Genomic DNA, 114,167 nt, shown 5'->3' on the forward strand with positions numbered 1-114,167 from the left:
CGGGAGAACTTCACGCTGCTCACCGGGCTGCAGGCGCGGAAGCTGAACTTCGATGCGGGCAAGCGCTGCACCGGGGTGGACGTGGTCGACGGGGCGTTCGGGCGCACTACCACGCTGCACGCGGCCCGCGAGGTGATCCTCTCGGCCGGGGCGATCGATTCGCCGAAGCTGCTGATGCTTTCGGGGATCGGTCCGGCCGAGCATCTGGAGTCGGTGGGCGTCGAGGTGCTCCTCGACGCGCCGGGGGTGGGCGAGCATCTGCAGGACCACCCCGAAGGGGTGATCCAGTGGGAGGCGAAGCAGCCCATGGTGGAAACTTCCACCCAGTGGTGGGAGATCGGGATCTTCACCCCCACGGTGCAGGGGCTGGATCGTCCGGATCTGATGTTCCACTACGGGTCGGTGCCTTTTGATATGCATACCCTGCGCCAGGGGTATCCGACCGGGGAGAACACCTTCTGTCTGACTCCGAATGTTACGCATGCCAAATCCCGGGGTACGGTGCGGTTGCGCAGCTGCGATTTCCGTGACAAGCCGAAGGTCGATCCGCGTTATTTCACCGACGTCCAGGGCCATGATGCGCGGGTGATGATCGCCGGGATCCGCAAGGCCCGGGAGATCATCGGGCAGCCGGCGATGGCCGGTTGGGCTGGGGTGGAGCAGTTCCCGGGCCAGGGTGTGCAGTCCGATGCGGAGATCTTCGATTACCTCAAGCGCACGCATAACACCGTGTATCATCCGGCCGGGTCGGTGCGGATGGGGGCTGTGGAGGATGTGATGTCGCCGTTGGATCCTCAGCTGCGGGTTAAGGGGGTGTCCGGGTTGCGGGTGGCCGATGCGTCGGTGATGCCGGAGTTGGTGACGGTGAATCCGAATCTCACGGTGATGATGATCGGTGAGCGCTGCGCCGAACTGATCCGCGGCAGCTGATCCGCGGCAATCGGGGGTGCCGCCGGATGCCCGGCGGCACCCCCGCTTCAAGTTGTGCCACCATTGCCAACGGCCAATTGATCGTTGGCCTTGCGGCCGCTAAACCGCTTGGATCTCCGGCGCACGCTTGGTCGCCGTGATCACCCCACGCGGGACCTCCCCACGCAACACCGCATCGAGGTTCTCCCACACGGTCTCGATGCGCCGCGCCACGTTTTCCCAGCCCACACCGGCCATATGCGGGGTGCAGAGCACGCTCTGAAGCTCCAGCAGTTCGCTGTTCAGGCTCAGTGGCTCGCTTGCGAACACGTCCAGTCCGGCTCCGGCGATTCGCCCTTCGCGCAGCGCCTGGATCAGCGCTTCCTCATCGATCACCTCGCCGCGCCCGACGTTGACCAGCACGCTGCGCGCGTTCATCTTGGCCAGTTCTTCGCGGCCGATCAGCTTCTCCGAGTCGGCGTTCAGCGGAAGATTCACGCAGACGACGTCCGAGACGCGCAGCAGTTCATCGAGCGAGACCTGCTTGGCGGAGATCAGCTCGGAGACGGTCAGCGGGATTTCGGCGTTGTCGTAGAAGACCACGTTCGCCCCGAAACCGTGATGCACCACCTTGCCCACCCAGCGCCCGATATTTCCCAGCCCCACGATGCCCACGGTCTTGCCGTAGAGCTCCGAGTAGGAGGCTTCGTCCAGGTCTTGACGCCATTTGCCTTCGCGCAGCGCCGCGGTGGAGGCCGGGATGCGGCGCAGCAGGGTGAGGATCAGGGTGAGCGCGTGCTCGGCGACGGAGATCGAGTGGGTTTTCATCTGCGCGACGGGAATGCCCAGGTCGTTGAGCACCTCCAAGGGCAATTGCCCGTAGCCGGAGCTCATGTACTGGATGAACTTCGCCTTTCCCGCGGCCCGGAAGACTTCTTCGGGGATTTCGATGCCCGCGATAATGAAGTCGGCTTCCGCCGCTTCGCGGCACATGCGCTGGACCGAGGTGCCGGCGGGCAGCACGGTCAGCTGGAACCCCGCCGGAGTGGAGCGTTCCAGCCCGTCGATGTAGTCCTTCAGCGGGTTCAGAAAAAGTACCTTCTGATTCATCTTCCGTACCTTTCTAGAAGCTCTGGGTGGATAGCTTGGCGGTGGACTTCAATGCCTGGAGCACCGCGTCGGTGACTTGTCCGGTGCTGGCGGTGCCGCCGATGTCCTTGGTGCGCGGCCCGCTGGCCAGCACCTGTTCCACCGCTTCGTTGATGTGGCGTGCGGCTTGCAGGCAGGCGGCATCTGCGCGGCGTTCGCCAAGCCAGTTCAGCATCATCGCGGCGGAGAGTATCATCGCGATCGGGTTGGCGATGCCGGTCCCGGCGATATCCGGGGCACTGCCGTGCGAGGGCTGGAAGACCCCGTGGCTCAGGCTCACATCGGCCGAGGGGGCCACGCCCAGCCCGCCGACCAGCCCGGCGGCGATCTCCGAGGTGATGTCGCCGAAGATGTTCTCGCTGACGATCACGTCGAAGCGTTCCGGATCGGTGACCAGGTACATCGAGCCGGCATCGATGTAGAACTTGTTGCTCTCGATGTCGGTGTTCTTCGCGGCCACCTCGTCGAAGACCTTCTCCATCAGCACATTGCTGCGCAGCGCATTGGACTTGTGCAGCAGGGTGACCCGTCCCGGGGTGCCGCGCGTGCGCCGGGCGCGGGCCTCGGCGAAGGCCACGTCGAAGAGTTTCTCGCAGGTGGCGCGGGTTATGGTCATCCGGTCGGAGGCCTGCTCATCGCTGGGCTCGTGGGCATCGTGGAGCCCGGCGAACATCCCCTCGGAGGTCTCGCGGATGACCAGCATGTCCACGCTTTCGGCCTTCACCGCGGTAGGCACCCCGGCGAAGAGCTTCACCGGGCGCAGGCTGGCGAAGAGTTTGTAGTGCGCGCGCATTTCCACCTGGGCGCCGAGCTCCAGGCCGTGCTCGTCGCGCACGCTAGGAAGTCCCATGGCACCGAAGAGCACCGCATCGGTTTCGCCTATCACGTCCATGTCCGCCGCGGTGATCTTGCGTCCGGTGCGTCGGTAGAGGTCGGCGCTGAAGTCATAGGTGGTGTAATTCAGCTTCAGGTCGAACTGCTTTTCGCATTCGCCGAGCACCGTCAGTGCGGAGTCTAGGACCTCGGGGCCGATCCCGTCGCCGGGGATCACCGAAATTTCGTACTGCGCCATAACTTTCCTGCCTTCGACGATCATTCCCACCTTATGGGAAATTGTTGCTATTTAGTGGGAACACGATAGCAGGGGGTGAGGGGAATCACCAGCCCGTAGCGCGGCATTTCCGCTCTTGATTGCACCCCTCGATTTCCCATACAGTAGGAACTAGTTACCTCCAAGTGGCAATAACCGCCGACCGGGACGGTATTTCCCTCCAGTGAAAAGGCCAAGCACTTGTCCGAGACCACCGCAAACCGCCAGCTCGACCGCATCTGCCTGATTCTTGACGCGCTGGAATTCGGCGACGCCACGGCCAGCGAATTAGCCCGACGCACCGGGCTGTCAACCTCCACCGCACACCGGTTGGCGCTGAATCTGGCCGAATACGACTTCCTGCGCCGCGAACCCTCGGGCAGCTTCAGCCTCGGCCGGCGCTTTGTGCGCAGCCGCCTGGAAATCGTGGGGCTCAGCTACCTGACCGAGCTGCGCGACACCACCGGGGAGACCGCGCAGCTGTGGATCCGCCGCGGAGACTCGCGCGTCTGCGTCGCCTCGGTCGACTCGCGGCACGAGCTGAAAGCCACCCTGCCCGTCGGCGCCAGCCTGGCCCTGCCCCACGGCTCCAGCGGCCGGCTGCTGGCCTTCGATGCCGCGGCCATTTCCGCGGTGGAAGCCAACGGCTGGGTGGAATCGGTGGGACTGCGCACCCCGGGCCTCGGCTCGGTCAGCGCGCCGATCACCCAGAAAGACCACGTGGTGGCCTCCATCTGCCTGGCCATGCCGCTCTCGCGCTGCGCGGTCTCCCCCGGCGCGGACCACGGAGCGCTGGTGGCCCACACCGCCGCGCAGATTTCCCAGGCCTTCGCCAACCAACGCTAGGGGCGTGCGCGAGCGCGCGGCGAGAAGAACCTAAACTTGAAGCCATGACTGCAACACTGGTGGCCAAGGACCTTGCCGGGGGCCACGCCGATCGAACCCTCTTCTCCAATCTCAGCTTCACGCTCTCCCCCGGAGAGGTCTATGGCATCGTGGGCGCCAATGGCGCCGGCAAGACGACCTTGCTGCGGCTGCTGGCGGGGGTCGACGAGCCGATGGTCGGGAGCGTATCCACCGCCCCGGACGGCGCGTTCATCGGCTGGATGCCGCAGGAGCACGAGCGGATCGCCGGCGAATCCATCGCCGCGTACCTGGCCCGCCGCACCGGCTGCGCGCAGGCCACCGCCGCCATGGAAGCCACCGCCGAGGCGCTGGGCTCCGGGGATCCCGGGGCCGATGACGCCTATGCGGTGGCCTTCGAGCACTGGATGGCCTCCGGGGCCATGGACCTGGAGGACCGCGCCCCGGGCGTGCTGGCGGAGCTCGGCTTCGAGCTGCCCATCGACTCGCTGATGACCGCGCTGTCCGGCGGGCAGGTGGCGCGCATCGCGTTGGCCGCCCTGCTGCTCTCGCGCTTCGATCTGGTGCTGCTCGACGAACCCACCAACGATCTGGACCTGGCCGGACTGCAGCGTCTGGAAAGCTTTATCACCTCGCTGCGCGCGGGCGTCGTGCTGGTCTCCCACGACCGCGAATTCCTGGCCCGCTGCACCACCGGCATCGTGGAGCTGGATCTGGCGCAGAACCAGGTCGCGGTCTACGAGGGCGGCTACGACTCCTATCTGGAGGAACGCGAGATCAACCGCCGCCATGCCCGCGAGGCCTACGAGGAGTTCGCCGGCAAGAAGGCCGATCTGGTCTCCCGGGCCCGCACCCAGCGCGAATGGTCCTCCCAGGGAGTGCGCAACGCGATGAAGAAGAACCCGGACAACGACAAGCTGCGCCGCAAGGCCTCCAACGAGTCCTCCGAGAAGCAGGCGCAGAAGGTGCGCCAGATGGAATCGCGGATCAAGCGCCTGGAAGAGGTGGCCGAACCGCGCAAGGAATGGGTGCTGCAGTTCGAGATCGCCGCGGCCGAGCGCTCCTCCTCCGTGGTCTCCACGCTCAACGAGGTCGCTTTGGAGCGCGGGCATTTCAGCTTCGGCCCGCTGTCCATCCAGCTGAACGCCGGGGAGAAGATCGGCATCACCGGACCCAACGGCGCCGGAAAATCCACGCTGCTGAACCTGCTGCTGGGCAAGCTGACCCCGGATTCGGGCACCGCGACGCTGGGCACCTCGGTAGCCATCGGCGAGATCGACCAGGCGCGCAGCTACCTGCCTGAAGAGCTGCCCCTGGGCACCGCCTTCGAAAATGCCGTGCCCGAGATGACCTCGGCCGATGCACGCACCCTGCTGGCGAAATTCGGGTTGAAGGCCAACCATTCGGCCGCCCTGGTCGGCGCGCTCTCCCCCGGGGAACGCACCAGGGCCGGCTTGGCGCTGCTGCAGGCGCGCGGGGTGAACCTGCTGGTGCTCGACGAGCCCACCAACCATCTCGATCTGCCCGCCATCGAACAGCTCGAAGCGGCGCTGGAAAGCTACGAAGGCGCGCTGCTGCTGGTCACCCACGATCGACGGATGCTGGAAAATGTTCGTTTGGACGCGCGCTGGGAAATCTCCGACGGCCAGCTCACCGTGCGCCACTGACCGGGCGCGGTCCTCTTGCCACTGGCTTAGGCAGCAAATACGATCGAAACAATTCGGAATTCTGCCCGCCGGACAGTCAGTTCACAGATATTCAACGTAAGCTTTTAAATATGGGAGCCGAGTTTTTCAGTTCTTTCGACTGTAAGGTCGACGCCTATACCCCAAGGATATTTACATGAGTAGCAGTTCAGTCATGGAGTCCACGTCACCTTCGGTCAAACCCGGTGATCCGAAAAGCTTCTTCCACGTGAAGAAGCTCGTCGCCGATGCCGGTTTGGTCCAGCGCCGCCGCGGCCACTACCTCGGCGTGGCGATCGTCTTAACCGTCCTGCTGGGCGGCACGATTGCCGGATTCGTCCTGCTGGGAGACAGTTGGTTCCAGCTGCTTATGGCCGGCGCCTTGGGCCTCTTGCTGACCCAATTCGCCTTCCTCGCCCACGAAGCGGCGCACCGCCAGATCCTGACTTCGTCAAAGGGCAATGACAAGCTGGGCCAGTTCCTGGCCAACATTGTGGTCGGCATCAGCTACCAGTGGTGGATGAACAAGCACAATAAGCACCACGCCACACCGAACACCATCGGCAAGGACCCGGATATCGAGTGGGACACCATCTCGTTCCAGACCGAAGATGCCAAGCGCCAGCGTGGTGTGCTCAAGTGGATCACCGAGCGTCAGGGATACCTGTTTTTCCCGCTGCTGACCATGGAAGGCCTCAACCTTCACATGCTCTCGATCAAGTACCTGTTCCGCGCGAACCGGGTGAAAAACCGCAAACGTGAAATGTTCTCCATCGCGCTGCGCATCGTGATCTACCTGGCCGCGATCTTCTACTTCCTGCCAATCGGCATGGCCTTCGCCTTCATCGGCGTACAGCTGGCAGTCTTCGGCGTCTACATGGGTGCGTCTTTCGCACCGAATCACAAGGGCATGCCCATGATTCCGCAGACCGCACGCATCGACTTCTTCTCCCGGCAGGTTCTGACCGGGCGTAACATCATGGCGAAGTCCACCTGGGGCAACCGCATCCTGTCGCATGTCTATGGCGGGCTGAACTACCAGGTGGAGCACCACCTGTTCCCGTCGATGCCACGCGCCAACCTGGCTGCCGTGTCCAAGATCGTACGCCAGTACTGCGAGGACCACCAGGTTCCGTACACCATCGCCACCGTGCGTGAGTCCTACTCCCAGGTCATCACCTACCTGAACAAGGTTGGCCTCTCGGCCCGCGACCCATTCGATTGCCCGATGGTCACCGGTTTCCGAACCATCTAGTTTTCCCGCACCACGCAAAGCCTCAGGGGAGGATCCATTTCGGATCCTCCCCTGAGGCTTTTTGCCGCCGCTTGGGCCCTTGGCTACTCACCGCGTTTCAGCGTGCCGACCTCCGCATTATCCGCGTCCAGGACGAGCATATTATCGCCCGAGACCTGGGCGGCCACCGCGGAAGCCAACCACGGGTCGATTCCCGGGCAATACATCTTGGTGCTGCTCAGCTGCTCGAAGCGGATCTCGCCGTCGGCCTCGCTCCATTGCCCGGCGATCCGATTGCAGCCATCGTTGCCCGACACCATTCCATCCTCGGCCAGCTCAAGCCACGGACTGCCCTGCGCCTGCTCGCCCCAGAGCCCGGCAGGGTCCGCGCCCGCCCCGGAGCTACCGGCGCAGGAGGCAAGGCTCACCGCAAGGAGCGGCATCACTAGAACTGCTAGAAATCGCTTCATAGTCCCAGCGTAGAACGAGGCGGGCGGCGATCCAACGAAGTAGCAATAATTCGTGGCCCGCACCCGGCACACCCCGATGGATTGCCCAGCTTGGCCGGCTGCGCCCGGGGCGCAAGGACTTCTTCGCCCGTTCTTTCGGCCCCCTTTCGCCCTTGGCCAGAAGCGCGCAGACTAAGAGGATGGGTACCGAAGCAGCACCGATGTTCGCCGATCGCCACGATGCCGGCAGGCAGCTGGGAGTTCGGCTCGCCAGCAACCTGCCGCCGGCAAACTACCTGGTCGCCGGCTTGCTGCGCGGAGGAGTGCCGATCGCCGCCGAGGTCGCCGAGGCGTTAGGTGCCCCGGTGGCCGCGATGACGGTGCGCAAATTGGGGGTTCCGGGCTTTGCCGAGACGGCCTTCGGCGCGCTGGCCAGCTATCGCGGCAGCCTCGCAACCTACCTCAACCCCGCGATCCATGCCCAGGTGCTCGCCGACTTCGGACGGTCCACGGTGGAGAAGGTGGAAGGCCGCGCCCGCACCGAGGCCGACCGGCTAGCACGGGTCTTCGCCGACTACGCTCCCCCGCTAGCAGGAGCCACCCTCGTCCTATGCGACGACGGGCTGGCCACCGGGGCCACGATGAAGGCGGCCCTGCTGCTCGCCCACCGGCTCGGCGCCCACCGGCTGATCGCCGCCGTGCCGGTGGCCCCGGCAACGTCGCCCGAGGAATTGGCCGAATTCTGTGATGAGTACTTCGCGTTGCACCTCCCGCAGTATTTTGGCGCCGTGGGCCGGTTCTACGACCGATTCGATGCCACCAGCGAGCAACAAGCGCTCGCCCTCCTGCGCGCAACAAGTTGAGCACGCACGACAGCTGCCATCACCCGACCCGGGGTGATCGAGGCCTCCACAAAGTTGAACTTCAGCAGCAAGCCGATGAAGCCGGCAGCAGCGCTTTCGAGCGGTCGCTTAGGCGATCGAGATCAGGTCCCGGTGCCCTTTGCGCTGATCGATAATGGCGACAAACATGGTGATCAGCACCAGCAGCGCGATGGCTACGAAGGAGAAGCTCATCGCGTTGGTCCAGCCGGACAGATGGTTCACACCGTAGAAGATCGCGGTGATCATTGCCAGGCCCACTGCGGTGCCGACACGCTGCGAGGTCTGCATGAGCCCTCCGGCGCTGCCGGAGTTTTCCACGGGAACTTCCATCAGCGTCAAGGTCTGGTTCGGGGAAATAATGAATCCCTGCGCGATGCCGATGAAGGCCAGCGAGAGCATCATCCACCAGATGTTGAGCAGACCCCGTGCTTCGAGCTCCACCACCATAATCGTGGCCAGCAGGCCGAACAACGCGCTGCCGGCGCCGAAGACGATCAGCTTGCGTCCGACACTCATCACGTAGTTTCCCGCCAGCTGGGAACTGACTGCCGAGAGCAAGGCCGCCGGCAGGCAGATCAGCCCCGCCTGCAGGGCGCTGAAGTCCAGCGCGCTTTGCACATAGATGGCCACCAGAACCCAGACGCTGCTGACTCCCATGAAGTACAGCCCGGCGATCAGGCTTCCGTTGGTGAAGCTGGAAATCTTGAACAAGGACAACTCGACCATCGGGGCGCGTCCGCGCGCCTTGTACTTCTTCTCCCAGTGCACCCAGAAGACCAAGATCCCCAGGCCCACGACGAGCAGCGCCCACAGGGCGGGGTTTTCGCGCCCCTGCACAAAAGGCAGCAGGAAGGCGAGAAGGCCGGCCGCCAGCAATATGCCGCCCACCGGGTCCAGATCCAGCTTTCCGGTGCCGCGCACGAGCAGCGGTCGGGGAAGCCACAGCAGGGCCAAGAGCACGGCGATGATGCCCACCGGTACGTTGATCAAGAAGGTCCAGCGCCACCCGGCATCGGGGCCGAGCCAGCCGATGAGGAAGCCGCCGAGCACCGGGCCGATCGCCACGGAGACGCCGATGACGGTACCGAGCAGCCCGTAGGCGCGTCCGCGTTCGGGGCCCTTGAAATGCTGCTGGATCATGCCCATCACCTGCGGGTTGAGCAGCCCGGATCCCAAGCCCATAATGAATCTGGCAATGTTCAGGCTCGTTGGGTCCGGCGCCAGGCCAGCGAGGATGGATGAGAGCGTGAAGATGACCACGCCGGCAACGAACACCACGCCGCGGCCCAGCACGTCTCCGGCACGGCCGGCGGCCACCAGCACCACACCGAAGGTCAGCGCGTAGCCGGCCAGCACCCACTGCATATCGGCTTCGGAGGCACCGAGGGTGGTCTCGATCGATGGCAGCACCACGTTCACGATGCTGACGCTGACCAGGGACATGAACATGGTCGCCAGCAGCACCCAGAGCAGTCGCCAGCGCGCGCCGGACGACAGCGGTTCCGGTACCGTCAAAGATCGCTCGGGCATAGTCCAACTTTCCACGATTTAGCTGCGCCAGCGGCGGTGGCCGGATGGCGTGCACAAGTAGTTCAGCGCACGGAGTCGAGAACTTATTCCCTAGTGGGAGGCCACGTTCTTGGCCAGGATTGCTTCGATCGCGATGATGCGCAGTTCGATCAGGTCCTCGAACATTTCGTCGCTGGTTTGGCCGGGCAGCTGCAGCGCCGCGCGGCATTGCGGCGCGGCCACCTGCGCGGCGGCATCCAGCCGCGATTCTGGCATCACGCGGGTGACAAGTTCTTTATGCTCTTCGGGCAGCCGGTCATAGGTGTAGTCGAAGCGCAGCCCGAAGCCGAGCACATCCTGTTCCAGTGCGCGAACCATGGTGACCGCGGTGTTCAGCGGCAAGTTGATATCTACGTAGAACTGGAGCAATCTCTCAACCAGCAGCGCATGCCGTGGACCGATGGTCACATTGACGTTTTCCTCCATGCCCACCAGTGAGGCCCGCGGGAACGCCCGATGGAGCCGGCGCGATTCGGCATAGGCCATGCGTACGCTCGCCTGCCAGTGCGCCGGATCAAAATCGATCAGCGGCGCCTTGTCCAAGAAGAGCTCCACCGCGAGGTTGATGATTTCCTGGCGGTCCTTGACGTAGTTGTAGAGCGCGCGCGGGGTCACGTTGAACTCGGCGGCCAGGCGGTGCATGGTCACCGCCGCGAAGCCTTCGTCCCCGGCGATGGACAGCGCCCGTTCGACCAGATCCTCGCGGGCGAATGTGGTCCAGTTGGAATCCTTGCGTGGGCGGCCGCGCCCGCGCTTTGCAGAAATCTCCGGTGGCTGGTTTGTGGCTTCGCTCATAGCAACAGTCTAGGCCTAGACAGCGCCCGCTTTCGGTATCTCGCCGGCCTACCGGTTTTTATCGCAACAATGGGTCTAATACAGCGCCAGCAGCTTGCGTGCCCGCTCGTGCCAGAGATTTCCGGCGAGCGCCAGATGCCCTACGGCGAACGCGACGCCTCCGGAAGCCCATGGGCCGATGAGCGCCAGCGAGCCGATGGAGTTGAACGCGGCGACCAGGCCGGCGGCGATCACCAGAATGCCGACGCTGACCAAGAGGATGTGCGCCCACCATTGGCGGGTGGGCAGCAGCACCGCGAGCAGGCCGAGCAGGCTCGCCGGACCGATGATCAGCCAGCCGTTCAGCTCACTGGTGCGCAGCCCCGCGGAAACCACCCAGACCCCGGTGGCCAGCACGAGCAATGCCCCGGCGATCAGCCACAGCGGGCCGGGCCGGGCCATGGAGCCGCGCATCATGATCAGTGGAGTGAGCACCTGCGCCCAGAGCAGCACGGTGATGGGCAGGAAGAAGAGTCCGATGCCCGAGGACCCCACGACCACCACGAGCGTCATGAAGCTCGCGCCAAGCAACCCGATGACCGTGGAGAAAATGTTCTGCAGGTAAAGGCCCACCACGCTGAGCAGCACCGGCAGGATCGCCACCCAGATCACCTGCGCTCCGACCAGCGCTTCGAGCCGCGCTAGTCCCCCGTTCGCGCCGTCGGCGAAGGGCGTCCAGTCGCCGGCGTTTCCCGGTGCCGCAATGGGGCCGAAGTACACCACTACGGTGGTGAGCAGCGCGAAGGCGAGGATCGGCCAGCCGAGGATGCGGTTCAGGAATTCCTTGCCGCTGCGCACCTGGAGCGCCTCGGGTGCGGTGCGCTGGAATTTCGCCGCGCGCATGCCCGCGGTTCCCAGCTGTTCGATCAGCTCAACCTGGGTGCGGCCACGCCCCGGGAGCTTGTGGATTTTTGCTCGGGTCTGCTCGATGATCTTATTTCGTTCCGCAGGAGTCAGGTGGCTCAACTCGTGGCGCAGCTGCTCCACATATTTGCGCGAGGCTCGGGGAAGGCGTGACTTCATGGGGCTTACTTTACGCGGTGGACCGGCCAGTTTCGCGAAGGCGGATGGGACACCGCGTTTGCAGTGTCCCATCACGTGGCAGTCCCTTTTCAGGGCGATCGGCAGGCGCCTATTTTCCGGCCCCTGCGGTCAGCCCGCCAACGATGTACTTCTGCAGGAAAAGGAACAGCGCCATCACCGGGATCGCGGCGAGCACCGCACCGGCGGCGAACACCGACCAGTTTGAGGTGAACTCCTCGGAAACGTAGGAGTACAGGCCCACCGCCAGGGTCTGGTTTTCAGGGGAGACCAGGATGACCGAGGCGATCACGAAGTCCGAGGTGCTGGAGATGAAAGACAACAACCCGACAACAGCCAGGATCGGAGCGACCAGGCGCAGGATCATGGTGAAGAAGATGCGGGCATGGCCTGCACCATCGATCTTTGCCGCCTCATCGATTTCCACCGGGACGGTGTTGAAGAATCCGTACATCAGGTAAGTGTTCACACCCAGTGCGCCACCGAGATACACCATGATCAGTGCGATCTGGTTATCAATGCCCAAGACAGGGAAGACATCGCCCAGGGAGGACAGCAGGATGAAGATTGCCACCACGGCCAGCAGCTGCGGGAAGATCTGCACGACCAGCAAGCTGACCAGGCCAAAGCGGCGTCCGGTGAAGCGCATGCGCGAGAAACTGTAGGCGGCCAGGGCTCCGAGGAACACCGAGGCAGCCGCCGTGGTCAAGCCGATCACCAAGGTGTTCACGAACCAGGCGCCGAAGGGACGCTGCTCATTTTGGAACAGCTCCACATAGCTGTTGAAGCCGATGGTGCTGAAGAAGCCATTGGAGGAGAGCAAGGTGCCGTTGGGGTTCAGCGACGCGGAGAGTACATAGAGCAGCGGGAAGGCCGCGTAGATGCACAGCGCCACACCGATCAGGTGCCGCCAGCCGGTGGAAGTGAACCATTTGCCAAAGCTCTGGCGTGGTGCACGCGGTGCCGGTGCACTGCCTGCTTCCTTCCCGATGATTTCGGTGCTCATTAGTTCAGCTCCTCTAGTGCCTTGGTCTGTTTGAAACTGATGATCGAGATGATGGCGACGATCACGAAGATGATGATGGAGAACGCGCTGGCCAGCCCGTAGTCACGCTGGGAGCCAACGAACGCCACCTTGTAGACCATGGAAATCAGGATGTCGGTGGAACCCACGTTCAATCCCGCATCCTGCAAGCGCGGGCCGCCCTCGGTGAGCATGTAGATCACGTTGAAGTTATTGAAGTTGAACGCGAAGGAGCTGATCAGCAGCGGCGCGACCGAGACCAGCAGCAACGGCAGCTTGATCAGGCGGAAGATCTGGAAAGGCTTGGCACCGTCAATGGTGGCCGCCTCGGAGAGTTCATTGGGGATGGACTGCAAGGCTCCGGTGCACACCAGGAACATGTATGGGAAGCCCAGCCACAGGTTCACCCAGAGCACCGAGAACTTCGCCAGCCAGGGATCGGTCAGCCAGGGGATTTCGGCCCCGCCGAAGAGCACCTGGTTCACGAATCCGAAGTCGCGGTTGAGCATGCCAGCCCAGACCAGGCCGCCGAGGAACGCAGGGAATGCGTAGGGCAGGATCGAGATGACGCGGTAGATCTTCCGTCCCTTCATGCGCATGTCATTGAAGACAATCGCCAGGAACAGTCCCAGGAAGAAGGTGGTGGCGACCGAGAGGAACGCGAAGGCAAAAGTCCACACGGTGACCGAGAACAGCGCGTTGCGAATCGAGGAATCGGTGATCGCCCGAGTGAAGTTATCGAATCCGACGTTGATGGACCAGCCGGGCATCAGCTGCGAGCCGTCTTCGGCGGTGTAGGCGCCGACTCCGGTGTCCTTGTACACCACACCGGTGGCCTTGTCGGTCATGGTGTCGGCGGCCTCGTCGTATTTGATGGACGAGGTGTATTGGTAGGCGGTGCGGCCATCGCTGGTGCGCAAGGTGCCATCTGCCGGGTTCTCGGTGAAGGGAACGGTCAGCGACGTCACTTCCTGCTGGCGCCCCAGCAAATCGGCGAAAGCCAATTCGCTGTAGTCCCCCAGTCCCGCCGGGTCTACCGGGGCAAATGGTTCATCGGCATCGCCAAGCAGCTGCTGGCCATCGCGCTCGATGAGCATGGCCAGCCCGTCCTGCCCCTCAAGGATGGACACCGGGTAGCCGGCCGATCCTTCGACGCGGTTTTGGTTGGACTGCAGCAAGGCGCTGATTGCATCGTCCTTGTCCGAGTTATGCCCTGAACCGTAGTTGGTGAAGGCAATGTACCCGGTGTAGCCGATGACGAACACCTGGAAGATCAGCAGGAAAATGGTGCCCGGCAGCAGGTACTTTGCCGGCAACCAGCCGCGCTTGAAGTAGACCACGTTGATAGCCACGGTAGTCACCGCGATAACCGAGGCGATCACCCAGGCTTCGCGTCCCAAGGCGGTGAAGATCGCGAACACTGCGGTCGCATCAACGATCGCCACCAGGATGATCTTGGCGAGCATGGCGCCAACCGAAGTATTGGTGGAGTTGGCGAAACGCCGGGCTGTTGGCGAGAGCGGCGGCTTCTGGGTCTCGGTGCCGGATTGCGCGCCCTGGCGGGCAGTCTTTGTCATCGTGAAGATGTCCCTGTCGATCAAGTGCAGATGGTGCTGGTGAATTCATGGTGCTGGAGCCAAAAGGCTTTCCTTCGGGCTCCAGCACTGAATATTGGGCCTGGTGGCAGGCGGTACTACTTGGAGATGGCCTTTTCGATATCTTCGGTCATCTGCTTCCAGCGCTTAGCTGGATCAGCCTTGCCGGTGATGATCTCAGCCTCGGCTACGCCCCAGAACTCCCACACGGCAGCCATTTCCGGGATGTTCGGCATGGGCACGCCGTTGGCGCCAACTTCACCGAAAGCGGCGATGGTTTCATCGGACTTCGCGGCTTCGAAAGCTGCCTTGTTTGCTGGCGGACGGTTGCCCACTTCGTACAGTTCGGTCTGGACTTCTTCGTTACCGATGTAGTTGGTCAGGAACTCGGTAGCTGCCAGCAGGTTCTCGGTCTTCGCCGAAACGAAGAAGCCCTGGACTGCTACGAATGGCTGGGCTTCTTCGCCACCGGCCGACGGGATCGGATCGATTTCCAGGTTGATATCAGCATCTTCAACTGCTTCAACGTTCCATGGTCCGGTCAGGAAGAACGGCGAGTCTCCGGAGACGAACTTCTCCTTGGCGATATCGCCATCTATGGAGGTCTTCAGGTTGCCTTCTTCGCCTTCTTCAGCCAGCCACTTGGCGAATTCAATGCCGTCTTCATTGCCGATCTGCAGGTCTGCCGGGTCGTAGGCCCCGGACTCATCGGTGCCGAAGACCGGTGCGCCGAAGGAGGTCTGGAATGGGTAGGCATGGAATGGATCGCCTACGTCAGTGACCTGGACCAGGAATGGGAATTCGGTGTCGGCCTTTTCGCCGGCGGCAATCATGTCATCGAAGGTCTTGGGAGCTTCCTTGACCAGATCCGCATTGCGCAGCAGGGCCAGGTTCTCGGTGGCGTAGGGAACGCCGTAGGTGTTGCCTTCGTAGCTCATCGCGTTCACGGCGACGTCCTGGAATTCGCCGGCCTTGTCGCCCAGCTCAACTGGCTGGACTACGCCGTTGTTGACCAGGTTGCCCAGCCAGTCGTGGGCACCGATGGTGATATCCGGTCCCTTGCCGGTTGGAACCTGGCGCAGGAAGTCTTCCTGGATCTTGGAGAAGTCCTTGATCACGAGGTCAACCTTGACCCCGGACTGCTTCGCGAAGTCAGCTGCCGCTTCCTTGAGCACTGGCTCGCGGTTGGCATCGACCCAGACGGTCAGCTTGCCGCCGGAGGCCGCAGCTGGCGAGGATTCAGCCGCTGCGGGGCTGGAGGAAGCTGCTGGCGCGTTGGAGCCAGACCCGCCGCAAGCGGTGAGCGAGAGTGCGGCAATGGCCGTGAGCGCTCCGCCGAGAAGCCAAGGGTTCTTATTCACCTTCATGGGATGTCCTTTCGTGACAACTGCGTCCTGAGGGACCTGTCTGGCAGCGTGTTCCGCTTTTTCGCCGGTCGGGTCTAAGTGTGATGCGAGCTACACATTTGTTGTAAGCGTTTACAGCGTGTCACAGATCATGGAAATTGACAAGAACGCCGATGAAATCAGTTTTAAACACCCAGTGAATATAGATCAAGACCTCACATCGAGGTCAATCTGCAAGAAAAATTGCAAACGTTTACATTCTCCGTGGAATCATTTATCGTTACCGTCATGACTTCAATTCCTTCCACAGCAGATTCCCCTGTGCAGCCCGAAGATTCCCAGTGGTGGCGCTCCTCGGTGATCTACCAGATCTACCCGCGTTCCTTCGCCGATTCCAATGGCGATGGCATGGGCGACCTGCGTGGCATCACCCAGCGCCTGGAAAGCATCGCTCAGCTTTCGGTCGACGCCATTTGGCTCTCGCCATTCTTCACGTCCCCGCAGAAGGACGGCGGCTACGATGTCTCGAACTACTGCGACATTGATCCGCTGTTCGGAACCTTGGAAGACTTCGACACGATGGTGGCCCGAGCCCACGAACTGGGGTTGCGCGTCATCATCGACTTGGTCCCTAACCATTGCTCGGACCAGCACCCATGGTTCCAGGCCGCACTCAAGGCAGCTCCGGGCTCTCCTGAACGCGATCGCTTCGTCTTCAAGGACACCCCGGAAACCGGCCACCCGAATAACTGGGAATCCGTCTTCGGCGGCCCGATGTGGACCGAAACCAAAAATGCTGATGGCAGCACCGGCCAGTCCTACCTGCACATCTTCGATTCCTCGCAGCCGGACTTCAACTGGCACAACGAGGAAGTACGCGCAATGTTCCGCGATGTCCTGCGCTTCTGGCTGGACCGCGGCACCGATGGCTTCCGCGTCGACGTGGCCCACGGATTGATCAAGGCCGATGGGCTTCCGGACTTCACCCCGGACCCCACCGCCGCATCCATGGGCGGCACCGAGGAACTGGCTCCATGGTGGGGCCAGGAAGGCGTGCACGAGATCTACCGCGACTGGCGCAAAGTCATGGACGAATACGAGGGCAATCGCGTGCTCTGCGCCGAGGCCTGGGTCAACCCCCTGTCCTTGATGGCCAAGTGGGTTCGCAATGACGAAATGCACCAGGCATTCAATTTCCCGTACCTCTCCTGCGACTTCGATGCCCAGCAGATCCGCCACACCATCGATGAGTCCCTGGAAGAATTCGGCAAGGTCGGAGCCCCGAGCACCTGGGTGCTCTCCAACCATGACGTGGTGCGCCACGCCACCCGTTTGGCCTTGAGCGCCGATAACCCGCAGGGTGATGGCATCGGCCCGCGCACTCCAAACCTGCCAGCACCTGAAGTCGGCTTGCGCCGTGCGCGTGCTTCGAGCTCGCTGATGCTTGCCCTTCCGGGTGGCGCCTACATCTACCAGGGCGAGGAACTGGGTCTGCCAGAAGCCATCGACCTGCCAGATGAAGCACGCCAGGACCCAACCTGGTTCCGTACCAACGGCGAACGCTATGGCCGTGACGGTTGCCGTGTGCCGCTTCCATGGGAAAGCCGCAAGCCTGCCTATGGCTTCAGTGACAGCGGCGAAAGCTGGTTGCCGCAGCCAGCGAACTGGGATTCCTACGCCCGCGACGCGCAGGTTGATGACAAGTCCTCCACGCTGAACCTGTACCGCCGCCTGCTGCAGCTGCGCCAGGATCACGCACTGGGCACCGGTTCGCTGAACTGGGTCGAAGGCACCGAGGACGATGTCCTGGCCTTCGCCAACGGCAACGTGCTGGTGGTAGCCAATTACGCACAGACCCCGCTGCCATTGCCAGCTGAGGCGCAGGCAGCCACCGAGCTGGTGCGCAGCCAGGAGCTGGATTCGGCCGAAGCTGGAATGATTCCGGGCGAAACCACCATCTGGTTCCAGCTGGACTAGTCGGTAACTGAAAGTACCGGCAGCAGCCGCACCGGGTATTGTTGGGCAGTAGCCGTGGCTATGGGAAGCGTTTCCCCCAGCCACGGCTTCGCCCGTGAAGGAAGGAAGAGAAGTGGCCGGGATCAAAGACGTCGCACAAGCCGCTGGAGTATCCATTGCCACCGTCTCACGAGCATTATCTGGACGTGGTTCGGTCTCAGCTGCCGCGCAGGAGGCAGTGCAGCGCGCCGCCGCCGAATTGGGCTACGTGGTCTCTTCCTCTGCATCCGGTCTGGCTTCGGGGCGCACCCGCAATATCGGTGTGCTCGTTCCGGTGATCAACCACTGGTTCTATGCCTGCGTGCTGGAAGGCATTTCCAGCCGGCTGATGGATGAGGGCTACGACACCACCCTTTACCAGCTGACCCAGGACCGTGCCCAGCGCGAGAAGATCTTCTCCGATTTCCTGCTGCGCCAGCGCGTTGACGCGGTAATCGCGGTCAACGTCGAATTAGCCGATGAGGAGGTCCAAGCCTTGCTGGCTGTGGACAAGCCATTGGTTGGCGTCGGCGGCCCGCTTCCAGGGGTGCCAACGCTGCACGTGAATGATGAAGCGATTTCGGCTCTGGCCACCGGGCACCTGATTTCTTTGGGCCATGAACGCATTGGCTTTATTGGCGGCAACGCGGAAACCGATGTGGACTTCATGATTCCCACCCACCGCCGCGCCGGGTACGAGCAGGCGCTGGAGCAGGCAGGGTTGCCTATCGATGAGTCGCTGATCGTGAGCGCCGATTTCTCCATGACCCAGGGCTATGCGGTGGCCAAGCAGCTGCTGGGCAATCCTGCTTCCCGGCCTACCGCGGTCTTTGCCGCCAGCGATGAGATGGCAGTCGGCGCGATTCTGGCCGCCCGCGATCTGGGCTTGCAATTGCCTCGCGACCTGTCGGTAATCGGCGTGGATAACCACGATCTTGCCGAGCTCTTTGGCTTGACCACGGTGGAGCAGCGGCCGCATGAACAAGGGCAGCTGGCGGTTGCCATGCTGCTGCGTGCGATTCGCGGTGAAGAGCCGGCACAGGCCCATGAATTGGATCATCGGCTGATTGTGCGTTCCTCCACCACCCGCCCCGCCCAGTAACCGGCCCAGGAATTCCCGGGTCCCGCATGCCGGTTGCCAAATCGACGCTGACCTCTCGTTGTCCTACATCGCTCTTAGCCGCTGGGCAAACTGCTAAAAATGATCAAAGGGGCATGCCAACGATGGAATATCGTTGCCATGCCCCACAGCTCGGTTATAGCCTTGTGGCTAATCCAAGTCTCGAAGCTTAGTTCATTTTTGGGCTGATGACGCTTTCTTCTTCCTGCGTTCGCGGCCGTTCTCGATGAACAATTCGACAATCAGGAATAGCACGCCAGCACCAACCATAATGAAGAATACGCGAATGCCCTCAGCAGGACTTTCGAATACTCCGCTGAGGAGCCCAGACAACAATGCCGTTGGCACTGCAATCAGGACGAGTATCACAACAGCAATGAGAATCGCAGTTGCTCTTTTCGACAACGACCGGAAAAAATCTTTCATTCGTCTATCCCTTCAGGAGTTAGAAAAGTTCCTTAATAGCACATTTTCCTACCGGTATTGCGATGACCGTCACGATGCCACCGGGAAGCACTGAATTTGCCGCCTTCTTGATGATCAGTTTGGCAACCTTAGGAGAAATTTTTTTAAGTCTTTCGTAAGCAATTGATGAAGCTTTCCGCCACTGCTTACTCTTGAGTGCCTTGCGCACTTTTGGTTCTGCGAATACTTTGGCAAGCTCAACTGCGGCTTTGATTCCCATTTCTTTCGCAACACACGAGCCGAAGGAATTCCAATCCCAGGATACGGCAGCACGACCTATTTGACCTCCGGCAGCGATCTGGCTTGAACTGACGCTCAAACCATCTTCAGCCATAGCGAGTTTCTGAACAAGTTGATCTACGTCCATCCTGTAGAAAGAACCGTCAGGAAGCGTGACACCTCCCGTAGCATCCAATTCCGCAAATTCTTTTGCCGACTGCTCAATGAAAGCTCGTTCTTCTTCGGGTGTGACGGTCACGTTGTCATAATCCGAGAGGTCCGCCGTAAGAGGCGCGGTCGTACCTATCTGAGCCTCCCAGGATTTCCCAGATTTTTCACCTGCGATAGCGGGTGACGTGCCTATCATTGCTATTCCAAGCGCAACGATCAGGCTTATTGCCACGCTTTTTTTCGGCGTTGATTATTCATACCAAGACTCTCTGTCATGGGCCCAAGACTCATCATTGGGCCTAGCAAACGTGCTTACCGTTTGCGAGTGTGCCAATATAGGTCGATGCCCCATAGCCTGGTTGCAGGCCCTCCACTATCGAAATATATCAACTTTCAGAATCATATACAGATCTCTACCTTAAAACAAGCATGTCAGACTGTCAGCGACTAAAAAGCAACACAATCAACGAATTTGATGTATTTAACTATGAAGCCTTAAGAGTGCAACCGTGATTTCTCAGAACGGTGACATGCTCTTTACGAAGCCCTCGGCACTTGTCCGACCAGCTCGTAAGTGGAGCCTTCTCTGCTACGGCGTCTATCACTGATCCGGAAAGAAGCCTTGGTGTGCTCAGCAGTCGAACAACCACCATCCATTTGCTGCGACAAGCAGATTGCAAAATCTGGTCATTCGCAACTCCAGATAGCGGTTAAAGTCAGCTAGCGGGATGCAACCCAGTATGCGACGGATGTCCTCGAATGATTCAACTAGCTAATCCCGTGGTTTCTGGGTTGTAATACCGCGTACACGCATGAAAATCCACTGCGATCGTGGGGGCAATTTCACAGTCCAAGTTCCGGGAGCATTCCTTGTGGACCAGCGATCTTGTAACGGTCTCCCACCGCCGCATCCGCCCACTGATCGGCAAACCACCGGTCGCCAGACGCGCAAATGCCCGCGCGGGCCAGGATCGCTTGATCGCTTGCCTGCGCGGGCATTGTACTGCCGCGAAACTAGTGCGCCACGCGCGAGTCGGCCTGTTCGCCCTCGATTTCTTCCACGTGCAGGTTGCGTCCACGAGTCTCGCCCACCCAGAGCACCGCTGCCACGGAGATCACGGTCAGCACCATGATGTAGATGGCAATCGAGATCGAAGCGCCGGTGGTCTCCAGCAGGATCTGCGCTACGGTAGCCGCGAAGGCACCGCCGAGGATGGCACCGATGGCATAGCCAATGGAGATGCCCGAGTAGCGGATATGTGCTGGGAACATTTCGGCGTACATTGCCGACTGCGGACCGTAGGACAGGCCCAGGCCAACGGTCAGCACGAAGATCGCAACACCGTAGAGCACAATATTTCCGGTGTCGACCAGCAGGAACATCGGGATCATCCAGACGAACACCAGCGCATAGCCGATCACGAAGGTATTGCGGCGTCCGATCCTGTCCGAAAGCCAGCCGCCGACCAGGGTGAAGATCAGCCAGCCGACCGAGCCGATGGTGGTCGCCAGCAGGATCGGCGCGAGCTCCATCCCCAGCACCTTGGTGGTGTAGGAGATGAAGAACGCGATCACCAGGTATCCGGCGGCGTTGTTGGAGACGAAGATCAGCGCCGCCTGCAGTACCTGCTTGAGGTTCGTGTTCATCAACTCGCGCAGCGGCGTGTGCTCCGAAGCCTTGCGCTGTGCCATGGCTTTGAAGACCGGGGATTCCTCCACGGCGCGGCGGATCATGTAGCCGACAATAATCAGCACCACCGACAGCAGGAATGGAATGCGCCAGCCCCATGACTGGAACTGCTCGGGAGTCATCGACACACGCAGGATGAACAGCAGCCCGGTGGCCAGAATCATGCCGATGGGCACACCGATCTGCGGGAAGGCACCGAAGTAGCCGCGCCGGGCATTCGGTGCATGCTCCACGGCCATCAGCGCCGCTCCGCCCCATTCGCCACCGGCCGAGAATCCCTGGACCACACGCAAGAGCACCAGCAGGATCGGTGCGCCGATGCCGATCGCAGCATAGGTCGGCAAGAGGCCGATCAGCGAGGTGGCCACGCCCATGAGGATCAGGGTCAGCACCAGGATCTTCTTGCGGCCGTAGCGGTCGCCCAGGTGGCCCGCCACGACGGCGCCCAGCGGACGGAAGAAGAAGGAAATGCCGATCATGGCGAAGGAAAGGATCTGCGCCAGCGCCGGGTTCGATTCACCCAGCGGCTCCAGGAACAGCGGAGTCAGCAGCGTTGCGGTGAGCTGAGCGAAAATGAAGAAGTCATACCACTCGATGGTGGTACCGACCAGGGTGCCGGCGAGAACGCGCCGTTCTTCCTGGGTGCGGGATACGGTTGTAGACATGTGCGAGTGTCCTCAGCTGGAGATGCGAGTAAATACCGACCGTTCGGACGGGTAACAAACCAATAGTAGATTACGAGTGATCATCCTCACAAGCCAACGAGGTGCGGGCCACGTTTCGGGCTGTTGCGCCACGGAGGATTCAGCAGACCGCTAGGCCAGGGAATTCAGAAAAAGAATTCGCCGTTCGGATAGAGAACCCTTAGACTCGCTGTGAGAACTACTAGCGTCGAGCCCAAGGCGATTTGTCCCTCGGTATTTCCGGCGGCAGCGCCGGAATGAAGAAGATGTCATCCTCGCAAACTTTGTCTCGTGGTATCCGGGTCTTGGAAATCGTTGCGGACTCCACGGTCAATCTGACCATTGCGGAAATCGCCGCCGAGCTCGACGTGCACCGTTCCATCGCCTACCGGATATTGCGCACCCTGGAAGAGCACCGCCTGCTCAGCCGCGACGACGCCGGCCGGATTCGAACCGCCTCGGGATTAGCCGTGCTCGCCCGGTCGGTGCAGCGCGACCTGCAAACCGCCGCGATGCCGGAGCTGACCAAGATCGCCAACGAGCTATCGATGACCGCCTTCATCGCCGTCTGGGAGCATGACATGTGCACCACCTTGCAGTCGGTCGAACCGCTGCACTCGCACCGCGCCATCGTGCACCGCCCCGGTTCGGTCCACGGCATGGATATCGGAGCCCCGGGGATCGCGATCCAGTCCAAATACACGCGCGGCCAATGGGACGCGATGCAAACCGGTATCGAGTATCGGGAGCCAGCACGCACCGCACGCATCGAGGGGTACGCCACCAGTGAGGATGAAGTGATCCAGGGGGTCACGGCCATTGCGGTGCCCATCACCCACCACGGGCCAACCCCTGCGGCGATCGCGGTAGTCTTCGCCACCAGCACCGTCAATGACCGCGAACGCATTGTCCGCGCGCTCAAGGAAGCTGCGCTGAACATCGGTGACGAGCTGGACTAAAGGAAGCACAAAGCACCGCAGATGAGCGAAGGCTCCTTCCCGTGCGGGAAGGAGCCTTCGCTGATCTCAACGTTGCGCTAGCGCACGCGTGACAAGGACGGCGCACGGGAAACGATCAGCTTCATCGCCAGGGCCGCGAGCAGAATCAGGAATGCGGCCGCGCTGGAGACCCAGAAGGCCCCGAGATAGCCTGCCGAGTCGGCGAGCAGCCCGGCCAATCCGTTGCCGATCGAGGTACCCACCACGATGCCCGCCGACAGCAGCGTCATCACGGTGGACAGCAACTTCGGCGGAGCGACCTCACCGCCGAGGGTCATCACCGTCACGATTACCGGCCCCACCGCGAAGCCTGCGACGAACAAGGCCAGCAGCATCCATGGGACGGTTGCCGCAAAATGCAATCCGAAGCTGGCGATAGTCAGCGCCAAGCCGCAGGTGATCCAGCGGTTGATCTGGCTGAACCCTTGCGGCCAGGCGGCCACGGACACGGCAGCCAAGGCGCTGGAAATTCCCATCGCTCCGTAGAGCAGTCCGCCCTGGTTCGAGTCCCCCTGGGCGCCGGCAAAGGCGAGGGTGCCCGCGGCCGATGAGCCAAAGACGGTGCCCAATCCGATCATGCCCAAAACCAGTGCGCCGATCGCGGCGAGCCGGGCACGACCGATACGGACCTTTCCGGTCGGCGCGGTGGCGGCGTGCAGCTTCACTGCGTCACCGGTGCGGTGCTTGGCAAAGACCGGGACGAGCACCACGGTGAGTACCGCGGCAATCAACAATGGCAAGGTGGGGTGCAGCAGCGAGGCCAGCAAGCCAACGGCCACCGGACCAAAGACGAAGCCGAGCTCGTCGAGCATGGATTCCAGGCTGAGCGCGGCGGTGAGCACCTTCGGGTTTTTCTTCTGCTGGCGAGTCATCGAAATCCAGCGCACCCGCGACATCGGGCCGACCTGCGGTCCGGTGGCCCCGGCAAGCAGGGAAATCAGCACGAGCACGCCGACCACCATGCCCGCACCGCTGTTTCCATACCAGGTGAGTATGAGCAGCAAAATGGTGTGCAGGATCGCAGCCGGAATGAGGACCGGGCGCTGGCCGAAGCGGTCAGCCAGATAGCCGAGGGTCGGTCCGCCGATCGCCGAGCCCAAGCCGACCATAGCGGCGCTCAGGCCGCCGAGTGCATAGGAACCCGAGGAGGCAGTCACCAGGGTCATGGACCCGATGGTGAGCATTGCCAGCGGAAGCCGGGCAAAAAAAGATAATGGAAGGTACGCGGTACCAACCATCGGAACCAATGATGCAAAACCTGGTTTAGGTTCGATGATTTCGTTTGGTTCGTTGGACAACATATGTTGAGTCAACAATTCTCCACAACAAAGCGTGTGTCGTCCCACGCCCCCCGACACACAAAATTTCCCAGACATGCCTGCTGGCACTACTTTCAACATACCAGCGTCTTCGGCAATGTCTAGCTCATATAGCGAGCATCACTTCCGGAGTCATATCGATGGTGGACCCATGCTGCGTCTTGGTGACCGTGACACGGTTGGAAATGCGTTGTTTCATCTCGGAAACGTGTGAAACCAAGCCGATCATGCGCCCTCCTGCGCGCAGCGACTCCAGCGCTTCCATAACCTGCTCCAGGGTCTCCGCATCGAGGGAGCCAAAGCCTTCGTCGACGAAGAGAGTCTGCATGTCCACGGCACCGCTATGATGGGAAATGACGTCGGCCAGACCCAGCGCGAGCGCCAGCGAGGCCATGAAGGTTTCACCGCCGGACAGCGTCTGGGTATCGCGTTCCTTGCCGGTCCATGAGTCACGCACACGCAAGCCCAGACCGGACTTCGAGTTGCCGCGGGTCGAATCATCATGGTGCAAGGAGTAGCGATTCGAGGACATGATCATCAACCGCTCGGTCGCGGCCGCCGCGACTTCTTCCAAGCGCGCCGCCAGCACATAGGTGCTCAGCGTCATTTTGTACCTGTTCTCTCCCCCGCCACGAATGACCTCGGCAAGGTCGCGAAGCCGCCGATATGCGTCGATCACCGGCCCCGAATCCGAACGATACTCGGCCAGTGCCGTGACGGATTTGCGCAGCCGTTCGAGTTGGGTCTGCGCGAGCACCTCGTCCTGGCGTGCGGTCTCGAACAGCTCCTCGGCCAACTTGGCGTTCTCCCCTGCCTCGTGCAGTTCTTCCTCGCTCGGTGCCTCGATACCCGCGGCGCTGAATTCCCGGGCACGCCGGTAGTCTTCGGAGCCCTTCAGCGTTGCAATGGCGCTGGAACGTACGGTGTCCTGGTGTTGGACGCGCTCGAATTCCTCGCGCGCCTCCGTGGACAGCAGCGCTGCCGCATATTTCGCGTCCTCCGCGAATCCGGCCTCTTCGCGTTCACGAGTCCAGGTCTCTTGGGCCTTCTGCGCGGCATCCACCGCCGCAAGGTAGTCATTGAGCGTGTTCAAGGCGCGATTGAAGATCGTGAATTCTGCGCGTACCTCCAGCACTAAGTCATCGATGCCCAAATCACTGCCTTCACGCAGCGCCCTGAGTTCCTCCTCGAGCTCGGAAATCTGCGTGTTCAGGGACTCCACTTGCTTGGTACTCGCGGCATGGTCCATCGCTGCCTCGGCGACCTTCGCGGTCTCTTCTTCGATGCGGGTGCGCAGCGATTCAAGTTTTCGTACCAGCTCGGCGGTCTCGGTTTGTTTCGCGACGGCCGCATCAAGTGCTTCCTGCGCTTCGCCGGCCTTGGCCTGGCCCTCCTCGATGGTGAGTTCCTTGGCGTCCTCGGCCGCTGCCTCGAATTTGGTGGTCGCAATGTCGCGGGCCTTGGCCTTGCGTTGCTGAAGGTCGCGTTCATTCTGGACTTCTTTCTCCAGCGCCTCGAGCCGTTCGTCGTCGATCAGTTCGGCACCGGCGGCGGCCCGGGCTGGCCGCGGATGTTCCAGCGAACCGCACACCAGGCAGGGCGCCCCGTCTTCGAGCGCGGCCGCCAGACGCAGGGCGCTCTGTTCCAGCTGGGTGCGTTGCGCGGCGATGTGCGCATTTTCCGCGGCATTGAGCTTCAGGCTCTGTTCGGCATACTCAATGTCCGCTTTGGTCAGCGCAATTCGGAGCTTATCGCGGAGTTTGACCTGCCCTACCAATTCCTGCGCGGCCTTCAGTTCTTCGGATGCCCGTTGTTTTGCCGTGGCGGCTGCTACCGCGTCGAGCTTTTCCGGATCCGCAGCAAGCTCATCGCGTCCAAGGCGCAGCTGTTCTAGAATCTTCTCCGCGTCGCTGCGGAACTCCAGCTGCTTCGCGGCCAGTTCGATCGATTCTTTGAGTTCTTGGCGAAGGCGCTTCTGCTTGGCCTCATCGCTCACCGCCGCCTTGAGGACCGCGAGCCGATTGTTCAATTTCAGCGTGCGCACTCGAAGAGTCTCAAGGTCTTCGGCGTTGGGCTGGACCTGCAGTCCGTGTTCCTTCAGCAGTTGGGCTTTGCTGTCTTCCCACGGTGCTGTTCGCTCTTTCAGCGCACGTTGCGTGTCTTTGAGTTGAGCCTCATAGCCGCGGATTCCGGCGGCCCGCCCATGGTGCTCAAGGCCCTGTCCGGCAAGAACGGCTGCGGGATGCATGCGTTCATGCTCTGCCTCCAGGGTCAGCAGTTCGGCGTAGCGGGCAAATACGCGGCGGCGTTCGTCCAAGAATTGCTGGTTTTTGCGCGCCTTGTCGCGTTGCACCCGTTGCTTGGCGGAGTTTTCCTGATGCGCCGTGGCTAGAGCAAAAATTCGGGCGTCGTAACCGGCAAATTCTGCAGCTAAATCCAGTGGTTCCTCCACCTCTTCCACGGGCTCTTCCGGGTCCGCCGTTTCGTGGACCGCCAAGTACTCGGTGGCTTCCTCGCGGATGCCATTTTCGCGCGCGCTGAGCGTCGCTTCAACATCGGCAGCCTTCTTGCGTTCCTCGCCAAGCCGTATGTTGAATTCCTCCTCGATCTTCGCGTAATCGCTGGTGTCGAAGAGGTTGCTCAACAGCTCTTCACGGGCGGAAGCCTTGGCGCGCAGGAAGTCGGCGAAACCACCTTGCGGCAGCATCACCACCTTGGTGAATTGATCGCGGTCCAGTCCCAAGAGGCCCCCGAGGACCTGGCCTACCTCGTCGTTGCGTGTGGAGAGAGCTTCCCATTGCCCCTTGACCAATTCGCGCAACGCGCTGGATGCCTTTTGCTCGGTGGTGCCATTCTTGCCGCGTTTGCTCGGGCGCATCCAGGCCGGCGAACGGGTGACCTCGAATCGCCGGTCTCCGATGGTCAATTCGCAGATGATCTGTGGTTCGACTCCCAGTGCCGCATGGTCCGAACGGATCTGCCGGCTGCCGGCTCGATTCCCTGGCAAGGATCCATAGATGCCGTAGCAAATCGCGTCGAGGATGCTGGATTTCCCGGCACCGGTCGGGCCATCGAGCAAGAACAGGCCGCCGGAGGCCAGCTCGTCGAAATTGACTTCTTCGACGCCCGCGAAAGGGCCAAAAGCCTGGATTCTCAGCCGATGGATTCTCATTTGCTCACCTGTGCTTCACGAGTGCTGCGGATGACCGATTCGAGCAATTCGCGTTCGAGGTCGTCGGGGTGCCGGTCCCGGACATGCTCGATGAAGTCCGAGCAGACCTGCGCGGTGCTGGTCGCCTTGGCCATGCGTTCGGAGTAGGTAGACTTTTCCTTCGCCTTGCCGCCTTGCGGGTCGAAAGCCAGCACCACCGTGTCCGGGAATCGGGTCCGCACCTTGCTCATCGCATCGGCCGGACGCTCGGGGTCGGTCAGGGTCACCTGGCACCAGGCGTCCTGGGCATATTCGAGGGACTCATCGGCGAGCAGATCATCCAAGTTCCCCCGGAGCACGGCCAGCTTTTTAGGCACCGAGAGGATGACCTCCTGGTATCCGGTGATGCCTTCGGCTCCGGTGTCGATCAGCCACACGCCCTTGCGCTGGTTCACCTCGGAGAACGAGTAGGCCAAGGGGGATCCCGAATAGCGGATGTGTTCGGTAATGCGTTGCCGGCCATGCAGGTGTCCTAGCGCGGTGTAGTCAAAGTTCTCAAACAGGTGCGCGGGCACCACATCCAGATTTCCGGTGCTCAGCTCTCGTTCGGAGTCGCTGCCCTGTCCACCGGCGGCGAAGAGATGGGCCATGGCTACGGAGACGACGGGCGATCCTTGCTGGCGCAGTTCGGCCAGATGCCCCTCGATGCGCGCGAGCGCGGCGCCGGCCACCGCTTCATGGCTGGCCCGGTCGACCTGCAGCTCGTCCATCACCATGCGTGGCTCCAGGTACGGGATGCCGTAGACGGCCACTTGATGGTCTTCGCCGTCGAGCAGCACCGGTTCGAGCATGCGTGCCGGTTCGGCGAAGATGTGCACCCCGGCGGAATCCAGCAGTGCCGAGGCGAAGCCCAGGCGTGAGGCGGAATCGTGATTGCCGCTGGTCAGGATCAGCGTCGCCCCGGTCTTGCGAAGTTCACCCAGAGCCCAGTTGCAGAGGCGGACCGCATCGACATGCGGCAGCGCCCGGTCGTAGATGTCACCGGCCACCAGCACCGCGTCCACCTGCCGTTCGCGGGTGATGTCGATGATCTCCTGAAGTACGCTGCGCTGGGTTTCGAGCAACGACGCACCATGGAAGGTCCGTCCCAAATGCCAGTCAGAGGTGTGAAGCAATCGCATGAATCCACCTTATGCACTTGCTCCGACAGAATGAGCATTAGAATGTGGAGTGTGAATGAAACCGGTGAAATTGCACTCCTGCCAGAGAACTACTCAGACAAGGTGTTCGCGATCCTGCTCGGCATAGCCGACGGCGCAACCCACGCCCGCGACGATATCGATCCCGGCGCCACCGAACTACTCCCGCTGTATATGGCCGACGGGCTGCTCGAAGCCCTCGAATGGGCCAACGACGGTGTGGGCAGCGACGAAGCGGCCTGCATGTGGCTTGCCTCGCTGCGCGGCTACGCACAGCTGACCGGGTCTTTCCCGACCGGCGCGCCTGAGCCGCTGAAACGGTGGATCGATGCCGAGTTCGCCAAGGTTGAACTGCACGAAGGCGTCCTGCCCGGCGACCCGCAAAATATCGCCGGACTGAACTCCGCCGATATGGGCCAGCGCGTTCGCCCCACGGGTCCCAACACCGACTCTACCGGCGTGCTTCCGCGTGCGGCCGTTGCCGCACTGCTGGCCCGCGTACCCGTGGACACCACGGTTGCCGTGGCCCGCTCGGCCGCATTCTTGACTCACGATACCCAAGCTGCCAATACGGCCATCGCCGCCGCGAAGATCATTCGTTCGGCCATGGAACGCTCCGAAGGCTCCGCCGACGAATGGGAAGGCATGCTTGAAGGATTGGAAGGTCCTTCGGCCGAGGCCCTGCGCCAGGTCGTTTCGATCGTCCGGGATTCGCTGGACCTGTCCCCGACCGATGCCTACGCTGCCTACTTCGCGGACAAGGGACCCGCCGAGACCGAAGAAGAATCCGATGTCGAAGCCGAAGAGGCACCAGCGGAGGACGAGAGCAGCTCACGTGACCCGGAAACCGATGCCTACGCCGTAGCCCTGCTGGCTGCCGTTTATGGTTCCGATGCAGTCGGCGACCGTCCTGCCTCCGCGTTGGATGACATCATCTCCGAGCTGCATGACCGTTGGATGGCCCTGATCGTCTAATCACGCAGAGATTCAAAGGGGCAGTCCGAAACCAACTATTTGGTTCCGGACTGCCCCTTTGATGTTGAAGGCCGCACGCCATGCGTGGACCTTCGGCTCTGCGCGAAGATCCTAGGGCTTTGAAACCGAAACCAATTCTTGAGCATCATCAGCGGTGGAGTCCTTCTCAGCGTCTGGGAAGACAAATTTGTGCAGCGCCCACCAACGGAAAATCATGGCCAATAGCGTGCCGATGATCGGCCCTGAAACGAAGTCGGCGATTTCCTGACTCAGGAAGGAAACCTGGGGATAGTGAAATCCCAAGATCCAGCGGGACACATACAGCGGAGCCGAGTTGATGCCAATGCCAACTAGCGAAACCGCGAAAAATCCGCTGGCCTGGATGCGCTTGCGGAAGGCATTGTTTTGATGCTGGAAGGTGTACTGCCGGGTCAGGACGAAGGAAACGATTGTCGCAACACAGTTGGCAATGATGAAAGCGGTCGTCGGGTGCGGTTCGAGCACCGTGAATTTCAGACCGTAATTCACCACTAGCGTCACCAGAAAGCAGAAACCGCCCACGCCGACGAAACGCATAAGTCTCGTTAGCACGCGATTTTTATCGCTCACAGTTACTCCGTGGTTGTTAGTGGGTGAAGAAATTATTGCGGATGGCCGTATTTAACCCTGGACGGCCATTCCGAAGCCTTCGACCAGTTGCATGAACTCACCCTCGGAGATGATTTCCACACGTTGGCCCTTGTCACGCAGTTTCAGTACGTGCTTGGCCTTGTTGGTCAGCCGCCCGTTGGAGAGATCCTGCGGCACAAATCCATCTCCGACGACCAGCGCGGTCGTTGCCCGGGTGACCCGCGAGGCGGTCTGCGCACCGTAATTAGCGGCCCATTGCTTTGCCTTGGGTCGGGGCACGGAGAGATTGCCGGTAAAGACCATCACCTGTCCGTATAACGGATGCGTGGGATCGGCACTCGAATTCGGTTCGGGATTATCGCCTTCCTGCGGCCATGAGCCGAAGGCGTCTTGGGGCGGCAGCGGTTGGCCGCTGGCTATCCAGCCTTGTGCGTCACGGGTAGCGCGGGAAAACTCTTCGCCAGGGTTCCACGCGGCAGTCAATCCAAGCCCGACCTTGTAATGATCGGCTGCCTGCAAGACGGTGCTCGCATTGCTGCGTTGTGTTATGTCGATCATCGCCCACGCGCAGGCCTCGGCATCAGCTAAGGCTTCGTGGTGGTTTTCGATGGGGTGCCCGGCCTCTTCGGCGACGAACGGCAGCGAATAGCTCGGCAGATCATAGGCCTTGCGCGAAAGCTTGACGGTGCATAGGTGGGCAATTTGCGGTACCGATAGCTCACTGGCTTCGGAAGCTGCCCGAATGACGCCCGAGTCGAAAGCCGAGTTGTGGGCTACGAGAACATCTGAACCGACAAATTCCAGCAGGTCGCCGAGCTTCTCGCCGACGCGTGGAGCGTTTGCGACCATATCCTCGGTGATGTGGTGAATCGAGACGTTGCGTGGGTCGAAATGATCGAAACCCTCCGGAGGCCGAAGCAACCACTGTTCGGTTTCGACGATACGTCCGGAACGGACCTTTACCAGGCCGACCGAGCAGGCCGAGCCGATAAATCCGTTTGCCGTTTCAAAATCTAGCGCTGTGAAGTCCAATGACACGCCTGCCAGTTTACTCCCTTTCCCTAAATCAACGTCATCGGTGTCCCCTCGACGGCAGCTTTCGACTACAGGGCTTCCTTCTGCCACCGCCTTACTTATCTCGGTAAAAACGTCCTTGACCTGCGTCTATTAAGAATCGATTCGATTCGCCGCAAAATAGGGAGAGCAAGACAGCTCACATGGGAAGGCACTGCAGTTTCAGCGGTTCGCACCGTAATGCTTCACGCATTCTGATGGCGTACCGCTCAACCTGCGCATTGCCAATTCCCCTTGCTGTCTCCGTTCGCCCAGAGTCCCTACAAGAACGCATCGTCCACACGACGGCAATCCCACTTCCGGGCTTAGCCAGCGAATGGCCCAGTGAGTTGCACCGAACACGGTATTGGTTGCTCGCGTCGCCTGCATGCCCGATATACGCAGTCGGTTACTGCCCGGGCGAGGGTGTGAAGAGCGACTCGTAGTAGCTGCTAAGTGCCGGGTAATAGTCCGGCTCGAACCGGATTTCATCGGCATTGGCACCGGAAACGGCTGCCACCAGCCGATCCAGGTAGTAATCCCATCCAGGACCCACCGAGCCGGCCATCGCCGGATCGAGCCCCGGCATTCTGAACACCAGCTGGCTGCCGTCCGTAACTTCCTCAATCGATAATTCCAACCGCCACATTTCCTCCCCCTCCCCGGTGCTGACGCTCAGAAGATAAGCAGCCCGGTCACAGCTCAGGATCTGGACTTTCTCGCGGGGCGTTCCTTCCTCGGCAGTCAAAGCCACTTCCACTGCCCCGCTGCGCGGGTCACCCTGCCAACTGCCGAACCACAAGGCAGTTCGATCCGAAGCAGCAAGGTAGGTCCAAAGTTCTGCGGCTGGCACCGTGAAAACTCTTCGCAGCTCCAATGCGCCATCGGGGGCGCGCGTTCCGGTCGGCAGGGCGTTCATGGCCACTCTCCTGATTCTCCCTGAGTCGCCGAGGTGGATCCTGTATCCGTTGGGCTCGACAGCAGTGTATGTAGGGTAGCAAGAAAGGCGCCATCCGTCAGTGGAGAAGAAACACCTTGCCATGCTCGCTCAAGGTCGAGAAATGATTTGTGGCTGTTCGGCGCATCCCTGCCTTGGCGGCCAGAGCCACCGCGGGAAAAGCGCTATTTCAAGCTCATCGATTGCTCAGCGGCGGAGCGCCCTATCGTTTGGCACAGCATTTCCCATCCAGGCATTGCCCCTTCCAAGGAGCACCATGGCTTCGCTTTCTCCCGAACGCCATGACATCTTGGGCCTGCTGGCGGAGGCATGTTTCTTCCCGAAGAATACGACCCGCGGGCTGAGCGATGATCAGGCTAGGCTTCGCCCCACGGCTAATGTGCTCTGCCTAGGAGGAATCACTTAGCACGTTACCGCCACTGAGGATTCCTGGGCGCGTTTTGTCGTCGAAGGCATGGTGGCCCAGTCGGTCAATGGCGGCAGATCAGACTCTGGCGGAAATCATTGTTGACTATGATGCCTGTACCGTCCGCACCGCGGTGGTCGTGGTGGCCACCGTTGCAGACTTTGCCCGGCGATTCGAGCTACCGCTGGCCCCATAGAACGAACCAGGTGTGAGCCTTCGCATGCGCTGGTCACTACTGCACATCGGTTCAGAGGCTTCGCAGCATGCCGGTCACCCCGACATCATCCGCGAGTCCAGCGACGGCGCGAAGTCAATGGGATAGGGGTCGCGCGCCGCCGCGTAGCAAAATACCCAAGAAGCGAGTGATTCGCTCCCTGGGTATCAGGCCGTTTAGCTTGCGGCTAGGCCACTGTTGCCTTACGCAAGGTCAGATACGAGCCGCCGGCCATCAGCACCGCTACGACGCCACCCCACAGGGTCACCCCGGCCGCAGTCCAAGTCAGCGCCCAGCTCCAGAAGTTGTCCCAAAAATCACTGAAGGTCATCAGCGCGGCAACTCCGAGGAGCGCAACTCCTAGCCCAATGAAGAAGACCACCATGCCGGTCGTCTTCCAGCGCATGTAGATCGTGGCGATCAGGAAGCCAATCATGAAGAGCAGTACCATCAGCACGAAATAGAAACCTACCTGGACCGCCGCGTTGTTGTCCGCGATCCATTCCAAGGCGAAGAACCGGGAATCCAGCCACCAACCACCGGTCGCCTTTTCCACCAGTCCCATCAGGTAGTAGAAGATCGATAGCGCCAGCGCGCAGGCCGAGAACAAGAGGACCGTTCCGAGATAGAAACTGCGTCGCGAGACACTCATGGCCTGAGAGAAGGGGAAGGTTAAGGTCAATGCCTGGATACCCAACGCCAAGAAATACCACATGGGCGCCTGAGCTCCGCCGCCATAAACGGCTCCTTCGGCTCCGGCTTCGCGGACTATCCAGAAGATCGCCAGCGAGAAAAGAAAAGAGCAGCCAAGAATCAACAGCGGGAGGCCAATAAAGACCCATTTGTTGATCAGTTGCATGCGCACTACCTTTATTACACGCTCCATTGCTTTGCCTCCTCTTCACCCTCGGGTGTAGCGCTTTGCACCGGCTGCCCTAGTGCAGTCCGTACGACCAGTTGCTGTAGTGAAACCGGGCTTAGATCAAGACCCAGCTCTCGCGCTTCGGTTTTCTGCCTCTCCGTCAGCCGCGCTCGGATGCTGATGCTCGCCAGCGTTCCCAGAGAATCTCGGTGGATGACCGGGTAGCCCTCGATAAACTCGTGCACCGTGCTCGCGTTGCCACTGACCGTCACCGCCGAACCTTGCAGGGATTCAGCATCACTGTCCATCACGATGCGACCGCCATCGATGATGATCACGTGTTCGAGGAGATTTGCGACCTCGTCAATCAGGTGGCTGGAGAGCACGATCGTGCGCGGGTAGAGCGAGAAATCTTCAACCAGCCGGTCGTAGAAGATCTGTCGAGCCACCGCATCCAGGCCCAGGTATGGCTCGTCGAAGAAGGTAATTTCGGCCCGCGACGCCAGTCCGATAATCACTCCAACGGCCGAAAGCTGGCCACGGGAGAGCTTCTTGATTTTGCGTTTGATCGGCAAGTTGAAGTCGGCAATCAGCTCCTGGGCTAGCGCCTCGTTCCAATTTTCGAAGAAGAGGGACGCTGCTTTGAACGCCTGAAAGACCTTGTACTCATCGGGGTACTTCTGCGATTCACGAATGAAGCAGATACGGGACAGCGTTGCATCATGCTCAAAAGGCGCGTGTCCGAAGATCTCGATCTCGCCGCTGCCGGGGTACCCCTGACCGGTGAGGATGGACATCAGGGTCGTCTTACCAGCGCCGTTGCGGCCGAGCAGACCGTAGATCTTGTTGGATTCCAGCTGCAGGGTAACGTCATCCAGCGCTTTGACGTCCTTGAACGTCTTGGTCAGCCGGCGCGCCGAGACTGCGATTTTCTCAGACATCACTCATACCTCCGTGGCTCGAATCCAGTGGATGTGCGGATTTGATCATGTCCATCAGCTCCTCGACACCGATGCCAAGCTTCCCCGCTTCGGCCGTCAGCGGTTGGACGTACAGGTCATTAAACTTCTGTCGACGCTTTTGCCTCAGCCGTTCCGGCGCGCCCTGTGCTACGAACATCCCGATCCCCCGTTTCTTATACAACAGCCCTTCTTCAACGAGCTTGTTAATTCCTTTGGCCGCAGTTGCCGGATTGATCCGGTAAAAGGCGGCGAATTCGTTGGTCGATGGCGCTTGGGCCTCTTCGGCAAGCACGCCGGCGAAAATGTCATTTTCGATCAGCTCAGCGATCTGCATGAAAATCGGTTTCGAATCATCGATCACGCCATGCACTTCCCCTCGTCAGTGGAACCAAATCTCCCAACAAGTTCATTGGTTCATTACTCATGTAACTAACCATAGAACCTGGCTGGGATTTACGCAATACCCTCGGCTTCCGGACACGAAAAAACCGGCCGGCTCTCCGCTTTTCCCATGTCGGGAAAATGCGGAGAACCGGCCGGTTCGCCAGAAGCCAGATGGCTATCTGCGCCAAGTCACGCTGTCGCTTATTTGACGGCTAATACCTTGCTGACCTCAGTGATAATCGCTGGCAGCAACTGCTTGAAGGCCTGGGCGCGATGCGAGATCGTGTTCTTTTCTTCTGCCGAGAACTGCGCCAGAGAACGGTTGGAATCTTTGGGCTGGAAGACCGGATCGTAGCCGAAGCCATGCTCGCCGGCACGCTCGCGGCGCAACCGGCCGACAAGTTTGCCGAGTTCCACATGCTGCGCACCGCTCGGTGTAGCCAGGGCCGCGGCGCAGACGAACGCGGCCCCGCGGTGCTCCTCGGCGATATCGCCGAGCTGCCCCAGCAGCAGGTCGATATTCGCCTCATCATCACCGTGCGCCCCGGACCAGCGAGCCGAGAAGATCCCTGGTGCACCGCCTAAGACCTCAACGCTTAATCCCGAATCGTCGGCCAGCGCGATCAGCCCGGTGGCGGCACTGATCTCCTTGGCCTTCTTCAGCGCATTGCCCTCGAAGGTGATCTGGTCTTCGACCGGGTCCGGGGCGCCGGCGGTGGCCGCGTCGATCACCTGGGTGTCAACATCCAGACCAGGCACCTGGCCGCGCAGCAGCTCGCGCAGTTCGCGCAGCTTGCCCTGGTTGCGTGAGGCTAGGACGAGAACTGCCTTGCTCATTTGGCGTTTCGCAGGGTCTCGGTCTGGATCTGGGCCAGCTCCGTGGTCCCGATCAAGGCAAGGTCCAGCAGTGCGTCGAGCTCTGCACGCTTAAACGGTGCGCCCTCCGCGGTGCCCTGCACCTCGACAAAGTCACCGGAACCGGTGACCACAACGTTCATGTCGGTCTCCGCGCGAACGTCCTCCTCATAAGGCAGGTCGAGCATCGGGGTTCCGTCGATGATGCCCACGGAGATCGCCGCGACAGAATCGGAAAGCACCTTCGCGTTGGCCTTCAGGATCCCCTCGCTGCGGGCCCATTCCAGTGCTTCGGCCAGCGCCACATAGGCGCCGGTGATCGCGGCGGTGCGGGTTCCGCCATCGGCCTGCAATACGTCGCAGTCGAGCACAATGGTATTTTCGCCCAGCTGCTTGGTGTCAACCACCGCGCGCAGCGAGCGGCCGATCAGCCGGGAAATCTCATGGGTGCGGCCCGACAGCTTGCCCTTGACCGCTTCGCGGGAGTTACGGGTGTTGGTGGCACGTGGAAGCATCGCGTATTCCGCGGTAACCCAACCGGTCCCCTCACCCTTGAGCCAGCGCGGCACGCCCTGAGTGAAAGAAGCGGTGCACAGCACGCGGGTATTTCCGAATTCGATCAGAGCCGATCCTTCGGCCTGGGTGGACCATCCACGGGTGATGGTGATGTCGCGAAGTTGCGCGGCGCTGCGGCCGTCGGCACGTAAAGTCATGCTTCCATCCTAACGAAAACACCCCGGCTTCCGGGTCTGTGACAGCACCAGATGCCAGGGTGTTTAGTCCAACAGGCAGCCAACCCTATTTGGCCGGCGGCCGGTGCTAGATCACCGGCTCTTCAACCTCGGCAGGTGCGGATTTTTTGGCCGGTACAACACGGTCAAAAAGCCAGGCAAAGACGAAGGTGTAGATCAAGAAGAACACCAGCAATCCGGCTTCCAGCACCAACGCTTCGAGCAGCGTAACCGAGAGGATCCAGGCGAGAATCGGCACAAGAATCAATACCAATCCGCCTTCAAAGCCGAGCGCGTGGACAATCCGGCGGGCCACGGTGCGCACCTGGGACTCCTGGCGCTGTTCCCATGCCTCGAACAGGGAGGTCCAGATGTAGTTCCAGATCAGGGCCACGACAGATGAAGCCACCGCGACAATGCCGGAATGCCCGCCGCCAAAACCCAAGAGGATCAAGGCCACGGAGGTCAGCACAATGGCGAAGAACTCATAGGAAAAGACGTAAATAATGCGCCGAAGAACCGAGGACACGAGGTACTCCTTAGAAGTAGTCCATAGGAAGTCCTTGCGGGTTCGCGTCCATGGTGCAGCTAATGATTTGCCCCGCGAAGCCTCAGCGGGGTGTGCTTTCCAAGCTAGCACGCGGCAATTCTGCTCGCTAGAGTTCGGTGAGTGAAATCACCGGCCTAGCTGGCTGGCCCCTCAGCCGCGCGGTGATTTCTGGTAGTCAGGGTGCGACGGGGTATTGGCTGCGAATCGCGCTCCGATTCCAGCTGTTCATCACGATGGCAAGCCAACTGATCGCGGAGACTTGCTCCGCGCTGAGCACCGCGGTGTCCTCGGCGCGCGACGGCGGCACCTCAAACTGCGTGACCTCTTCGGCCAAGGCCAGCGCCGCGGACTCCAACTCGCTGAAATATTGCGATTCCCACCACGCAGCCAGCACCGCCAAGCGGTCGGAACTCTCACCGAGTTTCAGCGCATCGCGAGTGTGCATTCGCAGGCAGAAGGCGCAACCGTTGAACTGCGAAACACGGATCTTGACCAGCTCACCCAGCATCGGGTCCAGGCCGCAGGCCGCCAGCGCCGCTTCGGCTGCGCATTCAACTCGATCAGGGCTCTTGGTAAGCCTCGGGATGTTGTTTGCCCAGATTTACGCCGTTTCGCGGTGCCGATGGCCTAGTTCGGTTTCTTCGTTGGGCTGCCGCGCTACTTCTTGCGCTTGAGCAGCGGGAACTTGCGGACCTTCTCATAGTTGATCTTCGGCAGCGAGCCGGTGCGGGACTTGAGGTAGTCGGTTCCGCGGTCGCCCTTGAACAGCGTCGGGTGCTTGTCCTCTTTCAGGGAGCCGGAGTAGACCCCATAGGTCACCCCGGAAATTGCCACGGCGATCCCGCGGTCATAAGTTTCCTTCGCCTCGTCGACGACCTTGTTGATATCGGTCCACACCGGAATGTGGGTCAGCAGCAGGCGCTCGGCACCCGCCTCGGCGGCCATCTGCCCGGCGCGCTTGCCGGTCAGATGCACTCCGTCGATCGCGTCGTCGCGGCCCTCCTCGAAGGCCGCTTCGCAGAGGAAGATATCCGAATCCCGGGCGGCATCCACCAGCCCCTGGCAGGTATCGGTATCCCCCGAGTAGGTCAGCACACTGGTCAGCAGTTCCCCGTCGGGGCCCGGTTCGCGGGCCTCCACGCGCAAGGCGTAGGACTCTTCGATGGGGTGGCGCACCGGGTAGGGGGTGATGGTGAATGGGCCGATATTCACCGGCTGCAGTGCGGTCCACTGGCGGAAGTCGTAGTCCTTGTGCATGGTGTCGCCCTCGGGCAGGCCGTAGGCGGTCTCGATCCGATTGGCGGTATCCGCCGGCCCGTGAACCAGCATTCTTTCGCGGTTCCAGCCGTTTGGATCCCAGCGGATGGCCACGTGCATGCCGCACAGGTCCATGCAGTGATCCGGGTGGAGATGGGAAATCATGATCCCATCGAGGTCCTTGATATCGGTATAGCGCTGCAGGACGCCCAGGGCACCGGAGCCAAGATCGAGCAGGATCTTCCAGTCGCGAGTGCCATCGAAGGCAGTGACCAGATAACAGGACGCCGGGGAGCTCGGGCCCGGGAACGACCCGGTGCACCCGATAATGGTCAGCTTCATTGCTTACTCGCTTTCGCCGCGGCAATCAGTTCCGGGGTTAGCCTGGTGATCGCACCGGTGGGATAGTGGGCGGCCACATGGTCCACATGGCGCACCTGCACTACTTCCGGTCCGAGGAATCGGCGAGCCAATACCCCAAAACTATCAGCGTTCCCGGTGGCAAGGAATTCGTGACGCGCCGCCAGCTGGTCCTCGCGTACCAATTCATGGGTCGTCAAGGCGCGGAATGCATCCTTCGCGGTCTCCTCGGCGCTGGAGACCAGGGTGACCGAATCCCCCATCACGTAGGAAATCACGCCGGTGAGCAGCGGATAGTGGGTGCAGCCCAGGATCAGCGTGTCCACCTCGGCGGCCTTCAGCGGGGCCAGGTATTCCTCGGCCTGCGCCAGCAGCTCGGCCCCGGCGGTAATCCCGGACTCCACGAATTCGACAAACCGCGGACAGGCCACCGCGTGCACCTGCAACGACGGAGCGGCGGCAAAGGCATCCTCATAGGCACGCGAGCCCACCGTCGCCTGGGTGCCGATCAGCCCGATCTTCCCATTCTTGGTCGCCGCGACCGCACGGCGCACCGCCGGCTGGATCACCTCGACCACCGGGATCCCGTAGCGCGCGGTATAGCGTTCGCGGGCATCGCGCAGCACCGCCGAGGAGGCCGAATTGCAGGCGATCACCAGCAGCTTCACCCCGGCGTCCACCAGCTCGTCCATTACACCCAGCGCATTGGCCCGCACCTGGGCGATCGGCAGCGGGCCGTAGGGCGAGTTTGCGGTGTCCCCCACGTAGATCAACGATTCGCCCGGCAGCTGGTCGATGATCGCGCGGGCCACGGTCAGTCCACCGACCCCGGAATCGAAGATCCCGATCGGGGTATTGGCATTTGGCGCGCTGAGCGGAGAACTGGCGAAGTAGGAGTTCATCGCCTAGCGCTCCGCATTCATCAGGGCCTGCATCAAGGTGTCCTGCACCCAGGAGACCAGGTTGTACACCAACCCCAGATACTCTTGGGGCGATTGCACGGCCGCGGCATCAACCAGCTGGGCGATGCGCTCCGAATCCGCCTCGTCGCGGATGTCCAGCCGCTCGGCGAGCACCAGGCGCACATCGTTCAACGCCCGCGCGAAGCGCTGGGCGGCCGGGATCTGGAGCACCAGCTTCTCGGTCTCCAGCAAGAGCTGGGCCTCGCGTAATAAAGAAGTCTTTTCGGCGATCAGATCCGCTTCGGTCAGCCGGCGGAATTCCGCGGCCACTGCCTTGTCCTCGCTGGCATCCGGAAGCAGCCGCTTGACCGCGGCGTCCGATGGTTCGGGAAGATCTGCGCTCTTCGGGCGCATCCCGGTCAGCGCGTAGAGCGGATCGATGTCGCCGGGCAGCTCGTGCACCGCCGCGCGCTCTTCGAGCACCGTGATCACGTCGCCGAAGAGTTCGCGCAGCAGTTTCCGTTCCGAGGCGTGCAGCGTACCGGTGATTCCGCGCGCGCCGGATTTAAAGGCCTTTGCCACGGGGTTCAGGCCTCCTGGGTCATGGTTGCCTGCAATCCGAAGCCGTGCATCGCATGCACGTCGGACTCGATCGCCTCCCGGGCGCCGCTGCGCACGACGCAAAAACCGTCGTTGTGCACCTGCAGCATCAGCTGTTCGGCGCGCTCGCGGGTGAAACCAAAATACGACTGGAACACATAGGAGACATAGCTCATCAGGTTCACCGGGTCGTTCCACACGATCAGGCGCCAGGCCTTATCCTGCGCCTTGAGGGCCTCGGGGTTCGTCATTACATCGGGCATAGCGGTCATAATTCCCATTTTACGCCCCATCTTGCCAGGAGACGCGGTGCGTTGTGAATATCACCGCAAGCGTGAGGCGTTATACAGTAAAGGCCGGTCCATCCACTTTTCGATCAGGAGCACCACATGCTCACCAGCCTTTTTACCGATCACTACGAGCTGACCATGCTGCAGGCGGCCCTCGCCTCCGGCGCCGCTCACCGCCCCTCGGTGTTCGAAGCCTTCTCGCGCCGGCTGCCCGAGGGACGACGCTACGGCGTGGTCGCTGGCACCGGGCGCCTGCTCGAAGGCCTCAAAGACTTCCACTTCGACGAGACGCAGCTGCGCTTCCTCGCCGATACCAAGGTGGTGAACAAGCAAACCCTGGACTACCTGGAGAATTTCAGGTTCACCGGCGACATCACCGGCTACGCCGAGGGCGAGCTCTACTTCCCGCACTCCCCGATCCTCACCGTGCAGTCCACCTTCGCCGAGGCCTGCGTGATCGAAACCTACATCCTCTCGATCCTGAACCACGATTCGGCCATCGCCTCGGCCGCCTCGCGCATGATCGCCTCGGCCGGCACCCGTCCGTGCATCGAGATGGGCTCCCGGCGCACCCACGAGGAATCCGCGGTGGCCGCCGCCCGCGCCGCGATCATCGCCGGATTCGATTCGACCTCCAATCTGGAGGCCGGTGCACGCTACGGCATCAAGACGGTGGGCACCTCCGCGCACTCCTTCACCCTGCTGCACGACACCGAAGAGCAGGCCTTCGCCGCGCAGATCCAGTCGCTGGGCAAAGACACCACGCTGCTGGTGGACACCTACGAGGTGGAGGCCGGGGTGCGCACCGCGGTCAAGGTGGCCGGCCCCGAGCTCGGCGGGGTGCGCCTGGACTCCGGCGACCTGGTCCAGCAGGCCGGCTGGGTGCGCGAGCTGCTCGACGACCTGGGCAACTGGAACACCAAGATCACCGTCACCTCGGATCTGGACGAATACGCGATCGCGGCCCTGGGCAGCGCACCGGTGGATTCCTACGGCGTGGGCACCGCCCTGGTCACCGGCTCCGGGCACCCGACCGCCTCGATGGTCTACAAGCTCGTCGCCCGGCAGGATTCGGCCGGCAGCTGGATTCCGGTGGCGAAGGCCTCGGCGAACAAGGCGAGCGTAGGCGGGCGCAAGCACGCGGTCCGCCAGCTCAACGATCGCAACCGTGCCACCGCGGAGATCGTCTCGCTCGAGGAGTACAGCACCGGCGGGCCCGAGCGCCAGCTTTCGGTGCCCTTCGTCACCGCGGGCCGGATCGATGAGTCCTTCATCGGCGCGGCCGGCGTGGAAAAGGCCCGGGCGCGCCACCACGCCTCGATCCAGGAAATGCCCGGGGTGGCACGCAAGCTCCAGCGCGGCGAGCCGGTCATCCCGACGATCATCCGCGAGGACTGAGCGCCGAGGCAGTATTATGGTTAAAACCCTATTCACTCGCAATGATTAGGAGCAAAACATGACTCGAGCCCTGCTAGTTGTCGATGTCCAACCGGATTTCTGCGAAGGCGGCCCGCTGGCCGTGGCCGGCGGCAACGCCGTCGCTGCCGCGATCGCCGAGGATGTGATGGCCCGCCGCGAGTCCTACAGCGCGATCATCACCACCCAGGATTGGCATATCGATCCGGGAGCCCACTTTTCCGAGGCCCCGGACTTCGCCGACTCCTGGCCGGTGCACTGCGTCGCCGGCACCGAAGGCGCGGAGCTGCACCCAAGCATCGCCGCGCTGGAAGTCGACGCGCACTTCGCCAAAGGCCGCTTCACCGCCGCCTACTCGGGGTTCGAGGCCCGGGTCCTGGATCCGGGCGCGGCGCCCGAGGACGAGTCCGGCGCCCTGCTCGGTCACTGGTTGCGCGAGCGCGGCATCACCACGGTGGATATCGTGGGCATCGCCACCGATCACTGCGTGCGCGCCACCGCGCTGGATGCCGCCCGCGCCGGATTCAGCACCACCGTGCTCGCCCCGCTGACCGCGGCGGTGAGCCCGGAGAATCTGCCCGCGGTCTACACCCAGCTGCGCGAGGCCGGAGCCATCGTGCTCACCTTGGGGTTGGAACCGGTCAGCCCCGCGCCCTGAACATTCGTTAGACGCCAACGGCGCCCCGCATGATGCGGGGCGCCGTTGCACGTTCGCCGGCCCTATTTGCGCCCGACGAACCAGTCCTGCAGCTTGTCGATGCGCGCCTGCAGCTGGTCCGCGGTTGCCTGGGGCACCGCCGGACCGCCGCACACGCTGCGCAGCTTGTTGTGCACCTGCCCATGCGGCACGCCGGTGCGCGAGGCCCAGGCCGAAACGTTCTTCGACAGCTTCGAGCGCAGGTCCATCATCCGCCGGTGGTCGCTGACCGGTTCGGGCTTCGTGGCCCCGCGCGAAATCTGCTTGTTCTGCTGCTCGCGCAGCAGCGCGGACACCTGCTCGGTGTCCAGCAGACCGGGAATCCCGAGGAAGCCGAGCTCCTCATCGCTGCCCAGCTCCGCACCGGTGCCGAATTCGCCGCCATCGAAGAGCACCCGGTCGAAGGAGGCCTGGGAGTTCAGCGCCTCGAATTTGGCCTTGTTCAGCTCGTCGCTGGCTTTCTCTTCGCGATTCGCTTCTTCGAGGAACGCGTCGTCCAGGCCGTCTTCGAGCTTCTCCCCTTCGCGGTCCAGCGCGTGGTCGCGTTCGATCTCCATCTCGTTGGCCAGCGCCATCAGCACCGGCACCGAGGGCAGGAACACGCTGGCGACCTCGCCGCGCTTGCGGCTACGCACAAAACGCCCGACGGCCTGCGCGAAGAACAGCGGGGTCGAGGTGGAAGTGGCATACACGCCCACGCACAGCCGGGGCACGTCCACGCCCTCGGACACCATGCGCACCGCGACCATCCAGCGCGAATCCGAGGCGGCAAAATCGTCGATCTTCTGCGAGGCCTTCGGGTCATCGGAGAGGATCGTGGTGACTTTCTCGCCGCTGATCGCCTCCAGCTGGGTGGCATAACCGCGCGCATCCTCGTGATCGGTGGCGATCACCAGGGCACCGGCGTCCTTCACGGTGCGCCGCACCTCGGAAAGCCGGCGATCCGCCGCACGCAGCACCGAAGGAATCCAATCCCCGTGCGGGTCCAAGGCGGTGCGCCAGGCATGCGCGGTGACATCCTTGGTGAATCCGGCGCCGAGCTCGGCTTCCATCTCCTCGCCCGCCGCGGTACGCCAACGCATCGCCCCGGAATAGGCCATGAACAGCACCGGGCGCACCACGTGGTCTGCCAGCGCCTTGCCATAGCCGTAGGTGTAATCCGCCTTCGAGCGACGGATGCCATCGCCCTCGTCCGCATACTGCACAAACGGAATCGGCGCCGCGTCCGAACGGAACGGCGTACCGGTCAGCGCGAGGCGGCGGGTGGCCGGCTCGAAGGCCTCGCGAATGCCGTCTCCCCAGGAGAGCGCGTCACCTGCGTGGTGCACCTCGTCCATCACGACCAGCGTGCGCGCACCTTCGGTTTTCGCCCGGTGCACCGCTGGCTTCTGCGCCACCTGCGCATAGGTCACCACGACGCCCAAGTAGTGCGAGCCGTGCCGCCCATCAGAGTTCTTGTAGTTCGGATCCAGCGCAATTCCCACACGTGCCGCGGCATCGGCCCACTGCTTTTTCAGGTGGTCCGTGGGCGCGACGACGATCATCCGGTTGATCTTGCCCGAATCCACCAGCACCTTCGCCAGGCGCAGCGCGAAGGTAGTTTTACCCGCGCCGGGGGTCGCCACGGCCATGAAGTCCCGTGGTTCGGCGTCAAAGTATTTTGCCAGCGCCTCGGCCTGCCAGGCGCGAAGCTTCGGCCCGGTCCCCCAGGCCGCCCGTTCCGGGTACGCCGGAGGGAGCTTGTCTTCCAGCGGAAGCTTGTCACCAAAATCAAAAAGTGTCTCGGTCATTTACCTTTTCCCGATGGTTCCTGCTGGTTGTCCCGCTACTTAACCCATCATGGATTCGTAGATTTCCTTGCATTCGGGGCAGACCGGGAACTTCTTCGGGTCACGGCCCGGCGTCCATACCTTGCCGCACAGCGCGATCACCGGCTCGCCGGACAGCGCCGACTCCATGATCTTTTCCTTCTGCACATAGTGCGCAAAGCGCTCATGATCGCCGGCTTCGACACTTTGATTCGTGTCAGTGCGCTCGATCGTTGATGTTCCACCACGGGTTTCTTCAGACTGTTCCACCATGCCACCAATTCTAGTACGCCAACGCCGGGCACGGCACCCTCGGCGATGGGAGCTTATCCACATTGCCTTCCCCTTGACTCGCCTGCCGCCCCGGCAGGACGCGCATGAATACCCGCGCAACCAGCACCTTTATCCTCCTCCGCCGCCGCCCTGCCCCTCCGGGCTCAGCGCATTTCAAACCTCCGATGCCACCGGGTGTGTCTGCCTTATCCACAGTCGGCCCCACCCCCTGTGTCATCCGCGCAACCGCGCGCATACTCGACTCATGAACACCACCGCCCATGAGGATGCCCTCACCGAATTGCATGCGACGCTCACCGAGCTGACCGCAGCTACCAGTGAGCCGGAAAACCTCAGCGGTGAAACCCTGCGCACTCTCTCCAACGCCGGCGCAGCCCTGTTCACTTTCCTGCGCAAACACCTTTCCACCACCACCGATCCTCGCCTCGCTCTGGAACTAGCCACCACCGGCCAGAGGCTCGAAGACGAAGCAGCCCGGATGCGCGTCACCGCCGCAGACCGACTGGCCGCCACCAACGCCCACACCCTGCACGAGACAGAACTGGACAAACTCCGCGCTGAACCGCCAGACACCACCCGCGAGGCGATCCGCTGCCCGGGCAAAGCCAGCTTCCAAACCCCCGCAGCGCTGCTCTCCTCCTGGATACGCATCCCCTTCGCTGATGCGAACAAGCTCATCAACGACGCGAGCGACCTCATTGGCCGACGAGACATGGCAGGCAACCAAGTCCCACCGCGCTTCACCCACCTGGCCACCCTGTTCGCCACCCCGGACCCGGCGCTTCATCCGGCTGTGGTGCGGGAGACCAGCCAGAAACTAGCAAAACGCGAACCAAAAGACCTGACCTTTGACGGTGCGGCCACCGAACCGACCCTGTTCCATGCCGATGGGCGCCCGGTCGAAGAACATGCAGCCACTCTGCTCTCCGCCGGACAAAGTGTGTCTGAAACCAACAAACAAGTTAACGAGCTGATCACCAGTGTGAGTACCACCGAAGGGACCTCAACCGGATCCTCGCTGCAGCGTGGGTTCTATGCGTTGCCGGTGAAAAACTCGTTGAGCCGTGAATTCTTGCTCCGGGTCTCCACTGTGGAAGGTGAATTATTTGATTCGTTGATTGCGAAGTCCAACAATTCACGCACCCGTGCCGGCGCGCAGGCTCGCATCAACCGGCCACCGGTGGACACTAGGGCCCCCGAGCAGGCTTCCAGCCCGGATTCTGCAGCCAGCGAACCCGAGCTTGCAGTGGAGCCAGAAACAGAAGCGCTAGCACCTGAGCAGACTGCAACACCTGAAACGGGATACCCGGACTTCCTACCCGAGGGCGTCGGCAACGAAGCGAAATGGGAACCAGAAACCCCAGAAACCGTGGCCACCGTCCCCGAACGCGCACTGAACGCCCTCATGGACATCCTCACCATGCTCCCCAACGGCACCGGGGAGGGAAGCTCACGGATCAGGCCCGAAATCCTCGTCCATTTGAAGCTCGAAGATTTGCATGATCTCGCCGCAGGCAATGCCCGCACCGCGCACGGGGTGCATTTGCCACCCGGGGATTTGAGACGGCTCTTATGCCAAGCGGACATCATCCCCGCGGTGTTCAATTCGAAGAGCGAACTGCTCGATTACGGCCGAGCTCAGCGGCTGGTCCCGGAGAAACTTAAACGCGCCGTGCTGGCGCGTGATCGGGGGTGTATTGTGCCTGGATGCACCGAGCCGCCTGAGAAGATCGAATTCCACCATATTCTGGCCTACTGGTTGGGCGGGGAGACGAAGCTGAGCAATCTCGGCGGCCTCTGCCGCGGCGCACATATGGACGCGGATTCGGGGCGGATCAAGATCGTGATGGTCGACGGGTTGCCGCACGTGATTATGCCCAAGCATATCGATCCGCTGCAGTTGCCACGGCGTAATGCTTACTGGGACTAACCACGTATCGACTCTGCCCTCCGCCGCCCCACGCTAATCAAGCGCCCGAGCACAAAAACGCCCGTATCAGTCGAACCAGATTTCTGCGGTTCAAATGATACGGGCGTTGCAGTGTTGACTGTCTAGCGGTTGACCAGCACCGCTTGCATCAGCTCCGGCTGACGCGCGTCCATGGTCTTGCCACCAATCTTGATCCCAAGGAACAGCATGATGGAACCGGTGATCAGGCCGACCGCGACGGTAATGTATCCGGCCAGCATCGATTGGGTCACCCAACCGAAGATATATGGCACCAGCGTTGGAATCAGCAGCACACCCATGATGCCAAAGGTGGCCAGCTGAGTCAGCGCCACGCGGGCACCATTGCCTGGCGGAGTCTTCATCGGATTGTCCCCCGGCAGCGGCACCGCGTAGGTGTATCGCGCCGAAGCGATCGAGGCGACGCCCAACGCAATCAGGAACGCTCCTAAGGACATTCCCAAATCGCCGGGAATACGCCACGGCTGACCGATCAGCGCTGCCGGCAAAACTGCGGCCAGGACCAGCGGCACGATGACCAGTGCGAAGCACGCCAGCACGCGGCCCAAACGATCGTCCTTGCCCGTCACACCGGTGAGCACATGCAACGCAAAAGCGGTGTTGTCATAGGAGACATCCGCGGAGATCGAGAATCCCATCAGAATGCCGATCAACGGACCGAGCAGCAGCATCATGGAGTAGTTTCCCGTGGTTCCGCTGGCAAAGTAAAAGATGATCGGGAGCATCGGCACCATGATCACGCTCAACGCATAGCGCGGGTCTTTGAACCAATAGGTCAGGGCGCGCGCGGCCACCGCACCGCTGGGCGTGGCCGGGGTGATTTTGAAGAACCCCAATCCCTTCGCGCTCGATGCACGCTGCGCGGCCGGCGGAGTCACCGTGGCCTTGCCGGTGGCTCGGGTCAGCAAGAGATACAGCCCGGCCAGGTAGACCAGCGCCAATGCGAGGTGCAGTCCCAACGCCGCGAACTGACCGGTGGCAAAGTCATTTGGTACGGCTGCAAAGGCACCGAGCGGGGTGAACGCAAGGACCTTGGTGGCGGGGATCAGCAGGTCGAAGATCGATTCGACGTTGGTGGCGATCGTGGTGATGATCGGGCCCAGGCTGATCAACAGCAAGAACAGCACGCCGAAAGACAGCTCGCGGAAACGGCGCTTGGCGCGCAGCGCGGTGGCCATGATCGTCAGGTACTGGCAGAGCAGAATCGCCATCACCCAGGTGCCGATCGCGCAGAGCAGCCCAACGATGAGCGTCAATGGATCCAGTCGCCAGATCGTGGAAAAGCCCAGCACCGCAAGCATCGTCAGAATGGCCGGAACCGAGATGAATCCGGCGAGGATCAGCCCGCGGGCCAAGGTCTTGGCCTCGATGCCGAAGTGGACGAAGCGCTGTGGCTCCAGGGTCAGGTCCACACCGGTGATCATCGGCGGGACCACGGCCCAACCAAGCACAATCACCGAACCGACCAGCACGCTCACCCAGCCGCGCGCCTCTAAGTTATCGGCGCTAAACCACATGGCCAGCGACAGCATCACCACCATGCCCAGCGCGTAAAGCCCACCGAAGATCACGCCCGCCAGCTGCCACGGGCTGCGCTTGAAGCCGTTGGCCAGTAGCCGCAGCTTCAGCTTTAGGATGTACGCAACCATGACAGCCCTTCACTCGTGCCACGGCCGCCGACCAGATCGACGAAGCGGTCCTCCAAGGACATTCCGTCGCGTACCTCGTCCACCGTGCCCGAGGCCTTGAGCACGCCGCCGTCGATGACCGCAACATGCGAGCACATGCGCTGGACCAGGTCCATCACGTGCGAAGAAACGATCACGGTGCCGCCGAAGGCGACGTAGTCGTTGAGGATGTCGCGGATATTCGCCGCGGAGACCGGGTCCACCGCTTCGAAGGGCTCATCGAGCACCAGCAGTTTCGGCGAGTGGATCATCGCGGTCGCCAGCGAAATCTTCTTGGTCATACCCGCGGAGTAGTCCACGACGAGCTTGTCTCCATCCGCGCTCAAATCCATCACGCGCAGCAGGTCTTCGGTGCGCGTGGTGACCTCCTCGCGGTCCATGCCGCGCAGCAGGCCGGCGTAGGTCACCAGCTGCCGGCCGGTCAGCCGGTCGAATTGTCGCACCCCGTCGGCAAGCACTCCCAGGGTCCGCTTGGCGGTGTGCGGCTCCGCCCAGATGTCCACCCCATTGACCAGCGCGCTGCCCTGATCCGGGCGCAGCAATCCGGTCGCCATTGAAAGCATCGTCGTTTTGCCTGCGCCATTGGGGCCAACTAGTCCGTAAAAGGACTTGGCGGGCACCTGGAGGCTGACATTGTTCACCGCAACCTTGTCACCAAATTGCTTGGCAAGGTTCCTTATTTCGAGCGCCATGCTATTCATGTGTCGAGAATATCAACCTGCCAAGTCAAGACGCATCATCCTTTGGAGTTAATCTCGCAGCCCAGGCCCGTGGTAGAAGCATTCAGGCAAAATAAAACGGCCCACTTTCATCGCCTGAGCAATGAAAGTGGGCCGCCATGGGCTGCGGATGCTTAGAACAGCACGCGGGCCAGCTTCTGGCGCGATGCGGCCACACGCGGATCCGCGTTGCCGATCACCGCGTAGAGCTCGATCAGCCTGCGGCGGATCCGTTCGCGGTCTTCATCGGCCAACCGCGAGATCAGCGAAACCAGCCGGGCGAAGGCGTCTTCCACATGTCCGCCGACCAGGTCCAAATCCGCGACGTTCAGCTGCGCGGTGAGATCATCCGGGTTCTCTGCCGCGGCGGCTCGCGCCTCGTTCAGTTCCAGGCTCTGCGTGCGGGAGAGCAAACGCACCTGGTAGACGCCGACCTGGGCGTCCTGATCGTTGGGCTTTTCGTTGAGCGCTTCAAGGTAGGCGGCCTCGGCGGCGGCGTAGTCACCGGCTTCGATCGCATCCACCGCCTTTTGGTGCAGCGGCGGCAATGGCTGCTCTTCGCTTCCACCGGAGAAGGCCGGAACGCTCCCGGCCAAGCCCTGCTGCACACCCAGTTCGGCCAGCTGGTTGAGCACCTGGTCGATCTGCTCGGCAGCTGCCGGGCCTTGGAAGAGCGGGACCGGCTGGCCGTTGACCAGCGCGATCACCATCGGGATCTGCTCCGCCTTGAACGCTTGGGCGATATTCGGGTACTTCTCCGCGTCCACCAGGCCGAGCACCATCTTGCCGGCGCGGCGATCCACGAGGGTTTTCAGCGCGGTGTCGAGGTCTGCGGAGACCTGCACGCGGGGCGAACCCAGGGACACGATCGCCGGCACCTGCTGGGAGAGCCCGACAAACTGCTGGAATGCCGCCTCGTCCAGGGTCAGCGTCCAGCTAGCCGCCGCGCCGGGTGCGTTCTCCTCGGTGGCCTGCGGGCCATTGGCGGCCAGGGAGCCTAAATCGATGGCTCCGCGAGCCGAGGGAATATGTGGTTCGGTCATTAGTTCTCCTCCGCCTGCTTGACGCTCAGCAACACTACCTCGCTGGCGACTAGCTGAATCTTGTCGTCATTGCCGGACGCTGGGATGTACATCATCACCGGTTCGGCGTACGTGATCTCTACGTTACCGGTAGAGGTGCTCGATCCAAGCAACTTCTTGGTCAGCTCGTCGGCGCTCTCCAGCGGATCTGCATCCTCGGTGCGCTCGAATACTGCCTTCTGGTTCAGCCGGCCGGTGACGATCGCGCCGCCATCGGGGGTGGAAATCACCTGCGTGTCATTCTTGGTGACCGAGCGCGAGTACTTCACATTCGCCTCGTTGGCTTCTTCCTTTTCCTTCTTCTGCCCCGAGTGGATCGCCTTGATGAATTCGGATTCCGCAAAGTTGCCCTTGTGCTTGGACTTCTCGTTGGTCAACACGTCCGCCAGCTGGTCGAGCGCCTCTTCCGGCTTGACCTTCAGCCCTTCGGCGTTGTTGCCCAGCTGCTGGATCGAGGGGTCGCCCACCGCGATGCCCGGGAAGGTCGAGTTCGGCAGCATCTGCGCGGCGAAGCTGACCTTGTAGTTATCGCGAGCGCTGTCCTGCTTCAGGGTCAACGCCATCGGCAAGGTGGCCGGATCCGAGTCCTTTGCGGTCACCACGGAGATCACGCGCGGAAATTTTGCCTCGGAGCTATTCGGCACGGCGGCCGAGCGAATCACCGCGGTCTTCAGCGCCAGCGGCTTGGCGATCTCGATGTCGTCGTTCAGGATGTCGTAGCGCTTGGTGCGCAGGTCCTTGAAGGCACCGGAAGCGCGGGCATCCAGGTCCTTCTTCGTGTTCTTCTCGTCGGCCTTGCCGATCTGCTTCTCCACGTCGCCCAGGATCCGCTGCAGCTGCTCCTCGGTGAGCACCGGGTAGCTATCCGGTTCGGCTTCCGCGGACGTCGATTCTTCGGCAGGCTTCGAGTCGTCGGCGGGCTTGGATTCCTCGGCCGGCTCGGATTCCTCGGATTTCGCGGAGTCCGAGGCCTTGGCCGATTCGGCTGGCTGGTCTTCCGAGGGTGCCATCGGCACGCTGACTCCGCCCACGGCCAACGCGAGCACCGCGGCCATGGCCAGCGAGTTCTGCGTGGTCGAGCCGCCCTTGGTGCCCGGGGACGCCGCTTCGGCGCGGCGTGCAGGCTTGGAAGGCTTGATTACGCGCATCAGCAGCAGGGCCACACCGAAGACGAGCAGCAGCGCGCCGATGATGATCAGCGGCAGCGCCCATGGCATGGCATCGTCGTTGGCGTAGGTGACCGAAATATCGGTTGGCGCCGCCTTGGTGCCATCGGCGGCCAGCAGCAGCGACCAGTCGCCGTCATCCGGCGCGGTCCAGCGGTAGGTCATTGTGCCATCGGCCTTCTGCGAGTCGAAGAACAGGTCATCGCCAGCCGGGTTCGGGGTCTTCTTCTCCCCGTCGAGCAGTTCGGCGACCAGCTGGTGGTTTTCGCGGTCCACTCCGGTCAGCTCCACATGGGAGGCGTCGTCGACCCACGCCTCGACGTCGTAGCTGCGCGCCAGCGAGGCGGTGAATTCGCCCTCTGCGCTGATCACCAGCTCCACCGGTTCGGCGTTGGCGTTCTGCACCGACGGTTGGATAACCGTCAGCGGTGCCTCGGATTCAAATTCTGGCATGCTTGCGGTGACCGTTTCGGGCGGAGCCCAAAAGGTCTTCTGTCCGATCCCTACCACCAGGGCAACGGCCCCAAGCAGGATCGCGATCACGGAGATAACTTTTCGCACGACTTCACCTATTCGCCAACGGTCACAGCTGTTCTTTCACAAGTCTAACGAGTCCACCGCCCCAATGGTTCCGCGGGCTACCTGTGAAGTGACTCAAATGACCATGTCGGAGTGTCATAGAGCACTTTCAGAACCCATTCCGGCGGTATGCTCGGTGCCATGGAGAGTAATCAGCCGCCCAATGAGCTTCCGGACCCGGCGACTAACCCCGCGCATCCTTCCGCCACCGGGCCGGCCGCCGGGCGGCGCGAACCGGGTTCCGCCGAGCCCGATTCCCCCACCGCGCAGTGGGCCCGCCGGCTTGCCGCCAAGGTGAACGCACTACTCAAATCCCCGCGGCGCCCCAATGCGTTCGGTGAACTCCCCGATGCCACCGATCAGGAGGCCCCCGAGCCGATTCCCGCCCTGCACCCGATCTCCATGGGTTTTTTGGGCACCATTGGCGTGGGATTGGCGCTGGCCGGCTACTACCTGCTGACCAATGTCGGCTCGCTGATCACCTGGATTTCGATCGCCTTGTTCATAGCCCTGGGACTTGACCCGGTGGTGCGGTTCCTGATGCGCCGCGGGTTGAACCGGCCGCTGGCGGTCACCTCCACGATGGTCGGGCTGCTGGCGATCTTCGCGGGGTTCATGGCGCTGATCATCCCGACCCTGGTCACCCAGATCACCCAATTCATCTCCCGCGCCCCGGAAATCACCGACAACTTCCTCAATAGCCAATGGGTCAGGCAGATCGATGCGCAGTATGCGCTCTCGGCGCGCGTTAATACCGAGGTGCAGCGCTTCTTCGGCGATTCCGGCGCGGTCACCAATGTGTTCGGCGGCGTGCTGGGCGTCTCGCAGACGGTGGCCCAGTCGATGTTCGGGGTGCTCATCGTGCTGGTGCTGGCGATCTACTTCCTCGCCTCACTGCCGGGCATGATGTCGTTTTCGATGCGCCTGGTTCCGCGCTCCAAGCGGGTGCGCGCCAGCGAAATCGCCACCCGCATCACCCGCTCGGTGGGCAACTACGTCATGGGCCAGGCCTCGGTGGCGGTGCTCAACGCGCTCGTGGCGCTGGCGCTGATGACCCTGCTGGAGGTCCCCTTCGCGGCGTTGCTGACCTTGCTGGTCGCGATGCTGGCCTTCATTCCGCTGGTCGGCGCGGTGATCGCCGGGGTGCTGGTCACCCTGGTCACGCTCACCCTGGGCTGGCAGACGGCGCTGATCTACGCGGTCTGCTACTTCGGCTACCTGCAGCTGGAGGCCTACTTCGTCTCCCCGCGCATTATGAACAAGGCCGTCGCGGTGCCCGGGGCCGTCGCGGTGATCTCGGTGATCGCCGGCGGCACGCTGGTGGGGATCACCGGGGCACTGATGGCCATCCCGGTCGCCGCCTCGGCGATGATCCTGCTGCGCGAGGTGTTCATCGCCCGCCAGGACCGGCTCTAGTAGCGGTAGGAGCGCGATTCCCAGCAGTTCGGATGCCAGTGCCGGCGATTCGCGGCGGCCGCATCGTCCCCGGACCAATGATCGGCCCGCCAGGTCACCAGGTGCGCCACGCCCGGGGTGATCATTCGGTGGCAGCCCGGGCAGGTGTAGGTTTTCACCGCGTTCAGCGGAGACACCTTGCGCACATGCCATTGGCCGTCCGGGGCGTCCTGCAGGCGCACCACCCCATAGCGGGCACGCTGCATCCAATCTTCGTCATTGCCCTGGGGCGCGTTGGACCGCGACCGAGCATTCGGTGCGGATCCTGGTTTGCGGCGCGGGCGGTTCGAACGTGGCATGCCTTTAATCATGCCGTATCGCGCACCGGCGGCACGAACCGGTAAAGTGGGTCGGGTGCGTTTAGTGGTTGCAAAGTGTTCAGTAGATTACGAGGGCCGTCTTCGAGCCCACCTCCCCCTAGCTACCCGGCTGATCATGGTCAAGGCCGATGGTTCGGTGCTGATCCATTCGGACGGCGGCAGTTACAAGCCGTTGAACTGGATGAATCCGCCGCTGGTATTGCGTGAGGCGAGTCCCGATGAGGACGCCGCCGCCCTCGGCGCGCTCAGCGTCTGGCATGTGACCAGCGCGAAGACCGATGACAAGTTGACCATCAGCTTCCATTCGATCGAGCACGATTCGGCTCATGAGCTCGGCGTGGACCCGGGGCTGATCAAGGACGGCGTGGAGGCCGATCTGCAGCGCCTGCTGGCGGAGCAGATCGGGCTGCTCGGCGACGGGCACCGGCTGGTGCGCCGCGAATACATGACCGCCATCGGCCCGGTGGACATCCTGGCACGCGACGCCTCCGGCGCCGCAGTGGCGGTGGAACTCAAGCGCCGCGGCGACATCGATGGTGTCGAGCAGCTCACCCGCTACCTGGAGCTGCTCAACCGCGATCCGCTGCTCAAACCGGTAACCGGCGTGTTCGCCGCGCAGCAGATCAAGCCGCAGGCGCGCACCCTGGCCGAGGACCGCGGGATCCGCTGCCTGACCCTGGATTACGATGCAATGCGCGGAGTCGATGACTCTGCGGGCAGACTCTTCTAAGCTAGGTACATGAATACCGCTTCGCGTTACGCCATTTTCGCCACTCTCGTCTCCGATGGACAGGAAGTCAGCGATGGTGTGCTGGCCATCGAGGACGATCGAATCCGTTTCGCGGGCAACCGCGACGACTGGCTCGCCCTGCCCGAGGCGGAAGAATTCACCGACTATCCGGTGCCCGAAGGCACCATCCTGATCCCCGGGCTGATCGATCTGCACTGCCACGGGGCCCTCGGCGCCGATTTCGCCGCCCCGGAACACGGGCAGGTCACCGACGCCCTGGAGTACCTGCACCGCGCCGGCACTACCACCCTGCTCGCCTCGCTGGTCACCGCCGAGCAGGGCGAAATGACTCGGGCGGCAGAAATTCTGGCCGAGTTCGCCGAGGCGGGCCAGATCGCCGGCATCCACGCCGAAGGCCCGTTCCTGTCTGCGGCGCGCTGCGGGGCGCAAGATCCGCGCTACCTCACCGACCCGGATCCCGGATTCGTCGAGGAGCTCGTGGCCGCCAGCCGCGGTCAGCTGCGCACCATGACCTACGCCCCGGAGCTGGCCGGCTGCGAGGAGCTGATCGAGCAGCTCGTGATCCTCGGCGTCGTGCCCTCCCTGGGCCACACGAATGCCAGCGCCGAGGTCACCGCCGCCTCCCTGCGCTACGCCCGCGACCAGCTGAGCAACGCCGGGGTGGACGGCTTCACCGAGAAGCCCACCGTCACCCACCTGTTCAACGGCATGCCTCCGCTGCATCACCGGGAGCCCGGTCCGGTGGCCGCCTGCCTGGAGGAGGCCTCGCGCGGGAACGCCTTCGTGGAACTCATCGCCGATGATGTGCATCTGTCCCCCGATACGGTCCGCCTGGTATTCAACCTGATCGGCGGGCGCCATGTGGTGCTGGTCAGCGATTCGATGGCCGCCACGGGGCTCAGCGACGGGCACTACTCGCTGGGCCCGGCGCAGGTTGAGGTCAAGGACTCGCAGGCCCGCCTGGCCGACGGTTCGCTGGCCGGAGGCACCGCCACCCTGCTAGAGGTGCTGCGCTGCACGGTCGACGCGGGCATCCCGCTGACCCGGGCGATCGAGTCCGCCACCTCCATCCCCGCCGCACTGATCGGCCTGGCCGACGAGGTCGGCAGCCTGCACTATGGCTTCTGCGCCGATGTGGTGATGCTGGATCCGAAGCTGCAGCTGCAGCAGGTGATTCGCAACGGGCAGGTCCTCTAGCCCGCACCCGGTTTAAACAGCGCATCCCGCCGTGTCCACCCAATGGGTGGAAGCGGCGGGATGCGCTTTTTGCGGTGCTGGCTCAGATTTGCCAACTACCGGCGATCGGCCCGGCTTCAAGCCAGGCGGAGAAGCCCGTGTAGTCGCGGTAGTCCATCGCCAGCAGCTGCTCGTCGCCCGATTGGGTGAGCTGCACGATGACGAACCCCGGAGGAATCTGCATCGCTTCATCCTCGCTGGGCCGACGCCACCCGTTCATCTCCAGTCCGCGGCGCTGCAGCACGTAGCTGGGCACCGGGGAGACAGAGAAAAACCGCAACAGGTCCAGATGTCCCCCGCCGTAGCGGCCGATCGCCATCATCCAGCGGCCCTTGGGCGTGCGGATGGAGGCGTCGAAGGTGCCCAGGGTGCGCCGCAATTGAATGCGGCGCACCCCCATGGCACCAAAGAACAACACGATGCAGGTTAGTACCAGCAGCGCTATCAGAACTGGTGCGGTTATCTCGATCAATTCAATGCCTACGCTGCGGTACCAATCACAGCGTTATCGGCGACGATCACTACGCGATCCGAATCGACGGAGCAGAAGCCACCGTCGATCTGCACCGAGAAGCGCGCTTCGGAAACTGGATCGATTTCCAAATCCCCAGCGGCAAGCACCGACAGCATCGGGACGTGACCGGGCAGAACGCCGATCTCGCCGTCAACCGAACGTGCTTTGACCAGCTTCGCTGCGCCGGACCACACGAAGTGGTCCGCCGCGACGATTTCGACCTGAAGCTCGGCCATAATTAGCTGGCCTTCTGGATTTCGGCCCACTGGCGCTCGACGTCATCAAGACCGCCGATGTTGAAGAACGCCTGCTCTGCGATGTGGTCCAGGTCGCCATCGCAAATGGCCGTGAAGCCTTCGATGGTGTCCTTGATTTCAACGGTCGAACCCTCAACACCGGTGAACTGCTTTGCGGTGTAGGTGTTCTGCGAGAGGAACTGCTGGATACGGCGTGCACGCGACACGACGATCTTGTCCTCTTCGCCCAGTTCGTCAATGCCGAGGATCGCGATGATGTCCTGCAGTTCCTTGTTCTTCTGCAAAATAGCCTTCACGCGGATGGCAGTGTCGTAGTGAGCCTGACCAATGTACTGCGGATCCAGGATTCGCGAGGTCGAGGTCAACGGATCGATCGCCGGGTACAGGCCACGCGACGCGATTTCACGCGACAGTTCGGTGGTTGCATCCAAGTGAGCGAAGGTTGCAGCTGGAGCCGGGTCGGTGTAGTCATCGGCCGGGACGTAAACAGCCTGCATCGAGGTGATCGAGCGACCCTTCGTCGAGGTGATGCGTTCCTGCAGCAGGCCCATCTCATCGGCCAAGTTCGGCTGGTAACCCACGGCCGAAGGCATGCGGCCCAACAGGGTCGACACCTCGGAACCGGCCTGGGTAAAGCGGAAGATGTTGTCGATGAACAGCAGCACGTCCTGGTTCTGCACATCGCGGAAGTACTCCGCCATGGTCAGTGCCGACAGCGCCACGCGCAAACGAGTTCCAGGTGGCTCATCCATCTGGCCGAACACCAGGGCGGTGTCCTTCAGAACGTTGGCTTCTTCCATTTCGACCCAGAGGTCGTTGCCTTCACGGGTGCGCTCGCCCACACCGGCGAATACCGAGGTACCGCCGAAGTTACGTGCCACACGGGTGATCATTTCCTGGATCAGCACGGTCTTACCCACACCTGCACCACCGAACAGACCAATCTTGCCACCCTTGATGTAAGGGGTGAGAAGGTCGATCGACTTGATGCCGGTTTCCAGCATCTCGGTCGAGCCCTCAAGGTCTGCGAACTTAGGTGGCTGGCGGTGGATTGGCCAGCGCTCGGTGACCTGGATCTCCGAGTTGTCAACGTCCAGGGCTTCGCCCAAAACGTTGAAGATGTGGCCCTTGACGCCGTCGCCAACAGGGACGGAAATCGAAGCGCCGGTGTCGATTACCTGGGTACCGCGTACCAGGCCGTCAGTGGCCTGGAGGGATACCGCGCGGACCATGTTGTCACCGAGGTGCTGGCTGGTCTCGAAGGTAATGGTCTTGGTTACACCGGCGAGGGTTAGCTCGGCGGTGAGGGCGTTGTAGATTGAAGGCAGTGCATCGGCAGGGAACTCGACGTCCACGACCGGGCCAATCACGCGGGCAATACGACCGGTGGCCCCTGCGGTAACCTGCTCGTTGAGTTGGGCAGTCATCTTTCTCACTTCTTGTCTGGTCGGAGTAATTCGGAAACTAGCTGTTCAGCGCGTCAGCGCCGGCAATAATTTCCGAAAGCTCCTGGGTGATTTCAGCCTGACGGGCATTGTTGAGCAATCGCTTGTACTTCTTGATTAGTTCGCCAGCATTGTCGCCAGCAGCCTTCATCGCACGCTGACGAGCAGCGAGCTCCGAGGCTGCGGACTGCAGCTGGGCGTTGAACAATCGCGAATCGATGTACCGCGGAAGCAGCGCGTCAAGCACTTCCTCCGGCGATGGCTCAAATTCGTACAGTGGCAACAACTCGTCGGTTGGCGTCTCGGTCTCATCCTCGACTACCTCCAACGGCAACAGACGGATGACCGTCGGTTCCTGCGTGACCATCGACTTGAACTGGGTGTATACGACGTGGATCTCCTCCACACCGCCCTGCTCGTAATCGGTAGCGAAGTCCTCTAGGAGGATTTCGCGCAGCTCGCGTGCGGTTTCGAAACGCGGGGAATCGGTGTCCCCGGTCCACACTCGGGCGTACTCGCGCGAACGGAAATCGAAGTAAGCCTGAGCCTTGCGGCCGACCAAATAGGTCTTGACTTCCTTGCCTTCCTCACGCAGGAGTTCCACGAGATGCTCTGCCTGCTTCAGAACGCTGGCGGAGTAGGACCCGGCGAGGCCTCGGTCCGACGTCATAACCAAGACCGCGGCGCGGCGAACTTGCGCCGGCTCGGTGGTCAATGGGTGATCGACATCGGCCTGGGACGCGACGGCGGTTACTGCACGGGTAATCGCATTGGCATACGGCAGTGAAGCCGAAACACGCGCACGTGCCTTGCCGATGCGGGATGCAGCGATCAGTTCCATCGCCTTGAAGATCTTGCGCATCGACGAAGTCGAACCGATCTTCTGGCGGTAGACCCGAATCTGGGCTCCCATGTGTGTCCTTTCCTTATTCCTTACGATCGGGGCGTGGCGCCGCTAGCAGCGCCCCACCCCTGCGTAAAGAAAATGTCAGCGCTTCTGCTTGACGATCTTTTCCTGGTCGACGGACTCGGCGTTCAGAGCGTCATGCTCTTCGTGGCCGGCTGCAACCAGCTGGTCATCGCCTTCACCGAAGAAGCCAGCCTTGAAGTCGACTACGGCAGCCTTCATGGCTTCCACGGTCTCGTTCTCCAGCTTGCCAGTCTGGCCGATAACGGTCAGCACCTGAGTGCGGTGACGCAGGTAATCGATGAACTCGGTCTCGAAGCGGCGAACGTCTTCCACTGGAACATCGTCCAGGTAGCCGTTGGTGCCGGCCCAAACCGATACAACCTGATCTTCCACGGGGTACGGCTGGTACTGGCCCTGCTTGAGCAGTTCCATCAGACGTGCACCACGGGTGAGCTGCTGCTTGGAAGCGGCATCCAGGTCCGAAGCGAACATGGCGAAGGCCGCCATGTCGCGGTACTGGGCCAATTCGAGCTTCAGCGTACCGGAGACCTTCTTCATGGCCTTGACCTGTGCCGAACCACCCACGCGGGATACGGAGATACCCACGTCGACGGCCGGACGCTGGTTGGCGTTGAACAGGTCCGACTGCAAGAAGATCTGACCATCGGTGATCGAGATCACGTTGGTCGGGATGAACGCGCCCACGTCGTTTGCCTTGGTCTCGATGATCGGCAGACCGGTCATCGAACCTGCACCGAGTTCGTCGGAGAGCTTGGCACAACGCTCAAGCAGGCGGGAGTGTAGGTAGAACACGTCGCCCGGGTAGGCTTCGCGTCCTGGTGGACGGCGCAGCAACAGCGACACGGCGCGGTATGCTTCGGCCTGCTTGGACAGATCGTCAAAGACGACCAGCACGTGCTTGCCACCGTACATCCAGTGCTGGCCGATGGCCGAGCCTGCGTATGGGGCGAGGTACTTGAAGCCAGCTGGGTCGGATGCCGGGGAGGCCACGATGGTGGTGTACTCCAAAGCGCCCGCCTCTTCGAGGGTCTGACGTACGGCAGCGATGGTCGATGCCTTCTGTCCAACCGCTACGTAGATGCAGCGAACCTGCTTGGTCTCATCCCCGGTGGCCCAGTTGGCGCGCTGGTTCAAGATGGTGTCAACCGCGATAGCGGTCTTACCGGTCTGGCGGTCACCAATGATCAGCTGACGCTGGCCACGGCCGATCGGGATCATGGCGTCGATAGCCTTCAGACCGGTCTGCATTGGCTCGTGCACGCTCTTGCGCTCGGTGACGCCTGGTGCCTGGAGTTCCAGTGCACGGCGGCTCTCGGCCTCGATTGGGCCCAGGTTATCCATTGGCTCACCCAATGGGTCAACCACGCGGCCCAGGAAGGCGTCGCCTACTGGAACCGAAAGGATCTCGCCGGTGCGCTCAACCTTCTGGCCCTCTTCGATGCCGGTGAAGTCACCAAGCACGACAACACCGATTTCGCGGGTGTCTAGGTTCTGGGCCAGGCCCAGAGTTCCGTCTTCGAACTTGAGCAACTCGTTGGCCATGACGGAAGGAAGACCCTCCACCTTGGCGATGCCGTCGCTCGCGCTGACGACGCGTCCCACCTCGGTACGCTCTGCCTTACCCGGTTCGTAGGAAGTAGCGAACTCGTTTAGGGCATTACGGACGTCGTCGGCATTGATGGTCAAATCGGCCATCTGCAGTCCCTGCTCTCCTAAATTGTGATCCGTAGAAAAAGATTACGAATCGAATATGAATGAAGTCTGTTGTGGTCCTGGTTAGCTAGGACTTCGGTGCGGGGATCGCTCCCCCACCGAAAATTCCTAGCTAGCCAGTGCGCGGCGCAAATCGGCCACGCGTGATGCCACGGAAGCGTCGACAACTTCGTCGCCAACCTTGACCACCAAACCGCCGACCAACTTTGGGTCGATGGAGGTGTTGAGGTTCAGCTCGCGAGCGTAGAACTTGTTCAAGCCCTGCTGAAGTCGCTGAAGCTGAGTCTCGGAAAGCTGGACAGAGCTGGTCACCGTAGCGATCCAGCGCTGCTGGCGCTTGGCCACCAACTCAACGAAACGTTCCACCAAGGCCATTGGCTTAAGCCCACGAGGAGCTGCCACCGCTTGCTGGATCAATACCTTCGAGGTTCGCGACGCGTTAGGCACGAGCTTGAGCGCCAGGGCGCTCTTTGCTTCGGCTGGGGCCTGCGCCTCATCCAACGCACGCTGTAGTTCATGGTTAGAACGAACTACCTCGATGAAGGAGAACAGATCCTGCTCCAGCTTGGCCAGCCCCGAAGCGCCGTCCTGCTGCTCTGCCACCGCGGTTACCGCGGTGACGGCCAGCGTTTCGAGCGCATCGCTAATGTCGCGTTCCGAGCTCCAGCGGTACGAAGCCAGCTCTGCGACGATTGCTTCGGCGTCAGCCGAAACCTTTCCGTGCAGCAGCTGGGCCAGAAGGCCTGCCTTAGCGGCAGCTTCACGTGCTGGATCAGTCAATGCGCGGCGAAGACCGGCATTTGCATCCAGTACTTCCAGGACCGCGAACAGATCCTTCGGCAGATCAACAGATGCCTGCGCCAGCTTTGGTTCCAAGAACTCCAAGGCCTTTGCCAATGACTCGCTCGATACACTTGCCATTAGTTCGATGCACCTGCATTCTGCTGAGCTTCCAAATCGGTCAGGAACGAATTAACCACGCGCTGTGCACGGGTATCGTCCTGCAGAGCTTCGTCAACAATCTTGCTTGCAAGCTCGGTGGCCAAAGAGCCAACATCGCTGCGAAGCGAAGCAAGGGCGCTGGTGCGCTCTGCTTCGATCTGACGCTGAGCCTGCTCGGTGATACGAGTAGCCTCATCGGTTGCTTTGGTCTTCAGATCGGCAAGGATCTGTGCACCTTCACTACGTGCTTCCTCACGGATGCGGTTAGCTTCGGTGCGCGCTTCCAGAAGCTGGGCCTTGTACTGAGCCAAGGTCTCCTCTGCTTCTTTCTGAGCGGCCTCAGCCTTCTCAAGTCCACCTTCGATCGCGGTGACGCGATCTTCATAGGACTGCTCGAACTTCGGAGCAATCACCTTGATGACGATGAAGAGCAATACCGCGAAGCCAACGCCCGTGACGAGAATCTCCCACGGGTTCGGCAACAGCGGGTTAACCGATTCGCCCGCAGCGAGGATGAATTCAGTGCTGTTCATTCTCACTATTCCTATCTACTAGTTTCCGCATGTGTGTACGCCTCGCAACAGTGGCGAGGCCACTACTACAGTCGCGAAAAGACTAGGCGCCGATAACGAAAGCGAAAACCAGGCCCAAAATTGCAAGTGCTTCGGCAAGTGCGAAGCCAAGCATTGCGATTGGCTGCAGGATGCGCTGAGCTTCTGGCTGGCGTGCAACACCATTGATGTAAGCAGCGAAGATCAAGCCCACGCCAATTGCCGAACCGATTGCAGCCAGGCCGTAGCCGATCATATTCAGGGAGCCATGCAACATGTGATTATGTTCCTTTCAAGATACCGGACTTTTGCCGGTAGGTTGTGAGGTATTCCTTGAGCGACTCAAGGAAGATCTTTAGTGGTTAGAAGAAGTGTTGGCCTTAGTGGGCGTCGGCTTCAATTGCACCCTGGAGGTAGATCGCGGTGAGCAAGGCGAAAACGAACGCCTGCAGCACCATGATCAGCAGTTCCAGGAAGTACATTGCGACCGATCCGAGGATGACCAAGATGCCAAGACCATTCATAGCCAAGGAATCCTGAACAACGATCAGGTGACGTGCGCCGACAGCTGCCAGCATCACGATCATGTGACCAGCCAGCATCGTTGCCATCAAACGCAGCGAGTGCGTCAGTGGGCGAACGATGAAGTTAGAGATGATTTCCAGTGGAATCATCAGTGGCATGATCCAGCCCGGAACACCGGATGGAACGACGGCCAACTTGAAGTAGCGAATACCATGATTCTTCAAACCCACGGCAATCCAGGTGCCGTAGATGATGATGGCCATCGCGTATGCAGAACCAGCGTGTGAGAACGATGGAATCTGCAGGAACGGAATTGCTCCGAAGAGGTTGTTCAGCAGGACGAAGAAGAAGGTCGCGAACAGCAGAGGAATCCAAGGACGGAAGTTCTTCTCACCAATGATGTCGCGGCCAATTCCGTTACGCACGAAGGCGTAGCCGGACTCGGCGAGGTACTGCGTCTTGCTTGGAACCAGCTTCGGGTTCTTGATGGCCGCGGTGAAGAACCAAGTAATGAGCACGATCGAAAGTACGATCATGAGCATCTGCTTGCCGAAACCGGTGCCGTACTCAACCATCCAAGGGAAAATATCTGGGAGGTGGGTATCGGATACGGATGGCGGAATGAATCCGCCTTCTTCTGAGGCCATTGGGAGCGCAAACGCGAACAACGCGCTGTCCTCTCTGCAGTAACGGTCACGGGCAAAAGGCGGTGACTGGCGGTAACTGCCTCTCACCTTGTGAAGAAAAAATCAAACGGGTTCCATCAGCGCTTCTGCATAGCACATCGACGTTGATGAAGTGCCACCCTCAGGATCCCCTGAAGATGTCTTTCGGAGACGGCCCCTCGCATTTAAACGAATTGCCGAAAATGACCCGTAGTAAGCCTATCAAACTCACAGCTCACCCATGACATAAACGTCGCGGGCTAAATGTCTATGACTCGTTGTAGATGGCAAGGCGCGTCTTCATGAAGGCGCGAACCTCGCCGACCTGCCAGGCAACGAGTGAGACCGCAGCTGCGAGCACGAATCCCTGACGGTTGACCCATTCGGGCAACCCCAGGTTCAACAGCACGAAGGCAATGCCAAATACCTTGATGACGAATGTTCCCAGAAACGCGGGCATCGCCCACGTGCTGCGGATTCGTCCGGCAGCCTCAGCAATCAAGATGCTGACGGCGAAGAAGCCGATCACTAAGCCGGCGGCAAACGCCCCGGAAAGTGCATATCGCAAATCAGCAAGCAGCCACGAAATCAGGAAAAATGCGGCCGTTGCGATCAACGAGTACAGCAAGGAGATACCAAGAATTGGCAGCCAGATGGACTTCGGAGCGGCAGAGGCGGTTATGCGGTCAGAACGTGAATTCATCTCCGCATCCTCCTCTGTTCACTTTCGACGATCCATCGGGCACCGGATGATGCTGATGATACTCATTTCCCCCGCGCGGTTATTGCCCGCGTGGGAGATGATCCATCATGAATTCTACACGAGATAGAAACTGCTTGGGTTCTGGTTACTTCCCAAGCTTGGCTCGAAGGTTGGCGAAACGTACCGAGACCAGCGGCCACCAGGTGAGCAAGGCGGCTCCGATAACCAGAATCACGATGACCGGAATCAGGATGACCAGGGGTATGAAGGCGATCGATACGACCGTAGCGGCCACCAGCGCCGCCCAGATGTAGAGCAACACCACACTTTTGCGCACCGAATGGCCCTGGGAGAGCATGCGGTGGTGGATGTGCTTGGAGTCCGGGGAGAAGGGCGAGCGCTTGTTGAGCAGGCGGCGCACCACCGAAAGGCTCAGATCGAGCACCGGCAGGAAGACGATCACCATCGGCAGCACCATCGGCATGTAGGCAGGCACATTGCGGAAACGATGCGCATCTAGCCCCTGCACGTCGCCGGTGACCGCGATGGCCGAAACCGACAGGATCAGCCCGATGGTCAGCACCCCGGTCTCCCCCATGAAGATGTTCGCCGGGTTGAAATTATGTGGCAGGAATCCCACACATGCACCGAGTAACAGAGCGCAAAGCAGCGCGCCGACATTCGCGTAGTCATCGGCGCTCACATGCGTGGCCAGGATGTAGGAGTAGAGGAAGAAGGTGGCCGCACCAATAGCGGCCAGACCCGCGGCGAGCCCGTCGAGCCCGTCGGAGAAGTTGATGGCGTTCATGGTCAGCACGACCAGGAACACCGTCAGGGCGCCCTGCGCCCAGGGCTCCTCGATCCGCCAGGTGCCAACCGGCAGCGAGCGGATGAGGATGCCGTGTCCGGCGATCACCGCGCCGATGGCCACCTGGCCTGCCGCCTTGTAGTACCAGCGCAGGTCGCCCACGTCATCCCACAGCCCGAGCAGCGCGATCATCACCAGGGCGATGGCGATGCCGCGGATGGTCAGGCCGTTTTCGAAGACCCCGGCGAAGAAGCTGAAGTGGCTGGCCAGCCAGAGCCCGGCGCCGAAGGCGATCATGATGGCCAGCCCGCCGAATTTCACGATCGGCGCGTGGTGCTGGTCGCGTTCGCGCACCATTTGGCTGCGGGTGAAGCGGTGGCCGATCGAACGGATGATCGGGGTCAGCAAAAAGGAGGTGGCGAAGCTGAACGCGATCAGCAGAACGTAGCTTCTCATGCGTCCTGGCTCGGAGCTTGGGGCTCCTCCACATCCATGATGTTCGGGACCACGACGCGCAGTTCGCCGATGTCGATGGCGCCGGCGCGGACCACGCGGAGGGTCTCACCGGTGGCGTCGACGATGGTCGAAGGCAGGGTGGCGCCGCCATCTGAGCTGCCACGCGCGCCGCCGTCGAGGTACACGTCCACGCTCTCGCCGAGCTGCGCGATCGCTTCTTCCACGGTGGTGGCCGCCGGCTGGCCGGTGCGGTTGGCCGAGGAGACGGCCAGCGGTCCGGTGGCGCCGAGCAGTTCCAGCGCGGTGTCGTCGTTGGGCACGCGCAGCGCGACGGTGCCGCGGGTCTCCCCCAGATCCCAGGTCAGCGACGGCTGTGCCTGCAGGATGAGGGTCAGTGCGCCGGGCCAGAAGGCCTCGGCGAGCTTGCGGGCTTCATCGGGGATATCCCGGGCGAGCCCGTCCATGGTGGCGACCTGGGCGATCAGCACCGGAGGCGGCATATTGCGCGAGCGGCCCTTGGAGGCCATCAGCATGGCGACGCCCTGCGGGCTGAAGGCGTCGGCTCCGATCCCGTAGACGGTGTCGGTGGGTAGCACGATGCAGCGCTTCTCGCCGAGGGTTTCCTTGGCTGCGCTGATCGCTGCGGCGCGCTGCTCTGCGTTGCTGACATCAAATGTTGTGCTCACGGGTTTATTCTTTCATGCGGTCGGTGGATAACGGGGCAAGGCCGCTGGTGGCTCGTGCCCGTCCGGTGAGATCCTGGTGCCCGGTGACCGCCTCGAAACCCAGTGCGGCGAGCATCGCGGCGGCGCTTTCGGCTTGCACCTCCGCGTGTTCCATCACGTACATGCCACCCGGGCGCAGCAGGCGCAGGGCTTCGGCGGAAACCGCCCGCGGGATCTGCAGCCCGTCGCTGCCCAGCCCGTACAGCGCCATCTGCGGGTCGTGCTCACGCACCTCGGCCTCGCGCGGGATGGCGTTCGGCGGGATGTACGGCGGGTTCGAAATCACCAGGTCGATGGTTCCGTGCAGAGCTGCGGGCAGCCGTGCCGCGTCCTGGTGCAGGACGTGCACGCCCAGCGGTTCGCAGTTCGCCCGGGTATAGCCGATCGCCTCGGCGGAGAGTTCCACCGCCCATACGGTGGATGCGGGCAGTTCGGTGGCCAGCGCGGCGGCGATCGCCCCGGACCCGGAGCACAGGTCTACACAACGTGAACCTTGTAGCGAACCGAGGAAATCCAGGCCCACCTGCACCACCGACTCGGTTTCCGGACGCGGGGAGAACACCCCGGGCCCGACCTTTAGGGTCAGGTAGCGGAAATGGCCTTCGCCGGTCAGGTGCTGCAGCGGGATGCGCCGCGCCCGTCGGGCTACAAGGTCCAGATATTGTGCGTACTGTGCCTCGTCGAGGTTCTCCCCGCGCAGCTCACGCAATTTGAGCTCGGCACGGCTGTCCCCGGTGACGAAGCACAGCAAGAGGTCGGCATCGACGCCGGGGCTTGGCACCCCGGCGCCGGAGAGAACCGCGGCGGCGTCCCGCCGCACGGTATTGAGCTGCTCCACGCTATGGCTCTTTGCCGCTTAGCGTTCGCCCAGCGCCGCCAGGCGCTCTTCTTCATCGAGCTGGATGCAGGATTCGATCACCGGAGCCAACTCGCCGTCCATCACCGCGTCCAGGTTGTACGCCTTGTAGCCGGTGCGGTGGTCCGCGACGCGGTTTTCCGGGTAGTTGTAGGTGCGGATGCGCTCGGAACGGTCCATGGTGCGGATCTGGCTGGCGCGCACCGCCGAGTTCTCCTCGTCGATGATGGCCTGCTGGTGGGCCAGCAGGCGCGAGCGCAGCACGCGCATCGCGGCTTCACGGTTCTGGATCTGCGACTTCTCGTTCTGCATGGCAACCACGATTCCGGTGGGGATGTGGGTCAGGCGCACCGCGGAGTCGGTGGTGTTCACGGACTGCCCGCCGGGGCCGGAAGAACGGTACACGTCGACCTTCAGATCGTTCGCGTGGATGTCCACCTCTTCGGGCTCGTCCACCTCGGGCAGCACCAGCACGCCGGCGGCCGAGGTGTGGATGCGGCCCTGGGATTCGGTCTGCGGGACGCGCTGCACACGGTGCACCCCGCCCTCGAACTTCAGCTGCGCGTAAACGCCTTCGGCCGGGTCGTTCGACTTGCCCTTGATCGCCACCTGGGCATCCTTGTAGCCGCCCAGATCGGACTCGTTGAAGGAGATCATCTCCACCTTCCAGCCCTTGTGCTCGGCGAAGCGGGTGTACATGCGCAGCAGGTCCGCGGCGAACAGGGCCGCCTCGTCGCCGCCTTCGCCCCCCTTGACCTCCAGGATCACGTCGCGCGCGTCGTTCGGGTCGCGCGGGATCAGCAGGCGGCGCAGCTTCTCCTCCAGCTCGGGCAGGTCCGCCTTGAGGGTTTCGACCTCTTCGGCGAACTCCGGATCCTCATCGGCCATTTCCTGCGCGGCTTCCAGATCCTCGGTGGCCTGCTTCCACTTGTTGTACGCGTCGACGATGCCCTTGAGCTGAGCCGAACGTCGTCCGAGCTTGCGGGCCTTGGCCTGGTCGGCGTAGACCGCTGGGTCTGAAAGCTCCGCCTGAATCGCGGCGTGCTCCTCAAGTAGCGTCTTGACGGATTCAAACATGTTGGCTGTTCTTCCTGTTATGCGTTGCCCGGCTCACGGATCGTGCGTCGCGCGCTGTAGTCAAAGTCTATGTCGTGTGACGCGCCGATGGCGTCCAGGCGGTCGGCGTGAAATGCCAACTGCCTGGACGCCATGGCGGTCAGGGGTGCTAATCCTTGTTGGGAGTGGTCTTATTGACCAGCATCAAGAATTCGGCGTTCGATTCGGTTTCGCGAATCTTGCCGGTGAGCACCTCGAGGGCCTGCTGCGGATCGATGCCCGAGAGCATCCGGCGCAGACGCCACATGATGCGCACCTCTTCGGCGCTCATCAGCTGCTCTTCGCGGCGAGTGGAGGACTCGTTGACGTCGACCGCCGGGAAGATGCGCTTGTCGGCGAGCTTGCGCGAAAGGCGCAGCTCCATGTTGCCGGTGCCCTTGAACTCCTCGAAGATGACCTCGTCCATCTTGGACCCGGTCTCCACCAGCGCGGTAGCCAGAATGGTCAGCGAGCCGCCGTTCTCGATATTGCGGGCGGCACCGAAGAAGCGCTTCGGCGGGTACAGCGCGGCCGAATCCACACCGCCGGACAGGATACGTCCGGAGGCCGGAGCAGCCAGGTTGTACGCACGGCCCAGACGGGTCATCGAGTCAAGCAAGACCACGACGTCCATGCCCATTTCCACCAGGCGCTTGGCGCGCTCGATGGCGAGCTCTGCGACGGTGGTGTGGTCATCTGCCGGGCGGTCGAAGGTGGAGGCGATGACCTCACCCTTCACGGTGCGCTGCATGTCGGTGACTTCTTCGGGACGCTCATCAACGAGCACCATCATCAGGTGCACTTCTGGGTTGTTGATGGTGATCGCGTTCGCGATGGCCTGCAGGATCAGCGTCTTGCCGGCCTTTGGAGGCGAGACGATCAGGCCACGCTGGCCCTTGCCGATCGGGGCGACCAGATCGATCACACGTGGGCCGACCAGCTTCGGATCGGTTTCCAGGCGCAGGCGCTCGGTCGGGTACAGCGGAACGAGCTTGTTGAACTCGACGCGCTCCTTGTTGTCTTCGGGCTTCTTGCCGTTCACCGAAGTCAGCTGCACCAGGGCGTTGAACTTCTGGCGCGGGTTCGGGGTTTCGCCATCGCGTGGAGCGCGGACCGCACCGACGATCGCGTCACCCTTGCGCAGGTTGTACTTCTTGACCTGGCCCAGCGTGACGTAGATGTCGTTCTGGCCCGGCAGGTAACCGGAGGTGCGGACGAACGCGTAGTTCTCCAGCACGTCCAGGATGCCAGCCACCGGCAGCAAGACATCGTCTTCGCTCAGCTGTGGCTCGTCCAGGTCATCACGGCGGTTGCGGCGGTTGCGGTTGTTCCGGTCGTTGCGATCATTGCGGTCGCTACGATCATTGCGGTCGTTACGATCGCTGCGGTCGTTGCGATCGTTGCGATCCCCGCGGTTACGTTCGCGGCGGTTGCGGTTGCGTTCGCTGCGCTCGGCATTGCGGTCGTTGCGATCGTTGGAACGCTCATTGCGGTCCTCGGAGTCGTTTGCGCCCTGCTCGTCGTTGCGCTCGTTGTTGCGGTCGCTATTGCGGTCGTTGTTGCGCTCACGCCGGTCATTGCGGTCGTTGCCGCGCTCTTCGCGATCGTTGCGGTTGTTGCCGCGCTCTTCACGATCGTTGCGGTTGTTGCCGCGCTCTTCACGATCGGTGTCGGCCTCGCTGCGCTCAGCGCGCTCGCCACGATCGGCGTTGCGCTCGCGACGATTGGAATTGCGTTCGCGGCGGTTGCCGCGTTCGCGCCGCTCTTCGCGGGCCTCTGGCTGGTTTTCGCCCTCGGCGGCCGGGGCCGATGCGCCAGCATCTGCTTTGGCTTCCGCAGCGGTTTCGGTGTTCTCCGCGGCGACCGGTTCGGCCTTGGCACGCGAGTTGCGTCGCTGGCGCGGAGCCTGCGTCTGCTCGGCCTTCGCGGCCGGAGCCTGCTCGGCCGCTGGCTGAGGAGTTTCGCCGCCTTCGGCTGCCGGAGCGGTGACCTTGCCCGAATCGGTGACGCGACGCGAGGTGCGACGTGCCCGCACAGGCTTTTCTGTCTGCTCGGTCTTCGGCTCTGCAGCAGCCGGAGCTGCCGCCTGGGTCGAAGCCTCGCCCTGAGCTGGCGCCTCGGCCTCGGCCTTAGGTGCGCGACGACCGCGCGGGGCCTTGGCCGCTGCCTTCTTCGCAGGAGCCTTTTCCGCGGTTTCGCTCTGCTCCTTGGCCGGAGCCTTAGCTGCCTTGGCGGATTCCTTGCCGGTTTCCTTGGAAGCTACAGAGCCACCGCGCTGATGATCGCCAATGGATTTCACCAGATCGGCCTTGCGCATGCGCGATCCGCCGGTAATACCTAGCTGGGAGGCCAGCTGCTGGAGCTGGGTCATCTTCAAAGAGGCCAGGCCGGCGCTCTTGGTTTCGGAAGTCTTGGTGTCCACGCCTTCGTTGAGGCTTGTGGTTTCGGTCACGAAAGTTCCTTCTGACTCGTAGGATGGGCTGGTTCAAGCAACCCACTGTGCCGTATGTATAGGCGTCACGACCGAGATTCGATGGTCATCACGCCATCCAGGCCGCTCACGCTAAAAGATTGTGTAAGGCAAACGCTGGACTTAAAAGGTTGATATCTCGACGGCACGAGGAGTGCACAAACGTGGGATATCAGAGGTGCTGCGAACTGCAGAAAAGATCCGGAACGGCTGGACGAACGAAAGTACGGTAAACCGATTTCGCCCGATCAACACTGGCCAAGTGGATTCACTACTGCGCAATGCGCTCAGCAATCCGGTCTGCCGTGAGTGTTACAGCACTTCTACTGTAACACCGTTCTTGGCCAGTTCGGGCACTTTAATGCTCCACGACACCGAAGATCCTGTGGCGAATGACTCGATTACCGCGCGGGCGGCCTGCAGCTGGGCCTCATCGGAGACCAAGGTCAAGATCGTGGGACCGGCCCCGGAGACCACCGCGGCCAGAGAATTCCCGCGCAAGGCGCGCAGCAGCGCGGCGCTTTCGGGCATGGCCACCGCCCGGTAGTCCTGGTGCAGGTAGTCCCGGGTGCCGCCGAGCAGCTGGCTTGGGTCATTGCTCAGCGCGTGGATGAGCAGCGCGGCGCTGGCGGAATTCGCCGAGGCCTGCGCGTGGTCGATCTGCGCGGGCAGCACTCCGCGGGCGGCCTCGGTGGAAAGCCCATTCGAGGGCACGGCGAGCACCGCGCGCACCGCCGGATGCAGCGGCACGGCCACGGTGCTGAAGCTACCTGCCGCATCGGTGGTGGAAATGCTCAACCCCCCGTACACGGCCGGGGCCACGTTATCCGGGTGCCCCTCCCAGGCGGCGGCGGCCTGGAAAATGGCGTCGATCCCGCCGCGCGCTTCTTCCGGGAGCAAGGCGTCGGCGGCGGCGAAGGCGGCAACGATGGCCGCGGCGGAGGAGCCCATGCCGCGGGCATGCTCGATATTGTTCTCCGCGTTCAGCTCGATGCCCACCGGAGCGAAACCGCGCGCCTTCCAGTAGCCGTGCATCTGCGCGATGATCAGGTGCGACTCGTCCGTGGGCAGCGTGTCGGCGCCCTGCCCGGTGAGCGTCACGGAGCTCTGCTCGGCCGTGCGGATTTCGAGGCGGTCACGGTATTCCAGCGCCAGGCCCAGCGAGTCGAAGCCCGGGCCGAGGTTTGCACTGGTGGCCGGCGGGGCCACGATGAGGTGCTGGCCCAGGGCGATCTGCTGCGTCATGGTTCCTTCGAGAAGTTCGGGGTTCATCGGCGTATCAATCTTGGCTCGGATAGTGCTCGGCCCGCCGCATCGAAAGATGATGCGGCGGGCCGATGCTGCATTTTTTAGGCCAGGCCCAGGGCGGTGGCGACTTCGACCACGTCGAAGCCGACCTTGGTCGGTTCCACCTGTGTGCCGTCCGGGTTCTGCAGGGCCCAGTTCGGGTCCTTCAGGCCGTGGCCGGTGACGGTGATGACGATCTTCTTGCCCTTCGGCACGTTTCCGGCGCCGTGGTGCTTGAGCAGCCCGGCAACCCCGGCGGCGGAACCAGGTTCCACGAACACGCCCTCGCGGGAGGAGAGCCAGCGGTGCGCGGCGAGGATTTCCTCGTCGGTCACCGAATCGATCTGTCCGCCGGATTCATCGCGCGCGGCCTCGGCCTGCTCCCAGCTGGCCGGGTTGCCGATGCGGATCGCGGTGGCGATGGTGTCCGGTTCGGTCACCGGGTGGCCCAGCACGATCGGCGCGGCGCCGGCAGCCTGGAAGCCCCACATGATCGGGGTCTTCGTGGAGACCGCCGCGAGCTTGCCGCCGGCCTGGGTGGTGTACTCGGATGCGTACTCCTTGTAGCCCTTCCAGTAGGCGGTGATATTGCCCGCGTTCCCGACGGGAAGCACATGGTAGTCCGGGGCGTCGCCGAGGAAGTCGACGACCTCGAACGCGCCGGTCTTCTGGCCTTCGATGCGCGCCGGATTCACCGAGTTCACCAGGAACACCGGGTAGTTCTCGCTCAGCTTGCGCGCCACGTCCAGGCAGTTGTCGAAGTTGCCGTCGATCTGGATGATGTCGGCCCCGTGCGCAATCGCCTGGGACATCTTGCCCATGGAGATCTTGCCCTCCGGGACGAGCACCGCGCACTTCAGCCCGGCCTGCGTGGCGTAGGCCGCGGCGGAGGCGGAGGTGTTGCCGGTGGAGGCGCAGACCACGGCCTTGGCGCCGGCGGCCACCGCGGCGGTCATCGCCATGGTCATGCCGCGGTCCTTGAAGGATCCGGTCGGGTTCATTCCCTCGACCTTGAGGTAGACGCTCGATCCGGTCAATTCGCTCAGCGCCGGAGCGAAGACCAGCGGGGTCCCGCCTTCGCCGAGCGTGATGACCTGGGTGTTCTCATCGACCGGCAGTCGGTCGGCATATTCGCGGATGACTCCACGCCACTGATGCGCCACTTAGTTTCCTTCAACTCGCATTACGGATAGGACTGAATCCACCGCGTCCAGCGCGGTGAGCGCCGCCACGGTGGAGCTGAGCGCGGCCTCGGTGCCCTGGTGGGTGAGGATGCGCAGCTGGGCCGCCGCATCCGGCTGCGCCGCCTGCTGGTTCATGGATTCGATGGAGACCCCATGCTCGCCGAAGATCGCGGCGATGCGCGCGAGCACTCCGGGCTCGTCGGAGACGGTCAACCCGATCCAGTAGCGGGTGGTGATCGCGGAGAAGTCCATCAGGTTCGCGGCGGCATCCGCGGAGCCATTGGGCAGCGGGGCCCCGGCGGCCAGCTGGCGGGTGACGGCGATAACGTCGCCCATCACCGCCGATGCGGTCGCGTTGCCGCCGGCCCCGGCGCCGTAGAACATCAGGTCCCCGGCGTTCTGCGCCTGGACGAACACCGCGTTGAACGCACCGTGCACGGTGGCCAGCGGGTGGCTGCGGTTGACCAGCGCGGGGTAGACGCGCACCGAAATGCCCTGCTTGGATTTCTCGGCGATGGCCAGCAGCTTGATCACGTAGCCGGCCGCGGCGGCGGCGGATACATCGGCGGCGGACACCTCGGTGATGCCCTCGGTGTGCACCTGGTCCGAGGAGACTGTGGTGTGGAAGGCCAGCGAGGCGAGGATCGCGGCCTTCGCGGCGGCATCGTGCCCGCCCACGTCGGCGGTTGGATCCGCCTCGGCATAGCCGAGCGCCTGGGCTTCGGCGAGCACATCGTCGAAGGCGGCGCCGGTGGTGTCCATCGCGTCGAGGATGAAGTTGGTGGTGCCGTTGACGATGCCCATCACCTTGGTGATGTGGTCCCCGGCCAGCGAATCGGCGATCGGGCGCAGGATCGGAATCGCCCCGGCCACCGCGGCCTCGTAGCGCAGCTGGGCGCCGGAGGCGGCGGCCAGCGCGTTCAGTTCGGCGCCCCGGGCGGCGATCAGCGCCTTGTTCCCGGTGATCACGCTGGCCCCGCGGGCCAAGGCCCGGGAGATGTACTCCCCGGCCGGCTCCATGCCGCCGAGCAGCTCGATCACCACGTCGGCGCCATCGATCAGCGCGTTGGCATCGGTGGTGAACAATTGCTGGTCGAGCTGCACATCGCGCTTGGCTTCCAGGTTGCGCACGGCAATCCCGGTCAGTTCCAGACTCGCGCCGGAGCGGGCCGCCAGGGCGCCGCTGTCTTCGATCAGGATTCGTGCCACCTGGGCACCTACCGTGCCGCAACCCAGCAGGGCGACCTTCAGGCTTTTTTCACCGCTCACTTAAACTCCCATGTCACGGGCCAACAAATCGGATTCGGTTTCCCTGCGCACGATCAGACGGGCTTGGCCGTCGCGCACCGCAACCACCGCCGGACGGGTCAGGTAGTTGTAGTTGCTCGACAGCGCCCAGCAATAGGCGCCGGTGCCCGGAACCGCCAGCAAATCGGCGGCGGCTACGTCCTCGGGCAGGTAAACGTCATTCACGACTATGTCACCCGACTCGCAGTGTTTCCCAACTACGCGAGAAATAATCGCGTCGCTTTGCGTCACACGGTTGGCCAGCACGGCGCTGTAGTCCGCGTCGTAGAGCACCGGACGGGCGTTGTCGCTCATCCCGCCGTCCACCGACACGTAGCGCCGCGGCGCGGTGCCCCCGGCCCCGTCTTCGACGAACACGTCCTTGCGCACGCCCACCTCGTAGAGGGTGAAGGTCGAAGGCCCGGCGATGGCGCGGCCCGGTTCAATGGAAAGCCGCGGGCAGTCGATGCCCAGCTGCGCGCAGGTCGCGGCGACCACCTCGGCCATCTGCCCGGCGAGCTTCGCCGGGGTGGAGGGGTGGTCGGCCTCGGTGTAGGCGATGCCGTAGCCGCCGCCCAGGTCCAGTTCGGGCAGCGTGACCCCGTGGCGTTCGCGCACCTCGGCGAGGATGCCGAGCATCGTGCGCGCGACGATGGCGAAGCCCTCCGCGTCGAAGATCTGCGAGCCGATATGCGCGTGCAGGCCGAGCAGGTTGATGCCCGGGGCTTCCAGGGCGCGGGCGATGGCCGCCAGCGCCGGGGAGGTGCCGGTGGGCCCGGGCTGGATGGACAGCCCGAACTTCTGGTCCTCGTGCGCGGTGGCGATGGCCTCGTGGGTGGAGGCGTGCACCCCGGGGGTCAGGCGCAGCATCACCTGCGCCGCGATCCCCTCCGCGGCTGCGACCAAGATCACGCGTTCCAGCTCGTCCAGCGAGTCGATGACGATGCGTCCCACGCCCATGCGCAGGGCGCGGGAGATCTCCGGCACGGACTTGTTGTTCCCGTGCAGCGACAGATTCGCCCCGGGCACGCCGGCGGCCTGGGCCACCGCGAGCTCGCCGCCGGAGCAGGTGTCCAGGCGCAAACCCTCGGCGGTGACCCAGCGGGCCACCTCGGTGCACAAGAACGCCTTGCCGGCGTAGTACACGTCCACCTCGCCGCACAGCTGCGCGAAGGCGGCGTCGAAGGCGGTCTTGAAGCCGCGGGCGCGGGCGCGGAAATCGTTTTCGTCCAGCACGAACAGCGGGGTGCCGAATTCCCTGGCGAGCTCCGAGACCGGCACGCCCTGCACGGCCACTTCGCCGTGGGCATCGCGGGAAACTCCGGAGGCCCACTGCACTTCGCGCAGCGCGTTGGGGTCGGCCGGGAAACTGAGCCAGGCCGGAGCCAGTGGTGAAGCGGTCATAAGAATTACATCCTCTCCGGGGCCGAAACGCCCAGCAGTCCGAGTCCGTTGGCCAGCACCTGGGTGGTGGCGTCGTTCAGCCACAGCCGGGTGTGGTGCACCTCCTGCACCGGGTCGTCGCCCAGCGGGGTGACGCGGGTGGCCGCATACCAGGAGTGGTAGGCCCCGGCGACCTGTTCCAGGTAGCGGGCAATGCGGTGCGGTTCGCGCGACTGCGCGGCCCCGGCGACCACCGAGGGGAACTGGCCGAGCACGGCCAGCAGTTCGTTCTCGCTCGGGTCGGTGAGCAGCGCCGCGTCGAAGCTCTCGCGGGTGACGCCCTTGGCGACCGCATTCGCCGAGGCGCCGAAGGAGCGCGCATGGGCGTACTGCACGTAGAACACCGGGTTGTCGTTGGTGTTCTTCTTCAGCTGCTCCGGATCCAGTGCGATCGGGGAATCGGCCGGGTAGCGGGCCAGCGAGTAGCGCAGCGCGTCGGCGCCGATCCAGTTGATCAAATCGCGCAGCTCGATGATATTGCCCGCGCGCTTGGAGAGCTTCGCACCGTTGACGGAGATCAGCTGGCCGATCAGCACCTCGATGTTTTTGTCCTTGTCGTCCCCGGCGCAGGCGGCGATGGCCTTCAGCCGGTTCACGTAGCCGTGGTGGTCGGCGCCGAGCAGGTAGATCTTCTCGCTGAAGCCGCGGTCCTTCTTGGACAGGTAGTAGGCCGCATCGGCGGCGAAGTAGGTCGGTTCCCCGTTGGCGCGGATCAGCACGCGGTCCTTGTCGTCGCCGAAGTCGGTGGTGCGCAGCCAGACCGCGCCCTCCAGGTCGAAGATATGCCCCTGTTCGCGCAGCCGGGCGACGGCGTCCGCCACCGCGCCGCCGTCATGCAGGGTGGATTCGGAGTAGAACACGTCGAAGTGCACGCCGAAGTCCGCCAGCGTGGACTTGATGTCCGCCAGCTGCGCGGTGTACGCCAGTTCGCGCAGCTTGGGCAGCGCGGTGGCCTCGTCCTGCTCGGCAAGTTCCGGGGCGGCGCCCTGCACGATGTCGGCCAGCTCCTTGATGTACTCCCCCGGGTAGCCGCCCTCGGGGACCGGCAGGCCATGCATGCGGTTGTACACCGAGCGGGCGAACACGTTCATCTGGTTGCCGGCGTCGTTGATGTAGTACTCGCTGGTCACCTCGGCGCCCGAGGCGCGCAGCACGCGGGCGATCGCGTCTCCCAGCGCCGCCCAGCGGGTGTGGCCGATATGCAGCGGGCCGGTGGGGTTGGCGGAGACGAATTCCATGTTGACCACGTGCCCGGCCAGCGCCTGGTTGTGCCCGAAGCTCGCCCCGGCCTCGACGATGGAGCGGGCCAGCTCGCCGGCGGCGGCCGCGTCCAGGGTGATGTTCAGGAAGCCGGGTCCGGCGATCTCCACCGCGCCGACGCCCGGGACTTCGGAAAGCCGACGCACCAGCATCTGCGCGAAGTCGCGCGGGGCCATGCCGGCCTTCTTGCCCAGTTGCAGCGCGATGTTGGTCGCCCAGTCGCCGTGCTCACGGCTTTTGGGTCGCTCGACGCGCACGGTGTCGGGTACCTCGACGGCGATTTCGCCGGCGGCTACGGCCTGCGTCAGGCATGCGGATATGGCAGCGGAGAGTTCTTCAGGAGTCACCGTTCAAGAATAGCGGTTTTTCGCAGGCATCTTCGGCATTGATGACTTTGCCCCCTGTGATGCTGCAGGCATCCCCCGCGCTGGCGCGCCGCCGGGCCAATTGCGCAGATGGCGCTTTCACCTGATAGTATTTTTCCTGTTGCCCAGCAACTTGCCTCTGTAGCTCAGTGGATAGAGCGTCTGCCTCCGGAGCAGAAGGCCGAAGGTTCGATTCCTTTCAGGGGCACCAGCAAAAAGGTTCCGCAGTTGCGGGGCCTTTTTCTTTTCCCCGCGGTGCCGGGTCGCTGCCCCGCCGCCGAGGCTGGCGCTCAGCCGCTCAGCCGGGCGTGGCGCTGCAGCCGGCGCATCCCCTCCGTGTCCGGACCCGGTGCTGGCTGCACCGTTTCTTCCAGTGCCCCGCGCACCAGATGTTCGTCGATCCCGACGCCGATGGCCACCAGCCCCGCTGCCTCGCTGGAAGCATGCGCGGCCACGTGGATATGGCGCCCGACCAGGTTCACCGCCCAGGATTTCGCGCCGCGGGCCGTGGCCACCTGGACGATCCCCTTCAGCCGGTAGACCCCGGACGGCGGGCGCTCGAGCAGGTCCAGCAGCGCGCCGGCCGCGATGGGTGCGGCGGCGCTCACGCTCACCGAGGCGGCATGCTGGTGGGTATGCGAGCCGTGCTCGGCCCGCATCAGCGCGCCGAGCGGCAGCTGGTCTTCGGGGTCTTCGGCCAGGGCCACGTCGAATACCAGCTCCGGGTCGATGGCCCCGCGCACCGCGTGCACCAGCGGAACGCGCGGATTGCGCAGGGCGATGCGCTCTGCGATGCGCGCCAGGACGTCGGCTTTATCCTCGCCCGGGTGAGCTTCCTGTCCGAGCTGGTCGAGCTTGTTCAGCACCACCAGCGAGGCGGCCTCGAATCGCGCCGGCGGATCGGCATGGGTGTCCACGGTCTCGAAGTAGTTCGCCGCATCCACCACCTCGATCAGCCCGGCGGGCCGGATGTTCTTCGCCTGGCTGAAGCGGATCAGCCGGGCCAGGGACAGCGGTTCGGCCACCCCGCTGGCCTCGATGATGATCACGTCCAGCCGCAGCCGCGGCGCGGCGAGCCTGGCCAGGGCCTCGTCCAGTCCCCCGGAATCGTCCAGGCAGCACACGCAGCCGCCAGTGATGGATTGCGCGGCGTCCACCTGCCCGGTGATCAGCCCGGCGTCGACATTGATGGCCCCGAAATCGTTGACCACCACCCCGATCCGCGCCCCCGGGGTGCGCAGCAGGTGGTTGAGCACGGTGGTTTTGCCGGCCCCCAAGTATCCGGTCAGCGCGATCACCGGAATCTGCCTGCGTGCCATCTATCCACCTGGACCTTTCATGCGGTGCTCGCCGGTGCTGCGGAAGCCGCGAGCGGGAAATTCTTCAACCGCTCCCACCCTAGTACGCCGCGCGCCGCCGCGTTGTCCGGTTAAAGCACCGATGGCCGCCGGCGAACCCCGGAATACGGGGAGAGCCGGCGGCCAGCGGAAAGGCAAAGCGGCAAAAGCTACTGCAGCATCGTACGATCGTCGAGCTGCGCGCCCTTGATCTTCTCGAATTCGCCCAGCAGGCCCTTGACCGTCATCTTGCTCTTCGCCTCCTGGTCCAGGTCCAGGATGATCTGCCCGTCATGCATCATTATCAGCCTGGTGCCCAGGGCCAGCGCCTGTTCCATATTGTGCGTGACCATCAGCGTGGTCAGCGCATGGCGCTGCACGATCTCGTTGGTCAGCCGCGAGACCAAGGCCGCGCGCTGCGGATCCAGCGCGGCGGTGTGCTCATCGAGCAGCAGGATCTTCGGCTTGGAGAAGGTGGCCATCAGCAGGCTGAGCGCCTGGCGCTGGCCACCCGAGAGCAGCCCGACCTTTGTCTTCAAGCGATTTTCCAGCCCCAGCTCCAGGGACTTGAGCTCCTCGACGAACAGCTTCCGGCGCTTGGCACCCACCCCCATGCCCAAACCGCGGAAGCGGCCGCGGGCGTGGGCCAGGGCCATATTCTCCTCGATGGTCATCGTCGGCGCGGTGCCGGCCATCGGATCCTGGAAGACCCGGCCGATGTACCTGGCGCGGGTGTAGTCGGCCATCTTGGTGACGTTCTTGCCGTCGACGGTGACCGTCCCGGTATCCGGGAAGAGCTTGCCGGCGACCATATTCAGCACCGTGGACTTGCCCGCGCCGTTGGAACCGATGACGGTGACGAATTCGCCGGGCCCGAGGTTCAGGTTGATATTGCGCAGCGCCTTGCGCTCGTTGACGGTTCCCGGGAAGAAGGTCCGTGAGAGGTTGGAAATTTCAAGCATGGCTGCGCACCTCTTCCTGGATCGGCGCGGCGTCCGAATCCTTGCGTTTGAAGGTTTTCACGATCTTCTGGAAGCCCTTCCATTTCGGCAGCAGCAGCGCCACCACCACGAGCACCGCGGAGATCAGCTTCATGTCGTTGACCTCCAGCCCGGCGACCAGCGCGAACTGGATGACCAGCCGGTAGATGACCGCACCGAAGACGACGGCCAGAGCGGCCAGCCAGATGTAGCGCTGGGTGAAGATGGCCTGGCCGACGATCACCGAGGCCAGCCCGATCAGGATCACGCCGATGCCCATGCCCACATCGGCGAAGCCCTGGTACTGGGCGATCGCCGCGCCGGAGAGGGCGACAAAGCCGTTGGACAGGGCCAGGCCCAGGATCTTCTGGCTATCGGTGCTCACCCCGAAGGAGCGGATCATCTCGTGGTTGTCCCCCGTGGCGCGCATCGCCATGCCCATTTCGGTGTGCAGGAACCAGACGATCGCGGCCACGAAGACCAAGGCGACCGCGAAGAGGATGAGGATCGAGCCCGCGGAGCCGAGAATTCCCGCCGTGCGCAGCGGGCTGATCAGCGTGTCCTCGCCCAGCAGCGGCGTATTCGCCTTGCCCATAATGCGCAGGTTGATCGAGTAGAGGGCGATCATCGTCAGAATACCGGCGAGCAGGCCGTCGATCTTGCCCTTGGTATGCAGCAGGCCGGTGATCGCGCCGGCGACCATGCCGGCGAAGAAGGCGAGCAGCGTGGCCAGCCAGGGGTTCATCCCGTTCACGATGCCCACCGAGGCGACGGCGGCACCGGTGGTGAAGCTGCCGTCGACGGTGAGGTCCGGGAAATCCAGGATGCGGAACGTCAGATATACCCCGAGCGCCATCAGGGCGTAGATGAGCCCGAGTTCAACCGCTGTGATCATAATTGGATCCTTGAGTTGTGAGAAGGTTCTTGGTCACGAGGAAGGCGAGGCGTCTACGTGCTCGCCTCGCCTTCCTCGCAGGTGGGTGGTGCTTTGGCCCTAGTAGGTTTCGACCGCCTCGGACTTCAGTTCCTCGGAGAACTCGATGCCGATCTTCGTCGCGGCGGTTTCGTTCAGGTACAGCTCCACCTCGGTGAGCGTTTCCACCGGCATAGTGGCCGGTTCCGCCTCGCCCTTGAGCAGCTTGTCCGCCATCACCGCGGTCTGCTCGCCGAGCTTCTCGTAGTTGATGCCGTAGGTGGCGGTGGCGCCACGCTTTACGGAGTCACCATCGGCGGCGATCACCGGGACCTTCTTGCCCTGCGCGGTCTGCAGCAGGCCTTCCAGCGCGGAGACGACCGCGTTGTCGGTCGGCACGTAGTAGGCGTCGACGTCCAGCGAGTTGGCCGCCTGCTGCACCTCGGAAGGCGCGGAGATGGCGGACTTCTCGATGCTCAGGCCGAGCTCGCCGGCGGCTTCCTCGGCCCACTGGACCTGGATGGCGGAGTTCGCCTCGCCCGAGGAGTAGACGATGCCGACCTTCTTGGCATCCGGGGAGAGCTCCTTGAGCAGTTCCAGCTGCTCCTTGACCGGGTTCTTGTCCGAGGTGCCGGTGACGTTGGCGCCCGGAGCCTCGTTGGAGGCCACAAGCTTCGCGTCCACCGGATCGGTGACCGCGGAGAAGAGCACCGGAATGCTGGTGATCGACTGGGCCGCGGCCTGCGCCGACGGGGTGGCGATCGCCAAGACCAGGTCGATGTCGCTGTCGGCCGCGAGCTTACCGGCGATCGAGGCGTTGGTGGCCTGGTCGCCCTGCGCGTTATTGTCGTCGTAGGAAATCTTGTCGCCGGTGTAGCCGGCGTCTTCCATGCCCTGCTTGAAGCCCTTGGTGACGGCGTCAAGGGATGGGTGCGAGACATACTGGAAAATGCCGATCTTGACCGGGCCCTCGGCGGCGGCTCCGCCGTCGCCGGAACCCTCGCTGCCGGTGCCCCCTCCGCAAGCGGTCAATGCCAGCGCGCCGGTGGCGGCCACTGCGGCTAATTTCAAAGCGGTGAATCGCTTCATGGTGATCCTTTCAACAAGTTCCCTGTGCGAGTGATGTCCCCGTGCACGGTGGCCCGGTAGCCAGCTCATCGGCGAAGACAAGCGAACCGGGAACTGCCCGAACCACGTGCAGGTGATTACCCACGATCTTACATGTGAAAGACCTCACTTCGCCCATGATCCCGGTGATACCAAAGACGTTTGCCCCTTGAAACGGCCAATGCCGGACACAAGTGGGCATTTGGCGTGCTCTCGGGCGCACATCCGTATTCGGAGACGAGAGGCTGCCGGCCTTTCGGTGGACGGATTAAAAAATTGACATCGCCATGCTGTGACGCAAATCAAGGGATTTTGCCGGCGCGTGCCCGGTTTTGCGCCCCCGCGGGCGCGCTGAGTCGCGGTGTCTGCCGGCAGCTGCCTGGCCGGAATAGAATGGGCTCATCATGGCCCTCACCATTTCTTATCCCGAAGCCCTTCCCGTTTCCGCCCGCCGCGCCGACATCCTCGATGCGGTGCGCAAGAACCAGGTGGTGATCATCGCCGGTGAAACGGGGTCCGGCAAGACCACCCAGCTGCCCAAGATGCTGCTCGAGCTCGGGTTGGCCAAGCACGGCATGATCGGGCACACCCAGCCGCGCCGGCTGGCCGCGCGCACCGTGGCCGAGCGCATCGCCGAGGAGCTGGGCACGAGCATCGGCGACGAGGTGGGCTTCCATGTGCGCTTCACCGGGGAGGTCTCGCGCAACACGAAGCTGAAGGTGATGACCGACGGCATCCTGCTCGCCGAAATCCAGCGCGACCGGCTGCTGAAGAAGTACTCGGCGATCATCATCGACGAGGCGCACGAGCGCAGCCTGAACATCGACTTCCTGCTCGGCTACCTCAAGCAGATCATGGTCCAGCGCCCGGAGCTGAAGATCATCATCACCTCCGCAACCATCGACCCCGAACGCTTCGCCGCGCACTTCGGCACCCGGGACGCTGCAGGTGCGCTGGTGCCCGCGCCGATCCTCGAGGTCTCCGGGCGCACCTTCCCGGTGGAGATCCGCTACCGGCCGCTGGAGGCCGGCGGTGAAGAGCCGGACGAGGCGGATGCGAACGCGCTGGAAGAGGAGCGCGACCCGCTGGATGCGGTGACCGACGCGGTGCGCGAGCTGTCCGCCGAGGAGCCCGGAGACATCCTGATCTTCTTCTCCGGGGAGCGCGAGATCCGCGACGCCGCCGACGCCCTGCGCGCGATGGTGGCCGGCAACAAGCGGCTGCCGCGCTACGAGGTGCTGCCGCTGTTCGCCCGGCTCTCGCTGGCCGAACAGCACCGGGTCTTCCATCCGGGGTCCGCGCCGCGGCTGATCCTGGCCACCAACGTGGCCGAAACCTCGCTGACCGTGCCGGGCATCAAGTACGTGATCGACACCGGCACCGCGCGCATTTCGCGCTATTCGCACCGCACCAAGGTCCAGCGCCTGCCCATCGAGCGGGTCTCGCAGGCCAGCGCGAACCAGCGTTCGGGCCGCTGCGGGCGCGTCTCGGAGGGCATCGCGATCCGGCTGTATTCCGAAGAGGACTACGCCGCGCGCCCGGAATTCACCGACCCCGAGATCCTGCGCACCTCGCTGGCCAGCGTGATCCTGCAGATGATCTCCATGGGCGTAGTGGCCACCGCCGCCGACGTGGCCGACTTCGGCTTTGTGCAGCCGCCGGACGCGCGGGCGATCTCCGACGGGGTGAATCTGCTGCGCGAACTGGGCGCACTGGGCGAAGACAAGCGCGCGCAGGTCACGCAGATCGGCCGCAAGCTGGCCCAACTGCCGCTGGACGTGCGCCTGGGCCGGATGATCCTGGAGTCCGCGGAGCGCGGGGTGGCGAAGGAGCTGATGGTGCTCGCCGCCGCGCTGAGCATCCAGGATCCGCGCGAGCGGCCCAGCGAGGACACCGGGCAGCGCGAACGCGCCGCCGAACTGCATAAGCGCTTCGCCGACGAGAAGTCCGACTTCATCGGGCTGCTGAACTTGTGGGCCTACCTGCAGGAACAGCAGAAGGAGCTGTCCTCCTCGGCCTTCCGCCGGCTGTGCAAGGCCGAGCACATCAACTACCTGCGGGTGCGCGAATGGCAGGACCTGTTCACCCAGCTGCGCCAGCTGTCCAAGTCGCTGGACATCACCGTCGCCGCGGCCCCGGTGGACCCGGCGGCCAACGAGGATGCGGTCCACAAGTCGCTGCTGTCCGGGCTGCTGGGGCATATCGGGCTCTATGACGAGCGCAAACGCGACTACCAGGGCGCGCGCGGCGGGCGCTTCTCGATTTTCCCCGGCTCCGCGCTGTTCAAGAAGTCCCCGACCTGGGTGATGGCCGCCGAGCTGGTGGAGACCTCCCGGCTCTGGGCGCGCACCGCGGCGGTCATCGACCCCGCCTGGGTGGAGGAGCTCGCCCCGAATCTGCTCAAGCGCAGCTACTCCGAGCCGCATTGGTCCAAGAAAATGGGCTCGGTGATGGGCTACGAGAAGGTCACGCTCTTCGGGCTGCCGATCGTGCTCAAGCGCCGCATGCACTACTGGCGGGTGGATAAGCCGCTGGCCCGCGAGCTGTTCATCCGGCACGCGCTGGTGGAGGGCGACTGGCGCACCCACCACAAGTTCTTCGAGCGCAACCGGGCGGTGCTCGCCGAGGTGGAGGAGCTCGAAACCCGGATGCGCCGCCACGATCTGCGCATCTCCGACGAAGACCTGTTCGACTTCTACGATGCGCGGCTGGGCGAAGAGGTCGTCTCCGAGCGGCACTTCGACCGCTGGTTCAAACGCGCGGCGGCCAAGGATCCGGGCCTGCTGGACTTCGATCCGGCCGCGGTGCTCGCCGGCGACGCACAGCAGCTCGATGAGACCGCGTTCCCGCGCACCTGGTCCCACGGGTCCATCGCGCTGCCGCTGAGCTACGAGTACAACCCGGCCGCCGCCGACGCCGAAGGGGACGGGGTGAGCCTGCAGGTGCCGGTGGTGTTCCTCAACCAGCTCGATCCGGCGCGCTTCGCCTGGCTGATCCCGGGGCTGCGCCACGAGCTGCTCACCGCGCTGATCCGCTCCATGCCCAAGGCGATCCGCAAGAACTTCGTGCCCGCCCCGGATGTGGCAGGCCAGGCGCTGGCCATGCTCGACGCGGATTTTGATCCCGGCACCGATGACCTGGCCGTTTCCCTGGCGCTGGTGCTGCGCCGGCTGCGCGGCATCGTGGTGGACCCGGCGATCTTCGACTTCTCCGCGCTGCCCGCGCACCTGCGCTTCGGCTTCGAGGTGGTGGACGCCGCGGGAAAGCTGCTGGGGCACGGCGATGACCTCTCCGCCCTGCAGTACAAGCTGGCCGCGGCGAACCGGGCCGCGCTGTCCAGCCAGGTCAACTCCCCCGCCACCGTGCGCGCCGCGGCCCCGGCGCAGGCCAAGGGCGCGAAGGGATCCAAGGGCACCCCGCCGGCCAAGGCTCCGAAGTCGGCGCCCGGCTCCGGGCAGTGGGACCAGCGCGGGCTGACCGGCTGGCCGAAGCTGCACACGGCCGGGAACGCGCTGCCGGCCCAGGTCACCACCACGGTGATGGGCCAGGAGATCACCGCCTATCCGGGGCTGCACGACGCCGGCAAGGATGCGGCGCTGAGCGTCTACCGCACCGCGGCCGAACGCGATGCCGCGCACCGGGCCGGGATCATCCGGCTGCTGATGCTGCGCCTGCCCCCGGCGGCGAAGTTCGTCATCGGGCACCTGAGCAATGCCGAGCGGCTGGCGTTCAGCCAGAACCCGCACGGGTCGATCGACGAGCTGATCGCCGACTGCACCATGGCCGCGGTGGACAAGCTGGTGCCCGAGGCGCTACCGATGGATGAGGCGGGCTACGAGAAGCTCTTCGAAACCGTGCGCGCCGAGCAGATCGACACGGTCTTCTCGATCACCTCGGTGATCTCCCAGGTGTTCGGCGCCGCGACCCGGGTGGCGAATGCGCTGAAGTCCACCAAGTCGCTGGCGATGTACGCCGCGGTCAGCGACATCCGCTCGCAGCTGGAGCAGCTGATCTACCCCGGGTTCATCGCCGCCACCGGGGCCGCGCACCTGATGCGCCTGCCGCGCTACCTGGCGGGCATCGAATCGCGGTTGGTGAAGCTCAATTCCGGGGCGGTCACCCGCGACGGGCAGTCGCTGACGGTGATCCAGAAGCTGGAGGACGACTACGACGGCGCGCTGGGGCGGGTGCCGGAGGGCGCGCGCACCCCGGCCGGGCTGCGCGAGGTGAAGTGGATGCTCGAGGAGATGCGCATCTCGCTGTTCGCCCAGGAGCTGGGCACCGCCTATTCGGTCAGCGAGAAGCGCATCCGCAAGGCCATCAAGGACGGGCTCGCGGCGCTCTAGCCGCGGGGCCCGCCGGCGGCGATCACCTGCACCGGATCCTCGTAGACGATGCGGCCCGGATCGGCAGTTTCCAGCCGTTCCCAACGGATCTGGTGCGCATCGAGCAGCAGCAGGTAGGGCTCCACGCGCGCCAGCAGGTGCACGGCGCCGTGCTTGAACCAGGCGGCCGCGCCCGGGTTGAGCACCCGGTCGTAGACCTGCGGGCGGCTGAGGCTCGGATTCGGGTAGGCCGCGTTGTACCAGTCGTTTCCGGCCCGCCAGCGCGCGTGCTCGGCCGGGCTCAGTTCCCCCTGCGCGCCCAGCTTGTTGACCAGCGCGAAAATGCCGGGGTGCACCCCGCGTTGATTGGGCGCCAGCGACTGGTAGCGGATGAACCGCGCAGGCTCAATCGGCGGGCACAAATTCGCTGTGCCCGTCTTCGCGCAGGGCAGCGCGCAGCTTGTCCGCGCTCGCGTCCATGCGTGCCGCCTCCGGGTTCACCATCGCGTTGGACAGGTCGAAATCGGCCAGCGAGTTCGTCGGCCAGACATGCACGTGCAGGTGCGGGACCTCAAAACCGGCGATCATCAGCCCGGCGCGCTGCGCGTTGAAGGCGCGTTTCTGCGCGCGGCCGATCTTCGCGGCCACCAGGTTCAGGTGGCTGAGCAGCGCCTCGTCGGCGTCGGTGAATTCGTCGATCTCCGCGCGCGGGACCACCAGGGTGTGCCCGTCGGTCAGCGGTCCGATGGACAGGAACGCGACGCAGCTCTCATCGGACCAGATGAAGCGTCCGGGGATCTCGCCGTCGATAATTTTGGTGAAGAGCGTGCTCATGGCGGCCTTTCTCGGCTCGGTTAGTGTCGGTGTTGTTCATCGCTCGTGGCGATCGGAGACTGCGGGTAGGAGCAGTATTGCGACCAGCTGCCCGGGTAGAGGGCGGCCGTGCGGCCCGCGTGCTCGGCGGCGAGCACCTGGTGGGTGGCGGTGATCCCGGAGCCGCAATAGGCCGCCAGCGGAAGGTTTTCCGGCGCGATTTTGGCGAAGGCCGCCGCGAGCCGCTCGGCGGAAAAGAATTTGGCCTGCGCGTCGAGGTTGTCGGTGGTCGGCCGGTTGCGCGCCCCGGGGATATGCCCGGCTACCGGGTCGATCGGCTCCTGGATGCCCAGGTAGCGGGCGGTGGCGCGCGAGTCGATGAGCGTGCCGGAGTAGCCGGCCAGCTCCTGGTATTCGAGCACCGGCATCCCGCCCCATCTGAGCTGAACGTCCCCAGGCGCCCGGGTTTCGGTCCCGGTGGCCAGCTCGCCGCCCAGTTCCTTCCACGCATCCAGCCCGCCGTCGAGCACGGCCACGTTCTCAAAGCCGGCATGGCGCAGCAGCCACCAGGCGCGGGCGGCGGCCAGCGCCCCGGAATCGTCGTAGGCGACTACGAAGGAATCCCCTCCGATCCCCCAGCGGCGCGCGGCCGCCTCGAAGTCGGCCGGGTCGGGCAGCGGGTGGCGGCCGGTATGCGCTCCGGCCGCCCCCGAAAGCTCGGTCTCCAGCTCGACGAACACCGCGCCGGGGATATGCCCGGAGGCGTAGTGCTCCTGCCCGTCCTTGCGGCCGAGCACCCAGCGCACATCGAGCAGCACCAGGCTTTCATCGGCTAGCCTGGCGGTGAGTTCTCCGGCGCTGATCAGCGTGTTCATTTTCTCTCTCCCGCCGGTGTTCCGGAATTCTGCCCGCTGCCTTCGGCCAGCTCGTCGAGCAGGTGGGTGGTGCCGGCCTCCAGCCGGCGCAGCACGCTGCCGGTGGCTTCGGCGCGGGCGCCGAGCATGGTGTCGAAGAGGTTCAGCCCGCGTTCGTTGAGCAGCCCGTCGTGGATCGGCACCCAGACCGGCGCGTTCAGCGCGGTGGCGAAGTCCATGGTCTGCCCGATCCTCGCCCACGGGGCCATCAGCGGCAGCAGCAATACCTGCGGGCGGATCCCGATCGGCACCTGGTAGCTGTCCCCCGGGTGGAAGAGCTGCTCGTCGCCCAGCAGGTAGCCGACGTTGGCCACCAGCTCGATCGAGCCGTGGATTCTGGCGTGGGTTCCGCCGAAGGTGCGCACCCGGATGCCGCCGACCACGAAGTCCTCCCCCGCGGCCACCGTGAGAATCTGCGCCCGCTTGGGCGCCGGCAGCTGCTCGCGCAGGATCTGGGCCAGCGCCTCGGGGGCATACACGCGCAGCAGCGAGCTGTCCTGCACCGCGGCGAGGATCTGGCGCTGGTCCGCATGGTCGGGGTGCTGGTGGGTGAGCAGCACGGCGCTGACACCGGCGAAGGCCCCCTGAAGCTGCGAAAAGCTGCCCGGATCCAGCAGCAGCGAACCGTCGATGGTGGTGACTTCCAAGCAGGAATGCCCGCGTAATGTGATGCGCATAGCTTCAGCCTAGGCCGACGGCGCGCCCTCGGCCAGCCACTGACACGCACTCGGCCGAAAAGTTGGCTAAAATTGGGTGGAACGGGGCCGAACGCGTTTCGCCCGCAACAGCTTTTCAGAAGGAATGGTGCAAGTCGATGGTGCAGCCAGAAACCCGCGTCACCAAGCAGCGGCTCGCGGTGGCCGAGGCCCTGGGCGAGGTCGATGATTTTGCGACCGCCCAGGAACTGCACCGCTGGCTGGTGGATACGCAGAAGAAGGTCTCGCTGGCCACCGTCTACCGGCTCTTGCAGTCCATGGCCGACGACGGGCTGGTGGATGTGCTGCGCAGCGGCGACGGCGAGGCGCGCTTCCGCCAGTGCCTCACCGAGGTGCACCACCACCACTTGGTCTGCCGGGTGTGCTCGAAGACCGTGGAGGTGCTCGCCCCGGCGGTGGAGCGCTGGGCCGCGCGCGTCGCGCAGGAGAACGGCTTCACCGACCCGGAGCACACCGTGGAAATCTACGGGCTCTGCGAAGAGTGCCGCCGCAAGGCCAGCTGAACGGCTCCATCGAACCCCAAATGCGAAGGCCGCCCGCCATTTACGGTGGGCGGCCTTCGCGCTGCGCCGAGCGGGCCGGTGGACTAGACCAGGTGCTTGCGCGGGGAACGCAGCGCCTCGATCCCCCGGCAGACCAGGTAGATCACGAAGGATATGGTGGTCACATACGGGCTGATCGGCAGCGAGCCGGCCAGCGCCAGCAGGATCCCGCCGAGCACCGAAATCTCGGCGAAGAGAATCGCCAGGAACACCGTGAGCCCCGGGTTGGAGCTGATCCGCAGGGCCGCGGCGGCCGGGGTGATCAGCAGCGCCAGCACCAGCAGCGCGCCCACCACCTGGATGGCCACGGCCACCGCCAGGGCGAGGATCACCATGAAGATTATCGACAGCCCGCCGGTGCGCACCCCGCGGGCGTTGGCCAGCACCGGGTCCACCGAGGCGAAGGTCAGCGGCCGCCAGACGACCAGCAGCGCGAGCACCACCACCGCGCATAGCGCCAGCATGCCGGAAAGCTGCACATCGTCCACCGCGACGATCTGCCCGGTGAGCAGGCCGAACTTATTGGCGCTGCGCCCCTCGTAGAGCGAGAGGAACAGGATCCCGAGTCCCAGGCCGAAGGGCATCAGCACCCCGGTGATGGAGTTGCGGTCCTTGGCCCGGGTACCCAGCACGCCGAGCACCAGCGCCGCGACCAGCGAGCCGAACACCGAGCCGGTGACCACATCCACGCCGATGAGCAGCGCGAAGGCCGCCCCGGCGAAGGAGAGCTCGGCGATGCCGTGCACCGCGAAGGCCATATCGCGCATCATGATGAAGATGCCGATCAGCCCGCCGACGATGCCCAGCGCCGCCCCGGCGATCAGCGAGTTGGTCACCAGCGGCAGCAGCTGCGCGTAGTCCTCGAAATTCAGCGTGCGCTCCAGGAAGTCTGCGAAATTCATCGCGCGCCTACCTTCCGGTCTCTAGTTCGTGGTCTTCGGGGTGCTCATGCCCGTCCGGCGGCAGCGCCCGGTTTCCGTCGCCGCTGAGCACCACGATCCGCCCGTTCACGCGCAATACCTGCACCGGGGCGCCATAGAGCGCGCTCAGCACCTCGGAGCGCATCACTTCGTCGACGCTGCCCAGGTGGAATTTGCCCTCGGCCAGGTAGAGCACCCGGTCCACATAGGGCAGGATCGGGTTGATCTCGTGGGTGACGAAGATGACCGCGGCCCCGTGCTGCACGGCCTGGCGGTGGATCACCTCGCTGATCGCCTGCTGGTGGTGCAGGTCCAGGGAGAGCAGCGGCTCGTCGCAGAGCAGCACCCGCGGATCCCCCGCGAGCGCTTGCGCGGCGCGCAGCCGCTGCTGTTCGCCGCCGGAAAGATCGGAGACCGGGCGGTGCGCGTAGTCCTGCGCGCCGACCAATTCGAGCAGTTCGTCCACCTTCGCGTGAACCTTTCGGCGGGCCAGCCGGATGCCGGGGCGGTTGCCGTCCACGCCCAGGGCCACCAGGTCGCGGGCGCGCAGGGGCACGTTGTCGCCGAAGGGGCGTTGCTGCGGGATCAGGCCCACCAGCTCCGAGCCGCGGCGCACCGGGTCCCCGGCGATGGACACGGTACCGGCGTTCAGGGCCGTGGTGCCGAGCATGGTGTTGATAAAGCTGGTTTTGCCCGAGCCGTTGGGCCCGAGCACCGCCAAGAACTCCCCGGGCTGCACTTGCAAGTCCAGCCCCTCCCACAGCACCCGGGACCCGAAGGCCAGGCGTGCGGCGTCGAAGGTGACAATCGGGGATGTGCTCATGAACCGGCTTTCGCGCTTAAAGAAGACTGCGGCACCGCTGAAGCGGTGCCGCAGTCAATCCTACCAGTTGCGACTGGTTCGCATTACGCGTTTGGCTGTGAGACTAATTGCCGTTCGCCTTGCTCGGTGGAGCGTGGCGCTTCTGCGTCGAGTCGCTGATCTCGCCGACCAGCACCTCGATGATGTCCTCCAGGAACAGCACGCCGATGGTGTGCCCCGCCTCGTCGACCACGGCCGAGAGGTGGTTGCCCTCCTGGCGCATGCTCTCCAGCGCCTCCTCGATTTCCGCGTCCTGCTTGACCACGCCCAGCGGGTGCAGCGGCAGGTCGCGCAGCGGCGCGGTGGAGTGCGCGTCGTCGATCAGCATCACGTCCTTGACATGCCAGTAGCCCACCGGCACCTCGTCGCGGGTGATCAGCATGCGCGAGTAGCCGGTCTTGCCGACCTTCTTCTCGAATTCGCGCGCGGTGGTCTGCCCCCACTCCAGGGTGAACAGGTCATCGACCTGAACCATGCAGGAGGCGGCCGTGACGGTGGAGAATTCCAGCGCCTTGGTCAGCCGCAGCGCGTGCTCGTTGCGCAGCGTGCCCTCCTGGGAGGAGGTGTCGATGATCGAGCGGACCTCCGCGGCGGTGTAGGAGCTGGTCACCTCGTCCTGCGGCTCGACGCCGAAGAGCTTCAGGAACAGGTTCGCCGCGCCGTTGAGCATCGAGATGATCGGCTTGAGCACCTTGGCCACGCCCACCAGCGGCATGGCAAGCACCAGCACCGCCTTGTCGGCGACGGAGACCGAGATGTTCTTCGGCACCATCTCGCCGAAGGTCACGTGCAGGAAGGTCACCAGCACCAGCGCGATGAGGAAGGCGGCGGTGTCCGCGATCTGCTCCGGCATGCCCAGCGCCGTCATCGGCACCTCCAGCAGGTGGTGCAGCGCCGGTTCGGAGATGTTCAGGATCAGCAGCGAGCAGACGGTGATGCCCAGCTGGCAGACCGCGAGCATGATCGAGACGTGCTCCATCGCATACAGCGCGATCTTCGCCCGCTTATTTCCCTCGTCGGCCAGCGGCTCGATCTGCGAGCGGCGCGCGGACATGACCGCAAATTCGCCGGCAACGAAAAACGCATTGACCGCCAGCAGCACGACCAGCCAGGCCAGCCCGATGAAGTCACTCATTGGTCTCCTCCTTGGTCCGCGTGGCAGGTTCGAAGCGCACCTGGGCGATCCGGCGGCCATCGAGCTCGGTCACCGTGAAAATTCCCGCCTCGGTGTGCACCGTATCGTTCAGTTCGGCCAAGCGCCCCAGTTCGGAGAGCATGAACCCGCCGATGGTGTCGTAGGCCGAATCGTCGGCGATGACATCGCTGGCGAAGTGCTCGTTGACTTGGTCCGGGCGGTACATGCCGGGGAACAGCCAGTTGCCGTCCGGCTGGGTGACCGCCTCTTCCTCGTCCTCGTCGTGCTCATCGGAGACCTCGCCGACGATCTCTTCGACCAGGTCCTCCAGGGTGACCAGCCCGGCGGTTCCGCCGTACTCGTCCATCACGATGGCCACCTGGAACTCCGCGGCGCGCAGCTGCTCGAGCAGCACGTCGAGGTGGATGGTTTCCGGCACGTAGAGCGCATCGCGCGCGAATTCGCCGACCTGCAGCGCCGCGCGGCGTTCGCGCGGCACCGAGACCACCGCCTTGACATGGCAGATGCCCTGGATATCATCGCTGGACCCTTCGGTGACCGGGAACCGGGAGAATCCGGTGTCCGCGCTCATCAGGATCAGTTCGGATAATGCCGCCTCGGACTCGATGGTGGACATCGAGGTGCGCGGGGTCATCACATCCGCCGCGGTGCGTTCGGAGAATTCGATGGTCGATTCCACGAAGCGCGCGGTCTGGATGTCCAGGGTGCCAAGTTCTGCCGAGCGGCGCACCAGCGAGGCGAGCTCCTGGGCGCTGCGGGCGGCCGAAATTTCCTCCTTGGCCTCCAGCCCGAAGAATTTGCGCAGCACCGAGTTCGAAAAACCGTTGAGCAGCACGATGGCGGGCTTGAAGATGGCGGTGAAGATCAGCTGCGGGCGGGCCAGCGCCTTGCCCACGGCCATGGCCTTCGCGATGGCCAGGTTCTTGGGCACCAGCTCGCCGATCAGCATCGAGAGCAGCGTGGCGATCACCATCGAGATGACCACCGAGATCGCCCTGGAGCTGGCTCCCACCACGCCGAGGTTCTCGAGCACCGGGGCCAGGAGCTTGCTCATCGCCGGTTCGAGCACATAGCCGGTGAGCAGGGTGGTCAGGGTGATGCCCAGCTGGCAGCTGGAAAGCTGGGTGGAGAGAGAGGTCAGGCACTGCAAAAGAGCTTTGGAACCGCGTTCGCCGCGATCGATGGCCTGTTGAACGGTGCTTTTATCGAGGGCAACGAGGGAGAATTCCACGGCCACGAAGAAGCCGGTGCCCAGAATCAGCAGCAGGCCGAAAAGTATGTAGATCCATTCCATGGGCGACTAACCACGCCCCGGGGCTGGATGGGTTAAGTTGCGTCTAATTTGCCGTAAGCGGCAACTAGAAGGCTCCAATTGGGAGGCGGAGCCTTCGGGACGATGGCAAAGGTGGCCGGCACTGCGCCCGCGGGCGGCGGTCCGGCTAGGAGAATGAGATTCCATAGTGCGACTCATTCTATCCAATGAACCCGCTTCGCGCACAATAGCCACGCACGCACGACCAGCGGCACGGGAAACAAGCTAAACGGGCAGTGTTAAGCGCCACTTTCGAGATATTCCTGACGACTCGTGGCAAATCCCTTGGAAAAGTCACTAGACTGGGGCGCAGGTCTAGAAATCTTGTGAGTATCGGTGGCCATTATTCACGTCCTCGGGCTACCACCGGCTCAAGCTAGAACAACGTAGAAATCAGGGAAGAGGCGTTGCACGTGCCAGAGCAAGCACACCACCGACTTACTGAAGAGTTTGGTGGAAACGAGTGGCTAGTAGACGAGCTGTACCAGCAGTATCTCGTCGATAAGAACTCGGTCGATAAGAAATGGTGGGACATTTTCGAGTCCCTCACCACCGAAAACAACGCACCGGCTGCACCGGCGGCTTCCGCGGCCAAGGCCGCGCCGAGCGCGCCGCCGGCGGCAGCGGCGAAACCTGCTCCTGCAGCCAACGGCCAGGGCGCACCACGCGCCGCGGCCGAGGCGCGCAGCACCGAATCGGCTCCCGCGCCAGCCGCGGCCAAAGCCGAACCAGCAGCAAAGGAAGCGGCGCCGAAGACGGCTCCGATTCCGGCCCAAGCTCCGAAGGCTACGCCTTCCACCGAGCTGTACGGCGAGGAGAAGCGCACCCCGTTGCGCGGGCCAATGAAGGCCATCGCAACCAATATGGATGCTTCGCTCACCGTGCCAACCGCCACCACCGTGCGCGCGGTTCCGGCCAAGGTGATGATCGATAACCGCATCGTCATCAACAACCACCTCAAGCGCGCCCGCGGCGGCAAGATCTCCTTCACCCACCTGATCGGCTTCGCCGTGATTCGCGCGCTGAAGCAGATCCCGTCAATGAACGTCACCTACGACGTGATCGACAAGAAGCCGACCGCCGTCCAGCCGGCCCACGTGAACTTCGGCATCGCGATCGACATGCCAAAGCCGGACGGCTCGCGCATGCTCGCGGTCCCGAATATCAAGGTCGCCGAGACCCTGAGCTTCAACGAGTTCTGGGCCACCTACGAAGACCTGATCAAGCGCGCCCGCAATAACAAGCTGACCGCCGACGACTACTCCGGCACCACCGTGTCGCTGACCAACCCCGGCGGCATCGGCACCGTGCACTCGGTGCCGCGCCTGTCCAAGGGCCAGGCCGCGATCATCGGCGTCGGCGCGCTGGAATACCCGGCCGAGTACCGCGGATCATCCGAGAAGACCGTCGCGTCCCTGGGCATCGGCAAGCACATCACGCTGACCTCCACCTATGACCACCGCGTCATCCAGGGTGCCGGTTCGGGCGAATTCCTGAAGCTGGTCGAGGCGCTGCTGCTCGGCGAGCAGGGCTTCTACGATGAGATCTTCGAGCAGCTGCGCATCCCATACGAACCGGTGCGCTGGGCCATCGACAACCAGGTCGACGTCGACCTGGCGGTCAACAAGGTCGCCCGCATCCAGCACCTGATCAACTCCTACCGCGTGCGCGGCCACCTGATGGCCGATACCAACCCGCTGGAATACATCCAGCGCAAGCACCCGGACCTGGACATCCAGACCTATGGGCTGACCCTGTGGGATCTGGATCGCGAATGGGTTGCCGGCGGACTGGGCGGCAAGAACCGCGCGCTGCTGCGCGACGTGCTGGGCATCCTGCGCGACGCCTACTGCCGCACCACCGGCACCGAGTACATGCACCTGCAGAACCCGGAAGAACGCGAGTGGTTCCAGGCGAAGCTGGAGTCCGGCTACGCGAAGCCGACCCGCGACGAACAGCTGCGCATCCTCTCCAAGCTGAACGCCGCCGAGGCCTTCGAAACCTTCTTGCAGACCAAGTTCGTCGGCCAGAAGCGCTTCTCCCTGGAGGGCGGTGAATCGCTGATTCCATTGCTCGATGCGATCATTTCCGACGCGGCCGACGAGCAGCTGGACGAGGTCGCGATCGGCATGGCGCACCGCGGCCGGCTGAACGTGCTGACCAACATCGCCGGCAAGACCTACGCGCAGGTCTTCCGCGAATTCGAGGGCACCGCAACCCCGGGCTCCGTCCAGGGTTCGGGCGATGTGAAGTACCACCTGGGCACCGAGGGTTCCTACACCTCGGACGCCGGCAACGCCACCAAGGTCTATCTGGCGGCCAACCCATCGCACCTGGAAGCCGTGGATCCGGTGCTCGAGGGCATCACCCGCGCGAAGCTGGACCGCATGGGCTCGAAGAACAACGTGCTGCCGATCCTGGTGCACGGCGACGCGGCCTTCGCCGGCCAGGGCGTCGTCTCCGAGGTGCTCGCGATGAGCCAGCTGCCGGGCTACAAGACCGGCGGCACCGTGCACGTGATCGTGAACAACCAGATCGGCTTCACCACCGCTCCGAGTTCTTCGCGCTCTTCGGTGTACGCCACCGATGTGGCACGCACCGTGCAGGCACCGATCTTCCACGTCAACGGGGATGACCCGGAGGCAGTGGTGCACGTGGGCCAGATGGCCTTCGAGTACCGCCAGAAGTTCGGCAAGGACGTGGTCATCGACCTCATCTGCTACCGCCGCCGCGGCCACAACGAGGGCGACGATCCCTCGATGACCCAGCCGATCATGTACAACCTGATCGAAGCGAAGCGCTCCACCCGCAAGCTGTACACCGAGGCCCTGGTCGGCCGCGGTGACATCACGCAGGAAGAAGCCGAAAACGTGCTGGCCGAATACAAGGAGAATCTGGAGCGCATCTTCTCCGAGACGCATGCCGCCCAGACCTCCCCGATCCCGATCATCACCCCGGGTTCGACCATCAACGACCTGGAGAAGCCTTTCGCGCAGGCCGCCGACGAGAACACCGTCGATGGCGCCCGCGGTTCGGCGATCAGCGAGCAGACGCTGGCGAAGATCGGCGCGGCCCACCTGGCGGTGCCCGAAGACTTCACCATGCACACCAAGCTCAAGGCACTGCTCGAACGCCGCGAGAAGATGTCCCGCGAAGGCGGCATCGACTGGGGCTTCGCCGAGCTGGCGGCCCTCGGCTCGCTGTCCATGGAAGGCGTGCCGGTTCGCCTGGCAGGCCAGGACTCGCGCCGCGGCACCTTCGTGCAGCGCCACTCGGTCTTCCACGACCGCGAGAACGACAACGAGTGGTACCCGCTGCACCACCTGAGCGATGACCAGGCACCGCTGTGGATCTACGACTCGCTGCTTTCCGAATACGCGGCCCTCGGCTTCGAATACGGCTACTCGGTGGAACGCCCGAATGCATTGGTCTTGTGGGAAGCGCAGTTCGGCGACTTCGTCAACGGCGCGCAGACCGTGATCGACGAGTTCATCTCCTCGGCCGAGCAGAAGTGGTCGCAGTCCACCTCCCTGGTGATGCTGCTGCCGCACGGCTACGAAGGCCAGGGCCCGGACCACTCCTCGGCGCGCATCGAACGCTTCTTGCAGATGTGCGCGGAGAACAACATGGTGGTCGCCCAGCCTTCGAACGGTGCCAACCACTTCCACCTGCTGCGCCGCCAGGCCTACGCCCGGCCACGCAAGCCGCTGATCGTCTTCACCCCGAAGCAGCTGCTGCGCCTGAAGGCCGCGGCCACCTCGGTGGAGGACTTCACCACCGGCGGCTTCCAGGAGGTCATCGGCGACAAGTCGATCGCCAATGCGGAGGCCGTGGAGAAGGTGCTGCTGGTTTCCGGTCGCCTGTACTACGATCTGCTCGCCGCGCGCACCAAGGCGCAGGATGAGAAGGTCGCGATCGTCCGCGTTGAGCAGCTCTACCCGGCTCCGGCCGAGCAGATCGCTGCCGAGCTGGCCAAGTACCCGAACGCCACGGTTTCGTGGGTTCAGGACGAACCAGCCAACCAGGGCCCATGGCCGTTCTTCGGCCTGTACGTCGCCCCGGAGCTGGAGAAGAAGGTCACCCTGGTCTCGCGTCCGGCCTCGGCCGCGACCTCTGCCGGTACCGCCAAGCGCCACGACGCCGAAGCCGCGGTGCTGCTGAAGCAGGCCTTCGCCCGCTAGCCGACACGCTCGGTTCAACGGCGCACAGCCGGCGAACCCGACCCCGTCATCACGGAGCCGGGTTCGCCGGCTGTGGCATTTAACCCGCTTTGTCCTCCCCGATCCGGCAAGTCAACACTGCTAAGGTTGACGAAGATTCAGATTTCCCAACGAAAGGTCGCCAAGTTGGAGTTTCGCACCATCCGCATCACCGCCATCGGCGATGAGCTACTTGCAGGACATGGTGACCCGCGTGCGCTGGGCTGGTTTGGCCGCGTGATGGCTCGGACCCAGGACCCGGCATTGCGTTTGCAGTCCTTCGTGCTCGCCAGCCCCGCCGAAGGTTCCGAGGCCCTGGCCGAACGCTGGATGGGGGAAGCCTCCCGCCGTTTCGGCGATCAGGTGGAAAACCGTCTGGTCATCGCGCTCTCCGATCGCGACGTCGACCTCGGGCTGACCACCGCGCGCAGCCGGCTGAACCTGGCAAACATTCTCGACTCGGCCTCGCAGATGAGCATCAAGGCCTTGCTCGTCGGCCCGGCCCCGGGCTTGGATGATGCACGCAACGAACGCGTCGCGGAACTGAACCGGGTCTATTCGGATGTGGCCCTGCGCCGCAACCACCACTACATCGACACCTTCACGCCCTTGCGGGCGCACTCGCAGTGGCGCAGCGACCTGACGGCTTCCGGCGGAGTGCCCGGACAGGCCGGCTATGGGCTGATGGCGTGGCTGGTGCTGCACCGCGGCTGGTACTCTTGGCTGGAGTTGCCCGAACCCGACGCCAGCTAAGCCGTCGGGCAGCAGATCGCGGCCCATGCCTCTGGTTAGGGAAATCACATCAAGGTGTGAAAGACTACTAGCCGACCCGGGAGATCGGGAAGAGAAATATTGATCGCGCAAAGGAGTCACCATGTCGAAGCGTTCGCGTAAGCGTAAAGATCGCAAGCGTGGCGGTGCCAACCATGGCAAGCGCCCAAACAGCTAAGCGATGCGAGTAAAAAGAACCCCGTAGCATTCGAAGTTTTCGAAGGATACGGGGTTTTTCTTATGCCCTTGGCCGCCTGCGCCTCGCGCCGGCGGCAAAAGCGCGACAATCAGTGTCCGGATTCGATCCGAATCTGCGAAATACGCGTGATGATATTCGCCTTCAGCTGCTGCGGGGCATGCTCCTGGCAGCTGCGGCGCACCACCGAACGGATAATGCATTCCAGGTCGTACTGCTCGGTGCATTCCGGGCAGTGATCCAGGTGTGCCTTGACGTCTTTGAGGTCATTCAGCGTCAACGCGCCGTCCAGGTATTCATAGATGCGCACCATGCGGTCATCGGCGCAATCCCCCAATGAGTTACAGTCCATCGCTACTTCTCTGCTTTCTTCGCTGTGGCCTTGGTTTTGCTCTCCGCCGGCTTGATGCCGCGGTCGGCTGCATAATCTGCGAGTAGTTCACGCAACGACTTGCGTCCGCGATGCAGCCGGGACATCACCGTGCCGATCGGCACCCCGAGGATTTCGGCCGCTTCCTTGTAGCTGAAGCCCTCGACGTCCACGAAGTAGACAGCCATCCTGAAGTCCTCGCCGATGGACTGCAGCGCAGCCTTCACATCGGAGTCCGGCAGGTGGTCCAAGGCCTCGGCCTCGGCGGAGCGCAACCCGGTGGAAGAATGCTCCATCGCGGCGGCCATCTGCCAGTCCTCGACCGTGTCGGTGGAGGTGCGTTGCGGCTCGCGCTGCCGCTTGCGGTACAGGTTGATGTAGGTGTTCGTCAGAATCCGGTACAGCCAAGCCTTCAGATTCGTGCCGGGCTTGTACTGATGGAATGCCGAGTAGGCCTTCGTGAAGGCCTCCTGCACCAAATCTTCGGCGTCCGACGGGTTGCGCGCCATGCGCAGCGCTGCCGAGTACAGCTGGTCGACATAGCCCAGCGCATCGCGTTCGAAGCGCTCGCGACGTTGTTGATCGGTCTCCTTGCTCACATCGGGCAAGTCCGTGTCCACGGTGTTATCAGTCATCACCACAGAGTCTACGCGCTTGGCCCGATGGCTGGACAGGGTGCGGCTCACACCGGGGCAAGCCGTCTGCTGCGTCTGAATGTCTTCAATCGTCGTCACACTTATCTCAACCGCGGTAGCTATGCGGTTATTCCCGCCACGCTCTCGGCTAGAATTGTGCCAAGAGTCCGACGGCTGATTTGAAGGAAGTGCGATTATCTCTGTGAGCACTCATGGAAGCGAGCTGAACTGGTGGGAGGCACCTTTTGCCTCCGGCGCGCTGGATGCGACGGTGAGCGTTCCGGCGTCGAAATCCTTGACCAACCGGTATCTGGTGTTGGCCGCGCTGGCAGATTCACCCTCCACGATCCACAACACGCTGATCAGCCGCGATACGGAACTGATGCTGCGCGCCCTGGAGCAGTTCGGCGTGCGCGTTCAGCGAACCGCGCAGGAGGACGGCTCCACCACGGTGGTGCTCACCCCCGGTGGCCCCGCGGGCGCCGAAACCCCGCGCGTGGACTGCGGGTTGGCCGGCACCGTGATGCGCTTTGTGCCCGCACTGGCGGCAGTCACCGGGGCGAAGGTCCACTTTGACGGGGACCCCGCCGCCCGGGTGCGCCCGATGGCCCCGGTGCTTGACGCGCTGGCCGCGCTCGGCGTCGGATTCGATTTCCACGCACAGCCCTCCATGCTGCCCTTCACCATGGATGCCTCCGCGGTGGCCGCGCGCGAATCGGTCACCATCGACGCTTCGGCCAGCTCCCAATTCATTTCCGCGATGCTGCTCATCGGGCATGCGCTGCCCGGCGGGCTGCACCTGCGGGCCGCCGCAGGGCATATCGCCAGCCCCGACCACATCCTGATGACCGTGGCCACGCTGCGCGAGCTAGGCGTTGCGGTCGCGGAAGACGCCGACGGGCGCGGCTGGCAGATCGCCCCCGGCGCCATCGCCGGCTTCACCGTCACCGTGGAACCCGATCTGTCCAATGCCGGACCGTTCCTGGCCGCGGCGCTGGCCACCGCGGGCACCGTGCGGGTGCCTTTCTGGCCCGAAAACACCACCCAGGTCGGGGGCAAATGGGTGCAGATCCTCAGCGCCATGGGCGCCGAGGTCTCGCGCTCCGCGGACGGGGTGCTCTCGGTGCGCGGTTCCGGAACCATCCACGGGATCGACTACGCGGACGCCTCCGAACTGGCTCCCACCCTGGCGGCGCTGTGCGTGCTGGCCGATGCGCCGAGTACGCTGCACGGCATCGGGCATCTGCGCGGCCACGAAACCGACCGGCTCGCCGCGCTGGAAACCGAGCTGTCCAAGGTGGGCGCCCGGGTGCGCGCCACCGAGGATGGGCTGCGCATCGAACCCGGGGCGCTGCAGGCGGCGGACCTGCACAGCTATGAGGACCACCGGATGGCCACCGCCGGCGCGCTGCTGGGTCTGGCCATCGAAGGGGTGCGCGTGGAGAACATCGCCACCACCGCAAAAACCATGCCCGATTTCCCGCAGCTCTGGGCGCAGATGGCCAGCACCGCAGCGCCCGGCGCACCGGGTCAGGCAGGCTGATGAGCTACAGCGAATACGACGATTTCACGGTGCGGGTCCGGCCCAACAAGAAGGGCTCCCGCCCGCGCACCAAGGAGCGCCCGGCCTACGAGAAGGCGGTCATCGGACGCATCATCACCGTGGACCGCGGCCGCTACACGGCAATCCTGGACGAGGACACGCCCGAGGAGCGGATCGTGGTCGCCGCGCGCGCCCGCGAGCTGCGCCGCCAGGCGGTCGTGCCCGGGGATCTGGTGGCGCTGGTCGGCGACACCAACGGCAAGCCGGACACCCTGGCACGGCTGGTGCGCATCGAGGAACGCACCACGCTGCTGCGCCGCAGCGCCGATGACACCGACGCGACCGCGCGGGTGGTCGTGGCGAATGTCGACAAGCTGGTGATCGTGGTCGCCGCCGCCAACCCCGAGCCGCGCACCGGCTTCGTGGACCGCGCCCTGGTGGCCGCCTATGATGCCGGGATCCAGCCGGTGCTCTGCGTGACCAAGGCCGATGTGAAGGACCCGGCCGAATTCCTGGGCCACTACGAGGGGCTGGCGCTGCCGGTAGTCATCTCGCGCACCACCGGGGATGAGGCCACCGGCGTGGATGCGCGCGGTGCCGACGGATCCAGCGCCCGGCTAGCGGTCGGCGCGCTGGAGGAACTCGAAGAACTGCTCTCGGGCTGCGTTTCGGTGGTGCTCGGCCATTCCGGGGTGGGCAAATCCACGCTGGTCAACGCGCTGACCGGATCCACCCGTGCCACCGGGCAGGTGAACTCGGTGACCGGCCGCGGCCGGCACACCTCATCGAATGCGCTGGCGCTGCGTCTGGGCGAGGCCGCCGGCGGCTGGCTGATCGACACCCCCGGCATCCGGTCCTTCGGGCTGGGCCTGGTGGATCCGGATAATATTCTGGGCGCCTTCGAGGAGCTGGCAGATATCGCCACCGGCTGCCCGCGCGGCTGCAACCACCATGCCAACGCCGCCGGCTGCGCGCTGGAAGCCTGGGTGCAGGATCCGCAAACGCCTCCGGCCGCCGCCTCCCGGCTGGCTTCCTACCGCCGACTGATCACCACCGAGGACACCACGCACGAGAAGGAGCTGGGCGCGCTCTAGCGCCACCACACCATGGCCGAATACACCTTGCAGCAAGACCTTGATTTCGCCTTGGCGATGGCCGATAAGGTCGATGCGCTCACCTTGGCCCGCTACGGTTCCAACGACCTGCGGGTGGAAACCAAACCAGACATGACCCCGGTCTCCGACGCGGACCGCGGCGCCGAGGAACTGATCCTCGCAGAGCTCGCCGCGCACCGTCCCGATGATTCGGTGCTCGGCGAGGAATTCGGGGTGCACGGCACCGGGTCCCGGCGCTGGGTCATAGACCCGATCGACGGGACAAAGAACTTCGTGCGCCGCGTGCCGGTGTGGGCGACGCTGATCGCGCTGCTCATCGACGACGAGCCGGTGCTCGGCGTGGTTTCCGCTCCGGCGCTATCCCGCCGCTGGCATGCGGCCACCGGGCTGGGGGCATTCGTCACCGAGCCGGGCAGCGAAGGCCAACGCCGCTTGGCGGTCTCGGCGGTGGCCGAACTGCCCGACGCCTCGCTGTCCTACGCCTCGCTGAACGGCTGGAAGGAACGCGGCAAGCTCGATGGCCTGCTCGAACTGCTTGGGACGGCCTGGCGCACCCGCGGCTACGGCGACTTCCTGTCCTACGCGCTGGTCGCCGAGGGCGCGGTGGACGCCGCCTTCGAACCGGAACTGGAACTCTACGACATGGCCGCGCTGGTCCCCGTCGTGCGCGAGGCCGGCGGCCGCTTCACCTCCATCGCCGGCGTAGAGGGCTGCCACGACGGCAATGCGCTGGCCAGCAACGCGAAATTGCACGACGCGATCCTGCCCTACCTGAACCGCGGCTAGCCATGCCCGGATATGATCCGCGCAAGCTGACCACCAGCGAGGAAGACTACCTCAAGGCGCTGTACCTGCTCACCGAGTGGGAAGAGACCCCGGTCGGCACCGGTGCGCTGGCCGACCAGCTGGGCCTATCCCCCGCCTCGGCCACCGCGATGGTGCAGAAGCTGGCGGCTAAGAACCTGGTGGACCATATCCCGCGCGGGGCCATCTCGCTTCGCGCCACCGGGCGGCGCGAAGCGCTGCGCATGGTGCGCCGGCACCGCATCCTGGAGACCTTCCTGCGCGATGAGCTCGGCTATGGCTGGGATGAGGTCCACGACGAGGCCGAACAGCTCGAGCATACCGTCACCGACCGATTCATCGACGCACTGCACGCACGGCTGGGCCACCCGGCGGTAGACCCGCACGGAGACGCAATTCCCTCGGCCGCCGGTGTGCTCGCAGCACGCGATGCGCAACGGCTGGACCGCTTCGACGGACCGCGCGCGGTCATCTGCCGGGTCAGCGACGAGGACCCGGAATTCCTGCGCCGCGCCAAGGACCTGGGACTCGTCCCCGGAGCGGTTATCGAGATTCCGCACGGCTTGGATTACATCTCGGCATCGCTGATCTGGGTTCGCGAACTGTGATTCGCAGGCAGACCGTCTACCGGCTCTTTGCGGTAGCAATTGGCGGCGCACTCGGAGCCTACGCCCGGGTCGGGGTGGACATGCTTCTGCCAGCCAACGAGTGGGCCGCGTCGACCTTGCTGGTCAATGTGCTGGGCAGCACCGCCCTGGCCGGGCTGAGCGCCTACGGCGCCCGCAGGCCATTGAATCCGCTGCTCCAGCTGGCCGCCGGTACCGGTTTCTTTGGCGCATTCACCACCCTGTCCACCGTGCTGCTGCTCTTCACCGCGATGAGCGCCACCGGCTACCTGGGCTATTTGGCCCTGACCGTCACGCTGTGCCTTGCCGCGGTCTTCACCACCCACCGAGTGATCCTCCGTCTGGTACCAGCATCCAAGGGCCGCCCATGATCGGACTCTTGCTGCTGGCTGGGGCGCTAGGCGCGGTGGGACGATACCTGCTTGACCGAGCGCTTCCCGCCACCCATGACGATACCCACAGCCTCTGGCGTGGCTGGCCGCTGGGAATCCTCACTGCCAACATCGTCGGCACCTTCGCGCTGGGCCTTTTCCTTGGCTATGCGCACGCTCACGGACTAGAGCTCACCCGGGACAGCTTCGCTGGCACCTTATCTGCCGCGGACCGTTTATGGTTGCTGACTGCCGGGTTCTGCGGTTCGCTGACCACTGCAAGCACCCTCTTCGTCGGCTTCCACCTGCTCTACGAGGTAAACCGCGCCCGCGCCATCATGTTCCTGTTAGGCACGCTGGTATTTGCCGGAATCGCCGGGCTGCTGGGCTGGTTGCTGAACGTCTAAACCTCGCCTTGCGGGTACGAGCAAGGGCCCGGTCAGTTGACCGAGCCCCTCATTACTAGCCGTGAAAACTTAGCGTGCCGCGCGGCGTCCACGATTTTGGCTGCGCTTGGCATCCTGCACAGGGGGCGGGGTGGCCGGACCGCGCTTCTCGCGGTCATGTGGAACCACGTATCCGCCGGTGGCCAGGATCAGGATTGCGCTAATGCCGGTCAACGACAGCATCGCGATCGCCCAGATTTGCGATTGATCGGTGAATGAATGATCCACGCTCAGCCAGAGCACGTAGGCACCGACCAGGTAGAACAGATGAATGAGCATCAAGCGTGTGCGCAAGCGGAGCCGGAACTTCGCCTTAGGCGAGAAGAACAGCGCCCAGATGATCAACAAAGGCACTACGACCACGAGGATCGATGGAATCGTCGGCCACGGAATGAAAGCAATGGCGGCCAGCGCAGCGGCGAAAAGCAAACCAACTTCGAGGAGGAATGCGACCACAGCATAGAGTGCCGAAATTACCGGTGATACCCGCTGGGAACCGTTTTTACCCATCGTTTTCGATCTCACTCCGTTTCAGCGATCTGGCCGTCGGCTTGGCCGTTCTGTTTAAGTCTAAGTGCTAAACCATAGCCCCGCGACATGACTCGCTCGCAAGGCTCCTTGTTACCTATCTTAACCACACATGGCAGGGGCCCTGGAAGCGGTGTTTCGACGACTGCTGGCGACAGGAGTTTTCGGTGTTGTAAACGTTGCGCAATCAACGATCATCACTCTGGTCACTGCTATGTTCCGCGCGATTGCAGTCCATAGGTGACCGGTATTCGTCCGCCCCATGTCAAGGGACATTGGTTTCTGCCCAACGGTGGCCACGAAAAATGCCCACTGATGGCCAACAAAACTGCCCACTGACGGTCACCACCACTGCCCACTGAACAATAAAAGCCAGTATGGCAGTGACCATCAACAACAACAACAGCCCACCATTGATATGGGTTACGTCAACGAGCTCACCCCCACCCCAGCCAACGCCTGCGTCAACCGCACCGAATCGCCACTGGTCTGGCAAATATGAGCATGATGCAACAACCGATCCACCGTCGCAGTAGCCAACGTCTTCGGCATCAACTCGTCAAACCCCGACGGATGCAAATTCGAAGAAATCGCCACCGAACGTTTCTCATACGCGGTATCAACCACCCGATACAAAGCCTCAGCAGCATCCTGGGGCACCGGCAACAGGCCAATATCGTCAATAACGACTAAATCTGCCCGAAGCACCTTGTCAACAGCCCTGTTCACCGTGGCATCCACCCGGTGCGACCGGATAATCCCGGCTAACTTCTCCAGCGTGAACCAGACAACTTTCATCCCCTGATCCACCGCCTGCTGACCCAACGCTTCAAGGAAAAAAGTTTTGCCGGTCCCTGACGGTCCTGCAAGCACCAGATTCTCTTTACGCTGCACCCATTCCAAGCTACGCAACGCTTGCTGCGTAGCCACCGGAATCGTTGAAAGCGCAGGATCCCACGTATCAAACGTCTTCCCCAAGGGGAAACCTGCAGCTTTGCGACGGGTCGCAGTCACCGAGCGGGAACGACCTGCCATCTCTTCTTCCAGCAACGCTCGCAATACTTCGACCGGTTCCCACCGCTGGGATTTCGCCGTTGCCAACAGCTCAGGTGCTGCCACGCGTGCGTGAGGCATCCTCAAAGCACGTAACTGCTGCTCAATCTCAGGCGGGAGCAGCGGGGCCGTATGTGTGGTGGTGATAGCCATTTTACTGTTCTTCTTCCGGTTCGATAACTCCAAAATCAGCCCAAGATCTAGTTCCTTGAGTCAAAGAATTTACTTCGCTGGCCTGCTGCTGTGCTGGCTGTTCCCGGGTGACTTCGGAGGCGAGGAGGGAACGTAGGTCCTCATATCCGAAACGGTGATGAGTTGCGGCCAAGCCCAAGGCACGATCCACCGGGGCAGCGCCGTGCAATTTAGCCAGGCTCACCGCTTCAGCCATTTTCACTAGGATCCTGTCAGTGCCGGTCGAGGCTGCTTCAGTAAGCCAGCTGGTCGCTTCGGCACCGATCTGGCAGAAGTCCCGCTCGGCCTGATTACGTGGCTTTGGTTCTTTGAACCCAGGGATTTTCTTGTCTTGGTTTCCGTTGAAATGCTCCGATTTCACGCCCACCATTCCTGGCCCCAGCTTCGAATGAGAGGCCACTTGCACCGGACCATCAACGCCCTGATGAACAATAATCACTGTCGCGTGGTGCCCCACCCCGACGGTGCGCACCCAAACGCTCTGACCCAAAAGGCTTCCCGGAACGGAGTAGCGGGCATTTTCATAGGTGATCATTGACGTGTTCATCGGAACCTTGCGGCTTTCACCTAAAGCCAAGGTAAACGGGTCGGCCGGGACCGCGTGCAATAAGGACTGCTCGGTGGCGGTGAGTCTATCCATCGGTGCTTGCCCTGTAGCACGGTGCTTCTTCTGATTCACTTGCGCCATGAACTGCTCGCACGCTTGCTCAACTTCTTCGAAGGACGCGTACGCTTCACGCAGGTTAGTGCCGGTAGGTACCAGATCTGCTTTCGCTATTTTCACTGCGTTCTCCACCCCGCCCTTCGTCGCAGGGTCCCGTGGTTCGCAGGTCAGCACACTGACTGAGTAGTAGCGGGCGAACGTTACTACGGACCGGTTACGGACCGGGATGCCGGCAACGTGCATGACGGTCACCGTTTTTTCGTTGTCTGTCAGCACGTAAGTTGGTGCTCCGCCGAGCAAGCGGAACGTGCGGTCCAACGCGGCGAACACCGTCGGGCCCTGCCGGTCAGGTAACGCAATGACCACGCGGAAGCGTGACCAGGCCAGCCAAGCAACAAACAACACAGTTTTCACTCCGTCCACGACCGGTCCGTCCCCGAAATCGTATTGAAGCCACAGCCCTGGCTCGGTGACCCACGGGGCATGATTACGTTGGTTTCCTAGCCGGTACGCGAGCTTCGCTTCCGCAACGCTGCGGCGGGTGGAGCGCTCTGAGCCGGTGAAGCCCATGCTGACCAAGGTTTCGTGGACTTTGTCGGCACGCACGACGCCGCTTGTTGCTTTGATGAGTTCTTCAATTTTGTCCCGAAAAGTGTCGGTGAGTTTCACCCGGGGTTTCACCGTGGGGATTGGGGCGCCCGCGTTACGGGCTTTGACGTGTTTGGCGACTGTGTGATGCGAGCATCCGGTCAGTTCGGCTGCGGCTGCGGCGCGAAACGACCCGGTCCGGTCGTACGCTGCAAGGATTTCCATGATTTCTCCGTCAGACTTCATAGAGGGGCTCCTTTCAGAACCATGGATTGATGAGTTGTTGGTACTTTTCATCAAACCCGATGGAAGGGGCCCCGCTCTCATACCTGCCGTGGCGGCGTGGTGGTGAGAAAGTGGGTGGTTACGAAATCAGTGGGCAAAGATCACTGGCCGTGGATGGGTATTACTGCTGTCCGTCAGTGGGCAGTTTTGTTGGCCGCGTGTGGGCATTTATTTGGCCACCTATGGGCAGTTTTTCATGTCCGCTTACAGCCCTATCCGCTGGTATATTGATCGCAGGAATTGTCGGCCAAATGCGTTGCCCACGAAACCTCTGAGAAGTTGGTTAAGGTACTGCAACTCCGGGCACTAATTGTCGTCCCCGACCGATACACTCGTGTCGATGTCTACTGAAGAACTCGTGAAGAAATTAGCTCCGCTCCCCTTGGTAGTTGCCTTGTCCCTCGCCGGCTGCACCGCATATGAAGTAACCCCGGGACCGCGGACGATGCCCGCCGTTGAGAAGGGAACCGAAGCCAACACCGGCTCCACCGAGCTGCGCTATTACGCCAATGAGCTCACCACGCCGGAGGACCCGCAGCAATGGGCCGACGAGAAAATAAACCAGTATCTCAATGGTCGGGGAGCTCGAAGTTTCGCGGCTTTCAAGGGCTGGACTCCGCAGCACGGAACCATCGGCTGGGAATCGCCGGAGACAGGTTTACTCGTGATCACCGTCCAGGACGCCTACTGGGTCAATCTTCAAGCCGCGCATTCGTACGCCGAAGCCGTGATGTCGGGGGTGGGATATGAGTCGCCGGAGCTGCAACGCGTCACGTTGACAACGCAGGATGGTAGCAATAGCGTTACCATTCTTCGCGAGGATGTCCCGGGCCTGTATTGAAAGAAACTAACGGAACTGTATCGAGCTGCCGCATTCCGTGATTAGCCATAGTCGCCCGGCCAATAGCCAAGCCAATTAGGCCGTCGTGCAAAAGAAAACCCCGGGATCACGAGGATCCCGGGGTTAAAATACGTGGAGATGGGGAGAATTGAAAACCCCTATAACACCTATTCGCAACATTGGCCATGTCTAAGTTCGCCGGGATTCCGCGGTTTCGCTTTAGGCTACCTCTAGGCTGTTCTAGGCTGTGATGCTTTAAGCATCATGGCTTGTAGCGGTTAGAGCCATTTCGCGAGCCGTGACCTTATGCCCCTTTTCCGAGTTGCATCGCATGTGTGTGGAGGCCAGATTGTCTATCGTGTGCGCCCCCTTCGAATCAAGGGGAATGATGTGGTCGATAGAGAATTGTTCTGCTTCCAGGGCGTTTGATCGAATGATAACTATCGGCTCGCCGCACCTTCGGCAGGTGTAGTTATCCCGCTCTAAAACTTCGAGGGGGTGGACACGTTCAACAATTTGCGCCCCGTGCTTTGAGGCGTATCGCATGAGCGCGCTAGTTCGAATGTGCCAGTAGTCGCACGGCTCATTACCGCAACGCGTGACGTTGTGCCAGAGCGTATTGAACACCGCCCCGCACTCGGTGCATTCGCGAATAAAAACGGGTCGCTGAGAGTGACGCATTTAGCGAGTTCCATTCTTGATCTGATAGACACGGGCGCGAGAAATGCCAAGATTCTTACCGACTTCAACGGCAGACATTCCGGCTTTTAGAGCTTCGGTTACACGGGCGCGAATCTCCTTGTCGATTTGGGCGATTGCTTCGGTTGCCCGGTCGCGCTTTTTGGCTAACTCTCGTAGCTCGTTCTCAAGTTCCATATACTCACCCTAGCGACTTTTCCTACCGATTGTCTAGCGCGCTTGACTCGTACCGTCTAGCGCGCTAGACTGGAATTACAAGCACGGCAGACAGGCCGGAATTAGCGCAAGGGGAAACAATGAATACCAACGAAGCTTTTGAATCCGTAACCCGCATCCTCAACACCGTCGCAGACGGCAACCGCCCAAAGGTGGAAGATCGCGCAGCTGTTCGAGTGGCAGAGCGTCGCGGATTCATCGCAAAGAACTACGAAGCTATGAAGATTGAACTCACCGCGAAGGGGCGTCACTTCGTAAACAGCGGTCGCGCTCACGGGATCATCTAACCCGACTTCCCGCCAGCTAGCGAAGACCGCCCCGCTAGCTGGTGGCTCGCAATAGCGGCGCGCATTATCGACCGAATCCCAGATGCCCGCATGGACTGGGAAAAGTAACTCTCTGGCAAACTGTCGCCCGCGCCCGTTAGACTCGTATCAAAATCTTTTGGAGGAAACCCGCTGTGAAGAAATTAGCCCCGCTCGCCCTAATTGCCGCCCTCGCTCTTGCCGGGTGTACTGCGGGCAATCAGTCCGCTGATTCCACGCCAAGCGCCACAGCCACGCCCAGCGCCTCGGAAACGGCTCAGGCAGTGTCGAAGGCCGTCGAGCCGAGCGCCACGCCGAGCGCTTCTCACGTGCCAACTGATACTGGGATCAAGTTCAGCGGGGCAACAAGCGAGCTCAAAGAGCTGGCCATTCAGGAATATGCGGCATGGGATGAATACAACGAAAAGAATTCACAAGGTTTCCGGGGTGCATACAAGGCTGGCCACGTTGTTATGCTCCCCAAAGTTGACCCCGGCCTAGAAGGCGAATTCGTGAAAATTCTCGAATGGTCTGCACCTTCTGAAAATGAGATTGTGGTGCGCGTCGAGGGTAACGAATGGACTTCCCTCGATCTGCGCGTTCCACCTGGAACCGTCTCTTGCGCCCTCATTGGCGAAGACCGCAAAAGCTTCACTTCCACATTCACCTCCGAAGACGGGAAAACTTCGGGGAACATGGAATGTGCGAATATGTCTTAAATGAAGAAAATCCCCCACGCGAGCAAAAGCTCACGTGGGGGATTTTCGCGCTTAGGTATTCCGATTCAGGAAATACTGCCAGCTTTTGACAACAGCGGTGTGGTGCCAGCCAATTGTGCAGGAGCCACCAGCGCAATAGCTGCTCATGTAGCTGCCGCCAAGCACGTAGTAGGCGGCGTCACCCATTGCCCCCTTGGTCATGTTGCCGAAAACTCCATCAACGAGTCCGGCGTATACGCGGGTTTTTGGGTATCCAGGCAGATACTTGGTTCGTAAGTATCCCTGAATTCCATAGGTAGTCCAGTATCCCCATACTCCGTCACACTCACGAGCTTGGGCGTAGTATCCTCGTGCCTTCAGCCAGTGCTGGATGTTGACAATTAACTGCTTCGACACATAACCGTTTATAGGTAGGTCTTTTGCAGGAAGCTTAGCCATTCTGTAACTCACATTCTGCCCGTTTTGGGCGTAGAAAAACCCCGTCACCGTTTGGTGCGGGGTTGGTTTGTTAGGGGCTACTTTTCGTAGCGCTCTAGGTCGGCTTCGGTCGGCGCATGCGGTTCGGATACCGGGTAAGCGCGCTTAGCCTCGTGTGCCTGTGCCAGCGTCTCGTCAGGCAGGGCGGGCGGCTCCGGGAATTCCGTTGCGAGCGTGATCGAATGATCGAGCTCTAGGGGCTTGGCCATGTTGGTATTGCCAGCGGCGACGAAGCCGAACGCGCCGCCGATGACACCGAGCACCGCGCCGCCACCGATAGCCCATGCCGGGGCGGTGGAGCCGACTGCCGAGGTGTAAGCCAAGATGCCGGTCTGTGCCAGCGACAGGATGCCGAAGCCGATGTAGAGGGCGGTGCGGATTTTGGCGGGAATGAGTGCAGTCCAATTAGTCATTGGGAAAGTCCAATCTGTGAGGAGGAATTATAAGTATTGACAAGCGTGGTAGACCTAGAAAATTTCACGACTGTTACGTAAAAATGTTTAGTCTAAAACGCGACATAACCCGACATGCGCGGAAACACGGGGTCACCGCGCACGCCGAGCCGGTGGAGTCGCTAGCTGCCGTTCTGCTGGTTCAAATACCGCTGGAAGGCTTCGACCGTTGCTGGGCCGAACTTGCCGTCAGCCAACCACTTCGAAGCTGGGTAGGGGCCCTTCTTTCGAAGGAACAGCTGCAAGGCCACAATCGAGTGGTAACCGAACTGACCGTCAACAGCACGCGTGTAATAACCGAGCCCATTGAGCCATTCCTGCACGGCTTCCCATGTGTACCGGCCAGCGTCGCCGTCAATAGCCCGCTCATAAAGGCCAATCTGCGACATGAGAATCTGAGTCGCCTCAGCGGTTGCCTTGCCGAACACACCGTCAACGGCGAGGTTCTTGTAATCGGTTGGACGGACAGTTGGTGCCGCGTTCTTTGGCGGGTTGGATGCAACCGGCACGGTGCCGGAAGGCTTGATTTGCTTCTTGCGGATACGCTTCGCCACGCGTGCAAGGTGCTTGACGCCGCCCTGCAGCTCGAAGTGCATTTCATCCTTGCGGCCGCCGTAGTTGCCGCCCCACCGAACAGAGTTGTCCAGGTCTTTCAGGATGTGCTTGATAGCCTTCTCTTCCGCGCCGCTAAACGTGTTGACACCGCCGAGGCCATGCAACGGGGCGTTGAAGTCAACGGCGGTACCGGCTGCGTGCTCAGAATGCATAGATGCGCCGCGAACGTTGCGGTAGGCGTAACCCCACGACCAGTCCGTGCGAATGCTCTCCACCTCAGCGTCGAAGCGCTTTCCGAGGTAGTCGAGGATCGTGTGAGCGTCGCCCTTGCGAACCTTGCCAGTGATCCAAGTCAGGTTGGTGAGTCGCGGGCTGGAGCCGGACGTAATAACATCCCAGCCAAGTCGAGTAAGTGCCATTTCAAGGCCACCTTTCAAATGATTTCGGGCATGAAAAAAGCCCCGCACCGTGTGGTGTCAGGGCATAAAAAAACCGCCTCGCGGGCGGTAGGTCTATTCGGTTGGTGGATGGACTCTTGGGGATTGGATATTCCGTGGCTTGTCTCCCCACGTAGCTCCAAGCTTCTCCACAATCGGCTGAATCTTGTTTACCTTGTCAGCAAGAACAGCGACACGATAAGCATTCTCGTCGCCCTCTTTATCCTTGGCTTTCGAGATAGCAACGTGGGCCTTGAACTCGCTGGTCAGGTCTTCAACAGCTGCCTGCAACTTGTCGTTATCGTCACGGAAATTCGTGTCGTGATCGTTTTCGACCTGTGCGCGCACACGTTCGAGAACTTCGGCTTGCTTGTCCAGCTTTTTCGACTGCTGTTCCATACGAACGCCTATGCCGGGGTTTTTGTCATCCCCGACCAGAGTGTTCACGAGGCGCACGAAATTGGAGACAAACTTCCAATTCTTGCCAACCGTTTTGCCGAACAGATACAGCACGAAAAAGATTAGTGCGACCGTGACCAGCCGCTCAGGTTCCATCAAATCAACTAGCCACTGGGGCATTATTACCTTTCAAAATTGTTGTTCACCTATTCATCCAGGCGTTTGCTTTCAGGTGGCAATAAGCCTCCGGCAAGCGCCTCGTGCAGCCGAATATCTTCCTGGCCTAAACTCCACAGCGCACAGCCTTGCAGCCCCCAGTCAAGTACCGCCCGACCCAACCAGTGAACTATTGTTTGCGCGTCCGTGAACCAGACTTCGGAGAATCCGTCTCGGTCGCCGATTAGCTGCCGTCCAATCCAAACGTCATGATCGAGCGGACGAATGGTGACTGTCGTTTCGATGCCCGCGTTGATTGGCAGATCCTTCCAGTGAGCGAACACCCAGTCGAGTGCGTATCCGGTTTCGCGGGTTGCGGATTCTTCCACGTCGTTGTTTGGTCTGAACCTGTTTTGCGAATCCCATGTGACGTTAGTTCGCTCGACGCGGCCGAGGACTTTTCGTTGGCCGTTTATCTCTACTTCGATTGCTTCGCGTGGCTGGTAGAGCCACCCGTCGCCCAAGTAAATATGGTCGATCCATGCGATGCCAGTCGACTTGTAACCCGTCGCGCCTCCGGGCGGTGTGGTGGTCGCTTCGAGGCGCATAGGAATCGTTGTTTCAGCGTTGGAGAAGTACACGCGGGCCGAGCCTTCACGCACCCGCAACGCGAGCACACACCGACCGACTTGCGCGGCTCCCCCGACCTGCTGCGCGCCGACGTTCGTTGAGCCGAGAACTGTGGAGCCTCGCATGAGACGTAGAGTGCCAGTGTTCGTGAGCTCCGCGGTGATGCCTTGCGAAGTGACCGAGAACGTGCCGCCCGTCGCGAACTGGAAGCGTGCCATTGCATAGAGTGACTGCGCGCCGAACGCGTTGTCAAAAACGAGTTCGCCTGTGCCCCGATATTGCTTATACGTGTCGGTAACTTGCTCGAAAGCCCACGCGCCCGAAGGCTCACTGTAAACGTTGCTGAGCTGCTGGCTACTCGACGCATAATCGTCAATAATTGTCGCGGCAATCGCTTCGCGCTGGATTAGCTCAGTTGTGAGCGTGAAGCCGACCTTCGGGGTTACCGCCTGCCCGTTGGATGCAATGACCGGCTCGGCGCGCATCTTGTAATCAATCCGCGAACTACCAACCGAGTTGTCAGTGACACCCCAAATCGGCACAGCTGCCGGTTGCCCGTACCTGACCGCGTATTGCTTGCCTTGGAATTCGCCACCGACAGCGCCAGACACTGAATCCCATTGCGTGGCCTCTAGCCAGTCGTAAACGTCCAAATAACCAAAAA

The 114,167-nt window shown here is 62.9% G+C and carries 109 protein-coding genes, 1 tRNA gene and 1 pseudogene (1 of these 111 running past the window's edge); 31 read left to right on the top strand and 80 right to left on the bottom strand.

Features of this window, described 5'->3' with window-relative positions; genetic code table 11:
* Positions 1-930, top strand: a 930-nt coding sequence (locus CIK76_RS04245; protein ID WP_176484081.1) for a GMC oxidoreductase, incomplete at its 5' end; no start/stop codon positions are given.
* 99 nt (positions 931-1,029) lie between these two features.
* Here the strand turns inward: CIK76_RS04245 and CIK76_RS04250 are convergent.
* Positions 1,030-2,019, bottom strand: a complete 990-nt coding sequence (locus CIK76_RS04250; protein ID WP_096283794.1) for an NAD(P)-dependent oxidoreductase — start codon at positions 2,017-2,019, stop codon at positions 1,030-1,032.
* Between the two features lie 13 nt (positions 2,020-2,032).
* Positions 2,033-3,130 carry an isocitrate/isopropylmalate dehydrogenase family protein gene (locus tag CIK76_RS04255; RefSeq protein ID WP_096283796.1) on the bottom strand — a complete coding sequence of 366 codons (1,098 nt, stop codon included), beginning with the start codon at positions 3,128-3,130 and terminating at the stop codon, positions 2,033-2,035.
* A gap of 219 nt (positions 3,131-3,349) precedes the next feature.
* Between CIK76_RS04255 and CIK76_RS04260 the strand changes: the two genes are divergently transcribed.
* The 3 genes from CIK76_RS04260 to CIK76_RS04270 all read left to right on the top strand — a co-directional run bounded on the left by CIK76_RS04260 (position 3,350) and on the right by CIK76_RS04270 (position 6,952).
* Positions 3,350-3,994 (top strand): helix-turn-helix domain-containing protein, encoded by a 645-nt coding sequence (locus tag CIK76_RS04260; protein WP_096283798.1) that lies wholly within the window; start codon positions 3,350-3,352, stop codon positions 3,992-3,994.
* Positions 3,995-4,038: 44 nt separating this feature from the next.
* On the top strand, positions 4,039-5,679 hold the full coding sequence (locus tag CIK76_RS04265; RefSeq protein ID WP_096283800.1) for an ABC-F family ATP-binding cassette domain-containing protein: 1,641 nt from the start codon (positions 4,039-4,041) through the stop codon (positions 5,677-5,679).
* Between the two features lie 175 nt (positions 5,680-5,854).
* Positions 5,855-6,952, top strand: coding sequence for an acyl-CoA desaturase (locus CIK76_RS04270; RefSeq protein ID WP_096283802.1), 1,098 nt, complete (start codon positions 5,855-5,857; stop codon positions 6,950-6,952).
* 83 nt (positions 6,953-7,035) lie between these two features.
* Here CIK76_RS04270 and CIK76_RS04275 read toward each other — a convergent pair whose 3' ends face one another.
* Positions 7,036-7,401 carry an META domain-containing protein gene (locus CIK76_RS04275; protein ID WP_096283804.1) on the bottom strand — a complete coding sequence of 122 codons (366 nt, stop codon included), beginning with the start codon at positions 7,399-7,401 and terminating at the stop codon, positions 7,036-7,038.
* A 179-nt stretch (positions 7,402-7,580) separates the two neighbouring features.
* Between CIK76_RS04275 and CIK76_RS04280 the strand changes: the two genes are divergently transcribed.
* A complete protein-coding gene (locus tag CIK76_RS04280; protein WP_096283806.1) occupies positions 7,581-8,243 on the top strand; it encodes a phosphoribosyltransferase family protein in 663 nt (220 codons plus the stop codon).
* Positions 8,244-8,351: 108 nt separating this feature from the next.
* Here the strand turns inward: CIK76_RS04280 and CIK76_RS04285 are convergent, their stop codons facing one another.
* From CIK76_RS04285 to CIK76_RS04310, 6 genes are all read right to left on the bottom strand, one after another.
* Positions 8,352-9,794 (bottom strand): MFS transporter, encoded by a 1,443-nt coding sequence (locus CIK76_RS04285; protein ID WP_096283808.1) that lies wholly within the window; start codon positions 9,792-9,794, stop codon positions 8,352-8,354.
* 90 nt (positions 9,795-9,884) lie between these two features.
* Entirely contained in the window at positions 9,885-10,628 is a 744-nt protein-coding gene (locus tag CIK76_RS04290; protein ID WP_096283810.1) for a TetR family transcriptional regulator, read from the bottom strand.
* 75 nt (positions 10,629-10,703) lie between these two features.
* Positions 10,704-11,690 carry a hypothetical protein gene (locus CIK76_RS04295; protein WP_141393454.1) on the bottom strand — a complete coding sequence of 329 codons (987 nt, stop codon included), beginning with the start codon at positions 11,688-11,690 and terminating at the stop codon, positions 10,704-10,706.
* Positions 11,691-11,799: 109 nt separating this feature from the next.
* Positions 11,800-12,714, bottom strand: a complete 915-nt coding sequence (locus tag CIK76_RS04300; protein WP_096283814.1) for a sugar ABC transporter permease — start codon at positions 12,712-12,714, stop codon at positions 11,800-11,802.
* A complete protein-coding gene (locus CIK76_RS04305; protein WP_096284248.1) occupies positions 12,714-14,309 on the bottom strand; it encodes an ABC transporter permease subunit in 1,596 nt (531 codons plus the stop codon). The genes CIK76_RS04300 and CIK76_RS04305 overlap by 1 nt, the downstream gene beginning before the upstream one ends.
* A 116-nt stretch (positions 14,310-14,425) precedes the next feature.
* Positions 14,426-15,694, bottom strand: coding sequence for a maltose ABC transporter substrate-binding protein (locus CIK76_RS04310; RefSeq protein ID WP_096283816.1), 1,269 nt, complete (start codon positions 15,692-15,694; stop codon positions 14,426-14,428).
* Positions 15,695-15,961: 267 nt separating this feature from the next.
* Here CIK76_RS04310 and CIK76_RS04315 point away from each other — a divergent pair, with 267 nt between their 5' ends.
* Together CIK76_RS04315 and CIK76_RS04320 are read left to right on the top strand one after the other, a co-directional pair.
* A complete protein-coding gene (locus tag CIK76_RS04315; protein ID WP_255248342.1) occupies positions 15,962-17,650 on the top strand; it encodes an alpha-amylase family glycosyl hydrolase in 1,689 nt (562 codons plus the stop codon).
* Positions 17,651-17,762: 112 nt separating this feature from the next.
* Positions 17,763-18,770, top strand: coding sequence for a LacI family DNA-binding transcriptional regulator (locus CIK76_RS04320; protein WP_096283818.1), 1,008 nt, complete (start codon positions 17,763-17,765; stop codon positions 18,768-18,770).
* Positions 18,771-18,962: 192 nt separating this feature from the next.
* On the opposite strand, the gene CIK76_RS04325 is transcribed toward CIK76_RS04320, so the two are convergent.
* The 4 genes from CIK76_RS04325 to CIK76_RS04335 all read right to left on the bottom strand — a co-directional run bounded on the left by CIK76_RS04325 (position 18,963) and on the right by CIK76_RS04335 (position 21,998).
* Entirely contained in the window at positions 18,963-19,214 is a 252-nt protein-coding gene (locus tag CIK76_RS04325; RefSeq protein ID WP_096283820.1) for a hypothetical protein, read from the bottom strand.
* 19 nt (positions 19,215-19,233) lie between these two features.
* Complete coding sequence (locus CIK76_RS04330; protein WP_141393455.1) at positions 19,234-19,875, bottom strand: hypothetical protein; 642 nt, start codon at positions 19,873-19,875, stop codon at positions 19,234-19,236.
* A 611-nt stretch (positions 19,876-20,486) separates the two neighbouring features.
* On the bottom strand, positions 20,487-20,642 hold the full coding sequence (locus CIK76_RS19280; RefSeq protein ID WP_176484082.1) for a hypothetical protein: 156 nt from the start codon (positions 20,640-20,642) through the stop codon (positions 20,487-20,489).
* A 15-nt stretch (positions 20,643-20,657) separates the two neighbouring features.
* A complete protein-coding gene (locus CIK76_RS04335; protein ID WP_096283824.1) occupies positions 20,658-21,998 on the bottom strand; it encodes an MFS transporter in 1,341 nt (446 codons plus the stop codon).
* A 242-nt stretch (positions 21,999-22,240) separates the two neighbouring features.
* Between CIK76_RS04335 and CIK76_RS04340 the strand changes: the two genes are divergently transcribed.
* Positions 22,241-22,975, top strand: a complete 735-nt coding sequence (locus CIK76_RS04340; protein ID WP_255248343.1) for a helix-turn-helix domain-containing protein — start codon at positions 22,241-22,243, stop codon at positions 22,973-22,975.
* Positions 22,976-23,052: 77 nt separating this feature from the next.
* Here the strand turns inward: CIK76_RS04340 and CIK76_RS04345 are convergent, their stop codons facing one another.
* The 3 genes from CIK76_RS04345 to CIK76_RS04355 form a co-directional block, all read right to left on the bottom strand.
* Positions 23,053-24,315 carry an MFS transporter gene (locus tag CIK76_RS04345; RefSeq protein ID WP_255248344.1) on the bottom strand — a complete coding sequence of 421 codons (1,263 nt, stop codon included), beginning with the start codon at positions 24,313-24,315 and terminating at the stop codon, positions 23,053-23,055.
* Between the two features lie 124 nt (positions 24,316-24,439).
* The gene (locus CIK76_RS04350; protein WP_096283828.1) at positions 24,440-27,505 is read right to left on the bottom strand and encodes an SMC family ATPase; all 3,066 of its coding nucleotides are present in this window, start codon (positions 27,503-27,505) and stop codon (positions 24,440-24,442) included.
* Positions 27,502-28,665, bottom strand: coding sequence for an exonuclease SbcCD subunit D (locus CIK76_RS04355; protein WP_096283830.1), 1,164 nt, complete (start codon positions 28,663-28,665; stop codon positions 27,502-27,504). The genes CIK76_RS04350 and CIK76_RS04355 overlap by 4 nt, the downstream gene beginning before the upstream one ends.
* Before the next feature lie 51 nt (positions 28,666-28,716).
* Between CIK76_RS04355 and CIK76_RS04360 the strand changes: the two genes are divergently transcribed.
* On the top strand, positions 28,717-29,658 hold the full coding sequence (locus CIK76_RS04360) for an ADP-ribosylglycohydrolase family protein (protein ID WP_176484083.1): 942 nt from the start codon (positions 28,717-28,719) through the stop codon (positions 29,656-29,658).
* Between the two features lie 111 nt (positions 29,659-29,769).
* Here the strand turns inward: CIK76_RS04360 and CIK76_RS04365 are convergent, their stop codons facing one another.
* The 3 genes from CIK76_RS04365 to CIK76_RS04375 all read right to left on the bottom strand — a co-directional run bounded on the left by CIK76_RS04365 (position 29,770) and on the right by CIK76_RS04375 (position 32,260).
* The gene (locus CIK76_RS04365) at positions 29,770-30,267 is read right to left on the bottom strand and encodes a GtrA family protein (RefSeq protein WP_141393456.1); all 498 of its coding nucleotides are present in this window, start codon (positions 30,265-30,267) and stop codon (positions 29,770-29,772) included.
* Positions 30,268-30,318: 51 nt separating this feature from the next.
* Positions 30,319-31,326 carry an exonuclease domain-containing protein gene (locus CIK76_RS04370; protein WP_096283836.1) on the bottom strand — a complete coding sequence of 336 codons (1,008 nt, stop codon included), beginning with the start codon at positions 31,324-31,326 and terminating at the stop codon, positions 30,319-30,321.
* A 424-nt stretch (positions 31,327-31,750) separates the two neighbouring features.
* Positions 31,751-32,260: an SRPBCC domain-containing protein gene (locus tag CIK76_RS04375; RefSeq protein ID WP_176484084.1), complete on the bottom strand. Its 510-nt coding sequence runs from the start codon at positions 32,258-32,260 to the stop codon at positions 31,751-31,753.
* Between the two features lie 295 nt (positions 32,261-32,555).
* Between CIK76_RS04375 and CIK76_RS19560 the strand changes: the two genes are divergently transcribed.
* Together CIK76_RS19560 and CIK76_RS19755 are read left to right on the top strand one after the other, a co-directional pair.
* Entirely contained in the window at positions 32,556-32,705 is a 150-nt protein-coding gene (locus CIK76_RS19560; protein WP_217990336.1) for a DinB family protein, read from the top strand.
* 67 nt (positions 32,706-32,772) lie between these two features.
* On the top strand, positions 32,773-32,901 hold the full coding sequence (locus tag CIK76_RS19755; RefSeq protein WP_255248345.1) for a hypothetical protein: 129 nt from the start codon (positions 32,773-32,775) through the stop codon (positions 32,899-32,901).
* A gap of 205 nt (positions 32,902-33,106) precedes the next feature.
* On the opposite strand, the gene CIK76_RS04385 is transcribed toward CIK76_RS19755, so the two are convergent.
* From CIK76_RS04385 to clpS, 11 genes and pseudogenes are all read right to left on the bottom strand, one after another.
* On the bottom strand, positions 33,107-33,805 hold the full coding sequence (locus CIK76_RS04385; RefSeq protein WP_096283840.1) for a hypothetical protein: 699 nt from the start codon (positions 33,803-33,805) through the stop codon (positions 33,107-33,109).
* On the bottom strand, positions 33,793-34,722 hold the full coding sequence (locus CIK76_RS04390; protein WP_096283842.1) for an ABC transporter ATP-binding protein: 930 nt from the start codon (positions 34,720-34,722) through the stop codon (positions 33,793-33,795). The genes CIK76_RS04385 and CIK76_RS04390 overlap by 13 nt, the downstream gene beginning before the upstream one ends.
* Entirely contained in the window at positions 34,715-35,104 is a 390-nt protein-coding gene (locus CIK76_RS04395; RefSeq protein WP_255248346.1) for a GntR family transcriptional regulator, read from the bottom strand. The genes CIK76_RS04390 and CIK76_RS04395 overlap by 8 nt, the downstream gene beginning before the upstream one ends.
* Positions 35,105-35,328: 224 nt before the next feature.
* Positions 35,329-35,964: an RdgB/HAM1 family non-canonical purine NTP pyrophosphatase gene (rdgB, locus tag CIK76_RS04400; RefSeq protein ID WP_096283844.1), complete on the bottom strand. Its 636-nt coding sequence runs from the start codon at positions 35,962-35,964 to the stop codon at positions 35,329-35,331.
* Positions 35,961-36,695, bottom strand: a complete 735-nt coding sequence (gene rph / locus CIK76_RS04405) for a ribonuclease PH (RefSeq protein WP_096283846.1) — start codon at positions 36,693-36,695, stop codon at positions 35,961-35,963. Before rph ends, rdgB begins: the two co-directional genes overlap by 4 nt.
* A gap of 106 nt (positions 36,696-36,801) precedes the next feature.
* Positions 36,802-37,242, bottom strand: coding sequence for a PACE efflux transporter (locus CIK76_RS04410; RefSeq protein ID WP_096283848.1), 441 nt, complete (start codon positions 37,240-37,242; stop codon positions 36,802-36,804).
* A gap of 196 nt (positions 37,243-37,438) precedes the next feature.
* Positions 37,439-37,771 (bottom strand): carboxymuconolactone decarboxylase family protein, encoded by a 333-nt coding sequence (locus CIK76_RS19570; protein WP_217990338.1) that lies wholly within the window; start codon positions 37,769-37,771, stop codon positions 37,439-37,441.
* Between the two features lie 296 nt (positions 37,772-38,067).
* Positions 38,068-38,862 (bottom strand): annotated as a pseudogene (locus tag CIK76_RS04420) (MBL fold metallo-hydrolase); the annotation flags it as partial.
* Entirely contained in the window at positions 38,859-39,782 is a 924-nt protein-coding gene (gene murI / locus CIK76_RS04425) for a glutamate racemase (RefSeq protein ID WP_096283852.1), read from the bottom strand. The pseudogene CIK76_RS04420 and the gene murI, both read right to left, overlap by 4 nt.
* 3 nt (positions 39,783-39,785) lie before the next feature.
* On the bottom strand, positions 39,786-40,364 hold the full coding sequence (locus CIK76_RS04430; RefSeq protein ID WP_096283854.1) for a DUF2017 domain-containing protein: 579 nt from the start codon (positions 40,362-40,364) through the stop codon (positions 39,786-39,788).
* A gap of 5 nt (positions 40,365-40,369) precedes the next feature.
* On the bottom strand, positions 40,370-40,654 hold the full coding sequence (gene clpS, locus CIK76_RS04435; RefSeq protein ID WP_176484085.1) for an ATP-dependent Clp protease adapter ClpS: 285 nt from the start codon (positions 40,652-40,654) through the stop codon (positions 40,370-40,372).
* Positions 40,655-40,771: 117 nt separating this feature from the next.
* Between clpS and CIK76_RS04440 the strand changes: the two genes are divergently transcribed.
* The gene (locus tag CIK76_RS04440; protein WP_096283858.1) at positions 40,772-42,070 is read left to right on the top strand and encodes a nicotinate phosphoribosyltransferase; all 1,299 of its coding nucleotides are present in this window, start codon (positions 40,772-40,774) and stop codon (positions 42,068-42,070) included.
* 58 nt (positions 42,071-42,128) lie between these two features.
* Positions 42,129-42,746: an isochorismatase family protein gene (locus CIK76_RS04445; RefSeq protein WP_096283860.1), complete on the top strand. Its 618-nt coding sequence runs from the start codon at positions 42,129-42,131 to the stop codon at positions 42,744-42,746.
* Between the two features lie 62 nt (positions 42,747-42,808).
* On the opposite strand, the gene CIK76_RS04450 is transcribed toward CIK76_RS04445, so the two are convergent.
* Positions 42,809-44,575 (bottom strand): DEAD/DEAH box helicase, encoded by a 1,767-nt coding sequence (locus tag CIK76_RS04450; protein WP_096283862.1) that lies wholly within the window; start codon positions 44,573-44,575, stop codon positions 42,809-42,811.
* A 39-nt stretch (positions 44,576-44,614) separates the two neighbouring features.
* Complete coding sequence (locus tag CIK76_RS04455) at positions 44,615-44,866, bottom strand: DUF3039 domain-containing protein (RefSeq protein WP_096283864.1); 252 nt, start codon at positions 44,864-44,866, stop codon at positions 44,615-44,617.
* Positions 44,867-45,131: 265 nt separating this feature from the next.
* Between CIK76_RS04455 and CIK76_RS04460 the strand changes: the two genes are divergently transcribed.
* Entirely contained in the window at positions 45,132-46,817 is a 1,686-nt protein-coding gene (locus tag CIK76_RS04460; protein ID WP_176484086.1) for an HNH endonuclease signature motif containing protein, read from the top strand.
* Positions 46,818-46,939: 122 nt separating this feature from the next.
* Here the strand turns inward: CIK76_RS04460 and CIK76_RS04465 are convergent, their stop codons facing one another.
* The 4 genes from CIK76_RS04465 to CIK76_RS04480 form a co-directional block, all read right to left on the bottom strand.
* Complete coding sequence (locus CIK76_RS04465) at positions 46,940-48,505, bottom strand: transporter (RefSeq protein ID WP_096283868.1); 1,566 nt, start codon at positions 48,503-48,505, stop codon at positions 46,940-46,942.
* Positions 48,487-49,245: an ABC transporter ATP-binding protein gene (locus tag CIK76_RS04470; RefSeq protein WP_096283870.1), complete on the bottom strand. Its 759-nt coding sequence runs from the start codon at positions 49,243-49,245 to the stop codon at positions 48,487-48,489. The genes CIK76_RS04465 and CIK76_RS04470 overlap by 19 nt, the downstream gene beginning before the upstream one ends.
* 152 nt (positions 49,246-49,397) lie before the next feature.
* Positions 49,398-50,306: a tetratricopeptide repeat protein gene (locus CIK76_RS04475; RefSeq protein WP_096283872.1), complete on the bottom strand. Its 909-nt coding sequence runs from the start codon at positions 50,304-50,306 to the stop codon at positions 49,398-49,400.
* Positions 50,306-52,072, bottom strand: a complete 1,767-nt coding sequence (locus CIK76_RS04480) for a hypothetical protein (RefSeq protein ID WP_141393458.1) — start codon at positions 52,070-52,072, stop codon at positions 50,306-50,308. Before CIK76_RS04480 ends, CIK76_RS04475 begins: the two co-directional genes overlap by 1 nt.
* Positions 52,073-52,231: 159 nt before the next feature.
* On the opposite strand from CIK76_RS04480, the gene CIK76_RS04485 reads away from it, so the two are divergent.
* Positions 52,232-53,506: an AI-2E family transporter gene (locus CIK76_RS04485; protein WP_255248347.1), complete on the top strand. Its 1,275-nt coding sequence runs from the start codon at positions 52,232-52,234 to the stop codon at positions 53,504-53,506.
* Here the strand turns inward: CIK76_RS04485 and CIK76_RS04490 are convergent.
* Entirely contained in the window at positions 53,503-53,844 is a 342-nt protein-coding gene (locus tag CIK76_RS04490) for an ATP/GTP-binding protein (RefSeq protein ID WP_096283878.1), read from the bottom strand. The genes CIK76_RS04485 and CIK76_RS04490 overlap by 4 nt on opposite strands.
* Before the next feature lie 55 nt (positions 53,845-53,899).
* Here CIK76_RS04490 and nucS point away from each other — a divergent pair, with 55 nt between their 5' ends.
* Together nucS and CIK76_RS04500 are read left to right on the top strand one after the other, a co-directional pair.
* Positions 53,900-54,595, top strand: coding sequence for an endonuclease NucS (gene nucS / locus CIK76_RS04495; protein WP_096284256.1), 696 nt, complete (start codon positions 53,900-53,902; stop codon positions 54,593-54,595).
* A gap of 9 nt (positions 54,596-54,604) precedes the next feature.
* The gene (locus tag CIK76_RS04500) at positions 54,605-55,813 is read left to right on the top strand and encodes an N-acetylglucosamine-6-phosphate deacetylase (protein WP_096283880.1); all 1,209 of its coding nucleotides are present in this window, start codon (positions 54,605-54,607) and stop codon (positions 55,811-55,813) included.
* Positions 55,814-55,895: 82 nt separating this feature from the next.
* Here CIK76_RS04500 and CIK76_RS04505 read toward each other — a convergent pair whose 3' ends face one another.
* From CIK76_RS04505 to argS, 20 genes are all read right to left on the bottom strand, one after another.
* Positions 55,896-56,324: a DUF2550 domain-containing protein gene (locus tag CIK76_RS04505; RefSeq protein WP_096283882.1), complete on the bottom strand. Its 429-nt coding sequence runs from the start codon at positions 56,322-56,324 to the stop codon at positions 55,896-55,898.
* A gap of 8 nt (positions 56,325-56,332) precedes the next feature.
* On the bottom strand, positions 56,333-56,602 hold the full coding sequence (locus CIK76_RS04510) for a F0F1 ATP synthase subunit epsilon (RefSeq protein ID WP_096283884.1): 270 nt from the start codon (positions 56,600-56,602) through the stop codon (positions 56,333-56,335).
* 2 nt (positions 56,603-56,604) lie between these two features.
* A complete protein-coding gene (gene atpD / locus CIK76_RS04515; RefSeq protein ID WP_096283886.1) occupies positions 56,605-58,050 on the bottom strand; it encodes a F0F1 ATP synthase subunit beta in 1,446 nt (481 codons plus the stop codon).
* Between the two features lie 37 nt (positions 58,051-58,087).
* Positions 58,088-58,981, bottom strand: a complete 894-nt coding sequence (locus tag CIK76_RS04520; protein ID WP_096283888.1) for a F0F1 ATP synthase subunit gamma — start codon at positions 58,979-58,981, stop codon at positions 58,088-58,090.
* A gap of 75 nt (positions 58,982-59,056) precedes the next feature.
* Positions 59,057-60,694 (bottom strand): F0F1 ATP synthase subunit alpha, encoded by a 1,638-nt coding sequence (gene atpA, locus CIK76_RS04525; RefSeq protein WP_096283890.1) that lies wholly within the window; start codon positions 60,692-60,694, stop codon positions 59,057-59,059.
* Between the two features lie 126 nt (positions 60,695-60,820).
* A complete protein-coding gene (locus tag CIK76_RS04530) occupies positions 60,821-61,633 on the bottom strand; it encodes a F0F1 ATP synthase subunit delta (RefSeq protein ID WP_096283892.1) in 813 nt (270 codons plus the stop codon).
* On the bottom strand, positions 61,633-62,187 hold the full coding sequence (locus tag CIK76_RS04535) for a F0F1 ATP synthase subunit B (RefSeq protein WP_096283894.1): 555 nt from the start codon (positions 62,185-62,187) through the stop codon (positions 61,633-61,635). Before CIK76_RS04535 ends, CIK76_RS04530 begins: the two co-directional genes overlap by 1 nt.
* Before the next feature lie 82 nt (positions 62,188-62,269).
* The gene (locus tag CIK76_RS04540; RefSeq protein ID WP_013348621.1) at positions 62,270-62,482 is read right to left on the bottom strand and encodes an ATP synthase subunit C; all 213 of its coding nucleotides are present in this window, start codon (positions 62,480-62,482) and stop codon (positions 62,270-62,272) included.
* Positions 62,483-62,585: 103 nt separating this feature from the next.
* On the bottom strand, positions 62,586-63,377 hold the full coding sequence (gene atpB / locus CIK76_RS04545; protein WP_096283896.1) for a F0F1 ATP synthase subunit A: 792 nt from the start codon (positions 63,375-63,377) through the stop codon (positions 62,586-62,588).
* Between the two features lie 286 nt (positions 63,378-63,663).
* Positions 63,664-64,098, bottom strand: a complete 435-nt coding sequence (locus CIK76_RS04550; RefSeq protein WP_096283898.1) for a hypothetical protein — start codon at positions 64,096-64,098, stop codon at positions 63,664-63,666.
* A gap of 145 nt (positions 64,099-64,243) precedes the next feature.
* Complete coding sequence (locus tag CIK76_RS04555) at positions 64,244-65,362, bottom strand: MraY family glycosyltransferase (RefSeq protein WP_096283900.1); 1,119 nt, start codon at positions 65,360-65,362, stop codon at positions 64,244-64,246.
* On the bottom strand, positions 65,359-66,048 hold the full coding sequence (locus CIK76_RS04560; RefSeq protein ID WP_096283902.1) for an L-threonylcarbamoyladenylate synthase: 690 nt from the start codon (positions 66,046-66,048) through the stop codon (positions 65,359-65,361). Before CIK76_RS04560 ends, CIK76_RS04555 begins: the two co-directional genes overlap by 4 nt.
* Before the next feature lie 4 nt (positions 66,049-66,052).
* Positions 66,053-66,925, bottom strand: a complete 873-nt coding sequence (prmC, locus tag CIK76_RS04565; protein WP_096283905.1) for a peptide chain release factor N(5)-glutamine methyltransferase — start codon at positions 66,923-66,925, stop codon at positions 66,053-66,055.
* 18 nt (positions 66,926-66,943) lie between these two features.
* Positions 66,944-68,020: a peptide chain release factor 1 gene (gene prfA, locus CIK76_RS04570; RefSeq protein WP_096283907.1), complete on the bottom strand. Its 1,077-nt coding sequence runs from the start codon at positions 68,018-68,020 to the stop codon at positions 66,944-66,946.
* A 148-nt stretch (positions 68,021-68,168) separates the two neighbouring features.
* The gene (rho, locus tag CIK76_RS04575) at positions 68,169-70,490 is read right to left on the bottom strand and encodes a transcription termination factor Rho (protein WP_096283909.1); all 2,322 of its coding nucleotides are present in this window, start codon (positions 70,488-70,490) and stop codon (positions 68,169-68,171) included.
* Positions 70,491-70,820: 330 nt separating this feature from the next.
* Positions 70,821-71,780, bottom strand: coding sequence for a homoserine kinase (gene thrB / locus CIK76_RS04580; protein WP_255248348.1), 960 nt, complete (start codon positions 71,778-71,780; stop codon positions 70,821-70,823).
* A gap of 77 nt (positions 71,781-71,857) precedes the next feature.
* Positions 71,858-72,958: a threonine synthase gene (thrC, locus tag CIK76_RS04585; RefSeq protein WP_096283913.1), complete on the bottom strand. Its 1,101-nt coding sequence runs from the start codon at positions 72,956-72,958 to the stop codon at positions 71,858-71,860.
* Entirely contained in the window at positions 72,959-74,248 is a 1,290-nt protein-coding gene (locus CIK76_RS04590) for a homoserine dehydrogenase (RefSeq protein WP_096283915.1), read from the bottom strand. It abuts the gene before it with no gap.
* A complete protein-coding gene (gene lysA / locus CIK76_RS04595) occupies positions 74,249-75,670 on the bottom strand; it encodes a diaminopimelate decarboxylase (protein WP_096283917.1) in 1,422 nt (473 codons plus the stop codon).
* A gap of 5 nt (positions 75,671-75,675) precedes the next feature.
* Complete coding sequence (gene argS / locus CIK76_RS04600) at positions 75,676-77,316, bottom strand: arginine--tRNA ligase (RefSeq protein ID WP_096283919.1); 1,641 nt, start codon at positions 77,314-77,316, stop codon at positions 75,676-75,678.
* 153 nt (positions 77,317-77,469) lie between these two features.
* Here argS and CIK76_RS04605 point away from each other — a divergent pair.
* Positions 77,470-77,545 (top strand) — tRNA-Arg (locus CIK76_RS04605).
* Between the two features lie 79 nt (positions 77,546-77,624).
* Here CIK76_RS04605 and CIK76_RS04610 read toward each other — a convergent pair.
* From CIK76_RS04610 to CIK76_RS04625, 4 genes are all read right to left on the bottom strand, one after another.
* Positions 77,625-78,653: a GTP-binding protein gene (locus CIK76_RS04610; RefSeq protein ID WP_096283921.1), complete on the bottom strand. Its 1,029-nt coding sequence runs from the start codon at positions 78,651-78,653 to the stop codon at positions 77,625-77,627.
* A 188-nt stretch (positions 78,654-78,841) separates the two neighbouring features.
* Positions 78,842-79,633: an ABC transporter ATP-binding protein gene (locus CIK76_RS04615; RefSeq protein WP_096283923.1), complete on the bottom strand. Its 792-nt coding sequence runs from the start codon at positions 79,631-79,633 to the stop codon at positions 78,842-78,844.
* The gene (locus CIK76_RS04620) at positions 79,626-80,546 is read right to left on the bottom strand and encodes an ABC transporter permease (protein WP_141393459.1); all 921 of its coding nucleotides are present in this window, start codon (positions 80,544-80,546) and stop codon (positions 79,626-79,628) included. The genes CIK76_RS04615 and CIK76_RS04620 overlap by 8 nt, the downstream gene beginning before the upstream one ends.
* A 99-nt stretch (positions 80,547-80,645) precedes the next feature.
* On the bottom strand, positions 80,646-81,653 hold the full coding sequence (locus CIK76_RS04625) for an ABC transporter substrate-binding protein (protein ID WP_096283925.1): 1,008 nt from the start codon (positions 81,651-81,653) through the stop codon (positions 80,646-80,648).
* Positions 81,654-82,075: 422 nt separating this feature from the next.
* Between CIK76_RS04625 and hrpA the strand changes: the two genes are divergently transcribed.
* Positions 82,076-86,017 (top strand): ATP-dependent RNA helicase HrpA, encoded by a 3,942-nt coding sequence (gene hrpA / locus CIK76_RS04630; protein WP_096283927.1) that lies wholly within the window; start codon positions 82,076-82,078, stop codon positions 86,015-86,017.
* Here hrpA and CIK76_RS04635 read toward each other — a convergent pair.
* The 4 genes from CIK76_RS04635 to CIK76_RS04650 are packed head-to-tail and all read right to left on the bottom strand — an operon-like array spanning position 86,014 to position 88,400.
* Positions 86,014-86,352, bottom strand: coding sequence for a hypothetical protein (locus CIK76_RS04635; RefSeq protein WP_255248349.1), 339 nt, complete (start codon positions 86,350-86,352; stop codon positions 86,014-86,016). The two genes, hrpA and CIK76_RS04635, sit on opposite strands and share 4 nt — an antisense overlap.
* 49 nt (positions 86,353-86,401) lie before the next feature.
* The gene (locus CIK76_RS04640) at positions 86,402-86,830 is read right to left on the bottom strand and encodes an HIT family protein (RefSeq protein ID WP_096283929.1); all 429 of its coding nucleotides are present in this window, start codon (positions 86,828-86,830) and stop codon (positions 86,402-86,404) included.
* Between the two features lie 20 nt (positions 86,831-86,850).
* Positions 86,851-87,684: a sulfurtransferase gene (locus tag CIK76_RS04645; protein ID WP_096283931.1), complete on the bottom strand. Its 834-nt coding sequence runs from the start codon at positions 87,682-87,684 to the stop codon at positions 86,851-86,853.
* Positions 87,681-88,400 (bottom strand): MBL fold metallo-hydrolase, encoded by a 720-nt coding sequence (locus CIK76_RS04650; RefSeq protein ID WP_096283933.1) that lies wholly within the window; start codon positions 88,398-88,400, stop codon positions 87,681-87,683. Before CIK76_RS04650 ends, CIK76_RS04645 begins: the two co-directional genes overlap by 4 nt.
* Positions 88,401-88,537: 137 nt before the next feature.
* Between CIK76_RS04650 and CIK76_RS04655 the strand changes: the two genes are divergently transcribed.
* Positions 88,538-88,942: a Fur family transcriptional regulator gene (locus CIK76_RS04655; RefSeq protein ID WP_096283935.1), complete on the top strand. Its 405-nt coding sequence runs from the start codon at positions 88,538-88,540 to the stop codon at positions 88,940-88,942.
* A gap of 83 nt (positions 88,943-89,025) precedes the next feature.
* Here CIK76_RS04655 and CIK76_RS04660 read toward each other — a convergent pair whose 3' ends face one another.
* The 4 genes from CIK76_RS04660 to CIK76_RS04675 form a co-directional block, all read right to left on the bottom strand.
* Entirely contained in the window at positions 89,026-89,883 is an 858-nt protein-coding gene (locus tag CIK76_RS04660; protein WP_096283937.1) for a metal ABC transporter permease, read from the bottom strand.
* 7 nt (positions 89,884-89,890) lie between these two features.
* The gene (locus CIK76_RS04665; protein ID WP_096283939.1) at positions 89,891-90,724 is read right to left on the bottom strand and encodes a metal ABC transporter ATP-binding protein; all 834 of its coding nucleotides are present in this window, start codon (positions 90,722-90,724) and stop codon (positions 89,891-89,893) included.
* Between the two features lie 103 nt (positions 90,725-90,827).
* Positions 90,828-91,898, bottom strand: coding sequence for a hemolysin family protein (locus CIK76_RS04670; protein ID WP_096283941.1), 1,071 nt, complete (start codon positions 91,896-91,898; stop codon positions 90,828-90,830).
* Complete coding sequence (locus tag CIK76_RS04675; protein ID WP_096283943.1) at positions 91,891-93,213, bottom strand: hemolysin family protein; 1,323 nt, start codon at positions 93,211-93,213, stop codon at positions 91,891-91,893. The genes CIK76_RS04670 and CIK76_RS04675 overlap by 8 nt, the downstream gene beginning before the upstream one ends.
* Before the next feature lie 431 nt (positions 93,214-93,644).
* Here CIK76_RS04675 and CIK76_RS04680 point away from each other — a divergent pair, with 431 nt between their 5' ends.
* Positions 93,645-97,412: a multifunctional oxoglutarate decarboxylase/oxoglutarate dehydrogenase thiamine pyrophosphate-binding subunit/dihydrolipoyllysine-residue succinyltransferase subunit gene (locus CIK76_RS04680; RefSeq protein ID WP_096283945.1), complete on the top strand. Its 3,768-nt coding sequence runs from the start codon at positions 93,645-93,647 to the stop codon at positions 97,410-97,412.
* A gap of 165 nt (positions 97,413-97,577) precedes the next feature.
* The gene (locus CIK76_RS04685; protein WP_096283947.1) at positions 97,578-98,183 is read left to right on the top strand and encodes a GDSL-type esterase/lipase family protein; all 606 of its coding nucleotides are present in this window, start codon (positions 97,578-97,580) and stop codon (positions 98,181-98,183) included.
* 305 nt (positions 98,184-98,488) lie between these two features.
* Here CIK76_RS04685 and rsrA read toward each other — a convergent pair whose 3' ends face one another.
* Positions 98,489-98,749 (bottom strand): mycothiol system anti-sigma-R factor, encoded by a 261-nt coding sequence (rsrA, locus tag CIK76_RS04690; RefSeq protein WP_096283949.1) that lies wholly within the window; start codon positions 98,747-98,749, stop codon positions 98,489-98,491.
* Positions 98,750-98,751: 2 nt separating this feature from the next.
* Positions 98,752-99,402: a sigma-70 family RNA polymerase sigma factor gene (locus CIK76_RS04695; RefSeq protein WP_096284260.1), complete on the bottom strand. Its 651-nt coding sequence runs from the start codon at positions 99,400-99,402 to the stop codon at positions 98,752-98,754.
* A 202-nt stretch (positions 99,403-99,604) separates the two neighbouring features.
* Between CIK76_RS04695 and aroA the strand changes: the two genes are divergently transcribed.
* From aroA to CIK76_RS04725, 6 genes are read left to right on the top strand one after another with little or no spacing between them, the layout of a single operon-like run.
* Complete coding sequence (gene aroA / locus CIK76_RS04700; protein WP_255248350.1) at positions 99,605-100,945, top strand: 3-phosphoshikimate 1-carboxyvinyltransferase; 1,341 nt, start codon at positions 99,605-99,607, stop codon at positions 100,943-100,945.
* Positions 100,945-102,039 carry a GTPase RsgA gene (gene rsgA / locus CIK76_RS04705; RefSeq protein ID WP_096283953.1) on the top strand — a complete coding sequence of 365 codons (1,095 nt, stop codon included), beginning with the start codon at positions 100,945-100,947 and terminating at the stop codon, positions 102,037-102,039. Before aroA ends, rsgA begins: the two co-directional genes overlap by 1 nt.
* A 12-nt stretch (positions 102,040-102,051) precedes the next feature.
* The gene (locus CIK76_RS04710; RefSeq protein WP_096283955.1) at positions 102,052-102,846 is read left to right on the top strand and encodes an inositol monophosphatase family protein; all 795 of its coding nucleotides are present in this window, start codon (positions 102,052-102,054) and stop codon (positions 102,844-102,846) included.
* Positions 102,847-102,848: 2 nt separating this feature from the next.
* A complete protein-coding gene (locus CIK76_RS04715; protein ID WP_096283957.1) occupies positions 102,849-103,472 on the top strand; it encodes a metal-dependent transcriptional regulator in 624 nt (207 codons plus the stop codon).
* Positions 103,469-103,861: a CrcB family protein gene (locus CIK76_RS04720; protein ID WP_176484089.1), complete on the top strand. Its 393-nt coding sequence runs from the start codon at positions 103,469-103,471 to the stop codon at positions 103,859-103,861. Before CIK76_RS04715 ends, CIK76_RS04720 begins: the two co-directional genes overlap by 4 nt.
* Complete coding sequence (locus tag CIK76_RS04725; protein ID WP_096283961.1) at positions 103,858-104,268, top strand: CrcB family protein; 411 nt, start codon at positions 103,858-103,860, stop codon at positions 104,266-104,268. Before CIK76_RS04720 ends, CIK76_RS04725 begins: the two co-directional genes overlap by 4 nt.
* Before the next feature lie 69 nt (positions 104,269-104,337).
* Here CIK76_RS04725 and CIK76_RS04730 read toward each other — a convergent pair whose 3' ends face one another.
* From CIK76_RS04730 to istA, 3 genes are all read right to left on the bottom strand, one after another.
* Entirely contained in the window at positions 104,338-104,817 is a 480-nt protein-coding gene (locus CIK76_RS04730) for a DUF2568 domain-containing protein (RefSeq protein WP_096283963.1), read from the bottom strand.
* Positions 104,818-105,258: 441 nt separating this feature from the next.
* Entirely contained in the window at positions 105,259-106,041 is a 783-nt protein-coding gene (istB, locus tag CIK76_RS04735; RefSeq protein WP_096283965.1) for an IS21-like element helper ATPase IstB, read from the bottom strand.
* A 1-nt stretch (position 106,042) separates the two neighbouring features.
* The gene (istA, locus tag CIK76_RS04740; RefSeq protein WP_096283967.1) at positions 106,043-107,578 is read right to left on the bottom strand and encodes an IS21 family transposase; all 1,536 of its coding nucleotides are present in this window, start codon (positions 107,576-107,578) and stop codon (positions 106,043-106,045) included.
* 379 nt (positions 107,579-107,957) lie between these two features.
* Between istA and CIK76_RS04745 the strand changes: the two genes are divergently transcribed.
* Positions 107,958-108,458, top strand: a complete 501-nt coding sequence (locus CIK76_RS04745; protein WP_141393460.1) for a hypothetical protein — start codon at positions 107,958-107,960, stop codon at positions 108,456-108,458.
* A 681-nt stretch (positions 108,459-109,139) separates the two neighbouring features.
* On the opposite strand, the gene CIK76_RS04755 is transcribed toward CIK76_RS04745, so the two are convergent.
* The gene (locus tag CIK76_RS04755) at positions 109,140-109,334 is read right to left on the bottom strand and encodes a helix-turn-helix domain-containing protein (protein ID WP_096283973.1); all 195 of its coding nucleotides are present in this window, start codon (positions 109,332-109,334) and stop codon (positions 109,140-109,142) included.
* Positions 109,335-109,453: 119 nt separating this feature from the next.
* Here CIK76_RS04755 and CIK76_RS04760 point away from each other — a divergent pair, with 119 nt between their 5' ends.
* The gene (locus tag CIK76_RS04760) at positions 109,454-109,660 is read left to right on the top strand and encodes a hypothetical protein (RefSeq protein ID WP_096283975.1); all 207 of its coding nucleotides are present in this window, start codon (positions 109,454-109,456) and stop codon (positions 109,658-109,660) included.
* A 173-nt stretch (positions 109,661-109,833) separates the two neighbouring features.
* Positions 109,834-110,397 (top strand): hypothetical protein, encoded by a 564-nt coding sequence (locus CIK76_RS04765; RefSeq protein WP_096283977.1) that lies wholly within the window; start codon positions 109,834-109,836, stop codon positions 110,395-110,397.
* Positions 110,398-110,448: 51 nt separating this feature from the next.
* Here CIK76_RS04765 and CIK76_RS04770 read toward each other — a convergent pair whose 3' ends face one another.
* From CIK76_RS04770 to CIK76_RS04790, 5 genes are all read right to left on the bottom strand, one after another.
* Positions 110,449-110,835, bottom strand: a complete 387-nt coding sequence (locus CIK76_RS04770) for a hypothetical protein (RefSeq protein ID WP_141393461.1) — start codon at positions 110,833-110,835, stop codon at positions 110,449-110,451.
* A 77-nt stretch (positions 110,836-110,912) separates the two neighbouring features.
* Positions 110,913-111,287, bottom strand: coding sequence for a hypothetical protein (locus CIK76_RS04775; protein WP_096283981.1), 375 nt, complete (start codon positions 111,285-111,287; stop codon positions 110,913-110,915).
* Between the two features lie 161 nt (positions 111,288-111,448).
* Positions 111,449-112,300, bottom strand: coding sequence for a M15 family metallopeptidase (locus CIK76_RS04780; RefSeq protein ID WP_096283983.1), 852 nt, complete (start codon positions 112,298-112,300; stop codon positions 111,449-111,451).
* Positions 112,301-112,393: 93 nt separating this feature from the next.
* The gene (locus CIK76_RS04785) at positions 112,394-112,897 is read right to left on the bottom strand and encodes a DUF2746 domain-containing protein (RefSeq protein WP_096283985.1); all 504 of its coding nucleotides are present in this window, start codon (positions 112,895-112,897) and stop codon (positions 112,394-112,396) included.
* A 26-nt stretch (positions 112,898-112,923) separates the two neighbouring features.
* On the bottom strand, positions 112,924-114,167 hold the 3' portion of the coding sequence (locus CIK76_RS04790; protein WP_176484090.1) for a glycosyl hydrolase family 18 protein. 790 nt of this gene lie beyond the right edge of the window; only the last 1,244 of its 2,034 coding nucleotides appear in the window; its start codon lies off the right edge, out of view; its stop codon occupies positions 112,924-112,926.

The organism is Glutamicibacter sp. BW80, assembly GCF_002332385.1.
Lineage (GTDB): Bacteria > Actinomycetota > Actinomycetes > Actinomycetales > Micrococcaceae > Glutamicibacter.

Excerpts from the sequence above, each read along its gene's own strand:
- CIK76_RS04250 (WP_096283794.1), bottom strand. The coding sequence starts at position 2,019 with ATGAATCAGAAGGTACTTTTTCTGAACCCGCTGAAGGACTACATCGAC.
- CIK76_RS04255 (WP_096283796.1), bottom strand. The coding sequence starts at position 3,130 with ATGGCGCAGTACGAAATTTCGGTGATCCCCGGCGACGGGATCGGCCCC.
- CIK76_RS04265 (WP_096283800.1), top strand. The coding sequence starts at position 4,039 with ATGACTGCAACACTGGTGGCCAAGGACCTTGCCGGGGGCCACGCCGAT.
- CIK76_RS04270 (WP_096283802.1), top strand. The coding sequence starts at position 5,855 with ATGAGTAGCAGTTCAGTCATGGAGTCCACGTCACCTTCGGTCAAACCC.
- CIK76_RS04275 (WP_096283804.1), bottom strand. The coding sequence starts at position 7,401 with ATGAAGCGATTTCTAGCAGTTCTAGTGATGCCGCTCCTTGCGGTGAGC.
- CIK76_RS04280 (WP_096283806.1), top strand. The coding sequence starts at position 7,581 with ATGGGTACCGAAGCAGCACCGATGTTCGCCGATCGCCACGATGCCGGC.
- CIK76_RS04285 (WP_096283808.1), bottom strand. The coding sequence starts at position 9,794 with ATGCCCGAGCGATCTTTGACGGTACCGGAACCGCTGTCGTCCGGCGCG.
- CIK76_RS04290 (WP_096283810.1), bottom strand. The coding sequence starts at position 10,628 with ATGAGCGAAGCCACAAACCAGCCACCGGAGATTTCTGCAAAGCGCGGG.
- CIK76_RS04295 (WP_141393454.1), bottom strand. The coding sequence starts at position 11,690 with ATGAAGTCACGCCTTCCCCGAGCCTCGCGCAAATATGTGGAGCAGCTG.
- CIK76_RS04300 (WP_096283814.1), bottom strand. The coding sequence starts at position 12,714 with ATGAGCACCGAAATCATCGGGAAGGAAGCAGGCAGTGCACCGGCACCG.
- CIK76_RS04305 (WP_096284248.1), bottom strand. The coding sequence starts at position 14,309 with ATGACAAAGACTGCCCGCCAGGGCGCGCAATCCGGCACCGAGACCCAG.
- CIK76_RS04310 (WP_096283816.1), bottom strand. The coding sequence starts at position 15,694 with ATGAAGGTGAATAAGAACCCTTGGCTTCTCGGCGGAGCGCTCACGGCC.
- CIK76_RS04315 (WP_255248342.1), top strand. The coding sequence starts at position 15,962 with ATGACTTCAATTCCTTCCACAGCAGATTCCCCTGTGCAGCCCGAAGAT.
- CIK76_RS04325 (WP_096283820.1), bottom strand. The coding sequence starts at position 19,214 with ATGAAAGATTTTTTCCGGTCGTTGTCGAAAAGAGCAACTGCGATTCTC.
- CIK76_RS19280 (WP_176484082.1), bottom strand. The coding sequence starts at position 20,642 with ATGCCCGCGCAGGCAAGCGATCAAGCGATCCTGGCCCGCGCGGGCATT.
- CIK76_RS04335 (WP_096283824.1), bottom strand. The coding sequence starts at position 21,998 with ATGTCTACAACCGTATCCCGCACCCAGGAAGAACGGCGCGTTCTCGCC.
- CIK76_RS04345 (WP_255248344.1), bottom strand. The coding sequence starts at position 24,315 with ATGTTGTCCAACGAACCAAACGAAATCATCGAACCTAAACCAGGTTTT.
- CIK76_RS04350 (WP_096283828.1), bottom strand. The coding sequence starts at position 27,505 with ATGAGAATCCATCGGCTGAGAATCCAGGCTTTTGGCCCTTTCGCGGGC.
- CIK76_RS04355 (WP_096283830.1), bottom strand. The coding sequence starts at position 28,665 with ATGCGATTGCTTCACACCTCTGACTGGCATTTGGGACGGACCTTCCAT.
- CIK76_RS04375 (WP_176484084.1), bottom strand. The coding sequence starts at position 32,260 with ATGAACGCCCTGCCGACCGGAACGCGCGCCCCCGATGGCGCATTGGAG.
- CIK76_RS19560 (WP_217990336.1), top strand. The coding sequence starts at position 32,556 with ATGGCTTCGCTTTCTCCCGAACGCCATGACATCTTGGGCCTGCTGGCG.
- CIK76_RS19755 (WP_255248345.1), top strand. The coding sequence starts at position 32,773 with ATGGCGGCAGATCAGACTCTGGCGGAAATCATTGTTGACTATGATGCC.
- CIK76_RS04385 (WP_096283840.1), bottom strand. The coding sequence starts at position 33,805 with ATGGAGCGTGTAATAAAGGTAGTGCGCATGCAACTGATCAACAAATGG.
- CIK76_RS04390 (WP_096283842.1), bottom strand. The coding sequence starts at position 34,722 with ATGTCTGAGAAAATCGCAGTCTCGGCGCGCCGGCTGACCAAGACGTTC.
- rdgB (WP_096283844.1), bottom strand. The coding sequence starts at position 35,964 with ATGAGCAAGGCAGTTCTCGTCCTAGCCTCACGCAACCAGGGCAAGCTG.
- rph (WP_096283846.1), bottom strand. The coding sequence starts at position 36,695 with ATGACTTTACGTGCCGACGGCCGCAGCGCCGCGCAACTTCGCGACATC.
- CIK76_RS19570 (WP_217990338.1), bottom strand. The coding sequence starts at position 37,771 with ATGCTGGGTGAGCTGGTCAAGATCCGTGTTTCGCAGTTCAACGGTTGC.
- murI (WP_096283852.1), bottom strand. The coding sequence starts at position 39,782 with ATGAACTCCTACTTCGCCAGTTCTCCGCTCAGCGCGCCAAATGCCAAT.
- clpS (WP_176484085.1), bottom strand. The coding sequence starts at position 40,654 with ATGACCGCTATGCCCGATGTAATGACGAACCCCGAGGCCCTCAAGGCG.
- CIK76_RS04440 (WP_096283858.1), top strand. The coding sequence starts at position 40,772 with ATGCTCACCAGCCTTTTTACCGATCACTACGAGCTGACCATGCTGCAG.
- CIK76_RS04445 (WP_096283860.1), top strand. The coding sequence starts at position 42,129 with ATGACTCGAGCCCTGCTAGTTGTCGATGTCCAACCGGATTTCTGCGAA.
- CIK76_RS04450 (WP_096283862.1), bottom strand. The coding sequence starts at position 44,575 with ATGACCGAGACACTTTTTGATTTTGGTGACAAGCTTCCGCTGGAAGAC.
- CIK76_RS04455 (WP_096283864.1), bottom strand. The coding sequence starts at position 44,866 with ATGGTGGAACAGTCTGAAGAAACCCGTGGTGGAACATCAACGATCGAG.
- CIK76_RS04460 (WP_176484086.1), top strand. The coding sequence starts at position 45,132 with ATGAACACCACCGCCCATGAGGATGCCCTCACCGAATTGCATGCGACG.
- CIK76_RS04465 (WP_096283868.1), bottom strand. The coding sequence starts at position 48,505 with ATGGTTGCGTACATCCTAAAGCTGAAGCTGCGGCTACTGGCCAACGGC.
- CIK76_RS04470 (WP_096283870.1), bottom strand. The coding sequence starts at position 49,245 with ATGAATAGCATGGCGCTCGAAATAAGGAACCTTGCCAAGCAATTTGGT.
- CIK76_RS04475 (WP_096283872.1), bottom strand. The coding sequence starts at position 50,306 with ATGACCGAACCACATATTCCCTCGGCTCGCGGAGCCATCGATTTAGGC.
- CIK76_RS04485 (WP_255248347.1), top strand. The coding sequence starts at position 52,232 with ATGGAGAGTAATCAGCCGCCCAATGAGCTTCCGGACCCGGCGACTAAC.
- CIK76_RS04490 (WP_096283878.1), bottom strand. The coding sequence starts at position 53,844 with ATGCCACGTTCGAACCGCCCGCGCCGCAAACCAGGATCCGCACCGAAT.
- CIK76_RS04500 (WP_096283880.1), top strand. The coding sequence starts at position 54,605 with ATGAATACCGCTTCGCGTTACGCCATTTTCGCCACTCTCGTCTCCGAT.
- CIK76_RS04510 (WP_096283884.1), bottom strand. The coding sequence starts at position 56,602 with ATGGCCGAGCTTCAGGTCGAAATCGTCGCGGCGGACCACTTCGTGTGG.
- atpD (WP_096283886.1), bottom strand. The coding sequence starts at position 58,050 with ATGACTGCCCAACTCAACGAGCAGGTTACCGCAGGGGCCACCGGTCGT.
- CIK76_RS04520 (WP_096283888.1), bottom strand. The coding sequence starts at position 58,981 with ATGGGAGCCCAGATTCGGGTCTACCGCCAGAAGATCGGTTCGACTTCG.
- atpA (WP_096283890.1), bottom strand. The coding sequence starts at position 60,694 with ATGGCCGATTTGACCATCAATGCCGACGACGTCCGTAATGCCCTAAAC.
- CIK76_RS04530 (WP_096283892.1), bottom strand. The coding sequence starts at position 61,633 with ATGGCAAGTGTATCGAGCGAGTCATTGGCAAAGGCCTTGGAGTTCTTG.
- CIK76_RS04535 (WP_096283894.1), bottom strand. The coding sequence starts at position 62,187 with ATGAACAGCACTGAATTCATCCTCGCTGCGGGCGAATCGGTTAACCCG.
- CIK76_RS04540 (WP_013348621.1), bottom strand. The coding sequence starts at position 62,482 with ATGTTGCATGGCTCCCTGAATATGATCGGCTACGGCCTGGCTGCAATC.
- atpB (WP_096283896.1), bottom strand. The coding sequence starts at position 63,377 with ATGGCCTCAGAAGAAGGCGGATTCATTCCGCCATCCGTATCCGATACC.
- CIK76_RS04550 (WP_096283898.1), bottom strand. The coding sequence starts at position 64,098 with ATGAATTCACGTTCTGACCGCATAACCGCCTCTGCCGCTCCGAAGTCC.
- CIK76_RS04555 (WP_096283900.1), bottom strand. The coding sequence starts at position 65,362 with ATGAGAAGCTACGTTCTGCTGATCGCGTTCAGCTTCGCCACCTCCTTT.
- prfA (WP_096283907.1), bottom strand. The coding sequence starts at position 68,020 with ATGTTTGAATCCGTCAAGACGCTACTTGAGGAGCACGCCGCGATTCAG.
- thrB (WP_255248348.1), bottom strand. The coding sequence starts at position 71,780 with ATGAACCCCGAACTTCTCGAAGGAACCATGACGCAGCAGATCGCCCTG.
- lysA (WP_096283917.1), bottom strand. The coding sequence starts at position 75,670 with ATGACCGCTTCACCACTGGCTCCGGCCTGGCTCAGTTTCCCGGCCGAC.
- CIK76_RS04610 (WP_096283921.1), bottom strand. The coding sequence starts at position 78,653 with ATGGCACGCAGGCAGATTCCGGTGATCGCGCTGACCGGATACTTGGGG.
- CIK76_RS04615 (WP_096283923.1), bottom strand. The coding sequence starts at position 79,633 with ATGCTTGAAATTTCCAACCTCTCACGGACCTTCTTCCCGGGAACCGTC.
- CIK76_RS04620 (WP_141393459.1), bottom strand. The coding sequence starts at position 80,546 with ATGATCACAGCGGTTGAACTCGGGCTCATCTACGCCCTGATGGCGCTC.
- CIK76_RS04625 (WP_096283925.1), bottom strand. The coding sequence starts at position 81,653 with ATGAAGCGATTCACCGCTTTGAAATTAGCCGCAGTGGCCGCCACCGGC.
- hrpA (WP_096283927.1), top strand. The coding sequence starts at position 82,076 with ATGGCCCTCACCATTTCTTATCCCGAAGCCCTTCCCGTTTCCGCCCGC.
- CIK76_RS04640 (WP_096283929.1), bottom strand. The coding sequence starts at position 86,830 with ATGAGCACGCTCTTCACCAAAATTATCGACGGCGAGATCCCCGGACGC.
- CIK76_RS04645 (WP_096283931.1), bottom strand. The coding sequence starts at position 87,684 with ATGAACACGCTGATCAGCGCCGGAGAACTCACCGCCAGGCTAGCCGAT.
- CIK76_RS04650 (WP_096283933.1), bottom strand. The coding sequence starts at position 88,400 with ATGCGCATCACATTACGCGGGCATTCCTGCTTGGAAGTCACCACCATC.
- CIK76_RS04655 (WP_096283935.1), top strand. The coding sequence starts at position 88,538 with ATGGTGCAGCCAGAAACCCGCGTCACCAAGCAGCGGCTCGCGGTGGCC.
- CIK76_RS04660 (WP_096283937.1), bottom strand. The coding sequence starts at position 89,883 with ATGAATTTCGCAGACTTCCTGGAGCGCACGCTGAATTTCGAGGACTAC.
- CIK76_RS04665 (WP_096283939.1), bottom strand. The coding sequence starts at position 90,724 with ATGAGCACATCCCCGATTGTCACCTTCGACGCCGCACGCCTGGCCTTC.
- CIK76_RS04670 (WP_096283941.1), bottom strand. The coding sequence starts at position 91,898 with ATGAGTGACTTCATCGGGCTGGCCTGGCTGGTCGTGCTGCTGGCGGTC.
- CIK76_RS04675 (WP_096283943.1), bottom strand. The coding sequence starts at position 93,213 with ATGGAATGGATCTACATACTTTTCGGCCTGCTGCTGATTCTGGGCACC.
- rsrA (WP_096283949.1), bottom strand. The coding sequence starts at position 98,749 with ATGGACTGTAACTCATTGGGGGATTGCGCCGATGACCGCATGGTGCGC.
- CIK76_RS04695 (WP_096284260.1), bottom strand. The coding sequence starts at position 99,402 with ATGACTGATAACACCGTGGACACGGACTTGCCCGATGTGAGCAAGGAG.
- rsgA (WP_096283953.1), top strand. The coding sequence starts at position 100,945 with ATGAGCTACAGCGAATACGACGATTTCACGGTGCGGGTCCGGCCCAAC.
- CIK76_RS04710 (WP_096283955.1), top strand. The coding sequence starts at position 102,052 with ATGGCCGAATACACCTTGCAGCAAGACCTTGATTTCGCCTTGGCGATG.
- CIK76_RS04715 (WP_096283957.1), top strand. The coding sequence starts at position 102,849 with ATGCCCGGATATGATCCGCGCAAGCTGACCACCAGCGAGGAAGACTAC.
- CIK76_RS04725 (WP_096283961.1), top strand. The coding sequence starts at position 103,858 with ATGATCGGACTCTTGCTGCTGGCTGGGGCGCTAGGCGCGGTGGGACGA.
- CIK76_RS04730 (WP_096283963.1), bottom strand. The coding sequence starts at position 104,817 with ATGGGTAAAAACGGTTCCCAGCGGGTATCACCGGTAATTTCGGCACTC.
- istB (WP_096283965.1), bottom strand. The coding sequence starts at position 106,041 with ATGGCTATCACCACCACACATACGGCCCCGCTGCTCCCGCCTGAGATT.
- istA (WP_096283967.1), bottom strand. The coding sequence starts at position 107,578 with ATGAAGTCTGACGGAGAAATCATGGAAATCCTTGCAGCGTACGACCGG.
- CIK76_RS04745 (WP_141393460.1), top strand. The coding sequence starts at position 107,958 with ATGTCTACTGAAGAACTCGTGAAGAAATTAGCTCCGCTCCCCTTGGTA.
- CIK76_RS04755 (WP_096283973.1), bottom strand. The coding sequence starts at position 109,334 with ATGGAACTTGAGAACGAGCTACGAGAGTTAGCCAAAAAGCGCGACCGG.
- CIK76_RS04760 (WP_096283975.1), top strand. The coding sequence starts at position 109,454 with ATGAATACCAACGAAGCTTTTGAATCCGTAACCCGCATCCTCAACACC.
- CIK76_RS04770 (WP_141393461.1), bottom strand. The coding sequence starts at position 110,835 with ATGGCTAAGCTTCCTGCAAAAGACCTACCTATAAACGGTTATGTGTCG.
- CIK76_RS04775 (WP_096283981.1), bottom strand. The coding sequence starts at position 111,287 with ATGACTAATTGGACTGCACTCATTCCCGCCAAAATCCGCACCGCCCTC.
- CIK76_RS04780 (WP_096283983.1), bottom strand. The coding sequence starts at position 112,300 with ATGGCACTTACTCGACTTGGCTGGGATGTTATTACGTCCGGCTCCAGC.
- CIK76_RS04785 (WP_096283985.1), bottom strand. The coding sequence starts at position 112,897 with ATGCCCCAGTGGCTAGTTGATTTGATGGAACCTGAGCGGCTGGTCACG.